This window comes from Streptomyces sp. NPDC002754, assembly GCF_053592315.1.
This window is the reverse complement of sequence record NZ_JBSFVM010000001.1, coordinates 1,289,064-1,399,682: the sequence shown is the minus strand read 5'-3', so window position 1 is coordinate 1,399,682 and position 110,619 is coordinate 1,289,064. Positions and strand designations below refer to the sequence as shown.

The following is a 110,619-nucleotide window of genomic DNA, read 5'->3' as shown; positions in this document are numbered from 1 at the left end:
CGTCGAAGAACGTGGACGGCGAGAAGTCCTGGAAGCTCATCACGACGTTGCGGACGAGCGGGTAGCCGAAGAACAGCAGCATGAAGACGACGGCGGGGGCGATGAACCCCCACTGGCTCAGCCTGCGACGGCGTCGCGCGCGCGCCGGGTCGGTCTTCTTCTGAACTGCCGTGCGCTGGACGGCAGGTGCGGTGGCCGTGGTGGTCGACATGGTGTGAGTACCCCCTCAGTTCCCGCTCGTGGCGCGGGACTGCGCCCGCTTCAGCGCGGCCTCGCTGGACTGCCCGGTGAGCGCCGACTGGAAGGCGCTCTGCAGGGCCAGCGACACGGACGACCAGCGCGCTCCGACCTTCGCGGTGCGGGAGCGGGCGGTGGCCACCTGGTCGGCGAGCGCGTCGAGTTCGGGCACTTCCTTGCGCCAGGTCGCGGCGGCCTTCTCGTTGGCGGGGACCATCCAGCTGTTGCGGGCGTAGGTGATCTGCTCGCGCTCGGACGACATACAGCGGATGATCTTCGCCGCGGTCTTCTGGCGCCCGGTGTCCTCGGTCTTCGGGACGGTGAGGACGGCGCCGCCGAGCGGGCCGACGGACTCGTCGCCGCTGCTTGGAACCGGGATCCGGGCGATGCCCCAATGCAGGTTCTTCTTGGTGTTCAGCGTCTCCACCTGCCACGGGCCGTTGATCATCATCGCGGCATTGCCGGCCATGAACTGGTCGTTGACGTCGGCCTGCGTCCAGTTGACGGTCGACCTCGACAGCGAGCCGTCCTTGATGAGGCCCTTCCAGTAGTCGAGGGCCTCCGCGACCTTCGGTGTGTCGAGGTCCGTCTCGTCGCCGCCGTTGGACCACATGAACGGCGCGAACTGGAAGACACCGTCCTCCGCTCCGCCCGCGCTCAGCGCGATGCCGTACTGGTTGCCCCCGGTGAGTCTCTTCGCGGTCGCCCGCATCTCGTCCCAGGTGGTGGGTACGTCGAGGCCGGCCTTCTTCAGGATGTCCTTGTTGTAGAAGAGGGCGAGGGTGTTCACCGTGCGTGCGGCCCCGTAGTACGTCCCCTCGTACGAGCCGAAGTCGACGATGCCCTTCGGGATGTCCTTCGTGGACAGGCCGAGCGAGCGCAGGTCGACGAGGCCGCCCGCGTCCGCGAACGTCGGCATCTCGGAGGCGTCGAACTGGATGACGTCCGGAAGGGACTTCGACGACGCCATGCGCAGCGACTTCTGCATGACCTGCGCGGCGGGCACGCTCTGCTGCTCGATGGTGAGACCCAGCTTTGTGCTGCAACGCTTCAGCGTGGCGGCGTCCCAGCCGTGGTACGAGGCGTCGGTCGAGGAGTTGAGGACGGTGAACACACCGGGGTCGCGCCCCGCGCCGCAGCCGGTGAGCGCCGCGCAGGCGACGAGTGCGGAACAGGCGGTGAGTGCCGCGGTGGTGCCTCGGCCGCGGCGGCCGCGCCGAGGGCGCGGCCCGTCCGGTGGAAGTGCTGCTGTCACGGTGGATACCCAAGCCTTGGAGGTATGGCCGGCCCCGACGGAACTCCCGTGTCCCGGCGAGGTGTTCACATCACGCGGTACGACTCCGGCCCGCGCCGCACACGCAGAGCGCGTTTTTGTTTTCCGCCATGACTAATACGTCATCAAGCGCTTCGACACCAGACCTTGGGGCCGACTTCATCACCCGTACACAGCCTGCTACGCCCCGTTGCAATCGAATCGAAGCGCTTCGACGAATACTCGTCTCGACCTCTTGATCTTTCGATGCGCGTGAGCTCAAATGCCGTGTAGAGGCGCCTTGCTCCCGCACATTGCCCACCCCGAGGAAGATGATGAAGTTCACCGACGGCTTCTGGCTGATGCGCGACGGGGTCGAGGCCTCGTACGCCACCGAGGTCCGTGACCTGCGCGTCGACGCCGACCGGTTCACCGCGTACGCGGCGACCCAGCGGATCGAGCGGCGCGGCGACACCCTCAACTCCCCCTTGCTGACCGTCGATTGCCTCACCCCCGCCGAGGGCGTCATCGGGGTCCGCGTCACCCACCACGCGGGAAAGCGGCGCACGGGGCCGGACTTCCGGCTGCCCGGCGAGGACGCCGGCACGGGTACGGTGCGCCGCGACGGCACACGGATCGAGCTGTCCAGCGGGCCGCTGGCCGTGTCCCTCGACGAGGCCGCGCCCTGGCAGTTGTCCTTCCGTGACGCCGACGGCCGCGAGGTCACCTCGTCCGACCGCAAGGGCACCGCCTTCTTCCGGACGGGCGAGGGCGCGCACCACATGTCCGCGCAGCTGTCGCTCGGCGTCGGTGAGCAGGTCTACGGCCTCGGCGAGCGCTTCACCCCGTTCGTCAGGAACGGCCAGGTCGTCGACATGTGGCAGGCCGACGGCGGCACCAGCAGTGAACAGGCGTACAAGAACGTCCCGTTCAGCCTGCACGTCTCCCCCGCGGGCGCCTACGGCGTGTTCGTCGCGCACCCCGGCCGGGTGAGTTACGAGATCGGCTCGGAGTCGGTCGGCGCGATGCAGTTCAGCGTCGAGGACCAGTCGCTGGAGTACTACGTCGTCGCGGGACCCACCCCGAAGGACGTGCTGCGCCGCTACACCGCGCTCACCGGCCGTCCGGCGCTGCCGCCCGCGTGGTCCTTCGGCCTGTGGCTGACGACGTCGTTCACCACGCAGTACGACGAGGAGACCGTCACGTCGTTCGTCGACGGGATGGCAGAGCGCGACATCCCGCTGAGCGTCTTCCACTTCGACTGCTTCTGGATGCGCGAGTACCAGTGGTCGGACTTCGAGTGGGACCCCGCGGTCTTCCCCGACCCTGAGGGCATGCTGGCCCGCCTCAAGGAGCGCGGTCTTCGCATCTCCGTGTGGATCAACCCGTACATCGCCCAGAAGTCCGCCCTGTTCGAGGAGGCCGCGACACACGGCTATTTGGTGAAGCGGGCCAACGGCGACATCTGGCAGTGGGACCTGTGGCAGGCGGGCATGGCACTCGTGGACTTCACGAACCCCGAGGCCTGCGCCTGGTTCCGTACGAAGCTCAAGGTGCTGCTCGACCAGGGTGTCGACTGCTTCAAGACGGACTTCGGCGAGCGCATCCCCACGGATGTCGTCTGGCACGACGGCTCCGACCCGGAGCGCATGCACAACTACTACACGCACCTGTACAACCAGGTCGTCTTCGACCTCCTGGAGAAGGAGCGCGGCCGCGGCGAGTCCGTCCTCTTCGCCCGCTCGGCGACCGCGGGCGGACAGCAGTTCCCGGTGCACTGGGGTGGCGACTGCTGGTCCTCGTTCGGGGCGATGGCGGAGTCGCTGCGCGGCGGCCTGTCCCTCTCCCTGTCCGGCTTCGGCTTCTGGTCCCACGACATCGGCGGCTTCGAGGGCACCCCCGACGCGGCGGTCTTCAAACGCTGGCTGGCCTTCGGTCTGCTGTCCTCCCACAGCCGCCTGCACGGCTCGTCCTCGTACCGGGTGCCGTGGGAGTTCGGCGACGAAGCGGTCGACGTGGCAGGGAAGTTCACCCGCCTCAAACACCGCCTGATGCCGTATCTGTACGGCGCCGCGGCCGAGGCGCACACGACGGGCGTACCGCTGATGCGCCCCATGCTGCTCGACTTCCCCGACGACCCCACCGCGCGCGCCCTCGACCGCCAGTACATGCTCGGCCCCGACCTCCTGGTGGCGCCGGTGTTCTCCGCGGACGGCGACGTCGAGTTCTACGTCCCCGAGGGCACGTGGACCCATCTCCTCACCGGCGAGCGGGTCGAGGGCCCGGCCTGGCGCCGCGAACGGCACGGCTTCGACAGCCTGCCGCTGTACGTACGCCCGGGTGCGGTCCTCCCGATGGGCGCGGACACTTCACGCCCGGACGGCGACTGGCTCACCGGCCTCACACTGCTCGTCACGCCCGACGCGGAGGATGTGACGGTGACGGTGCCCGATCTGCACGGCGGCGTGGCCGCGACGTATCGGGTGGTGCGGGACGGTGCGAACGGGGTGGCGGCCGTCGTGGAGGGTGACGGCGAAGTGACGCTTCAGGAACTCTGACCCCGCGCGGCCAGTCGGTCGAGGCGGGCGCGGTGGGTTACGAAACGTGCCCGATGTCATCCGCCGCCTCCGCCCCTTGGTCAACACGGCCACGTTAACAGTGCAGTTGGACGGCAAGGCCGTTCCCGAAGCACTGCCGTCAGTGCAGCGCCAGGAACGGTGCCGAGGCCAGCAGGAACGCGACCATCGCGTACTTCAGGCGGCGGGCCGGGAGGGCGTGTGCGATGCGCCAGCCGATGAGCACGCCGGCCAGCTCCGGGATGCCCACCAGGGCCGCGAGCCGCCAGTCGACGGATCTGTGTGCCACATACGCCACGGTGCCCACGCTCGCGATCACGATCGACTGGGCCTGGGCGGCGGCCAGCGACGACAGGACCGGCAGTCCGGCCACCACGAGCAGGGGCACGCTCAGCATGGGGCCGCCGAGCCCGAAGAGGCCCGCCACGACCGAGACGACGACACCGATCAGGACCGTGCGGCCCAGCGGGATGTGGGCGGCCTCGGCGCCGTCCGTGGCGCGCCGGTCGCGCACCCACACCAGGATGCCGGTGACGACGACCGCGCAGGCCAGGAGGATTCCGAAGCCGCGGCCCGCGACCAGGGTGTTGCACAGCACGCCCAGCGGCGCTCCCACCAGGGCGGCGCCGGCGAGCGCGGCGGCGCAACGCCGGGTTCCCGGGTCGCGGAGCTGTCCCGATCTGGCGTACGCCGCCGTGCCGAGCAGGCCCGTGGCGACGTGGGTGACGATCGCGGTGCCCGCCACGCCCGCGGGCGTGAGGCCCGAGAACAGGAACAGGCCGATGGTGGGCAGCACTCCGCCGGGTCCGATGGCGGTGATCCCGATGCCGCCGAGCAGCCCGGCCACCGCCAGGAGGACGAGGTGTGTCGTGTCCAGGGTCATGTGCGCTCCTGCCCGTACTGCCGGTCGCTTGGTCGTTCGCCTCGCACGTACAACTCCTTCAGTCCCTCGGCAGGACGGCCCGTAGGGCGAACCGGTCCGCGCGCACCCGCAGTGACTCGGCGTCGACAGGGCGGCCGTCCGCGAGCCGGGTCAGCCGGTCGATGGTGAAGAGCGCGGAGCCCTCCGCCACGTCCAGCAGCCGCGCGGTGTCCGGGTCCGCGGTGACGGCGTGCACGGTCACCTCGGCGCTGCCGAGCCGCGTGCCACTGGTCTCCTCGATGAGCGCGAAGAGGTCGCGTCCCGCCAGGTGGCGGTCGAGCAGCGGGCGGCCGATGTCGGGGGCGAGCCAGGTCGAGTCCAGGGAGAGCGGCTCCGCGTCGAGAGATCTCAGGCGTTCGATGTAGACCGCCTCGGAGCGCTCCGGGAGGCCGAGGCGCTGGGTGATCGCGGGCGGGGCGTGCGACACGACGCGTGCCTCGCGCACCTCGTTGCTGACCGTGCCGTACGCGGTCAACTCCTCGGCGAGGCCGACCAGCCGGGCGAGTCCGTGCTCCGCCTTGTGACCGGTCACGAGCGTGCCGATGCCGCGCCGGCGGGTCACGACACCGTCGTCCCGCAGCATGTTCAGCGCCTCGCGCACGGCGTTGCGGGTGGCTCCGAGGGACAGGCCGAGGGCGCGCTCGTCCGGCAGCACACCGTCGTACGCGCCGTCGACGATGCGCTGGCGGAGCACATCGGCGACGCGGCGTGCCCGGTCGGCCCGCGATCCGTCACGGTCTTCCATGCCCGTCCCTTCTCCGTGGTGCATGTGACGGCAGACCGTACGCCCCTTCATATTTCGCGGGTGTTACGCCACCCCCTCCGACCTGCACAAACGCCTGACCTGCGACGGAGCGGCAGCCATCGGCCGCAACGCCGGTCACCGGCGTCACACCCACCACACACCCACGACGCACCCGGCACGTCGGCCACCGCCCCGCACACCGGTCGACCCCATGCCACGCCGACGTATCAACTCCCGCATGGAATACCCTGGTTGACGCATGATCCACAGCGACCCACCGACCCTTCGGAGCTACTCGTGCCCCAGGACCGTCCACTGATCGACAGTGACTCACCGCACTCGGCCCGCATCTGGAACTACTGGCTCGGCGGCAAGGACTGCTACGAGGTCGACCGCGAGGTAGGTGACGCCATTCAGCAGGTCAACCCCGGGATCGTGCGGGTGGCCCGCGCCCAGCGCGCCTTCCTGGCCCGCACCGTCTCCCACCTCGTACGGGACGTGGGCATCGACCAGTTCCTCGACATCGGCACCGGACTGCCCACCATCGACAACACCCACGACGTGGCGCAGCGGCACGACCCCACGGCACGCATCGTCTACGTCGACCACGACCCCGTCGTGCTGCGGCACGCGGAGGCCCTGCTGACCAGCACTCCGCAGGGAGCCACCGACTACATCGAGGCCGACCTCACCGACCCCGCCGACATCCTCCGGCAGGCCGCGGACACGCTGGACTTCACCCGCCCCGTCGCCCTGATGCTGCTCGGGGTCGTCGCCCATGTCACCGACGATCGCGCCTACCCGATCGTCGAGGAGCTCAAGAACGCACTGCCCGGCGGCAGTCACCTGGTTCTGTGCGACAGCACGGAGGTGTACCACCCCGAGGCCACGCGGGCGATGGTCGAGCAGTGGAACAGCACCAGTGACAACCCGCGCACCAATCGCACCCCCGAGCAGATCGGCCGCTTCTTCGAGGGATTCGAGCTGGTCGAACCGGGTCTGACCTCGGTGTCCCAGTGGCGCCCCGACGACGTCGAGGGTGAACTCCCGGAGCCCGTCAGCAGCTTCGGTGGCATCGGACGCAAGCCCTAGAGCACGTCAACACGCCAACTCCCGTACCGTAAAAGGTGACCGATCTGTGCTGACGTGCCACGCGATGGGCACCCGGGTGAGTACCATCCGGCCCTACGGCACACACGTACACACACCGACAGATCCTCCTTGCCACGAAAGCGAGTCACCATGTCGGACACCACGTCCCAGACCGAACTCAAGTCCCGCTACGCCGACCGGATCCGCGACGACATCGCGCAGAACGAGGGCGAGTTGAAGCGGATCAGCGAGGAAATCTCGTCTCTGCAGGCGGAGTTGGGCACACTCGAGGAGAACCGCACGCTCCTGGAGAGCATGCTGAACTCTCTCGGCACCGGCGCTCTGCCGACCCTGCCCGCGCCCGCCGCCGAGAAGGCGGTCGGCAAGGCGGCGGGCAAGCTTCCGCGGCAGAAGTCGCGGGAGACGACAACCGCCAAGCCCGCGCAGGCCAAGAAGGCCGCGGCCGGAGCCCCGGCGAAGGCGGCCAAGCAGGCGAAGCCCGCCAAGGCCGCGGCCACCACCAAGCCGGCCGCGCCCGCGGCCGAGAAGAGCGAGCCGCAGGGCTCCACGCTCGTCGAGCTGATCGTGTCCCAGCTGGACGCCGACACCAGCCCCCGCTCGGCCGCCGAGATCACCTCGACGCTGCAAAAGACGCACCCGAAGCGGGAGTTCAGCACCAAGGTCGTCCGCAACACGCTGGAGGCCCTGGTCGCCAAGGCCCGCGCCGAGCGCACCCGCCAGCAGCGCTCGGTGTTCTACGTCGCCGTGCCCGGTCCGGGCGCGTCCGCGAAGGGAGCCACCGACAGCAAGAGCGGTGCGGACACCAAGACCGGTCAGGACAAGGCGGTGGAGAGCAAGGCCGGGGCGAAGGACGGCGCCGCGTGACCGCGTGACACCCCGCCCGTCGCCTGCGCGATGAGTTTCGTTCGCCGTGGCAGTCTCACAGTTGTCGATCACGCAGAAGGAGCGCCGTGAAACAGCAACTGCTGAAGGTCCAGAATTTCAACGTGTCCGCGGACGGCTTCGGCGCCGGCCAGGGCCAGAGCCAGGAACGGCCGTTCGGCCATGCCGACCCTGGGCAGATGTTCGCCTGGACCGGGGCCACGGCGAGCTGGCCCAACCGCACGGAGCCGGGAGGTTCCCGCGGCATCGACGACTATCTGGCGCGGGACTTCCACCACGGCATCGGCGCAGAGATCATGGGGCGGGGGAAGTTCGGGCCCCAGCGCGGGCCCTGGCAGGACGACGAGTGGCGGGGGTGGTGGGGCGAGGAGCCGCCGTTCCACACCCCGGTGTTCGTCATGACCCACCACACACGCCCGTCTATCACGCTCTCCGACACCACGTTCCACTTCGTCGACGCCGACCCCGGCACCGTCCTCAAGCAGGCCAGGGTGGCGGCGGAGGGCCAGGACATCCGGCTCGGCGGCGGAGCCACCGTCATCCGCGAGTTCCTCGAGGCGGACCTCGTCGACACCCTGCACGTGGCGGTCGCGGACGGTGTCGAGCTCGGCTCCGGCTCCAGGCTCTGGAACTCTCCGGACGATCTCCTCGACCGCTTCCACCTCGATGTCGTGCCGAGCCCGACGGGCGGGGTGCGGCACCATCTTTTCTGGCGGAAGTGACGCCCGGCGCGCGTGGGGTCACGTACTCAGTGGTCGCGCGCGTGGAAGGGCTCCGGCTCGATGAGGACACAGCGCGTGCCGGTGTAGATGGTGGGCATGCAGCGATTGCAGTGGATGCACAGCGAGTGCGTGGGCCGGTCCGCTGCGCGGTCCGCGGCGAAGCGGTTGATGAGGTCGGGTTCGCGCAGTAGCGCGCGGCCCATGGCCACGAACTCGAAGCCCTCGGTCATGGCCTGTTCGGCGGTCTCACGGTCCGCGATGCCGCCGAGCAGGATCAGTGGCAGTTTCAGCGCGGCCCGGAACTGACGCGCCGACGGGAGCAGGAACGCCTCCTCGTACGGGTAGGCGCGGATGAACTTCTTGCCGACGCGCTCGATGCCGAACCGCTGCGGCTGGGGGAACGTCGCCGCGAACTGGCGCACGGGCGCGCCCCCGCGGAACAGGTACATGGGGTTCAACAGCGAGCTGCCCGCGGTGAGTTCGAGGGCGTCGACGCTGCCGTCGGCCTCCAGCCAGGCGGCGGTGCGCAGGCTCTCGTCGAGCCAGATGCCGCCGGACACACCGTCGTCCATGTTGAGCTTGGCGGTGATCGCGATCTCGTCGCCGACCTCGTCACGGACCGCGCGGGCCACGCCCCGGGCGACCTTGGCCCGGTTCGCGAGAGCGCCCCCGTACTCGTCTTTTCGCTTGTTGAGTTTCGGGCTGAGGAACGAGCTCGCGAAGTAGTTGTGGCCGAGGTGGATCTCCACCGCGTCGAATCCGGCCTCGACGGCGGTGCGGGCCGCGCGGGCGTGGGCCCGGGTGACGCGCGCGATGTCTTCTCGGGTGGCCGCGCGGGCGAAGCGGAAGGACTGCAGGTTCAGGAAGCGGCTCGGCGCGAGCGCGGGCAGCCCGTTGGACACCGGATCGGCGACGGGGCCCGCGTGGCCGATCTGCGCGGAGATGGCGGCGCCCTCGGCGTGCACGGCCTCCGCGAGCCGGCGCAGGCCCGGGACGGCCTGTGGCCGCATGTGGATCTGGTCGCGTTCGGTGCGCCCCTCGGGGGCGACGGCGCAGTAGGCGACGGTCGTCATGCCGACGCCGCCTGCCGAGGGTCGCCGGTGGTACTCGATGAGTTCGTCGCTGACCAGGGCATCGCGCGTGACACCTTCGAAGGTGGCCGCCTTGATCACTCGGTTGCGCAGGGTGAGGGGGCCGAGCCGCGCGGGGGCGAGCAGGTCGGGTGCGGGCCCGGTGGTGTCGCGGGTGGAGTCTGCTGTGCTCATGGCTGTGCAACTCCTCAACTGTCGGTTCACGGACGGGTGTTGAGGCCCGCCGCGACGAAGGCGATGACCGTGTCCGCCGAAGGGCGCGGTGTGCCGCCCAGCTCGGCGGTGGCCAGCTGCGGCTCCCCGTAGAGCTGGAGCAGCAGGTCGAACGTCATGCGCAGACGGTGCGCGGCCTCGGCCCGGGAGAGGTCGGGCCGTGCGGCGCACAGCAGTGCGCGCCATGACCGATACTCGAACCACCGCTCGTCGAAGGGGAGTTGACGGCGGCTCAGTACGACGCGGGCGAGCAGGTGCAGCAGCATACGGCCGTGCGGCGTCCGGGTCAGTTCGTCGAGCGGTCGCACCAGTACGTCGACGAACTCCTCGACGCGCGGGGCCCTTCCGTCGGCCGTCCCGCGCTCCACGTCGGCGAGCGGCCGCGCCCACAGCGGGCCGAGCCGGCTCTGCAGCAGCGCGGCGACCAGGTCTTCCTTGGTGCCGAAGTGGTAGTGGACCGCGGCCGGGTTCATGCCCGCCGCCGCGTTGACCGCGCGGACCGACACCTGCTCGTACCCCTTGGCGAGGAAGAGCCGCTCGGCGGCGTCGAGCAGTGCCGCCCGTGTGGTGTCGGTGGGCATGGGCACAGGACAGCACGGCCCGGCACACTTTTCAATCAGTGATGGAAACCAGTGCGGGAAACTTCCACCCTGCGGTCGGCAATGCCGAACATATCCACCGAAACTGTTAGACCTCCTGATGATCGGGGACGCAGTGGACATGGACATCGGATACACCTTGATGACCGAGCAGGCGGGGCCCCGCGAGCTGGTGGGCCATGCGGTCGGGGCCGAGGAGGCGGGTTTCGACTTCTCGGTGACCAGCGACCACTACTTCCCCTGGCTGCGTTCCCAGGGCCACTCCCCGTATGCCTGGAGTGTGCTCGGCGCCGTCGCGCAGGCGACGTCGCGGCTGCCGCTGATGACGTACGTGACCTGCCCGACCTTCCGCTACCACCCGGCGGTGGTGGCCCAGAAGGCGGCGACCTTGCAGCTGCTGTCCGAGGGCCGCTTCCGCCTCGGGCTCGGCTCCGGGGAGAACCTCAACGAACACGTGGTGGGCCGTGGCTGGCCGACGGTGGACGTGCGGCACGAGATGCTGGAGGAGGCCGTCACGATCATCCGAGCCCTTTTCGATGGCGGGCATGTCACCCACCACGGCAAGCACTACGACGTCGAGTCGGCCCGCCTGTGGGATCTGCCCGGGTCCGCCCCACCGATCGGTATCGCCGTGTCCGGCGAGCGGTCCTGTGATCTCGCGGGCCGTCTCGCCGATCTGCTCATCGCCACCGAGCCCAAGGCGGACCTCCTCACCGCCTTCGACCGGCACGGCGGCGAGGGCAAGCCGCGCATCGGACAGCTGCCGGTCTCCTACGATCCGGACCGCGGGGCCGCCGTCGCCCGCGCGCACGAGCAGTTCCGCTGGTTCGGCGGCGGCTGGAAGGTCAACTCCGAGCTGCCGCACCCCGATTCGTTCGAGGGCGCGACCCAGTTCGTGCGGCCCGACGACGTCGCCGAGTCGATTCCCTGCGGCGACGACGTGGACACGTTCGTGGAGGCCGCGCGCGCCTTCGCCGAGGCGGGGTTCACCGGTCTCGCCCTGGTCCAGATCGGCGGCGACCAGCAGTACGGCTTCCAGGAGTGGTCCACCAGGAAGCTGCTGCCCGCCCTGCGCGAGACCTTCGGATGACCGGGCGATGACCGAGCGCACACGCGCACAGCCCACCGAGGGCTCGGCGCTCGTCGTGATCGACATGATCAACACATACGACCACGACGACGCGGAGCTGCTGCTGCCCGCGTCCCGCGCCGTCGTCCCGGCCGTCGTGGACCTCCTCGACCGGGCGCGCACGGCCGGCGTTCCTGTGATCTACGTCAACGACAACTTCGGCGAATGGCGCTCGCACCACGGCGAGTTGGTGGAGACGGCGCTCGCCGGGCCGCACGCCGACCTGGTGGAGCCGGTGCGGCCCGACGAGGACTCCCTCTTCGTCGTCAAGGCCCGCCACTCGATCTTCTACGAGACCCCGCTCACGTATCTGCTGTGGGAACTGGGCGTCGGACACATCGTGCTGTGCGGCCAGGTCACCGAGCAGTGTGTGCTCTACTCCGCGCTCGACGCGCACATCCGTCATCTGCGGACCACGGTGCCGCACGACGCGGTGGCCGCCATCCATCCGGAGCTCGCGGACGCCGCGCTGGAGATGATGCGGCGCAACATGGGCGCCCGCATCGCGGCGGCCTCGGAGGTGACGTTCGGGGCCAGGCCTGAGGGCGGGCGGGATCGGCCAGGGACAGGTCGGCCATAGACACGGCGCGAGCTGCTGTGATCTCATCCGTCTCGGCGGACCGGACACCCTCGACGCCGCTCGACGGGCGATGCCTGTACGCGGCAGGTGACCGACCGTCCCGGTCGGCTTGTGACCAGGTGGCCGGCTTGTGCCAGCCTCCCGTCCAGGCCCGAAAGTCGACACACCCCCCATGCAGAAGACCAAGGCCGCGCTCTGGGAGTTCCTCCAGAGCCTCGGCAAGACGTTCATGCTCCCCGTGGCGCTGCTCGCGTTCTGCGGCATCATGCTGGGCATCGGCTCCTCGCTCTCCAGCGAAGCCGTCACCAACAACCTGACCTTCCTCCAGGGCCAGGGCTTCCACCTGGTCTTCACGTGGATGGCCAACACCGGCCAGGTCGCCTTCACGTTCCTGCCCGTGATGTTCGCGATGGCGATCCCCCTCGGGCTGGCCCGCGAGGACAAGGGCGTGGCCGCCTTCTCCGGCTTCGTCGGCTACGCCGCGATGAACCTCGCGGTGAACTTCTACCTCACCGCCAAGGGTGTGGACTTCGACGACGCGAAGGCGATCGCCCACTACGGCATCGCCGATGTCATCGGCATCCAGTCCATCGACACGGGACTCCTCGGCGCGGTCGCCGTCGGCATCGTTGTCAGCCTGCTTCACCAGCGGTTCCGTGCGCAGCGGATGCCCGACGCGCTGGCCTTCTTCGGCGGTCTGCGGTTCGTGCCGATCGTCTCCGCGCTCACGCTGAGCGTGCTCGGCCTGCTCATCCCGCTGGTGTGGCCGACGTTCAACGGCTGGATCACCGACCTGGGTCGCGCGATCGGTCACGCGGGTGTCTTCGGGCCGTTCTTCTTCGGCATGGGCGAGGTGCTGCTGCGCCCGGTGGGCCTGCACCACATTCTCGTCGCCATGTTCCGCTTCACGGACGTCGGCGGTTCCGGCGCGGTGTGCGGGGACCAGGTGTCCGGCGCGCTGAACATGTTCTACGCGCAGCTCAACTGCTCGAAGCCGCCCACGGCCGCCGTCACCGACGCCACCCACTTCCTCTCGCAGGGCAAGATGGCGGCCTACCTCGGCGGTCTGCCGGGCGCCGCGCTCGCCATGTACCACTGCGCCCGCAGGAACATGCGGCCGGAGATCAAGGCGCTCCTGGTGTCCGGCGTCGTGGCCTGCGTCGTCGGCGGCATCACCGAGCCGCTGGAGTTCCTGTTCCTGTTCATCGCGCCGTGGCTGTACCTGCTCCACGCCGTCCTCGTCGGTCTCGGCTTCCTCGCCGCCGCCGTCCTCGGGGTGTTCATCGGCAACACGGACGGCAACGTCATCGACTGGGTCGTCTTCGGCGTCCTGCAAGGGACGACCACCAAGTGGTATCTGATTCCGGTCATCGCCGCGGTGTGGTTCGCCGTCTACTACTTCCTGTTCCGCTGGGCCATCGTGCGCTTCGACCTCAAGACGCCGGGGCGCGAGGACGAGATGGCGGACGAGCCCGCGGAGGATGCGGACGAGTCCGGGGCGCCGCGTGAGCTGATCGCCGGGAAGTACGACGCGGTGGCGATCCTCGCCGCGATCGGCGGCGCCGACAACATCACGTCCCTCGACAACTGCATCACCCGGCTACGGCTGACGGTCGAGGACGCGGAGCGCGTGGACGAGCCGCGCCTGAAGAAGCTGGGCGCCGTCGGCGTCGTGAAACTCGACGCGCACACCGTGCAGGTCGTCATCGGCCCTCAGGTGCAGTCCGTGAAGGACGCCATCGCCACCATGATCCCGGTGGGCTGAACCATGCGACACGCCTCCCCCGACTCCCCCGCCTACGAATTCGACACCGTCGTCGACCGGCACGGCACCTGGTGCACGCAGTGGGACTACGTCGAGGACCGCTTCGGCGTGCCGGGTCTGCTGCCGTTCACGATCTCCGACATGGACTTCGAGACGGCCCCCGAGGTCCTCACGGCGCTGCGCGCCCGGCTCGACCACGGCGTGCTCGGCTACTCCCGCTGGCGCCACGAGGACTTCCTGTCCGCGATCGTCGACTGGTACGCCGCCCGGCACGACACCCCCGTGGACCCGGAGTCGATCGTCTACGGCCCGTCCGTGATCTACCAGGTCGGTCAGCTGCTGCGCCTGTGGTCGCGGCCCGGCGACGGCGTCGTGGCGCACTCACCGACGTACGACGCCTTCCCCAAGACGGTGGCCGCGCACGAACGGCGGCTGCTCACCTGCCCGTTGGACGACTGGGCGGAGCTGGAGCGGCTGCTGTCGCTGCCGGACACCTCGGTGCTGCTGCTGTGCTCCCCGCACAATCCCACCGGTCACGTGTGGCGGGCGGCGGAGCTCGACCGCATGGCGGACATGTGTGCCCGCCACGGAGTGGCGGTCATCAGCGACGAGATCCACTCGGACCTCGCGCACCCGCCGACCGTCCACCGGCCGTGGGCGCTGCACGCGGGCCCCGGCACGCGATGGGCCGTCGTCACGTCCGCGTCGAAGTCCTTCAACATCCCGGCGCTGACCGGCAGTTACGGCATCGTCGGCGACCCCGGCTCCCGCGACGCGTACCTGCGCCGCCTCAAGGAGGCCGACGGCCTGTCGTCCCCCGCGGTGCTGTCCGTGGTCGGCCATATCGCGGCCTACCGGGACGGCGGTGCCTGGCTGGACGCGCTCGGCACGTACCTGCGCGGCAACCTGTCCTACGTGGCCGAGCGCCTGGCCGAGGCGTTCCCCGAGCTGGGCTGGACGCCACCCGAGGCCGGCTATCTCGCCTGGATCGATCTGCGCCCCCTCGGTGTCGACGAGGAGGCGCTCCAGCGCGAGCTGGTCGAGCGGCAGCGGGTGGCGATCATGCCGGGCACCGCGTACGGCGCGACCGGTCATGTGCGGCTCAATGTGGGCTGCCCGCGCTCGAAGGTCGAGCGCGGGGTGAGCGCCCTCATCGACGGTGTACGCGCCGTACGCTGAGGGTCAGCGGACGAGGGCGTACACGCCCCAGCCGAGGAGGCACAGCACCACGATCGCGGTCAGGATCGCGGTGCCCATCCCCGACTGGCTCGCGAGCTCCCGTTCGAGCTCCTTCTCCTTGATGAAGGCCTTCGTGTCCTCTTCGGTGCGTGTACGCACCCAGTGTCCGCTCGCGGGACCGAACATCCCCGTACCTCCCCGTTTTTGAACTGATCCCGTACCTAACCGATACGCGTCGGATCAAACGTTCCGCGGTTCAGGCCCCGGCGCCGCGCAGTTCGGCCAGCGCCGCCGCGGTCAGCGGGCGTGGCGCGGCGTCCGTGTCGGTGCCGACGAGGACGACCGTGCACGCGCAGGCGTGGGTGAGGGCGGTGGTGAAGCTGCCGTCGGCGAACTGGGTGAGCGGGCCGCGCGGCGAGTGCCCGACGGCCACGACGCGGGCGCCGGCGTCCGCCGCGTGCCGGGCCAGCGAGCGGCCGGCGGCGGCGTGGTCCCCGACGCTGTCCAGGACCTGCCCGGTGGCCGCCATGCCCTGGCCCGCGAGCCGGTCGAGGTGTTCCTTCACGGCGGCCCGCGCCTGGGCCAGGTCCTCGGCGTCGGCGGCCTGGTCGTCGACCACGGCGGTCTGCCGGACGTGCACGACCTCCAGCGGGCTGCCGGTGTCCCGGGCGAGGCGCGCGGCCGCGTCGACGATGGCCGGTGCCCGGTCGTGGTCCCCGACGGCGACGACGACGCGCGGGTCGGCGCTCCGGGCCAGCGCTCCCACGGGGGTGAGCGAGGGCTGGACCGGCTCGCCTCCGCCCAGGTTCGCCTCGGCCTGCCCCAGCAGCCGGTGGCCGCTGGCGAGGACCGGGATGGCGAGGAGGAAGGTGAGCGCGGCCAGGTAGAACGGCACGCTCAGGTCCATGGCGTCGGCCAGCTTCCCCGCGACGTACGGCGCGAGGCCGCCGCCGATGAACCGCAGGAAGCCGTACGCGGACGAGGCGACGGGCCGCTCCACCGGTGAGACCAGCATGACGGCCTGTGTGGTGAGCGTGTTGTTGATGCCGATGAAGGCGCCGCTGACGATGACCGCGACGATCACCACGGTGGGCGTCGAGACCCCGGCGGCGATGACCGCCATCACGACGCCGAGGCAGAACAGATTCGCGTACAGGACGGCCGCGGTGCCGAAGCGCGCCTGGAGGCGCGGCGCGAAGTACACGCTGAACAGGGCGACGAGGAGTCCCCAGCCGGTGAAGACGAGGCCGAGTTCATGGGCCTCGAGTTCCATGGGGTACGGCGCGTACCCGAGCATCGTGAAGAAGCCCCAGTTGTAGAGCAGCGCCATGATGCCCATGGTCAGCAGACCGCGGTGGCGCAGCGCCTTGAGCGGGGCGAGCGGCGACGTGATCTTTTTGGGTTTGGGCAGATCGGGGACCAGGACGATGGTGGCGACGAGTGCGATGGCCATGAGGACGGCGACGCCGAAGAACGGCCCGCGCCAGCTGATCGCCCCCAACTCGCCGCCCAGCAGCGGTCCGACGGCGATCCCGAGGCCGAGCGCGGTCTCGTAGAGGATGATCGCGCCGCCGAACCCGCCGCTCGCCGACGCGACGATGACGGCCAGGGAGGTGGCGATGAACAGCGCGTTGCCGAGCCCCCAGCCGGCGCGGAAGCCGACGATTCCGTTGATGGAGCCGGTGGCTCCGGCGAGCGCCGAGAAGACGACGATGACGCTCAGGCCGATGACGAGGGTGCGTTTGGCGCCGAAGCGGCTGGAGAACCAGCCGACGACGAGCATCGCGACCGCCGTGACGATGAGATAGCTGCTGAACAGCAGGGACACCTGGCTGGGCGTGGCATGCAGACTGTCGGCCAGGGCGGGCAGAATCGGGTCGACGAGACCGATGCCCATGAACGAGATGACACAGGCGAACGCGACGGCCCAGACGGCCTTGGGCTGCTTGAAGGGGCTCGTGGTCTTCGACTCCCGCTTATGCATGCAGCCATCATGTATTTACGTGTACACGGAAACAAGATGCCTGCGGGCGAGAAGACGACGACGGGCGCCACTCCCCCGCAGGGAGTGACGCCCGCACGGCGCACGTTCAGGCAGCACGCTTCGGCAGCTTCCAGTTCGGCCGCGGGAAGTGGCAGGTGTACCCCTCGGGGTAGCGCTCCAGATAGTCCTGGTGCTCCGGCTCCGCCTCCCAGAAATCGCCGACCGGCTCGACCTCGGTGACGACCTTGCCGGGCCACAGGCCGCTCGCCTCGACGTCCGCGATGGTGTCGAGGGCGACCTGGCGCTGCGCGTCGTCCGTGTAGTAGATCGCGGAGCGGTAGCTGCGGCCCAGGTCGTTGCCCTGGCGGTCCTTCGTGGTCGGGTCGTGGACCTGAAAGAAGAACTCCAGCAGGTCCCGATACGTGACCGCGGAGGGATCATAGACGATCTCGATGGCCTCGGCGTGGTCGCCGTGGTTACGGTACGTGGCGTTCGGCGTGTCACCGCCGGAGTACCCCACGCGCGTCGACAGCACGCCGGGCCGCACACGGATCAGGTCCTGCATCCCCCAGAAGCAGCCGCCTGCCAGCACTGCCCTCTCGGTTACCTCCGACATACGCCACTCCCTGCACTACCTGACACGACGAACAGATCCAACGGGTGCAACAGCGCGCGACCCACAGATCTTCCAGCTTATGCCGAGCCCCTAAAGCGAAGCTATCGGCCCCCATAAGGTGGCCTTATGAGTCCATAGACCGGACCCGCCTACTTTCTAAGGCTTGCCTTACTTTAGGCTTCCCTTCAAGCACTCGTGGCCCGACCAGCGCGTACGGCCCACGGGAACCACTCGAAGGGAACTTGAACCATGCCTCGCCCCCTGAGGGTCGCCATCGTCGGAGCCGGCCCCGCCGGCATCTACGCCGCCGACGCCCTGCTCAAGTCCGAAGCGGCCTCCGAGCCGGGGGTGTCCATCGACCTCTTCGAGCGCATGCCGGCCCCGTTCGGTCTGATCCGCTACGGCGTCGCGCCGGACCACCCGCGCATCAAGGGCATCGTGAAGGCCCTGCACCAGGTGCTCGACAAGCCGCAGATCCGGCTGTTCGGCAACGTCGACTACCCGCGCGACATCGACCTCGACGACCTGCGTGCCTTCTACGACGCGATCGTCTTCTCCACCGGCGCGACGGCGGACCGGGCGCTCGACATCCCGGGCATCGAGCTCGAGGGCTCCTACGGTGCCGCGGACTTCGTGTCCTGGTACGACGGCCACCCCGACGTCCCGCGCACCTGGCCGCTGGAGGCCGAGAAGGTCGCGGTCCTCGGCGTCGGCAACGTCGCACTCGACGTCGCGCGCGTGCTCGCGAAGACGGCGGAGGAGCTACTGCCGACCGAGATCCCGGCCAACGTGCACGAGGGCCTGAAGGCGAACAAGGCCCTGGAGGTCCACGTCTTCGGCCGTCGTGGCCCCGCGCAGGCCAAGTTCAGCCCCATGGAGCTGCGCGAGCTCGACCACTCCCCGTCCATCGAGGTCATCGTCAACCCCGAGGACATCGACTACGACGAGGGCTCGATCGCCGCCCGCCGCAGCGAGAAGCAGACCGACATGGTCGCCAAGACCCTGGAGAACTGGGCGATCCGCGACGAGGGGAACCGCCCCCACAAGCTGTTCCTGCACTTCTTCGAGTCGCCGACCGAGATCCTCGGCGAGGACGGCCGCGTCGTGGGCCTGCGCACCGAGCGCACCGAGCTGGACGGCACGGGCAACGTCAAGGGCACCGGCAAGTTCACCGACTGGGACCTCGGCGCCGTCTACCGCGCGGTGGGCTACCTCTCCGACGAACTCCCCAAGCTGCCCTGGGACATCAAGTCCGGCACCGTCCCGGACGAGGGCGGCCGGGTCATCCAGGAGAGCGGTGAGCACCTTCAGTCGACGTACGTGACCGGCTGGATCCGGCGCGGCCCCGTCGGCCTCATCGGGCACACCAAGGGCGACGCCAACGAGGCGGTCGCGAACCTGCTCGCCGACCACGCGGAGGGCCGCCTGCAGACGCCGGTCTCGCCCACCCCGGAGTCCGTCGAGGAGTTCCTCGGCGAGCGCGGCATCCGGTTCACGACCTGGGACGGCTGGTACAAGCTGGACGCCGCCGAGAGGGCGCTCGGCGAGCCGCAGGGCCGCGAGCGCGTGAAGCTCGTGGAGCGCGCGGAGATGCTGGACGCCAGCGAGGCGTGACATGACGTGTGAGGGCCCGGCCGGGATCGGCCGGGCCCTCACACGTACCCGCGTGTTCGGTGTGCGTTGGACGACGGGATAAAGTGGCCGACAGGTAGATGTAAAACCCAATCACCTGCCACCCGTTGTGCCCGCCCTGGAGGCGCCGTGCCTCAGATCACCGTCGACTACTCGCCCCGACTCACCGACACCCTCGACCGGGCCGCCCTCGCCACGGCGCTGCACGCCCTGGTCGTGGAGGGCTCCGGCTCGCGCGGCACCTGCAAGACGTTCTTCCGCGCTGCCACGGAGACCTACGTCGTCGGCAGCGAACACGACGACGTGCCGGTCGTGCACGTGGAGGTGGCGCTGCTCCCGGGGCGCAGCGAGCGGACCATGACACGCCTGTCGCAGCGGATCCTGGCGCTGCTCCTGGAGCACGTGGGCGCGGGAGCCGGTGACGACGTGGTGTGCTCGGTCGAGGTGCGCCCCCTCGCGGCGTACAGCCTCTATCCGACCCGCCGCGAGTTCAGCGCCACGACGGGCGCCCGCCACGAGCGCAACGGGTGCACACCGGCCGCTTAGCTCTGCGGGCGCGCCACCTTGCGGACGTCGAACGACTCCAGCCGTTTCCCGGAGCCGTCGACCAACCGCCAGGTGTGGCCCGAGCCGAGGACGAGTTCGTCGCGGCCGTCACCGTCGACGTCGGCCGCCGCCACGAGGTTGCCCGACTGCGGCCCGTGCCACGGCCGCGAGCCGAGGCCCGGCGAGGAGCCGCCGCGCAGGATGTCGACCCGGTCGTGCCCGCCCACCCGGTCGGCGTCGCTGCGGACCGCGAGGTCGTCGCAGCCGTCGCCGTTGACGTCCGCGGCCATCAGGCCGATGCCGAACCCGCCCTTCGGGACACCCCCGTCGATGATGACCGGGGACTCGGGCGCCTTGCCGTAACGGATCGTCACCTTGCCCTTGCGGTCGCGTGGTGCGAACTCGTCGTCCAACGGGACGCCACTGTTCCCGAGCGCGATATCGGGCCTGCCATCGCCGTCGAAGTCGCCGACAGCGACGTTCTCGCCCGTCGGCAGCGACACAGGCCGCGTGGCAAGGCCGCTCGCGGTGTCGGCTCCCCCGCTCAGCAGGCGCGGCGTCTTCGGCTCTCCGGGTTCGTACAACAACAGATCGGTGGCCCGGTCACCGGTCATCTCCGCGGCGAGCAGCCGAACGCCGACGACGGTGCCCGCCGATTCGCTGTAGGGGTCGGCGCGTTCGGTGATCCGCGCGGGTTTGCCGGTCCGTGTGAATGGGCCGTTCAGCACCACGAGGTGATACCCGCCCCGGACGGTGCGGTAGGCGGCCAGGTCGACCCGGCCGTCGCCGTCGAAGTCGCCGGCCACCGGCGGTTCCAGGTAGTCGTAGTGGCCCTTGCTGATCTCCACGGGCTGATCGTCGTGCGGCATCACGATGCGCGTGGCCTTGCGCCCGGGGTCCGGGCCCTGGGGGCCGCCCCACTGCACATGGGCGGTGCCGCCCGCCACGAGGTCGAGGCGGCCGTCGCCGTCGAGGTCGGCGAGGAGCGGGCCGGTCTCCTCGTCGGTCATGTAGTCGTGCTCGGGCAGGTCGAAGTCGGTGGGCGTGAACACCGTGCGCTCGTCGGCCCGCGCACCGTGCAACAGGGCGATCCGGCCGGTCTCGTAGACGTCGCCGTTGCTCGCCGGGACACCGAGCGCCAGGTCCGGGCGGCCGTCGCCGTCGAGGTCGGGGGCGGGTGTGCCCGACCTCTTCGCGGTTGCCGCCGACGCCGCGCAGGCGCTGTCCAGGACCGGCGGGTAGCCCTCGTGGTGACGGGCGCCCGTGGCGGTACCAAGGAGCACCAGGGTGGCGAGGAGACCCATGCCCCGTCGCCACCCCGCACCGCCGCGTGCCTGCGCTGTCGGCTCGGATGTCATGGGCCCACTACAACGCATCCGCCCGCCCGGACTCCAGCGCCGAGATCGCTCCGTTACGTGTGCCTGACCTGCCGTCAGCCGACGCGCTGCTTCAGCCGGGCCACGTTGGCCGCCACGTCGCCGCGTGTGAGGTCGCTGCCGATACTCACCGAGAAGGCGCCCGCGGCGAGCCATGTGTCGGCGTCGTCCACGCTCACACCGCCCGTCGCCATGATCCGGGCACCGGGCAGTACGGAGAGCACCGACTTCAGGTAGGCGATGCCTCCGGCGTGGGCGGGGAACAGTTTGGCGACACCCCGGTCCGCCGCGACGCGCAGCTCGCTCGGGGTGAGGCCGCCCTCGACCAGGAGCCGGCCCGCGTCATCGGCGATGGGACGTACCTCGGGCACCTGGAACGGACTCACCAGGAAGTGCGCACCGGCCGCGAGCGCACGTTCGGCGATGTCGGGCGAGGTGACGGTGCCGAGGCCGAGTGTCACCTCGGGGAACTCCTTCGCCCAGGCCGCGACCAGGTCCTCCCAGCCGGGTGTGGTGGCGGTGAACTCGAAGGCGGTGAGGCCGCATTCGACGAGGGTGCGAGCCACCGTGTCGGCGGTGTCCGCGTCGGCCTCGCGCACGGTCGGGGTGACGCGGGCGGCGCGCAGGGCGTCGATGACTTCGGCGTGCATGGTGGACTCCGGTGGGGTGCGGGCTGTGGTCATGCCGGGGCCGCGATCTCGGCGAGGGCGTCCAGGGTCGACTCCGCGTCGGCCCCGCGGGCGCGCAGCACGATGGCGTCGCCGCAGCGGACGCTGAGTGTCATCAGCGACAGGACGCTGCGGGCGGGGACCTCGTGGCCGTCCTCCCGCGCGACGGTGACATCGCAGGAGGCGCGGGCGGCTATTTGGGCGAAGGCGGTCGCGGGGCGGGCGTGCAGGCCGGCCTCCTCGGTGACCACCAGGCGGCGTTCGACGACGGTCATCGGTTGTTCTCTCCGTCCAGCAGTGCGGTCAGCCGGTTCACCAGCTGTTCCTCTTCGTCGGGGTTCATGGGGCGCGGGTCGATGGCGAGACGCCCCGTGACGGCGTGATGGTCCCTCAGATACACGCCGGTCGCGGCGAGTTCGGCGGCGAGGGTGGCCGCGTCACGGCCCGCCGTGTCGGGGTCCACGGTGAGTTCGGTGCGGTGGATGTCGCGTCCCGCCTCGTCGCTGACGACCCGGGTGGTGAGGCCCGGCAGGTCCGCGAGGCGCGCGGCGAGCTTCTCCATGCGCGGCCGGTGCCCGCCGGCCTGGGCGCTGCCGTACTCGCGCAGGGCCTGGACGAGGCCGAAGAGGGTCTCCTTGCCGACCTTCATCGGGCGGGCGATGCCGCCGTACTGGGCCCGGCACGCCGCCATGTGCGCGGCGCTGCCGCAGATCATCCCGGAGGTGGGTCCGCCGACGGCCTTGCCGCCGCTGTAGATCACCAAGTCGGCGCCGGTGGCGGGCCAGTGGCGCAGTTCGCCCTCTGCCGCGGCGTCGACGATGACCGGGACGTCGTGGGCGCGGGCCACCTCGATGGTCTGCGCGAGGGAGACCATGCCCTTCTGCACGGCGTGGTGGGACTGGACGTACAGCAGGGCCGCGGTGCGCGGTCCGATCGCGCCGGCCAGGTGGTCGGCGGTCACCTTGTTCGCGGAGCCGACCTCGACGGCAAGGCCGCCGCCGAGCGCGACCATCTGCCGTACGGGCGCGCCGAAGTGGACGGAGTGGCCGCGCGGCAGGATCACCTCGCAGGGGGCGTCGCCCGCGTCGGGCAGGGCCTCGATGCGGGACAGGTCGGTGCCCGCGATGACGGCGGCGACCGCGATGGCGATGCCGGAGGCGGCTCCCGTGGTGGGGCAGCCGTCCTCGGTGCCGGTGGCGCGGCCGATCTCGCGGCCGACGGCGGCCATCAGGTCGTCCATGACGACGTGGTGGCGGGCGGCATCGCCCATCGCGGCGATGACACCGTCGCTGAGGACACTGCCGCCGAGAGCCGTCATCTTCCCGCTGGCGTTGATGGCAGGCGGTGTGCCGAGGTCGTGGTGGAGAGTGTGCACGGTACGTCCTAAGGCCTGGGGGCGGTCACTTGCCGGGGATCGGGAAGAAGAGGCCCGCGATCATCGCGCCGATGATGGCTCCGCCGGTCAGCGGCTTCTGCCACTTGTAGAAGAGCGCGGCGCCGACGGTGGAGCCGATGCCGACGGGCAGCGAGGCGGTGGCGGCGGAGATGATGACGAGCGGGCCCAGATAGCGACCTGCGGAGTTGCCCGCGCCCATCATCACGTCGGCGCCGAACGTGGAGGTGCCACCCGTGGAGTTCACGGTGGCACGCCGGATCGCGAGGATCGCGACGCCGATCAGACCGCCGAGGGCAGCGCCCACCGGGATCGCGAGCCAGAAGTGCTCCAGCGGGGCGGTGAACCCTGCGCCGAGCAGCATGGCGGGGATGCCGATGCCGACGCCGGTCTGGAGGGAGCCGCCGATGTCGAGGATGCCGACCATGGGCCCCTCGATGACGCGAGCGAACAGGAAGCCCGCGCCGAAGGCGGCCGCGGCGCCGTAACTGCCGTTCTCCATACCGGCCTTGAGCATGGAGGCGACCGCGACGTCGCTGAACACGCCGGTCCCGTACGTGTAGTAGAGCTGGGTGCCGGTGAAGATGCCCGCGGCCAGGCAGGCCACGAAGACGGGGAAGGCCCATTCGGAGAGCCAGAAGCTGCCCTCGCCCGGCACCTTGGTCAGGAAGCCGCCCTTGGCCGGCTGCTCGCCGGAACCGGAGCCGGAGCCGGACTGCGCCGGTATGCCGCCCGTGGCGGAGGTTGATGTGTCGGTCATGTCGCTGCCTGCCTCACTCGGGCTTGGTGCCGGTCACGTCGTGGAAGTGCGTGAGCCAGTGCGGGATGTCGACGTTCAGCTGCTGGAGCAGGGTGAGGTCGGCCCCGCGCAGGAAGGTGCTGGCCGCGAAGAGGGTGAGCACCACGGCCGCGAGGGACTTGGTGACCTTCGTCCAGCCCAGGTCGTCGACGCCCTTGCCGATGACGATGCCGAGCACGATGCCGGGCACGGCGTTGCCCATCACGAGGTGGCCGAGACCGCCGAGGACGGTGCCCCAGGCGCCGGCCCGCCGGCCCGCGTCGACGGCGGCCATCCAGAAGATGATCGGCATCACGGGGTTGATGAGCCACTCCGACGCGGGCCCGAGCACCTTGGCCGCGACATCCTGCAGGGAGTGCGGGATCGAGGCGGCCGTGGTGTTGAGGAGGGCGACCAGGAGCATGCCGACGACGGTGCCGGTGAGCGCCATCCGCCGGGGGTTGTGCAGCGTCTCGGCCAGCTTCCGGTTCTTGATCATCGCGACCGAAGCGGTCCAGTGCGGCACGATGCGGTGGTCCACGTCGGAGGTGAGCGCGCCGGTGCCGACCGCGCTCGACCAGGCGTTGAAGAGGAAGCCGAGACCGAACGAGAAGTGGGCGACCGGGTCGTTCTGACACGCGTTCAGCTCGCCGAGGGTGCGGAAGGCGCCCATGCCCTGGACCTTCGGCGCGTGGAACATGCGGGCCACGCCCGCGGAGGCACCGAAGCCGATGAGTCCGCCGATGACGAGGGACTCGAGCAGGACGGTGAGGGTCTCGTTCATCGGGTCACCTCATGTGCAGGGCGTGCTGGACCGGCGAGAGCCGCTCCTCGCGCACCGTGAAGTCGACGGTTTCCAGGTCGAGGGAGGCCACCTGCACCTCGACGCGCAGGGTGAGTTCGTAGCGCTGCCGGGTGCGGGGGAAGAGGAGCCCGAGGAAGCGTTCCGTCCAGCGGTGTTCCACGGCCGAGACGACCTCGAGTTCGAGGGGTTCGACGCGGAAGCACACGCCGTCGGTCACCTTGTCGACCGACGACTGCACCTGCCCGATGGCGGTGGCGAACGCCTTGTCCCTGGTGGGGCCGGAGCCGGTGAGCCGCAGGGTGTGGCGGGTCTGCTTCACGAGGCGTCCTTCCCCAGCTTCTTGATCAGCGCCTCGGTGACCTTGAAGCCCAGTTCCTCGCTGTCGAGGAAGCCGAAGCCGAGGACGGTGCGGCCCTGTTCGACGGCGGTCACCCCGGCCTGCGCCGAGCGCATGCCGAACTCGATGTCGTGGCCGTACTTGGCCTTGGCGGTCACCGCTCCGGCGCCTCCGCTGCCGCAGAAGGAGATGCCGAGCGCGGCGCCCTCGGCGTCCATCACGTCGCCGACCTTCATGTCGGCGCCGGGGCCCGGGATGAGGACGGGCTCGCCGCCCGCCGCGCGGATGCCGTCGGCGACGGCCTGGCCCTTGCCGAGCCGGTGTCCGATCACGATCTTGACTGTCATGGCGGTGCTCCCTGGTGTGTGGGTCAGGCCTGAGGGGTGGACTGGTGCTGGAGCTGTGCCGCCGCCTCGAAGTGCAGGGCGAGCAGCAGGACTTCGGTGTCCCCCGCGAGGAATTCGCGCGGGGCGCAGTAGGTGTCGATGAGGGTGCGGGCGGCCGCCATGCGGTCCGCGCCGAGTTCGGAGGCCAGTTCCGGGTCGAGCGGGTCGAGGTGTTCGCCCGTGCGCACCCGGCGGACGAAGGCGAGCGCGTGCACGGCGAGGGCGAGCACCCGTGTCTCGTCGAAGTCGACCCCGGCGACCTGTGCGTGGGCCCGTGCCAGCGGCAGGAACTCCGCGAGGTCCACCCGGTCCTCTTCGGTGACGGGCTGCGAGGTGTCCTGGACGGCCGTCGCGAGCCGTTCGATCAGGGGCGTGCTCATTCACGGGCCTCTCGGTGGTTCGGTGGAGCGGTCGGTGGGTGGGACTCAGCCGGGTGCGGTCCCGAGGGTGTGCAGACGTCCGGCGCGCACCGTCGCGACCGCCTTCAGGTGGGTGGTGGTGGTACGTGTGTCGCCGTCGGCGTCGGTCAGTACGGTGGCGCCCTCGGCGAGCCGCAGCAGCGTCAGGTCGGCGGCTCCCCCGACGCGCAGGGTGCCCAACTCACCGTCCAAGCGGAGGACTTGGGCGGGGTGCAGTGTCGCGCAGCGGATCACCTGGTGCGGCGTGAGGCCGAGCGCGAGCAGCTTGTTGAGCGTGGTGACGAGCGAGTGGACCGGCCCCTCGGCATTGCCCACGTGCACGTCGGTGCTGATGGTGTGCGGGGTGAAGCCGGCGGCGAGGGCCCGTTCCGCGGTGGCGAAGCTGAGGCTCGCGCTGCCGTGACCGACATCGAGCCGCACGCCGCGCGCCACCGCCCGGCGCGCGGCGCCCTCGCTGCCGAAGAGGCCGCCGGGCTTGCCGTGGAAGGCGTGCGTGACGACGTCGCCCTCGCCGAGCAGGTCCAGTACGTCGGCGAGGCGCGGCGGCTCGTTGCCGACGTGCACCATCACCGGCCGGCCCACCCGCGCGGCGACCCGCTTGGCGGCCTGCAGGGGTGCGAGGCCGCTGTCGCCGAGGACCGAGGAGCTCATCCGCACCTTGATGCCGCGCACCCGGTCGGGGTGCTCGCGCAACAGCTTCTCGGTGGCCGCCTCGTCGATGTCACCGGGGCCGCCCGCCAGTTCGGTGCGGCCGTGGACGAGGCCGTGCCGGGAGATGTTGAGCCAGCTCAGGACGCGGGTCGCGGCGGCGCTGACAACGTTGCCCGCGAAGTCGTCCCAGTGGTCGCTGCCGCAACTGCCCGCGTCCACGACGGTGGTGACGCCCTGTTCGACGCCGACGGTGTCCGCGGGCACACCGAGCGAGGTGCGGGGCGCATAGACGTGTGAGTGGAGGTCGATGAGGCCGGGTGCCACGAGCAGGCCCGTGGCATCCACGCGCTCCGCGCCGTCCAGCGTGCCGGGGTCCCCGGTCGCGATGATCCGGCCGCCCCGCACGGCGAGGTCACCGGCGTAGGGCTCCGGGCCCAGGGGGTCGGCCAACAGGCCACCGGAGACGACGAGATCGAATCGTTGCGGATCTTCGGAAGGAGCTGCGTGCACAGCCATGGACGGCGACCTTTCCCGGCATGAAAGTGGTGCGTACGACGACGGGCACAGCCGGAGCGCGGCAGCGCATACGGCTGCTGGGCGCACGAGTTGAGGACCCGAGTTCGTTCCGTGGAGTAGAATGGCATTCCGCTCTGCGGATCGAGTGGAAACATAGCCCGCGTCTCCTCGGAGGGTCAATGGAACCGAGCAAGCCCGCGAATTCCGTCGTCAAGGCGCTTCGAGTACTGCACGCCGTGGCGCGTGCGGACGGACCGCACCGGCTCGGCGACATCGCGGAGCGCTCCGGCGTCTCCAAGGCCAGCACGCACCGGGTCCTCGCGACACTCGTCGAGGAGGGGTACGCGGCCGCCGACGGCGAGGGACGCTACGGCTGCGGCAACCAACTGCGCGCGATGGCCGCGCAGGTGCTGGCCGACGACGCGGTCGGCATCGACGCCGTGCTGCGCGCGCTGCAGCAGCGGCTCGGACAGGCCGTGCACCTGGCGGTGCCGAGCGGGGACCATGCCACGTACACACACAAGGTCGACCCGGGGCACGCCTACCGCATCGCCACCGACGTCGGCGCCCCGCTACCGCTGCACGCGACGGCCGCGGGCAAGGCGCTGCTGGCCCATCTGCCGACCGGGGAGGCCGCCGCCGTCCTCGACCGCACCGGACTGCCCGCCCGCACCCCTCACACGCACACCGACCGGGCAGCGCTCATCGACGAGTTGGCCGCGATCCGCGACGCCGGGTACGCCACCGACTACGAGGAGGCGGACGCGTCGATCTGCTCGATCGCGGCCCCGGTCCTCGACGCGGACGGCACACCGGTCGCCGCCATCTCGGTCTCCTCGCTCACCTTCCTCGTCACCGAGGAGCAACTGGCCGGGTTCGCCGCGGCGGTGGGGCAGGCGGCACAGGACGTATCCCGCCGCTTGTGACGACACACCAGGGCCCCTGCACACCAGGTGTGCAGGGGCCCGGCCCGTTGGTGTCACGGCAGGGTTCAGGCGGCGCATCCGCACTGACCGCAGCATCCCAGCCAGCGGCGCAACGTCGCGTGCACGCCGTCCGGGAGCGCGCTGAGCCGCTCAATGGCCTCCGTGTCGCCGGGCGAGGGCGCGATGCCCGACGCCGTGAGCACGGCGTGCAGTTCGAGGCGGCGCATGTCCTTCGGGTCGACCCGGGGAGGCAGTCGGTGTGCCGGGTTCGGCGGGGCCAGCAGCCAGTCGTCGGCCCAGTCGATGGCGCGGATCTGCTCTTCGTCCAGCCCGGTCGCGATGGTGTGCATGCCGGCCTCCTTCGTGGCGTACGCCGTTGTCTCGAAGGCAGAGAGACACGGGAGCCATGTACCGGTTGCGGCCGGGACCGAGGATCACACGAAAGGCGCAATGCGCGGATTGTCACGCATTTCCGGCCTCTCCCGGGCGTCCCCTTTCGTCGAGGAACAGCTCCAACTCCCGTTCCATCGCGCCCTGGTCCGCCTCCGCCCCGAACGGGACGAGGGCGTGACTGCGTTCCAGATAGGTGAGCAGCGCCCGGTGCCCCATCACGAAGCGGACCGGCTCGCCGGCGTGGGTTCCGCGGATCTCGATCTCCACGCCGAGCGGCTCGCCCTCCTGCGCGACGGGCCGCACGGTGACATCGCCGATGCCCGCCGCACAGCTGAGTCCCGCGGAGAGCAGATCACGGGACAGCACCCAACTCCCGCCGCGCGCCGCGCCCTTGGGCACGATGATCCGGACGACCAGGGGGTCGTCCGCGCTGTACCGCAACTGGACCTCGCACGCGAGCCCCTCGCCGTCCGGGTAGGCGAGAACTCCCGTGGTCAGCGCCTCCAGGCGCCCATACGTGTGCCGTTCGTCAGGGCTCACCCTGACTCACCCCATCCCTGCTGTCGCACCTGTGCGGGAGCACTCACCACTCCATGCCCCGCACCCGGCGGCACTGCCGGTGCGTGGGGTCGCCCGGCCCATCACCGCTCCCGCCGGACTGTGCTGCCGCCCGACAAGGGCGACATTCCCAACCTTAGGCCAAGGGGTATACGCCGAGTGGCATATGCGCGAATGACCAGAGGGCCTTCACAGCCAGTTCGACGCGAGGGGCGGACACCGCAGGAACGTTCGACCGCACCGCTCCCCCAGGACGCCGGTCAGACGTCGTCCTCCCCTGCGGGCAGGTGGGTGTCACCGTCCGACCAGTGGTTGATCCAGCCACAAGCGCCGCACGCGTAGCGGCCGTTGATGCCTGCCACCACGGTTCCGCAGCCACCGCACTGCTTCTCGGTGACCTGCTGTCCGGAGAGGAAGGCGGCAGCAGCCACTGCCGTCTCCACGTTCTGGTCATGCGACACGTCCATGAGGCGCCCCTACCCAGACGGCACCGGCTCAACATCCCTGGGGCACATTCTGTTCGGCGGTCCTTACCGTCCGGTATACGTGGACGGCACACACGTTCACCGCTCTGCCCTGGGAGGCCCCATGCCCACGTCCGCCCGCGTCCAAGCCGGATCCGTCGTCGCGGACTTCACACTGCCCGACGAGACGGGGGCGCCGACCTCGCTGTCGTCCCTGCTCGCCGAGGGGCCGGTCGTGCTGTTCTTCTACCCGGCCGCGCTCACCCCCGGCTGCACCGCGGAGGCCTGCCACTTCCGGGATCTGGCGGCGGAGTTCGCGGCGGTCGGCGCGCGCCCGGTGGGGATCAGCTCCGACGCCGTCGAACGCCAGCGGGAGTTCACGCAGCGGCACACCCTCGGGTTTCCGCTGTTGTCGGACCCCGAGGGCGAGGTGCGCGGCCGGTTCGGGGTGGCGCGCGGTTTCGGCCCGCTGCCGACGAAGCGCGCCACGTTCGTGATCGGCACCGACCGGCAGGTGCTCGAGGTGGTCCGCAGCGAGTTCAGGATGAGCGCGCACGCGGACCGAGCTCTCGAGGTGCTTCGTACGAAGGCGGGCTGAGGGCCCGCCTTCACTAACGCCGTCCGCGGACCAGCAGGTACACGAAGTACGGCGTGCCCACGACGGCCGTCATCAGGCCCGCGCCCAGCTGGGCCGGGGCGATGACGTAGCGGCCCAGCAGGTCCGCGACACAGACGAGGGCGGCGCCCAGGAGCATCGCCACAGGCACCACGCGCACGTGCTTGCGTCCCACCAGGGCGCGGGCCGCGTGCGGTGCGACGAGGCCGACGAAGCCGATCGTGCCCGCGGCCGCGACGGCCGTGGCGCTGAGCAGCACGCTGAGCACCAGGAAACCGAGGCGTCCGCGCGCGAGGTCGAGGCCGAGGAGGCGGGGCGTGTCCGCGTCGAGCGAGACGAGGTCGAGCTCCTTGCGCCGGGCGACCGCGATGACCGCGCCGACGACGAGCACGGCCGCGACCGGCAGCACGTCCTGGAAGCCGCGCCCGTACGTCGAACCCGACAGCCACACCAGGGCCTTCGTCGCGCTGAACCGGTCGGTGAGCACGATCAGGAGGCTGATCAACGCCGCCGTCCCCGACGCCGTGCCGACACCGATCAGGACGAGCCGGCTCTGCTGGAACCCGCCCTTGGCCGCGAGCCCGAACACGATCGCCGAGGTGACTCCGGCGCCCGCGAACGCCGCGCCGGCGATGCTCCACGAGCCGGCGCCGGGCACCGTGGTGACCATGAGGACGGCGCCGAGCGCGGCGCCGCCGGAGACACCGAGGACGCCGGGTTCGGCGAGCGGGTTGCGGGTCACGGACTGCACGAGGGTGCCGGACAGGGCGAGCGCCGCGCCCGCGCACAGGGCCGCCAGGACGCGTGGAACCCGGGTGTCCAGGACGAACGTGATGGCCTGACCGGCCTGTCCGCCCGCCCAGTTGACGACGTCGCCGAGGAGCAGGGTGCTGTCGCCGAGGAGGACGCCGGCGACGGCCGTGCCGACCAGCACGGCGGCCAGGGCGACCACGGTGACCGCGAAGACCTTGCGGCTCGGGATGCGCAGCCGGTCCGGCGGCGCGGCGGCGTCCCCGTCGCGCAGTCGCATCGCCATCACGACGAGGAACACCGCGCCGACGACGCTGGTGACCACGCCCGTCGGCACGGTCACCGCCACCTGGGCGGAGGTCACGGCGCGCAGCAGCAGGTCGGATCCGAGCACGAGCGCGGCGCCGACGAGGCCCGCGACGGGGATCCGCACCCGGTGCGGAACGAGCGAGCGCACGCGACGGGCCACCGGCCTGACCAGGGCCGGGGCGCACAGGCCGACGAAACCGATCGGTCCGGCGATGGTGACGGCGGCCGCCGAGATGAGCGCCGCGAGCACGACGGCGGTGACGCGAGTGCCGCGCACCGGGATACCGAGGCCGCGCGCCGCGTCGTCCCCGAGGGTCAGCCCGTCGACGCGGCGGGCGATCAGCATGAGGCCGATGAGCGCGACCACCACGATGGGCGCCATGCGGGCCACACCGGCGAAACCGTTCTGGGCGATGCTGCCCTGGTTCCACTGGTAGAGGCCCTCGGTCTGTTCGGGGAAGAGCAGGATCAGCGACTCGGTGACGGCGTTGAGGCCGAGGGCGAGGGCGCTGCCCGCGAGGACCAGGCGGACGGTGGTGGCGGCGCGCCCGGCGAGGCCGAGCACGACGGCCGCCGCGGCGAGTCCGCCGATGAAGGCGACCGCGGAGGACGCGAACACGGAGGCGGTCGCGCCGGTGACCGCGAGCACGCCGAGCGCCAGGTACGAACCGGCGTTGACGGCGAGGGTGTCGGGCGAGGCGAGCACGTTGCGGCTGACCGCCTGCAGCACGGCGCCGGCCGCGCCGAGCGCGACGCCGACGAGCAGCCCGGCCACCATGCGCGGCAGCCGGGAGGCGACGACGACGGAGGCGTCGCCCGCCTCGGCCTGCCCGGTGAGGGCCTGCCACACCTGACGGGCGCCGACATCGGCCGTGCCGTAGGTGATGTCGACGACGGCGAGCACGGCGACGAGCAGCACGAGCCCGGCCGTCACCCCGACGGCGCCGAAGGACGGCGCCGTCAGAGTGCGGGGAGGTGAGGTGACGGCCACGTGCCTACTTCTTCGTCAGGGCGGCGACGACGCCGTCGATGTAGTGCTCCATCGACTTCGGTCCACCGAACAGCCAGGTCCCGTCGGGCAGTCGGTGCACGTCACCGGACTTCACGAAGGGCAGCGACTTCCACACGGAGTTGTCGGCGAGGTCCTTGGCGAAGACGTCGGAGCCGCCGGCCTTCTTGTTGCTGATGTACGTGAACCGCACGTCGTCGCCGAGCCCGGTGAGGCCCTCGACGTCGGTGGTGGCCAGGCCGTAGTCCTTGTCGCCCTTGACCTTCCAGGCGTTCTTCAGGCCGAGGTCCTCGTTGACGGTGCCGAGCAGGGAGCGGCCGGTGAAGGCGCGCACGGAGACCTGGTTGGAGGCCGAGTAGCCGTCGGCGGTGGCGATCTTCGAGCCGTCGGCGCCCGCGTCCTTGAGCGCCTTCTTGCCCTCGGCGAGCTTCGACTCGTACGCCTTCTTGGTGGCCTTGGCCTCGTCCTGCTTGCCGGTGGCCTTGGCGATGGTGTCGAGGGTCTCGAACACCGTGCCGACCTGGTCGGCACCGTCGGCCGACTTCACCTGGAGGACCGGGGCGATCTTCTTCATCTGCTTGACGGCGGACGCCGACAGGTCGTTCGTGGCGATGATGAGGTCGGGGGTGAGGCCCGCGATGCTGTCCATGCTGGGCTCGCCCCGAGTACCGATGTCCTTGGGCGAGTTGGTGAGCGGCGCGGCGGTGTCCCACGCCTTGTAGCCCTTGACGTCCGCGACGCCCGCGGGGTCGACGCCGAGCGTGACGAGGGACTCGACGACGTTCCACTCGGTGCCGACGACCTTGGTCGCCGGGCCGTCGAGGCTCACCTTGGAGCCGTCCACACCGGTCAGGGTGATCTTCTCGGACTTGGCGTCGGAGCCGGCCTTCGCGGGCTCGGAGGAGCCACAGGCGGACAGGACGAGGGCCGCGGCCGCGGCCGCCGAGGCGATGATCAGAGGGCGTCTCATGAGGTGCTCTGGAGCCTTTCGCTTCTGCTGTGGTGACGGCCTATCGCGCGGGTGCGCAGCCGTCCGGTGAAGGGGTCTGTGTCGACGTCGACGCGGATGCCGTACGTCTCGGAGAGGCGCTCGGAGCGCAGTACGTCCTCGGGGGCGCCGTCGGCGATGACGCGGCCGTCGCTGAGCAGCGCGATCCGGTCGGCGACGGCGGCCGCCTGGTCGAGGTCGTGCAGGACGACGCCGACGGCGATGCCGCCGTCGTCCGCCAGGTCCCGCATGAGGTCGAGGAGTTCGATCTGGTAGCGCAGGTCGAGGTAGGTGGTCGGCTCGTCGAGGAGGAGTACGCCGGTCTGCTGGGCGAGGCAGCTCGCCAGCCACACGCGCTGCAACTGCCCGCCGGAGAGCTGGTCGACGCCCCGGTCCGCGAGCGTCTCGACGCCGGTCAACGCGAGGACGTGTGCGACGACCTCGGGGCCGTCGGCGTCGGCCTGGCCCCACCGGCCGCGGTAGGGGTAGCGGCCGAACTCGACGACGTCGCGCACGGTGAGCCCGCCCGGCGTGGGTCTGCTCTGCGTCAACAGGGCGACCCGGCGAGCGAACTGGCGGGCGGTGAGGTCGAAGCCGTCGGCGGCGTCGGACGTGCCCGGATCGAGGCTCAAGGTGCCGTGCCGGGGCTTCTGCAGCCGTGCGACGGTCCGCAGCAGCGTCGACTTTCCGCTGCCGTTGGGGCCGACGAGGGCGGTCACTTCGCCGGGCTTGAGGACGAGGGCCGCGTCGTGCACGACGTCGACGCCGTCGTACGACACGGTCACATGCTCGGCCGACAGTTCGTGACCGCGCGGACGAGGGGCGCTACCTGCGCGTTCACCAGATCTCACGACTTGAAGGTTAGCCTAACCTTACCGGCCGGGGAACCCCGGGGACCGTGCCCCGATCGGCGCCGACCATGAATGGATCCGGCATGCGGGGTAGTCCGTCAGTGCAGCTCATCCCGCTCGAACTCCGAAGGGAGACACGCACCATGGCTCTGCGGAGCAACCCGAAGTACACCGTCCCCGGCCTCTCCGTCACCGAGGCCGGCGAGCTCATCGACATCCTGCAACTGCGCCTGCACGCCCTCAATGATCTGCACCTCACGCTCAAGCACATCCACTGGAACGTCGTCGGACCGCACTTCATCGCCGTGCACGAGATGATCGACCCGCAGGTCGACAAGGTCCGGGACATGGCGGACGAGGTCGCGGAGCGCGCCGCGGCGCTCGGCGGCGTCAGCCACGGCACACCCGGCGCGCTCGTCGCCGCGCGGACCTGGGAGGACTACAGCGTCGGCCGGGCGGACGCGCTCGCCCACCTCGGCGCCCTCGACGTCGTCTACACAGGTCTCGTCGAGGACGTCCGCAAGGCGGTCGAGCGGACCGGCGCGATCGACCTGGCCACCCAGGACCTGCTGATCGGGCAGCTGCGCGACCTCGAGAAGTTCCAGTGGTTCGTCCGCGCCCACCTGGAGACGGCGGGCGGCGCCCTGCGCACCGGTGACGCCGACACCGAGACGGAGGCGGCACGCCAGGCCGTACGGTGAGGCCCACGGGCCCGATCGTGTGACTGCGCCCCGGTGGTGCACCCCGCGCACCACCGGGGCCGTCTACGGTGGGAGTTCGTCAATTGTTGAATCGACGGGGCACCGCGCCGCGTCGATCGTGAGGAGCTCTCATGTCCGACGAAGAGCCGCAGCGCACAAGTAAGTTGGGCGTCGAGATGCGGCAGGTGTCTCTGGACGACGGCAGCGTGATGACGATCGTGTGCGACGCGGGCATGTCCGAGGCGGATGTGCGCTCGCGGGCGACCCGGATCGCGGAGGACAACCGGCGGTAGTAGCGGTCCGTCCTGGCCTTGCTTGCCCTTTCTTGCCCGAGAGGCAAGCAAAACGCCCAGGCTTCAACACTTTGTTTATGATCACCGGGTTCCCGCTCGTCCTGCCCGGAGATCGCATGTCCACGCCCCCGTCCGCCGCCTCCCGCCCTCATCCCCTGCACGCCCTGCGGGCCACCGTCTTCGCGATCGGCGCCCTGCTGGTGCTCGTCGCGGTCGGCGTGCTGCTGCGGCAGCCGCTCCTGATACCCCCGCTCGCCGCGAGCGCCGCCCTGGTGCACGGCGCGCCCGGACTGCCGATCTCGCAGCCGCGCAATCTCGTCGGAGGCCAGCTGATCTCCGCCGCCATCGGGTTCGGGACGCTCGCGGTGACGGGGAGCAACGGGTGGGGCGCGGCCGTCGCCGCCGGTCTCTCGCTGGGGGCGATGATGCTCACGCACCTCTCCCACTCCCCCGCCGCCGCCACGGCGGTGATCGTCGTGCTGCAGGCCCCGCACCCCGTCCCCTTCCTCTCCCTGCTCGCGCTGGGCACCGGGCTGCTGGTCGCCGTCGGACTGCTGCCGGGCCGGATCGGCGGACACCCCGTGCGCTACCCGCAAAGCTGGTGACCGCGGGCCCGTAGCTGTTAGTGTTCTTGGACCTTTCGCTTGATCGAGGAGAACGAACATGGCGGTGGACGACGACATCTCCGGGTGATGACCCGGCTCTCACAGGCCAGCGGCCGGTGCGCGGATGCATCGCCGGAGTGGCCTCACAGTCGTCCCCTTTCCTGTTCCGGGCAGCCGTATCGGTCTGTCCGTCTCCCACGCGAGGTCTGCTTCCGTGTCCGACGCTTCGGTCGTCAGCTCGAACCTGTCCTTCTCCTGGCCCGACGACACCCCGGTGTTCGACGGCCTCTCCTTCTCCGTGCCGACGGGCCGCACCGGTCTCGTGGCCCCGAACGGCGCGGGCAAGAGCACCCTTCTCAAGCTGATCGCCGGTGAGCTGAAGCCGACCGGCGGCTCGGTGACCGTGCACGGTGTGCTCGGCCATCTCCCCCAGAACCTGCCGCTGGCCGGCTCGCTCACCGTGGCCGAGGTGCTCGACGTCGCCGAGATCGTCCGTGCCCTGGACGCCGTCGAGTCCGGGGATGTGAGCGAGGAACACTTCACCGTCATCGGCGACGACTGGGACATCGAGGAGCGCACCCGCGCCGAACTCGACTCCCTCGGCCTCGGTGCCCTCGGTCTCGACCGGCGTCTCGACACGCTCAGCGGCGGTCAGATCGTCTCCCTGGGGCTCGCCGCCCAGCTGCTGCGCCGACCCGATGTGCTGCTCCTCGACGAGCCGACCAACAACCTCGACCTCGACGCACGCCGCCACCTGTACGACGTGCTGGAGCGCTGGAACGGCTGCCTGCTGCTGGTCAGCCACGACCGCGCACTCCTCGAACGCATGGAGCGGATCGCCGAACTGCACCACGGTGAACTGCGCTGGTACGGAGGCAACTTCACCGCGTACGAGGAGGCGGTGAGCGCGGAACAGGACGTCGCCGAGAAGAACGTCCGCAACGCCGAACAGGAGGTCAAGCGCGAGAAGCGGGAGTTGCAGCAGGCCCGTGAGCGCGCCGAGCGGCGTGCGAGCAATGCCGCGCGCAACCTGAAGAGCGCCGGACTGCCCAAGATCTTCGCGGGGACCATGAAGCGTGGCGCCCAGGAGTCCGCGGGCCGGGCCGGGCAGACGCACGCGGCCCGCGTCGGCGATGCCAAGGCACGTCTCGACGAGGCGGAGCGCGCCGTGCGCGATGATCCGCGCCTCGTCCTCGATCTGCCCGACACCAAGGTGCCCGCGGGCCGCACCCTCGTACTGGCCGAGCACGCGCAGGTCCGCCACGGCGAGCGGGACCTGTTCTCCGCCGGGGGCCTCGACTTCGCGGTGCGGGGTCCTGAGCGCATCGCGCTGACGGGTCCCAACGGGGCGGGGAAGACGACCCTGTTGCGGCTCGTGAGCGGTGATCTCCAGCCGAGCGGGGGCAGCGTGAAGCGGGCCGACGGCCGGATCGCCTATCTGTCTCAGCGTCTGGACCTGCTCGACCCCGAGCGCACCGTCGCCGAGAACTTCGCCGCGTTCGCGCCGGGGCGCCCGGCGGCGGAGCGGATGAATCTGCTGGCCAGGTTCCTGTTCCGCGGCCCGCGCGCCCAGCTGCCGGTCGGGGTGCTGTCCGGCGGGGAGCTGCTGCGGGCCACCCTGGCCTGCGTGCTGTGCGCGGAGCCGGCCCCGCAGCTGCTGCTCCTCGACGAGCCGACGAACAACCTCGACCTGGTCGGCGTCGGCCAGCTGGAGAGCGCGCTCGGCTCCTACCAGGGCGCGTTCATGGTGGTCAGCCACGACGAGCGGTTCCTCGCGCGGATCGGAGTGGAGCGCGGGCTGCGGCTCGCGGGCGGCAAGCTGACCGAGGTGGGGGCGCCCGAGATGTGACCCGCCGGCGTGACGACATGGCCCGCCCGAGGTGTACGCCCGGCGGGCCCCACCGCTGCTCACGTCGGACGGAACACAGCTCATGGCCACGACCGCCCTCATCGCCCACGACCTGATCCGCACCCTCGGCACCCGCCGCGTGCTCGATGGTGTGTCGCTCACCGCCGCTCCCGGCCGCCGCATCGGCCTGATCGGCGAGAACGGGGTCGGCAAGTCGACCCTGCTGCGCCTGCTCGCCGGCGTCGACACACCCGACTCCGGCAGCGTCGTACGGCCGCCCGACCTCGGCTTCCTCCAGCAGGAGGCGCCGTACGAGGCCACGACGACGATCGCGGACGTGCTGGCCGACGCGCTGCGCGAGACCCGCGCCGCACTCGCCGAGCTCGACCGGATCGGCGACGAGCTCGCCCGGACACCGGAGGACTCCGACACGTATCCGGAACTCCTCGCCACCTATGGGCAGTTGCTTGAGGATGCCCGGGAACGCGAGGCATGGGACGCGGACCGGCGCGCCGAGATCACCCTCGCCGGGCTCGGCCTCGGGTCGCTCGCCCACACCCGCGCCCTGGGTTCGCTCTCCGGTGGCCAGCGCGGGCGGCTCTCCCTGGCGGCGCTGCTCGCGCGCCGCCCCGCCGCGCTACTGCTCGACGAGCCGACGAACCATCTCGACGACGACGCCGCGCTGTTCGTGGAAGAACAGGTGCGGGCACTGCCCGGCGTGGTCGTCCTCGCCAGCCACGACCGGGCGTTCCTCGACGCCGTCTGCACGGACCTTGTCGACCTCGATCCGGCAGTGGAGGGGCCCGTGCGGTTTGGCGGCAACTACAGCGCCTACCTCGGGGAGAAGCGAGCAGAGCGGGGGCGGTGGGAGCGGCGATTCGCCGAGGAACAGGAGGAGTTGGTCGCGCTGCGGCACGCGGCCGGTGTCTCGGCGCGCCGCGTCGCCCCGGACCGTGCTCCGCGCGACAACGAGAAGATGGGGTACGGCGTCCGCGCCAACCGGGTGCAGAGTCAGATCTCACGCCGGGTCCGTAACGCCACCCGGCGCCTGGAGGAGTTGGAGCGCACCCAGGTCGCCGCGCCTCCCCCGCCGCTGCGCTTTCGGCCCGACCGCCTCGCCGACAGGTGGTCGGGCGAGGGCGAGGACATCGATGAGCCGCTGGTGTCCCTGCGGGCGGTCGATGTTCCGGGACGGCTCACCCTGGACCGGCTCGACGTCACGCCCGACGACCGCCTACTGGTCACGGGTGCCAACGGCAGTGGGAAGTCAACCCTGTTGGCGGTTCTTGCCGGGCAGCTGACGGCGCGCGGCGGGACACGGCGGCGGGCGGGACTGTCGGTGGGGCTGCTCGCCCAGGACTCCGTGTTCGCGCGGCCCGAGCGCACCGCCCGGGACACGTACGCGCAGGAGCTCGGGTTCGCGCGGGCCGAGGCGGTGCCGCTGGCCGGGCTCGGCCTGCTGGGCCCGGCCGACCTCGGCAAGCCCGTGGGCCGGCTTTCGGTCGGCCAGCGGCGCCGGCTCGCGCTCGCGCTGCTCGTGGCGGATCCGCCGGAGCTGCTGCTGCTCGACGAGCCGACGAACCATCTGTCCCCCACGCTGTGCGACGAGTTGGAGGACGCGCTGGGCGCGGGGCCCGGCGCCATCGTCGTCGCCTGCCACGACCGCCGGCTGCGCGAACGCTGGCAGGGCCGGGAGATCCGCCTCGTACGGGACGCACACGAAGGATCGTGACTTAGGGCGAGATCACGGGTCCAGGGGTGCCATTCACGCCAAACAGCCCCACCTTTCACGCATCCTTCGACCCGAAACACCCCGTTAACCCACGAGCCACCTTTGCAGAGTTAACCTGTCTCTTGACCATCAGTTGACCGTACGTTGGCTATCTCTTGGTGAGAGATATGCGAGGGGAAACCATGTCCCGAGGTGGGAGCAAGCGCACAGCGATGGCCTTTGTCATCGCCCTGCTGCTGTCGCTCCCCCTGCTCGCGTCCGGACATTCGTTCGCTTCCGCACATACCCCGGTCGCGGCGCCGGCCGACGCGAAGGCCTGCCACGGCGACGGGACAGCCCCCCAGGGGCCCGCCGAAGCGGTCCGTACCCGCGACCGCCATCGGACGGCCGCGGGCTCGTCCCAGCTTCCCCACCCCGACGCCGAGTCACTCGCGCCGCGCATCACCGCCGCATCGGCGATCGCACCACACGCCTCGTACGCCAGACCGGTCAGATCCATCGACGAGCTGACAGCGGCGTCCCTTCAGGTCTTCCGCTGCTGATTCCCGACAGCTGTTCCCCCACCTGTCCTGCCCGTCCGACGCGCCCTGCCGGCGCGCCAGGAGGAATCACCACACATGCAGCCCCTCATCGACAACGCCCGCACGTTCGGCCGGCGCCCTGAGGAGTTCGCCAGTCACGCCGACGGCCAGTCCCCGCAGGTCCTGTTCATCACCTGCTCCGACTCTCGCGTCGTGCCGGCCCTGATCACGGGCGCGCGCCCCGGTGAGCTGTTCGAGCTCCGCACCGCGGGCAACATCGTGCCCCCGTACGCCAATGGCAGCCCCTGCGGGGAGACCGCCACCATCGAGTACGCCGTGGAAGTCCTCGGCGTCCAGGACATCGTCGTGTGCGGGCACTCGCACTGCGGGGCGATCGGCGCGCTGGTGCGCGGCGACGACCTCGCGGCCGTGCCCGCCGTCAGGGACTGGCTCGCGCACGCCGCGGACGAGCCCGGCGCGTGCGATCCGGCCGACGTCACCGTCTCCTCGGCCGTCCAACAGCACGTCCTCGCCCAGCTGCTCAGGCTGCGCTCCTACCCGTGTGTGGAGCGCGGGCTCGCCGACGGCCGCCTCACGCTGCGCGGCTGGTACTACGAGGTGCACACCGGCGGCGTCCGCGAACACCGTGTCGACACCGACGCGTTCGAGACTCTGTGAGCGCCACCGTGACCGAACCCACCCCCCACACCCCGACTCCCAAGTTCCCTCATCTCAAGGCGGACTTCACCGCCTCGCTCGTCGTGTTCCTGGTGGCACTTCCGTTGTGCGTCGGCGTGGCCGTCGCCTCCGGTGTGCCCGCCGAACTCGGTTTGATCACCGGCATCGTCGGCGGCATCGTCACCGGCCTGATGCGGGGCAGCAGCCTCCAAGTGTCGGGGCCTGCCGCCGGGTTGACCGTGCTCGTGTACGAAGCGGTGCGCGAGTTCGGTCTGCCGGTCCTTGGTGTCATCGTGCTGGCGACCGGCCTCTTGCAGATCGCGATGGGCGCGCTGAAGGTGGGCCGCTACTTCCGGGCCATCTCGGTGTCGGTCGTCGAGGGCATGCTCGCCGGCATCGGCCTGGTCCTGATCGCGGGCCAGCTGTACTCGGTACTCGACGCCAAGGCCCCGGAGTCCGGGATCGGCAAGATAGCGGGGCTCCCGGAGGCGTTCCTCGACGCGCTCGGCAGCACCAGTGCGCTGGCCTCGCTCGCCCTGGGCGCCGGGACCGTCGCGATCCTCGTGTTCTGGAAGCACATGCCGCGCAAGGCGCGCGTCGTTCCCGGTCCGCTCGCCGCGGTGGGCCTGGCCATGCTGGCGGCGTTCGTGTTCGACGCGCCCGTCACCATGGTCGAGGTCAACGGTCTGCTCGGCTCGATCCAGCCGCCGCCGCTCGAGGCGTTCGGTGAGCTCCTCTCCGTCGGTGTGCTCGGCATGCTCGTGGCGTTCACGCTGATCGCCTCGGCGGAGTCGCTGTTCAGCGCGGCGGCCGTGGACCGGATGCACGACGGTCCGCGCACCGCGTACGACAAGGAGCTGCTCGCCCAGGGCGCGGGCAACGCGGTGTGCGGCGTGCTCGGCGCGCTGCCGATGACCGCGGTGATCGTGCGCAGCTCGGCCAATGTGCAGGCGGGCGCCAAGACGAAGGCTTCGCGGGTCATGCACGGCGTATGGCTGCTGCTGTTCGCCGCGCTGCTGCCCGCGCTGCTCGCCTTCATCCCGATCCCGGCCCTCGCGGGTGTGCTGGTCCACGCCGGGGCGAAGCTGGTGCCCGTACGGGCACTGGTGAAGCTCTGGCGCGACCATCGCGGTGAGGCGCTGATCCTGGTCGTCACCGCGGTGTCGATCGTGGCGGTCAGCATGTTCGAGGGCGTGCTCATCGGCCTCGCCCTGTCGATCGTGAAGACCGCCTGGGAGGCCTCGCACATCAAGCTGGAGATCATAGACAAGGGCGCGGGCCCGGTGCAGGCTCACCTGTCCGGCAACGCGACGTTCCTCAAGCTGCCGAAGATCCTCGACAGCCTGGAGGCACTCCCGCAGGACCGCCCCGTGGAGCTGAACCTGTCCGGCCTCCACCACCTGGACCATGCGTGCCGCACGGCCCTGGAGAACTGGGCGGAACGCCACAGCTCCGCGGAGACGGAACCGGTGAAGGTGACATCGACCTGACCCCGCTGCGAAAGCCCCGACTCCCTTGCCACGCAAGGGAGTCGGGGCTTTCGCGCGCCGTTCGTACCCGAACGCTCAGCTGTGTGACGGGAGTTCGGCGCAGGTGGAGGTCGCGGGTTCGCCGGAGAGGCGGTCGGTGAGCCAGGTGATCGCCGGGCCCTGGTCGGTGAGGAGCGGGGCGAAGTGGTTGATCAGGGCGCGGCCGACGTCCGGGAGTTTCACCGGCTTGTATGTGACCTGGGCTCCGCGGCCGCACCAGTCGACGGCCAACTGGCGGGCCTGGCCGTGCGGGACGAGGTTGTCGCTGACACCTGTGGCGACGCGCACCGGGCTCTGCGGCTCGATGGTGCCGATGCGCTGCTGGTCGAGGAACTCCTGGAGGCGGGGTTCGGCCTTGATGATGTCTTCGAGGGTCTGGCCGTCCTTCGTCCAGGCCGAGCTCTTCTTCGACGAGTAGCCGAGGATGGCGTCGCCGACGCACGCCGTGGAGAAGTCCTTCAGGGCGGCCCGCCCCTTGTCGTTCAGGTGCTTGTCGGCGATCGCCTGAAGCTCCGGGTCCGACTGCAGGAACCCGTTGAGCGACCAGCCGAGCGCGCCGACGAGGTCGGTTCCGTCGATGGCCTTGGTGGTCGCGGTCAGGTCGGCGGGCGGCGCTCCCGCGTACGTGCCCGAGAGCGTGACTTCGGGCGCGTAGGTGGGCTGGAGTTCGGCGGCGGCCGCGGTGGCGCCGCCGCCCTGGCTGTAGCCGAAGAGGCCGACCCGCGAGCCGCTGGTGATCGTGGCGTCCTTGAGGGCGCGGGCGGCCCGCACGGCGTCGAGCACGGCGTGCGCCTCGTCGAGCCGGTTCACGTAGGTGTGCAGGCGGTCCGTGGCGCCCAGGCCGATGTAGTCGGTGACGACGACGGCGACGCCCTTCGCGAGGAGCCGGTAGATCGCCAGGTCCTCGTAACCGGCAACCAGTGTCCGCCCGTTGATGCGCAGAGGGTGCTCGAGACCCATCGACGCCGCGCACTGGTCGCCCTGCCCCTGCGTGCCGGGGGCGAGTGCCACGAGTGGGCGGGGGCCGGAGCCGCGCCACTTGGCGCTGGGCTCGATGTACGCCCCCGTGGACGCGGCGGGCTTCCCGTTGGAGTCGGTGGTCTTGTACATGATGCGGGTCGCCTTGCCGGGCAGCGGTCCGTTCAGGCCGGGCAGGCTGAGGGCGAGCGGGAGCCCCTCGCTGCGGATCAACGACCCGTTGGCGCCGGGCAGTTCGGCCGGCGGGTTGTAGAACGCGGGGATCGTGACACCGCGCGAGACCGTGTCACCGGAGGTCTCCGCTCCGGTGGCTGCCGCGGCGGGCACGGCCTGCGCACCGACACACGCGGCGAGGGTGACAGCGGCGGCCAGTAGGCGGGTGGGGGCGGCGGGCATGGCGAACCTCCGGTCTACGGGCGGGAGTCGACCCCCGCCTGGCGGCTGTCGGCCGGAAAACCGGGCAGGCCGACGGCGCGTCCGGAGCGGTCGTCCCACCGCCACCGCGCGCCTTGCCGGACGCTATCCAGACAACCGTTACCGCGGGTAGCACCGGGAACGTTACGGTTCAGTAACTTACGGCCGCACCGTGATCCCGAGGAGGTCACCGACCGTGCGGACCACACCGTTCTCGGTGTTGGCCGGGGCGCGCAGCCGGGCGCGGACCAGGACGTCGGGGTGGGCGTTGGCCATGGCGTAGGACCAGTCGGCGGTGTCCAGCATCTCCAGGTCGTTGCGGTAGTCGCCGAACACCACGGTCTGCGCGGGGGTGACACCCAGGGCGTCCTGGAGCCTGCGGACGGCGGCACCCTTGTTCGCGGCGGGGTTCATGACGTCGATCCAGTGCCGGCTGGAGACGACGACCTGGTGGGAATCGGCGAGCGGCGCGAGGAGCGGGGCGGTGGTGTCCTGCGCGTTGCCGAAGTCGAAGAGCGCGACCTTGACGAACTCGTCCTCGACGGCGGTGGCGTCGGCGACGATCTCGTGGGCGGCGTAGTACTTGCGGACCTGCGTCATGAACGCCTCGTCGGAGCGCTCCACGTAGGCGGACCGCTTCCCGCAGACGACGACGCCCACGTCGGCCCCGCCCTCGTCGACGAGGGCGCGCACCGACTTCACGATCCACTCGACGACGCCCCGCTCCAGCGGGTCGGAGCTGACCTCGACGCCGCCGCGCACGACGTACGCGCCGTTCTCCGCGACGTAGACCATGCCGCTGTCGTCGACGGCTTCGAACTCGGCGGCGAGCGTCGCGTACTGCCGTCCGCTGGCGGGGCAGAAGGCGATGCCGCGACGGTTCATTTCGGCCAGGAGCGGCCAGAGGGAATCCGGTATCTTCCCGTCGCCGTCCAGGAGCGTGCCGTCCATGTCGGTGACGACCAGGCGGATGTCGGGCAGGGTGGCGGCGGCCGCCTGGTGCTGGGTGTTCACGGTGGTTCCTGGTTCGGTGGTGCGGGCCGCGGGACCCCGGGCGCGGGCGCGGCACCACCAGTCTAAAAGGGCCACCCTCCCCGCCCTGACCGGCCAACACTCTTGATCATGCGCACGCCCGCGCCGTACGGTTCCGGCACTCACCCCCGCGCGGGACCAACCCAACCTGGAGCACGCCATGCCCCGATTCACGCTGGATGGCACCGTTTTGCGGTACGACGATCTCGGCCCCGCGGACGGCGTCGCGGTCGTGCTGATCCACGGGCATCCGTTCAACCGGACCCTGTGGGCCACCCAGGCGGAGGCGCTCGCGGCGGCCGGGTACCGGGTACTCACGCCCGATCTGCGCGGCTACGGCGAGAGCGATGTCACTCCGGGGCAGGTGCTGCTGGCGCGCTTCGCGGACGACATCGCCGCACTCCTGGACGAGCTGGGCCTCGACACCGCCGTGGTCGGTGGTGTGTCCATGGGCGGCCAGATCGCCATGGAGTTCCACTTGCGGCACCCGGACCGCACCCGCGCGCTCGTCCTGTCCGACACCTCAGCGCCGCCCGAGACCCCCGAGGGCAAGATCCACCGCAACCGGCTCGCGGTGCGGCTGCTCGCCGAGGGCATGGGCGGGTACGCGAGCGAGGTCATCGACAAGATGCTCGCGCGCTACAACGTGGCCGCGCTGCCGGAGGTCGCCGCGCATGTCCTCGGCATGATGCAGGTCACCGACCCGCGCGGGGCCGCGGCGGCGCTGCGCGGCCGTGCCGAGCGCCCCGACTACCGGGACAGCCTCGCGGCGGCCCGGGTTCCCGCCCTCGTCGTCGTCGGCGCGGACGACGTGTACACGCCGGTCCCGGACGCCGAGGAGATCGTGAAGCTGGTGCCGGACTCGGTGCTGCGGGTGATCGACGGGGCCGGGCACCTGCCGGGCGTGGAGCAGCCCGAGCTGTTCAACGCCGTGCTCCTGGACTTCCTCCGCGACCGCTGCCCGACCGGATAGGGCAGGGCTGTGACCCGTTCCGCGAGCGACCGGCTGCTCGACGCGCTCGGCGCCTTCGACCAGCAACACCCGTCGCTCACACTGACCCAGCTCGCGCACCGCGCCGATCTTCCGCTGCCCACGGCGCACCGGCTCGTCGGCGCGCTCTCCCGCTGGGGCGCCCTGGAGCGCGACGACGCGGGGAACTACCACGTGGGGCTGCGCCTGTGGGAGATCGCGGCGCTCGCCCCGCGCGGTCTCGGCCTGCGCCAGGCGGCGCTGCCGTTCCTCGAGGACCTGTACGAGGCCACGCACGAGAACGTGCACCTGGCCGTGCGCGACGGCCGTGAGGTCGTCTACATCGAGCGCCTGTCGGGTCGTTCGGCCGTGGGCGTGCACTCGCGGGTCGGCGCACGCTGGCCGCTGCACGCGACGGGCGTGGGCCTGGTGCTGCTCGCGCACGGCGGCCTCGATCTGCAGGACCGCTACCCGGAGGGCGGGCTCGACGCGTTCACCCCGTACACCGTCACCGATCCGGTGCGGCTGCGCCGGATGCTGGCCGAAGTGCGGCGCGTGGGCGTCGCGGTGAGTGACCGTCAGGTCACCGACGACGCGCTGTCGGTGGCGGCGCCGGTGCGCGGTCCGCGTGGGGATGTCGTCGCCGCGGTCTCCGTCGTCGTACCGGTCGAGGGCGCGCGGACGCCTGCGCTGATTCCGGCGGTGCAGTTGGCCGGACGCGGCATTTCGCGTGCTCTGGGGTGGCAACCCGTCTCGAGCGTGCCCCCGGCTTCCGTCTGACGGAAGTGCCGTTGTGGGGCTGTGGTCCAGCTCACCACTGTGGTCGGTGACGCGCGGCGACGGTGCCGCGCGCGGTGACTGGAGGGACGCCCGTCATGACCGGCAACTCGTCTTACTCGGACTTCGCCCGCGATCAGTGGTACGTCGCCGCGTGGTCCAAGGAGGTGGGCCGGGAGCTGCTCGGCCGCACGATCCTCGGCGAACCGATCGCCTTCTACCGCACCGAGGCCGGGGAGCCGGTCGCGCTCGCGGACCGCTGTGTGCACCGCCGCTATCCGCTGTCGGCGAGCGGGCTCGACGGGGACCGGGTGGTGTGCGGATACCACGGGTTCACCTACGACACGACGGGCACGTGTGTGTTCGTGCCGGGGCAGAAGCGGGTGCCGCGGACAGCACGGGTGAGTTCGTACCCGGTCGCCGAGGTCGACGGGATGGTGTGGGTGTGGGTCGGTGACCCGGAGCGGGCCGACGCGTCCGTCATCCCACGCGCCCCGCACCTGGTCGCGGACGGTTTCGTGACCGTGGAGGGCATGGAGCCGATCGACGCGGACTTCATGCTCCTGGTCGACAACCTCATGGACCTCTCCCACGAGACGTATCTGCACGGCGGTTACATCGGCACGCCCGAGGTCGCCGAGACACCCATCGCAACGGAGGTCGACGAGGAGTCCGGGATCGTGCGGGTGTCGCGACACATGAAGGACGCCGAGTGCCCGCCGTTCTACGCCCGTTCCACCGGCATCGAGGGCCGCATCGACCGGCGCCAGGACATCGAGTACCACGCGCCGTGCCTGTATCTGCTGCACAGCACGATCAGCCCGTCGGGGCAGGAGACACCCGCGTTCCGCACAGAGATCACGTATGCGATCACGCCGTCATCGCCGGGCAAGGTGTACGACTTCTGGGCGGTGTCGCGGGACTTCGCGACCGAGGACGATGAAGTGACCACGTTCCTAAGGGACTTCAACCACACCGTCGTCATGCAGGACGTGGACGCGCTCAATCTGTTGCAGCGCACCCTGGACACCGAGCCGGAGGGTTACCAGGAGCTCAGCATCAACATCGACACGGGCGGGCTGGCCGCGCGCCGCATCCTCGGGAAGCTGGCGGCGCGGTGAACAGGCCCGTCTACCGCATCGAATGGCTCCCCGGCACCGACCTCCTCGACGGCCGCTGCCACTGCGGCGCGCAGGCCATGAGTGAGGACCCGGTCAGCATGTGGGAGTGGATGCTCGCCCACCCGGACCACCCGCAGGCCCCCGATCAGAAGGACCGCACCTCGTGAGCGACCCGCTCGACCGCCCCGACACGTACGACCTCGTCGTCGCCGAACGCCGCCCGGAGGCCGACGGCGTCGTCTCGCTGCTGCTGCGCCGCCCGGACGGTGCTCCGCTGCCCGTGTGGGAGGCGGGCGCGCACATCGACCTGCTGCTCATGGAAGGGCTCGAGCGCCAGTACTCGCTGTGCGGTGGTGACGCCCGCTCCTGGCGGATCGCCGTGCTGCGCGAGCGGGACGGGCGGGGTGGCTCGGCGCATGTGCACGGCGAGCTTCAGGAAGGCGCGGCGGTACGTGCCCGCGGGCCGCGCAACCACTTCCGGCTCGAACCGGCACCCGCATACCGGTTCGTCGCGGGCGGCATCGGCATCACGCCGATCGTGCCGATGCTGTCCGCGGCGGCCGACCAGAAGGCGGAGTGGTCCCTGCATTACGGGGGCCGTTCCCGCTCGACGATGGCGTTCGCCGAGGAGTTGACCGCCCGGCACGCAGGCGGGCGGCTCGAACTCGTCGAGGGCCTGCTGGACCTCCCTGCGGTCCTCGCGGATCTGCGACCCGGTGAACTCGTCTACGCCTGCGGTCCCGAACCGCTGCTGGCCGCCGTCGAGGAGCTGGTGCCGGCCGAGGCGCTGCGCACGGAGCGGTTCAACCCGACGGAGGCCGACACCAGTGGTGACACGGCCTTCGTGGTCGACCTCGCGTCCTGCGGGCGGACGTTGAAGGTCCCGGCCGACCGGACGATCCTCGCCACGTTGCAGGAGGCCGGGATCCAGGTGCTGTACTCCTGCGCCGAGGGTACGTGCGGCACCTGCGAGACGGATGTGATCGCCGGGGAGGTCGACCACCGCGACAGTGTGCTCACGGCGGCCGAGCGGGACGCCAACGAGACGATGATGGTGTGCGTCTCGCGGGCGAAGGGCGAGCGGCTCACGCTGGATCTGTGACCGCCGCGTCCGTGACCGCCTCGGCCTCCGGTTGCGTCGCGTGTTCCGCGCGGCGCAGCAGCGTGGCCGCCACCAGGCCTCCGGTCAACACGGCAGCCGCGCCCACGAGTTGACCGGTCTCCAGAGCCGAGCTGAAGGAGCGTGTCACCGTGTGCCGTTCGGCCGCCGAGTCGGTCGCGGCGAGGGCGGCGGGCAGCGAGGCCGCGGCCACCGGTACGAGCGCGGAGAAGCGGGCGCTGAGCACGGCGCCGAGGACGGCGACGCCGATTCCGCTGCCGAACTCGGTGACCGTGCCCTGGATGCCGGCCCCGGCCCCCGCCTTCTCGCGGGGGATCGCGCCCATCACGGCGACGGCCATCGCCGGGTTGGCGAACGCGCAGCCCACACCCATGAGGACGAGCCCGACGAGCAGGCCCCCGTACCCGTCCACGACCCGCCCGGCGAGGGCGACCGCGGCGAGTCCGCAGGCGAGGAGGGTCATGCCGACGGCCACGGACCCCGGGATGCCGAGCCGCTTGCTCAACCGGGCCGACACTCCGGTGAAGTTGAGCAGCACGACGGTGAGCGCGAAGGGCGCGGTGCGCAGCCCGGCCTCCAACGGGCCGTAGCCCAGGACGAATTGGAGCTGCTGCGTGAGCAGGAAGAGCGCTCCCCCGCTGCCGAACGTGATCAGTACGGCGCCGATCACGGCCCCGGTGAACGTCGGGTTGCGGAAGAAGCTCATGTCGAGCATGGGGTCGCGTACGTGCCGTTCCCACAGCACGAACCCGGTCAGCGCGCACACCCCGAGCCCCGCGCCCGCGAGCACGTACGGGGAGGACCAGCCGTGGTCGGGTCCCGAGACGACGGCGTAGACGAGCGAGGCCATCGCGACCGTCGACAGGAGTGCGCCCAACAGGTCGGGGCGGTGGCTCTGTTCGGCCCGGCTCTCCGGCACGAGGACGCCGACGGCGCACAGGCCGAGCAGCACGACGGGCACGTTGACCATGAAGAGCGAGCCCCACCAGAAGTGGGCGAGGAGAACGCCGCCGACCAGCGGTCCCGCCGCGAAACCGAGGGCGTTGACGGCGGCCCAGACGCCGATGGCGCGGACGCGTTCGTCGTCGTCGAAGACCTGCACGGCCACCGCGAGGGTGGTGGTCAGCAGGAGGGCGCCACCCACGCCCATGCCGGCGCGCGCGGCGATCAACTGGCCGGTGTTGTGGGCGAGTGCGGCGGCGAGGGAGCCCGCGCCGAACAGTACGAGACCGCTCAGAAGCAGCTTCTTGCGGCCGTAGCGGTCGGCGGCGGCGCCCGCCGCGAGCAACAGTCCCGCCTGCACGAGCACGTACGCGTTGATGATCCACTGGACGTCGGCGGTGTCGGCGCCGAGGTCGGCGGTGAGGGTGGGGACGGCGACGTTGAGGATCGTGTTGTCGAGGATGACGACGAGTTGCGCGAGGCAGATCACGCCGAGGATGAGCCAGCGGCGCGGGTCCCTCGGCCGGGCGGGCGCGGGGGCGGTCGGCTGCTCGGCGGCGGGCGTCGCCGTCATGCGGGCTCCTTGTGGGCAGGCGGAGAACACGGGGGCCATCCCGTTGGTTAGGTAACCCTAACTCAACGGATGGCTCGCGTCCGCCCCACCCCACCAGGGCCTATAGCGTGCGATGCATGATGTGCAGCCCGACCCTGCCGTGCCGCGGGTGCTCGAACGCCGCGGGCACCGTGCCGAGGATCGTGAAGCCGAGCGAAGTCCACAGCCGGACGGCCGGGTTGGTCTCGACGACGGCGTTGAAGACCATGGCGCGGTAGCCGTCCGCCGTCGCCGTGGTGAGGACGTGTTCGGCCAGCGCCCGGCCGTGCCCGTGGCCGCCGTGGTCGGGGTCGACCATGAATCCGGCGTTGGCGATGTCCCGCGCCGGACCGCTGTAGTTCGGCTTCACGTACGCGCTCGCGACGACGTCACCCGCGTCGTTCTCCAGGACGTGGACGCGCTTGCCCGCGCCCTCGGTCCACAGGGCGCGAGCCTCGGGCTCGCTGGTGTCGGGGTCCCAGGCGTAGGTCTCGCCCGCGCGCACGATCCGCCGCCAGAACGGCCAGATCCGCTCCCAGTCCCCGTCCCGGATGTCTCTGATCTTCATGGTGCGGAGTCTGGCACGGGCCGGGCCGCCCTGCCGCCGCTGCGGGGACGCGCTGCTCCTGGGGGACAGAGGACCTTCTGCGGGGATCAGAAGGGATACGGCGCGATCTGCGGGCGGACGGTCACCCACTGCGTCTCGGTGAACGCCTCGATGTTGGCCTGCGCGCCGCCGAACCGGGAGCCGTTGCCGGAGTCGCCGACGCCGCCGAAGGGCGCGCCCGGCTCGTCCATGACGGTCTGTTCGTTGATGTGCACCTTCCCGGAGTGGATCCGGTCGGCGAGGGTCATGGCGGTGCCGACATCGCCGAGGATGCCGACGGACAGGCCGTACGGCGAGGCGTCGACGATGCGGGCCACCTCGTCGAGGTCCCGGTAGGCGCGCACGGGCGCGACGGGTCCGAAGATCTCCTCGCGCCAGGCAGGGCTGTCGTCGTCGAGGCCGGTGAGGACGGTCGCCGGGTAGTACGGGGCGTCGGGCTTGCCACCCGCGGCGATCTTCGCGCCCGCGGCGACGCTGTCGGTCACCACCTGGTCGATGTGGGCGAGTTGGCGGCCGTCGATGATCGGGCCGAGCGCGACGTCGCCGGCGGCGGGGTCACCGACGGGCAGCCGGTTCGCCTTCTCCGCGAGCAGCGCCACGTACTCGTCGACCTGCGACGCGTGGACGAGGTGGCGGCCGGTCGCCATGCAGATCTGGCCCTGGTGGAGGTACGAGCCGAACGCGCCGGCCGAGGCGGCGGCGGGGAGGTCGGCGCCGGGGAGGACGACGAGCGCGTTATTGCCGCCGAGTTCGAGGTGGACCTTCTTGAGGTTGCGGGCCGCGGCCTCACCGACCTTGCGTCCGGCGGCAGTTGACCCGGTGAAGGAGACCACGGAGACCTCGGGTGCCTCGACGGCGGCGGCGCCGACGCTCGCGTCGCCGGGCAGCAGGTGAAGCAGCCCCTCGGGCAGGCCCGCCTCCTCGAAGATGCGGACGATGGTGACACCACCGCACACCGCGGTACGCGGGTCCGGCTTGAGGAGCACGGCGTTGCCGAGGGCGAGCGCGGGCGCGACGGAGCGGATGCCGAGGATCAGCGGGAAGTTGAACGGCGCGATGACCGAGACGACGCCCGCGGGTACGCGGCGCGCGAACGACCAGCGGGGTTCGCCGCTGCTGAGCACGTCGCCGAGCGGGTGTGCGGGCAGGGCGGCGTCCTCGTAGCACTCGGCGGCGGCGAAGTCGGTCTCGACGGCGGCCTTGGCGCGGGTCGAGCCGGCCTCGCGGACGATCCAGTCCTTGATCTCCTCGGCGTGCTCGGCGAACAGGTCACCGGCCCTGCGCAGCACGGCGGCGCGCTCGGCGGGCGAGGTGCGGGCCCACTCCTGCTGGGCCTCGGCGGCCCGCTTGGCGGCGCGGGACACATCGTCGGCGGTGGCGCTGCCGATCGCACCGAGCCGCTGCCCGGTGGCGGGTTCGACGACGGCGGACGTGCCCCCGCTGCCCGCGGTCCAGCCGTCGAGGTGGATCCGCTCGTGCCATACGGGGTTTTCGAGGAGAGTCATGTTCACTCCGGTGAGGTGGGGTGGGTGTCGACCTGGATGAGGCGGGGCCCATCGGTCGCGGTCTTCTTCAACTGCTCGCGCAGATCGGCGAGTTCGGTGACGGCGGTGGCGGGCACCCCGTAGCCCGCGGCGAGCGCGGTGAAGTCGAGGCCGGGGATCTCGGTGCCCGGCACGTCCGGGGTGTCGAGCAGTGTCCCGAACCAGCGCAGCGCACCGTACGTACCGTTGCGCAGGATGACGAAGGTGACGGGCACCTGTAGTGGGCGGCGCTCCACAGCGCCGTGATCCCGTAGTTGGCGGAGCCGTCCCCGACGACCGCGACGACCGGACGCTCCGGGTCACCCATCGCCGCGCCGACGGCTGCGGGCAGCCCGAAACCGAGTCCGCCGGAGGCCGGGAAGAAGTAGGAGCCGGGGCGCCGCAGGTCCATCTGCCGCCACCAGGCACCGTTGGTGGAGGTCGACTCGACGACGTAGCGGGTGTCGGCCGGCCGGGTGTCGCGGAGCGCGGCGAAGACCTCCTCGGGGTGGAGGACGGCGCCTCCGGAAGCGGTGGCGGGTTCGGGCGGAGGCGTGAACTCCCTTGACCCGATTGTCCGTTGTGGCAGCCGTGTCATCAGCGCCGTCAGTACAGGCCCCGGATCGGCGACCAACGCCTCCCCCGTCGGCGCGCGGGCAGCGGCGCCCGCGTCGTCGGTGACCTGGATCAGCCGGGCGCCATCCGGCAGGTAGGGGCCCGGCACGTGCTGGTGGTAGCGGAAGACGGGCGCTCCGACGACGAGCACGAGGTCGTGCCCGGCCAGCGCCGACGACACGGAGCCGATCCCGGCGGGCAGCACACCACGCAGCAGCGGGTGCCTGTTGGGGAACGGGAGGCGGTGCGGGGAGGGCGCCACCCACACCGGCAGGTCAAGGTGTTCGGCGCAGGCCACGGCCAGGTCGAAGTGTCCGGCGGCGTCGATGTCACCGCCGAGGACGAGAACAGGATTGCGGGCCGCGCCCACGTCCCGTACGAGGTCGTCGAGTTGCTCCGCATCGGGGGTGAGCCCGCGCCGCACCCGCCGCGCCAGGACGTCGCCGGCGTGGGGTGGGACCTCGGCGTCCCAGTCGTCGTACGGGACGGAGACATAGCTCGGGCGGCGCTGCAGCTCGGCCTCGAAGACCGCCTGGACCAGCGAGCGCGGGACGTCGGCGGCGCAGGCCGGTTCGGCGGCGTGCCCGACGAGCGGCCGCATCAGCTGCTGGGCGTCGACGTTGGCGAGCATCGCCTCCAGGCCGATGGTGGAACGCACCTGTTGCCCCGCCGTGAGGACCAGCGGCGAGCGCGCGTACACCGCGTTGGTGAGCGCGCCCATCGCGTTGCCGGAACCGGCCGCGGCGTGCAGGTTGACCAGTGCGGGACGGCCGGTCACCTGCGCGTATCCGTCGGCCATGCCGACGACGACGCCTTCGTGCAGTCCGAGGACGTAGCGGAAGGGCTCGGGGAGTCCCGCCAGGAAGGGCAGCTCGTTCGAGCCGGGGTTCCCGAAGATCGTGGTGAGGCCCTGGCGCTCGAGGAACGCGTGGGCGATCCGGCGTGCGGTCGGCATGCGCAGACTCCTCCTTGACCGGCGGTGATGTGGTTGATCCTAGAAATAAAGTCCACCGTGCTCCAATCAATGTTGCCTCTCGCCGCGGGTGGAGCGGATCCCGCTGTTCTCCGAGGGGCCGCGCCCGCACTCCGGCGCAGCGCTGGCCGGCGGACTTCATGCGGGACACGCTGGTCGAGCGACGCAGGCGTGAGCGGCGCCCGCCGGTGAGGGCGGGCGCCGCGGAGTCGGGTGTCGCGGGTCAGGCGTTGCGTGCCGTCTCCGGTCCCGTGATGCGCCGCAGCAGCGGCAGGGTGGAGGCGATGACGGCGAGGGAGACGACGATTCCGGCGAGGGTCAGGGCGTAGTAGCCCGTCCCCGGCGCTCGTATCGAGTAGTCGAACTGCGCCTGCAGGAACAGCTGCGCGGTCAGGAAGCCCATCCCGATGGCGAGCGCCGCGACGATCAGCAGCGGCGCCGCGCTCTCCAGGAGCACCACACGGCGCAGCGTGCTCAGCGGTACTCCGCTCAGCCGCAACAGGGCGAAGGGCCGCTTGCGTTCGTTCAGCCCGCCGGCGACCGCGACCGCCAGGCTGCATCCGGCGATCGGGAAGCTGACCACGATGACGATGGTGGCCAGTTGCCGGTATTCCTCGATGCCGCCCCACCGTTGCGCGTAGTCCTCGGCGACGGTATAGGGCGGCAGTGCGTGGGGGTACGCCGTGGTGAGGAGCGTGCGGGCCCCCTCGACCGCGGCGGTGGAGCCGTCCGTTGTCACCATGATCTGGCTCACCGGCAGGGACTCGAGGCGCTGCGCGCTGATCTTCGCCACGGGCCATACGTCGGGCCAGTCCCGGTCCTGCTGCACCCCCAGGCGGGAGAAGTCCGGGGGGATCGCGGCGGCTTCGGCCCCCGCCGGGCACTCGTTGTGCTCGGGCATCCGCGCCAGTTCGCGGCAGGAGACCAGGCCCGCAAGGATGTTGGGTTGCCCCTCTTGCGAGGTCGGTTCAGTGGGATCCGAAATACCGAGCGGATTCGTGCGGATCACCATGACGCTCTCGACGCCGGACATGGACTCCAGCTCCGACCGGGTCGCGGCGGGCAGTTCTGCCGGGAGCTTCGGCTTGGAGCCGGGCCCGAACTGCCGCTCATAGTGGGCGACCACCGAGCTGCCGAGCGACGCCTTGTCCTCGGGCACGCCGCTCTCCGCGACCACCGCGGTGATGATCCCGACCGCCGTACTGGTGACACAGAGCGCGAGTACGAGCCCGCTGACCGCGCGGAACCCGGCCTTCGGGTCGTCCGCGAGGCGCCGCCCCGCGACGAGCAGGGCAGGCCGCCGGGTGAAGCGGACCAGCAGCCGCGCCCCAGCCATCGTGAGCCACGGGCCGGCGAGGACGATGCCGACCAGGATCAGCAGGATGCCGGGGACGAAGGCGAGTATCTGGCCCGAGCTGTCCTCGGGAACGCGCCCGATGACCCACCACAACTGCCCGATGCCGAGCGCCAGCGGGATCAGCCGCCAGGCGCGCGGCGGACGGGGCGTGGCCCGGCGGCTGACGCCGAGCGGCGACACCCGCACCCGGCGCAGCGCCACACGCGCCGCGACCGCCGCGGCGACCGGCACGCCAACGGCGATGCCCAGCACGTCGACCGCGCCGAGCGACAGGTCCGCGGTGAAGAACGGGGTGCCGGTCAGGTTGGCCCGCGCCATCAGGGGCCGCAGGGCGTACCAGAGGGCGAAGCCCACCGCCGTACCGGCGACGGCGGCGACCGCGGCCTCGATCGTGGAGATCAGTGACACCTGGCCCGGTGTCGCGCCGACCAGGCGCATCGCGGCGAACCGCTGCTCGCGGCGGGCGGCGGCGAGGCGGCTCGCCGTGCCGGTCAGGATCAGCACGGGGAAGATCAGCGCCACGGCGACCACGGAGAGGATGAGCGCCATGCCCTCGGCGTTGATGCCGGCGGCGACGTCGCACTGGGGACCGTTGCAACTGCTGGGCGAGTGCGTCTCGATGGTCGTGACGCGCCGGGCCCCTTCCTTCCCCGCCAGTTCACCGGGGCGGTGTCCGACCACGACGAGCAGGGAGTCGGGTCCCGGCAGCGCGGAGCTGCCGATCGTGCCCGCCCGGCGGCCGGGGTAGCGGTCCGCCAACTCACCGGCGGGCCTGGCCTTGAGCAGTTCGGCGAGCGCCGGGGAGGCGTAGTACTCGCCGGGGCCCGGAAGGCGTGGCAGGCCCGGCGGCACCGGCGCGTTCGGCCCGGTGGACGCCACGTCGACGCGGCCGATGAGCCCGCCGTCGTAGTGGTCGGCCCGCAGCAGCCACCACAGTGGGTCGGCGTCCGCGGCCCGCGCGTCCCTGCTCTGGGTGAACTCGGCGCCGGTGTTGAGCCAGGCGTTGCGGTCGTTCTGCGTCCGGGTGGCCTGGATGGCGGCGAGCGTGGAGAGCAGCAGCGCGACACCCACCGCCACCGCGCCGGCGATCACGGTCAGTCGCATCAGGGCCTCACGGCCGCCCGCGACGGTGAGACGGAGCGCGAGCCGGATCATGAAACGGCCCGTCCGACGGAGAGCGAAGTCACCCTGCCGTCGCGGACGATGACCTCGCGGTCGGCGAAGGCGGCGACGCGCGGCTCGTGGGTGACGAGGACGACCGTGGTGCCCTGCTCGCGGGCGGAGCCGACCATCAGGTCCATCATCTGTTCCCCGGTGAGCGAGTCGAGGGCTCCGGTGGGCTCGTCGGCGAAGAGCACTCGGGGCCTGGCGACCAACGCCCTTGCCAACGCGACGCGTTGGGCCTGACCGCCGGACAACTCGCCCGACCTGCGACCTTCGAGGCCGTCGAGGCCGAGCCGCGCGAACCAGCCGCGGGCCTCGTGCAGCGCGCTGGACCGACGGCCGCGCGCAAGGAGCAGCGGCAGCGCCACGTTCTCCTCGGCCGTCAGCTCCGGGACGAGTTGGCCGAATTGGAAGACGAAGCCGAAGCGGTCGCGGCGCAGCGCGCTGCGTTCGCTCTCCCGCAGGGCGTCGATGCGCCGCCCGTCGTAGTGGATCTCGCCCTCGTCGGGCACCAGGATGCCCGCGAGGCAGTGCAGCAGTGTCGACTTGCCGGAGCCGCTCGGCCCCGTCACGGCGACGATCTCGCCCTGCGCCACGGACAGCTCGGCGCCTCGTAGTGCGGGGGTGCTGCCGAACGAGATCAGCACGTCACGTGCCTCGAGCAGGCTCATGACCGCACCTCCGCCGCCAGCACGCCGAGCCGCGCCACGGTCATGTCGATCCAGCGCAGGTCGGCTTCGAGGTGGAAGAGACCGTGGTCGGCCAGCAGCCTGTCGACAAGCCCCCCGGTGCGACGCAGCTCGGTCAGCTCGCGCATCCGCTCCATGTGGGCGCCCCGCTGGGTGTCGAGGTACGCCTGGGCGTCCCGCTCCAGGAGCAGAGCCATGACGACCTTCGTGAACAGCACGGTCTGCAAGTGCTGCTCGGGCGCGACCGGCTCGGTGAGCCAGGCCTCCACCTCCGTGACCCCGCTGTCGGTGATCACGTACCGCTTGCGGTCGGGCCCCTCCCCCGGCTCGGTCTCACCGACCGCCACCTTCCCGTCCCGGGCCAGGCGGCGCAGCGTCGAGTAGACCTGGCCGTAGGGCAGTGGCTTGCCGCGCCCGAAGTAGGTGTCGTAATTCCGCTTGAGGTCATAGCCGTGGCTCGACTCACGTTCGAGGAGCCCAAGAAGCGCCAGTGGAACGGTCATACCTCGGTGTATACGCCGGGTGTATACGCACGGTCAATACGCCACGGACGTGGCCACGCCTCCACCAACTGGCGTACTGCGGCAACCAGTTGAGCCTTTCAGACCTCTCGGCCCGCCCCGATCGACGCCGCGCCGCAGCACTGCGGTCCCCGACTGTGAGGCCGGCGCGTACGGGGCGACGCAGTCCCCGCGGCGGGCTCGACACCGTTGCCGTACGTACCCGTAGTGACAGTTCTGGGCTCCTCAAGCCCACCCCGGATGTACCCACGTCACCTGATCGACGTAGGGTCCCCTTTTGTTCACCCGAAGGGTGGCATCAGTACCTCGACGACCAGGAGCTCTTCCCGTGCCCGCACCGTCCACAGCCCCGGCGCCCATCTACGACCGACTCGTCGACGAGCACGGTGATGTGCTCGCCGACGCGCGTGAGGCCGCGCACAAGGCCGAGCGCACCGCGGAGGGCGTGCTCGACTTCGGGCACGCGGAAGCCCCCCGGAACCAGCAGGCCCCCGAGGCTCCGCAGTCCCTCCAGCAGCCGCAGGCTCCGCAGTCCCCCCAGGCTTCGCCGTCCTTCCAGGACCAGCAGGCTGCCCAGTCCGCCACCCCCGACCAGGCGCAGGAGCCGCACGGCCAGCAGGGACCGCAGGCCCCCCAGGGTCACCACGCACCGCAGGCGCCGCACTTCCAGGCCTTTCAGGCCCCGCAGCCCCCCGCCCCCACGCAGGAGGGCTGACCGCGACCGCGGCCGGCCCTCCCTGTCGACACGTCCGCCGCGACCCTCCCCCACGGGCCGACGGCAACCGGTCAGGCGCCCACGTACCGCGCCAGGTGCTCACCGGTGAGAGTGGAACGGTCGGCGACGAGGTCGGCGGGGGTTCCCTCGAAGACGACCTTGCCGCCTTCGTGTCCCGCACCGGGGCCCAGGTCGATGATCCAGTCGGCGTGCGCCATCACCGCCTGGTGGTGCTCGATGACGATGACCGACTTGCCGGACTCCACGAGCCGGTCGAGCAGACCGAGCAGCTGCTCCACGTCCGCCAGGTGCAGACCCGTGGTCGGCTCGTCCAGGACGTAGACGCCCCCCTTGTCGGCCATGTGCACGGCGAGCTTGAGCCGCTGCCGCTCGCCGCCGGAGAGCGTCGTCAGCGGCTGGCCCAGGGTGAGGTAGCCGAGCCCGACGTCTTTGAGCCGCTCCAGAATCCTGTACGCGGCCGGAGTGCGCGCCTCCCCTGCCCCGAAGAACTCCACCGCTTCGGTCACCGGCATCGCGAGCACCTCGCTGATGTCCTTGCCCCCGAAGTGGTAGTCGAGCACCGAGGCCTCGAACCGCTTGCCGTCGCACTCCTCGCAGGTGGCGGCCGCGCTCGCCATGATCCCGAGATCGGTGTAGACGACTCCCGCGCCGTTGCAGGTGGGGCAGGCGCCCTCCGAGTTGGCGCTGAACAGTGCGGGCTTCACCCCGTTGGCCTTCGCGAACGCCTTGCGGATCGGCTCGAGGAGACCCGTGTACGTGGCGGGGTTGCTGCGCCGTGAGCCGCGGATCGGGGTCTGGTCGACCGCCACCACTCCGTCGTCGGCGGGGATGGAGCCGTGCACGAGCGAGCTCTTGCCCGAACCCGCGACACCGGTGACGACCGTGAGCACACCGAGCGGAATATCGACGTCGACATCCCTCAGGTTGTGCGCGTGCGCCCCGCGGATCGCGAGCTTGCCGGTGGGCTCGCGCACCGTGTCCTTGACCGCAGCCCGGTCGTCGAGGTGGCGCCCGGTGATGGTGTCACTGGCGCGCAGCTCCTCGACGGTGCCCTCGAAGCAGACGCTGCCGCCGCCCGTGCCCGCGCCGGGGCCGAGGTCCACGACGTGGTCGGCGATCGCGATGGCCTCCGGCTTGTGCTCGACGACCAGCACGGTGTTGCCCTTGTCCCGCAGCCTCAGGAGCAGACTGTTCATCCGCTGGATGTCGTGCGGGTGCAGACCGATGGTGGGTTCGTCGAAGACGTAGGTGACGTCGGTGAGCGAGGAGCCGAGGTGGCGGATCATCTTGACGCGCTGCGCCTCACCGCCGGACAGCGTGCCCGCCGCCCGGTCGAGCGAGAGATAGCCGAGGCCGATCTCCTCGAACGACTCCAGGGTGTGCCGCAGCTTGGCGAGCAGCGGGGCGACCGAGGGCTCCGTCAGGCCGCGCACCCACTCCGCGAGGTCCCGGATCTCCATCGCGCACAGGTCGGCGATGCTCTTGCGCTTGATCTTCGAGGAGCGGGCCAGTTCGCTGAGCCGGGAGCCCTCGCAGTCGGGACATGTCTGGAACGTGACCGCGCGGTCCACGAAGGCGCGGATGTGCGGCTGCATCGACTCCCGGTCCTTGGCCAGGAAGGTCTTCTGGATCTTCGGGATCAGGCCCTCATAGGTGAGGTTGACTCCATTGATCTTGACCTTGGTGGGCTCCCGGTAGAGGAAGTCGTGCCGCTCCTTCTTGGTGTACTTGCGGATCGGCTTGTCCGGGTCGAAGAAGCCCGACTCCCTGATGACGCGCACCACCCAGCCGTCCCCGGTGTAGGTGGGGATGTCGAACGGGTCCTCGTTCAGAGACTTGGAGTCGTCGAAGAGCTGGGTGAAGTCCATGTCGGAGACCGTGCCCCGGCCCTCGCAGTGGGTGCACATCCCGCCGGTGCGGCTGAAGGACACCTTCTCGACCTTGGACTTGTCGGCGCCGCGGTCGACCGTGAACCCGCCCTGCGCGGAAATCGAGGCGACGTTGAACGAGTAGGCGCCGGGTCCACCGATGTGCGGCTTGGCGAGCCGGCTGTAGAGGATGCGCAGCATGGCACTGGCATCGGTGGCGGTGCCGACCGTGGAGCGCGGGTCGGACCCCATCCGCTGCTGGTCGACGGTGATCGCCGTGGTCAGGCCGTCCAGCACGTCGACCTCGGGCCGCGCGAGCGTCGGCATGAAGCCTTGCAGAAACGCGCTGTACGTCTCGTTGATCATCCGCTGGGACTCGGCGGCGATCGTGTCGAACACCAGCGAGCTCTTGCCCGACCCCGAGACCCCGGTGAACACCGTCAGGCGCCGCTTGGGCAGTTCGATGCTGATGTCCTTCAGATTGTTCTCCCGCGCGCCGTGCACGCGGATCAGGTCGTGGCTGTCGGCGGGGTGCGACGGTGCCGACGGGGTCCCCGTCCTCGCGACCTTGCTCATCATGTCTCCATCGGGTGTCCACGGCCGCCGACGGGAATCCGCGGCGTCGCCAGTCTCGAATCGGTGTGTTCGATTGTCTCCGTCCACGCCGCCCCCGCCACCGCTATCGGTGAACACGCCGGGCGGCCTGCCGACGGGTCCGCCATCCGTCTGTGAGGCTATCGAGCACCACTGACAACCCCGTGTTGCACAACTCTCCCCTGGTCACGACCCTGCACACGACCCCGTGCACGCCTATTGACTCAAATTCAAACTCGTCGGTAGCTTCAACTACCAGCGCGCTGAACCCCCTTGCCTCAAACGGAACTTGGCCATGCCCCGGTCCGGTTTCGCGGCTTCCGAAGGCTTCGAAGGAGCATCAGATGGCCCTCCGCGCGTTCAACGGCAGACTCACCGCCCTTGCGGCCACGACCGGCGCCGTCCTCGTCACCCTCGCCGCGCCCGCACACGCGGCCCCCGAGCCCCTCTCCTACGCCGCCCTGGGCGACAGCTACAGCGCCGCCTCCGGTGTGCTCCCGCTCGACCCGAAGACCAGCCCGCTGTGCGCCCGCTCCACCGCCAACTACCCGCATGTCATCGCGAAGCGCACGGGCGCCGCGCTCAAGGACGTGACGTGCGGCGCCGCACAGACCAAGGACTTCGCCGGAGCGCAGTACCCCGGCGTGCCACCGCAACTCGACGCCCTCGGCCAGGACACCGACCTGGTGACGCTCTCCATCGGCGGCAACGACAACAGCACCTTCATCAACACGATCCTGTCCTGCGCCGCATCGGGGATCGCCTCGGGCGGCCAGGGCAACCCGTGCCAGTCCAAGTACGGCGACAAGTTCAGCAACGACATCGACACCAAGACGTACCCGGCGGTGAAGTCCGCGCTCGAGGCGATCAAGAACAAGGCACCGAACGCGCGGGTCGCGATCCTCGGCTACCCGTGGATCATGCCGCCGGCCGCCCAGAAGGGCTGCTTCGTGAAGATGCCGATCGCGTCCGGCGACGTCCCGTACGTGCGCGACATCCAGTCCCACCTCAACAGTGCGGTGCAGCGCGCGGCGAGCGAGACCGGCGTGACCTACGTGGACTTCACCCGGTCCTCCGAAGGCCACGACGCCTGTCAGCCGATGGGCACCCGCTGGGTCGAGCCGGCCCTCTTCGGCACCAACTTCGTCCCCGTGCACCCGAACGCGCTGGGCGAGTCGGCGATGGCGGACGCCACGATGGGTGCGCTCGGAATGCGCTGACGGAACGGACGCGGAGCCCGCTTCACATGAAGGCGATCTCCGGGTACCGCGGGGACGGCGCGTCCAGGAGCGCGCCGTCCCCGCCCCGTAGCCAGCGGTCGAAGAAGGCCGCGAGATACGCCCGTTGAGCCGCGACCGCCCGCTCCGTGGGCACCGAGCCCACCCAAGTGGTCAGTGTCTCGTGCGGCAGATCGAGGCGGGCCGCGATCTGCGGGAGCAGCGTCGTCGCGTCCGTGTACGTGGCGTGCCGGGAGCCGCGCAGGGTCAGATCGCGTCGCCATCCGCCGCTGTGCCGCCACAGCTCCCGCCAGGAGGGGACGGTTCTCCGGTCGATGCCCTCGCTGCCCATCAGGAGCACCGGCCGGTCCACGCCCTCGGCCGCGACGGTGGACAGGCCGCCCTCGTCATGGTCGTCCTGGACGTACGCGAGCACACCGTCGAGGTTGGCGGCCGCGGCGAGCCGCTCGTCGTCGTGCAGGGTCTGCAACGCGGCGAAGCCTCCCGCGGACTGCCCGAACATGCCGATGGGCGCTCTGCGGAGCCGGTGCGTGTCGAAGGCCCGCTGCACCACATCGAGAACGAAACAGGCGTCGGCGACGCGGACGCCCGCCGTCTTCTTCAGCAGCGCGGTCACCGCGGCCGGGCCCGACCGCTGCGCCTCCCCGAACTCCTGCGGAAGCCGGGAGACGGCCACCCGCCCACCAGGGAACTCCACGGCCGACACGTCATAGGGATGGTCGATGGCGATCACCACATAGCCGCGGGACGCCAGGTCGTCCGTGAGCGTCGTGCCCAGGGAGCGCGGGTCCACGACCCCCGGCGAGTACAGCACCACGGGGTGCGCCGCACGCGGGTCGAGCGGCGCCGCGGTGTGGGCGAAGGTACGCGTGGCCGCCCAATCGACGCGGCCCGCGGGGAGCCCCTCGAAGTTGTTGAGCCGGTCGAAGCCCGCCGCCTCCCGTGCCGTCATCTGCGGCGCCCGCCCGTGACCGGCCACCGAGCGCGCCGGGTAGCGCACGTCCACCATCAACTCCCGTGCGGGATCCGCCGTCCACGGGTCGCGGCGGGACCGGTCGACCAGGCGCAGCGCCACCCTGCCCACCGGGTAAGGGCCGCTCGGAGCCGGTAACCGCAGGCGCATCCGCCTCGGCGCGGCGGCCACCGCAGGCGCCGCGCCGAGGGCCAACAGCGCCGCGGCGGCCGCGAGTACACCTCGCCGGGCCGGCCTTCCCCTCGAGATCGTGCCGAGTTCGTCCATGGCTCAAGATTCGCGGTCCCGAGCCCGGCACACCATCCGGCCGACCCCCACTTCTCGTTGGGGGAAATCCCCCAGAAGTCGCCATGTGACCAGGTCGGGAACCGTCCACCTGTCGATACTCGTGTCAAGGCCGCGCCCACCTCCTCGTATGCTCGGGGGCGACGCCGACGGACCGATCTTGGAGTGAGTACTGGTGGCGCGACGGCCGAGGGACACCTGGGACCGCTTCATTGCATCCGATCCGGGGCTGCTGCGCCTGATGGCCGGGCTGCGGATCGTCGCGGCCATCGGGCTGACGCTCACCGTGCTCGCGCTGCTCGGCACGGATGTGACACACATGGTCGCGGGCGCGATGGCCGCGATGGTGAGTACGTTCGCGATCCGTGAGAAGAACCTGCGCGGGCAGGCGATCACGCTCGCCTGGGGATTCCCGGTAGCGCTCGCGGCCGTGAGCCTGGGCGCGCTGTTGCACAGCAGGGTCGTCGCCGGTGATCTCTTCTTCATCGCCCTGATCTTCGGCGCCGTCTACTGCCGCCGGTTCGGGGACCGGGGCACGGCCCTCGGCCTCATGGGTTTTCAGGTCTACTTCGTATCGCTGTTCGTGAACGCGACCCCCGATCAACTGCCGAATCTCGCGGGCACGTTGGCGGTGGCGGTCGCCTGTAGCGCGGTGGCTCGGTTCGCACTGGTGCCGGAGACGCCGCAGCGCGTGCTCGGGCGGCTGCGCGGGGCGTTCAGGGCGCGGCTCGCGCAGCTGGTGACCGCGCAGACGAAGCTGCTCGACGCCGCTCCGGAGGACGTCGACGACGTGCTGGACGACCTGCGGCACCACACCTCGCGGCTGCACGAGACGGCGCTGATGATCCAGGGGCGTCTGGAGGACGGCGCCCGGGACGCGGCGACCGCCTCGCTGATCCAGCGCCGTATCGCCGACGCGGAGATCTCCGCGGAGCGCCTCGGCATGCTGCTGCTCAACGCCCGCAGCGCCGAACGCGCCGACACGCTCACCCTGCACCTCCCCCACGCGCCCGCGCCGGCGGCGGGCAAGCTGCTGCACCACGAGGACGAGTCGACGGCCACCCTCCGCCGTGATCTGGGCGCCCTTCACCTGATGGTGGTGCGCCCCGCCGATGCCAACCGGGGCGCGGCCGTCGCCCAGATCCGCAACCGTCTGCTCGGCTACCGAGACGAGGAGCGGGTGCCTCCGGGCGCCACGCTCGCCGTGCAGGACGTGTTCCGCGGCATCGGTGAAGCGGCCCGCGCGGTGATGGGGCTGCGGATCGCCCTCGACGGCCCGCAGGACGAGTCGGACGACTCCCCCGCCACGACGCGTTCGCGTGAGGAGCTGGAGGCGGAGGACATGTCCATCACCGGCACCGTCGCCATGGTCGGCACCGAGAAGGAGGCCGACGAGGAGGAGGACGACGACCGCTCGGGCCTCGACCGGCCCACCACCCGCGCCGCCTTCCAGGTCGCCGTCGGCTCCGGCCTCGCGATCGTCGGCGGCGAGTTCCTCTCCAGTCAGCGCTGGTACTGGGCCGTCCTGACCTGCTGGGTCGTCTTCCTCAACACCGCGTCCACGGGCGAGATCGTCATCAAGGGCTACCGCCGCGTCCTCGGCACGGTGCTCGGGGTGCTCGCCGGAGTACTGCTCGCGGGAGCGGTCGGCAATCACACCTGGTCGGCGTTCGCCCTCGTGCTGCTGTGCGTGTTCGCCGCGTTCTTCACCGCCCCGCTTTCGTACGCGCTGATGTCGTTCTTCGTGACGGCGATGCTGGGCCTGCTGTACACACTCCTGAACACCTACAGCTTCGACGTCCTGGTGTTGCGCATCGAGGAGACCGCGCTCGGTGCGGCGTGCGGCATCATCGCGGCGATGCTGGTGCTTCCGGTCCGCACCGACCACCGCACCGACGAGCTGCTCGCCACCGTCCTGGAGCGCCTCGGCGATGTCGTGGCGGGCGCGGTGGAGCAGCTCAGCGGTGGCCCGGCCGCGGACCTGCTCGACCGGGCGCGGGACCTGGACACCGCCCTGGATGATCTGCGCGCGTCCACCAAGCCGCTGACACACGCGATCGCCCCGCAGCGCGAGCGGCGGCAGACCGTGCGCTATCTGGTGGCTCTCCTGGAGACGTCCGCCTACCACGCGCGCTCCCTCGCGGCGACGGCCGAGCTCGTCCCGTACAGCAAGCATGTGGCCGCCGATCCGCGGCTCGGTCGAGCGGCGCGGCGTATCGCGCACAACATCGATGTGCTGGTGGCGCAGGTGAACGACGCCGACCTGACGGGGACCGTCGAGTCCGGCGCGAGCATCGCGGCGATGCTGGAGACGGACGGCCTGGGGGTGCCGGCCGCGAACACCGTGACGTTCCGTGTGCTGCGTCACCTTCAGCGGCTCGACGAGGGGATCTCCGGTCTCGCCCGGCCGCTCGGTGTCTCTGTGGGACCGCGCACATAGTCACTCCCCCGCTTCGAACCCCCTCCGACCTGGGGATACGATCCCCGGATCCCCTGCGAACCCGATGCCGTGCCGACGCATGACTGGAGCCACCTCGTGAGTGCCCCCGCACCCGATCCCCACTCCTTGCTCCCGCTGAGCCGAATCCCGCGTACGGGGCTGCCGCCGCGGGCCGTCGTCGTGGGCGACCCGGAGCGCGCCGCGGCCGTCGCCGCGCTGCTCGACGACGCCGTGGAGGTGTCGTACAACCGGGAGTACCGGACGTTCAGCGGGACGTGGCGCGGGGCGCCAGTCGTGATCGCCTCGCACGGCGTCGGCGGGCCCGGAGCCATCCTGCTGTTCCAGGAGCTGGCCGACGCGGGCGTGAAGACGTTCGTGCGGTTCGGTACGGCGGGTGCGATGCGGCCGGGGATCGGCGACGGCGATCTGGTCGTCGCGGAGGCCGCGGTGCGCGACGACGGTGTGACCGGTCAGCTGGTGCCCGCCGAGTACCCGGCGGTGTCCGCTCCGGAGGCCGTGCTCGCCCTGACGCGGGCGGCACGCGAGGCGGGTGCCCCGCACCACCGGGGAATCGTGTGGACGCGGGCGGCGTTCCAACCAGGACTGATCCCACTGAACCAGTACGACGGTGCGGGCCTTGCCGCGATCGAGATGGAGGTGTCCGCACTGTTCGTCACGGCGTCGCTGCGCGGGCTCGTCGCGGGCGCCGTGCTCGTCGTCGACGGCGTGAACGCGGACGACCTGGTGGACGAGGCGAGCACCGGCGGCTACGACCCGCACCGCGAGGTCGTCGCCGAGGGTGTCGCGCGCGGCAGCGTCGTGGCCCTGGAGGCGCTGCGCATTCTTACGGAGGAGCAACTGTGACCGAGTCCGTCGATCTGCTGGTGCACGGCGGCACCGTCCTCACCGTCGACGACAAGTCGACAGTGCTTGCCGACGGAGCGGTCGCCGTGCGCGACGGCGAGATCGTGGCGGTCGGCCCCACCGACGAGCTGCGCGCACGCCACGCCGCCAGTGACACCATCGACGCGTCCGGCGGTCTCGTCCTGCCAGGCCTGATCAACACGCACACGCACCTCGCGATGACGCTGCTGCGCGGCACCGCCGACGACGTGACGCTCCAGGAGTTCCTGGGCCGTGTGGTGCCCGCCGAGTCGCGCCTTCTGGATCCCACCACCGTCACAGCCGCCGTCCGCGTGGCCGTCGCGGAGAGCGTGCGCTCCGGTGTGACCTCGGCGCTCGACATGTACTGGTTCCACGAGGCCGCCGAGGAGGCCGCGCGCGCGGCGGGCTGGCGGCTGCACACCGGTCCGTTGTTCATGGACGTCCCCGAGCCGCCGGACGGACGGCCGTACAAGGAGCGCATGGAGTGGGCGCGCCGGGAGCTGGCCGGGCGCCCCGCGGGCACCCGCCCGGTCGTGTTCGCGCACTCGACGTACACCCTCTCCCCCGAGCAGCTCGTCGAGTGCTTCGCGCTGGCCCGTGAGTTCGGTGCGCTCATCCACCTGCATGCCGCGGAGAACGCCGCCGAGGTCGCGGGCGTCGAGGTGGCGCACGGCAGGCGGCCCGTGGAACTCCTCGAATCCCTCGGCCTGTTGGGCCCCGACGTGGTGCTCGCGCACGCCGTCGACCTGACCGGCGGCGAGATCGCGGCGATCGCCCGCGCGGGCGCCTCGGTCGCCCACTGCCCGGTGTCGAACCTGAAGCTGGGCTGCGGCATCGCGCCGGTGCCGCGGCTGCTGAGCGCGGGTGTCACCGTCGGTCTCGGCACGGACGGCGCCGTCAGCTCGAACACGCTGGACGTGCTTGGTGCGGTGCGGCAGGCGGCGCTGGTGCACAAGGCGGACGGCGATCCGACGGCGGTCGGCGCCGAGCAGGCCGTGCGCATGGCGACCATCGAGGGTGCCCGCGCCCTGGGCCTCGGCGACCGGCTCGGCTCGCTCGAGGTCGGCAAGCGCGCCGACCTGGCCGTTCTCGACCTGAAGCGGCCGCACCTCACGCCGCGCCACGACCCGTACGCGATGCTCGCCTACGCCGCGCAGGCCTCCGACGTGCGGGACACCGTCGTCGATGGCAGGGTCCTGATGCGCGACCGTACGCTCACGACCCTCGACGAGGGCGCGGTCCTCGCCGATCTGGAGGCCCTCGTATGACCGGCCACGCGACCCGCGGTTTCGTCGGCCGCCCCCGCGTCCACAACCCCGGCCTGCCGCCGGGCCAGTACGACGCGGGCGACGACTGGCCGGTGCTGTCCGCCGAGGTGACACCCCAGCTCGACCGTCAGGACTGGACGTTCACGATCGACGGCCTCGTCGCCGAGGAGAACACCTGGACGTGGGACGAGGCGCAGGCACTGCCCCCGGCCTCGTACAGCGGGGACATCCACTGCGTGACGACGTGGTCGAAGTTCGGGGTGCGCTTCGGTGGTGTCTCGCTCGACACGTTCCTCGACGCCGTCCGTCCCTCCCCCGAAGCGACGCACATCATGGCGTACTCGCACACCGGGTACTCGGCGAACCTGCCGCTCGCGGACGTGACGGGCGGCAAGGCGTGGCTCGCGTTCACCTACGAGGACGAGCCACTGCCGACCGAACACGGCGGCCCCGCCCGCCTGTTGGTGCCGCACCTCTACTTCTGGAAGAGCGTGAAGTGGGTCGCGGGCCTTCGGCTCCTCGATCACGACGAGCCCGGCTTCTGGGAGCAGAACGGGTACCACGGGCGGGGCAACCCCTGGGAAGAACAGCGATACGCAGGTGACTGAGACCGTGCAGAGCGAGCAGACCGTGCCGCAGAGGACCACCTTCACACCGCCGACCCGCTTCGCCGTGCCGGGCCGCATCGACGCCGGGCAGGCCGCCGCCCTGTGGCAGCGCGCCGTCATCGCCGAGATCCGCCGGGAGACGGCGAACGCCTCCACGTTCCGCTTCGCGGTGCCCGGCTGGCAGGGGCACCTGCCCGGTCAGCACTTGATGCTGCGGCTGACCGCCGAGGACGGGTACGCCGCCCAGCGCCACTACTCGCTCGCCTCGGCCCCCGACGACTCGGGGCACATCGAGCTGACCCTCGACCACGTCGTGGACGGCGAGGTGTCGGGCTTTCTGCACACCGAGGCGCGGGTCGGCGACGAGGTGGAGATGCGCGGCCCGCTCAGCGGCTTCTTCGCGTGGCCGGGCGACCGGCCGGCGCTGCTGCTCGGCGCGGGCTCGGGTGTCGTGCCCCTGATGTCGATGATCCGCCACCACAGGCAGCACGAACTCACTGTCCCGCTCCGGCTGTTCGTGTCGGCACGCACGCGTGGGGACCTGATCTACGCCGACGAGTACGGGGCCGAGACGACGCCGGTGCTCACCCGTGAGGGCGAGCACCGGCGCCTGGCGGCGGACCATCTGGCGCCGTGCTTCACCGAAGGCGCGCCGCAGTGGGAGGCGTATGTGTGCGGCTCCAACTCCTTTGCCGAGCACGCCTCCCAGCTGCTCGTCGGCCTCGGTCAGCCGGTGGACCGGATCCGCATCGAGCGCTTCGGGTGACGCCTACCGGATTCCGGCCCACCGCTTGACCGTCGCCGTCGCGGCGTCCCGCTCGTTCGCGGGCAGTGCGGAGATCCGGGCATTGTGGTTGGACTTCGGCACGACGTATTTGAACGAGTCGTTCTTGCTGGGCGTGAACTGCTCGGCGCTCCACGGGTCGTTCTGCCCGTAGACGAACAGCATCCGCTGGGACTTCGTGCGCACCCATTTGTCGACGCCCTTGGCGACCGTGCCGTCATACGTGGTGCGCATGTCGGCGGGCAGCACGGAGTTCGGCTGGTAGATGTCCGGGTAGTGGCGCACACCCTTGAGGTTCTTGAACTTCAGTCCGGCCCAGCCGAGTTGGGCGGCGGCCTGCCGGTAGTAGGGGCCCGTGCTGTTGGCGCCGAGTGTGGAGTCCTCGTAGACGGAGAGGCCGTTGTCGAGGGACCACTTGTAGAGGTCGTCGTCGGAGACCTGCTTGGCGTCGGGCACGGTGGGGCAGTTGTCGACGGAGCCGGACTGCCAGAAGTTCCACACCTGGTCGAGGACCGCGAACTCGTAGGCGCGGTCGGTCGTTCCGAGGGTGTTGGTGAAGGTGTAGCCCTCGTCCTTCGCGGTCTTCTCGAACTTGGGCAGCAGGGTGTCGCGGCGCGCGAGCATCTCGCGCTGCACGGCGGCGAGCGCGTCGCGGCACTGCTGGGTGCCGACCCTCTTGAAGAAGTCCTCGTAACCGCTGTCGTCGTTGTTGTTGGCGTCGTTGGGGGCGACGTAGGCGACGACTCCGTCGTAGTCCTCGGGGTGGAAGCGGTAGTGGTACGTGGCCGTCATGCCACCCTTGGAGCCGCCGGTGGCCAGCCACTTCGACGACTTCCCGTACAGCGGGCGCACGGCGCGCACGATGCCGTGCTCGTCGGCCGCCTCCTGCTGGATGGTCATCTTGCCCCAGGGGGTGCCGCCGGCCGGTACGGACTCCTCGAAGAAGCGGTGCTCGACGCTGAGTTGGTTGGCGTCGAGGAGGGTGGTGGGCTCACGGGTCGAGGACGACAGTCCGTAGCCGCCGGTGTAGAAGACGACGGGCTTGGCCGTCGACTTGTGCCAGAGCGTGAAGCGCTGCTGGAACGTACCCGCGCCGGGTCTGGCGTGGTCGACCGGCTGCGTGATCGACAAGGAGTAGAGCGGGAAGCCCTCCTTGTCGGTGACGCCGGTGACGGTCACACCGGGCAGCGCGCGCAGTTGGTCTTCGAACGAGGCGGGCGCGGCGGTCGCCGGTGCCGCGGTGGCGGCGAGGGCGCCCGCCGTGAGGGCGGCGGACAGCAGCAGCGTGGGTATGGTGCGCAGGCGCACGGATGCCTCCTTGGGTCGAGGAAACGGTGCGGCGGATCAGTGATCCACCGACCGAGACCTTAACCCGTGCCGTGCACAGAGGAGTTGGGCTCGCACCGGATACGCGAGAAGCCGGGACCCCTCGGCGGGGGTCCCGGCTTCTCGCGCCGGATGATCGGCCTGGATCAGAGCTGGCCGGACTCCGAGATCGTGATCTTCGCGGAGGTGGAGCCGCTGCGCGAGCCGAGGGACTCGATCTTCTTCACGAGCTCCATGCCGTCCTCGACCTCGCCGAAGACGACGTGCTTGCCGTCCAGCCAGTCGGTGACGATGGTGGTGATGAAGAACTGCGAGCCGTTGGTGTTCGGGCCCGCGTTGGCCATCGAGAGCTGGCCCGGCTTGGTGTGCTTGAGCTGGAAGTTCTCGTCGGCGAACTTCTCGCCGTAGATGCTCTTGCCGCCCGTGCCGTTCCCGGCGGTGAAGTCGCCGCCCTGCAGCATGAACTGCGGGATGACGCGGTGGAAGGACGAGCCGGCGTAGCCGAAGCCCTTCTCGCCCGTGCACAGGGCACGGAAGTTCTCCGCGGTCTTCGGGACGACGTCCTCGTAGAGGTTGAACGTGATCCGCCCGGCGGGCTCGTCGTTGATCGTGATGTCGAAGTAGGTCTTGATTGCCATGGACGCAATCCTTTCATCACGAACCCCGGATTGCCGATTCGGCCCGTCGGGATGGCCGTTTTCTTAGCCTGTTCGTACGTTCTGTGACGTTCTGCTCGCGGGGCGCGAGCGTTCAGGCCGCGAGCCGGTCCTGCGCCTGCACACCGTCACTCAGCGGCCGCACGCCGTAGGCCTTGCCGAGGCCGTACGCGGGCATGTCACCGTAGATCGACTCATACGCGCCCGCGGGCACGACGTAGGTCTCGTGCCACAGGCCGACGTGCCCCCTATTCTTGCGCAGATAGCCGTTGATGCGGGCCCACCAGGAGCGGTGCGACTGGTCCGGGGCGGCCGCGTAGGCAAGCAGCTTGTCCTTCGACTCCCAGTACTGGACGACGAAGTAGGTACGCGGATTCGCCGTGAGCAGGACGTGATTGAGTAGGCCCGCGGTTCGGTTCCTGCCCAGCTCCCTGAGCATCATGGGCATCGCGTACATCACCGGGAGCCAGCGGTGCACCGCCCAGAAGTGGTTGATCCGCATGCCGATGAGGAAGACGACGACGTCGCCCTCGGCGGCTGCCGTGGTCCGTCCAAGATGCGGTTTCGCGAACACAACTCCCCCAGTTCCGTCGGTCATTGGCAGGGGGTCAGGGGTCCCCCGGTCCCCTGACCCGTGATTGGATAGTGACACTTTCCAAGAAGGGGCACAAGGGATGCGACTGGCAGAGTTGAGCGAGCGCAGCGGGGTGCCGGTCGGCACGATCAAGTACTACCTGCGCGAGGGTCTGCTGCCGCAGGGTGAGCGGATCAGCGCCACTCAGGCCGCGTACGGCGAGGCGCATCTGCGGCGGCTCGGCCTGATCAGGGCGATGATCCAGATCGGCCGGATCCCGGTGGCCACCGTGCGCGAGGTGCTCGGGCACGTGGACGACGAGTCCCTGGGGACGACCTTCCGCCTCGGCGCCGCGCTGTGGGCGATGCCGCAGCCGCCCGAGGCACCCGCGGACGACCCGCTGACGGTGCAGGTGACCGAGGCCGTCGACCGGTTCCTCGGCGACATGGGCTGGCACCACGCACGCGAGATCGGCGTCATCTCCCCCACCTACCGCACCCTGGTCACCACCGTCGTCACACTGACCCGCCTCGGCTTCTCGCGCGGGCCCGAGATCCTCTCGCGGTACGCGCACCTCATGGAGGAGGTGGCCCAGCTGGACCTGGACCAACTCGACGCCTACGACGACGACTCCGAGAAGGTCGAGCTGGCAGTCGCGTCGGCGGTCCTGTACGACCCGCTGTTGCTCGCGCTGCGCCGGCTCGCCCAGGAGGAGCACTCCACCCGCCGCTACGGCTTGTGATGCTCAGGGGAGAGCCACATACGATGGCGGTCGGACGCCGGATGTTCCACAGCGGCCGGACAACGGGAGGAACCCAATGATCATCTTCGGCACGCGCGGCTACGCGTATCAGCTCGCGATTCTCACCTACGTCTGCGGGAGCTGCGGCAATCCCGCGGCGCACACGCTGCGGAAGTTCGTCACGAAGTTCACGCTGTTCTTCATCCCGCTGTTCCCGGTCTCGACGAAGTACCAGGCGCAGTGCACGTTCTGCGGCGCCGCGCACCAGGTGCCGAAGGATCACGTGGACGGGATGCTCGCGCAGGCCGCCGGGCCACAGGCAGGGACGCCGCAGCAGCAACAGCAGAACCACCAGGGTTAGTTCACCCGGCCCCGGCCGCCCCGCCTGACCCAGCGGCCGCGCCGGCAAAGAGGGCAGCCCTGCCGCCTCCCAGGGGGGAGAGGGGGCGACAGGGCCGCAGGCTCGAGCGCCCGGGGGGGGTGGGCTGCTTGAGCGTCTGTATCTCCTGCTGCCCTGGATCGGGCCGGGCATGCACGCCCCGGAAAGAATCGTCCCGGCGGCTTTCCGCGCCCTCGTCAGTAGTCGGCGTTCATGGCGGCCCGCACCTCCCTGAGCGTCGCGTCGGCGACCGCTCCGGCCCGCTCGTTCCCCGCCCGCAGCACGTCCCTGACCTGGCCGCGGTCCTGCGCGTAGTGCGCGCGGCGGGCCCGGATGGGCGCGAGGTACTCGTTCACGGACTCGGTGACGCGCCGCTTGAGCGCGGCGCCGCCCCCGTCCCCGATCTCCTGCGCCACCGTGTTCGGGTCGGCGCCCTCGCACAGCGCGGCGAGCAGGACGAGCGAGGAGACCTCGGGGCGGGCCCGCGGATCGTACGTGATGTGGCGTTCCGTGTCGGTCTTGGCGCCGCGGATCAGGCGCGCGGTGTCGTCGGGAGTCGCGGACAGGGCGATGGCGTTGCCGCGTGACTTGCTCATCTTGGTGCCGTCGGTGCCGAGCAGCAGCGGAGCCGTGGACAGCAGGGCCTCGGGCTGCGGGAAGACCGGAGTGCCGTTGCCGTAGCGGTCGTTGAAGCGGCGGGCGACGGTGCGGGTGACCTCCAGGTGCGGCAGCTGGTCCTGGCCCACGGGGACGAGGTTCGCCTTGCAGAAGAGGATGTCGGCGGCCTGGTGCACGGGATAGGTGAACATCAGGCCGCTCACCGCGGCCTGCCGGGAGTGGGCGATCTCGTCCTTGACGGTGGGGTTGCGCTGGAGCTCGGCGACGGAGACGAGGCTGAGGAACGGCAGCAGCAGCTGGTTCAGGGCCGGCAGGGCGCTGTGCGTGAAGATCGTGGAGCGCTCGGGGTCGATGCCGATGGCGAGGTGGTCGAGGACCAACTCCTCGACGTGTTCAGTGAGGTTCTCGGCGACGTCGCGGTCGGTGAGGACCTGGTAGTCGGCGACCAGGACGAAGGTCTCGACGCCGAGGTCCTGGAGCCGGACGCGGTTGTGCAGGGTGCCGAAGTAGTGCCCGAGGTGCAGGCGCCCGGTGGGCCGGTCCCCGGTAAGGATGCGGAACTCTCCGGGGTCCTTGCGGATCAGCTGTTCCAGTTCCGCGCTGCGTTCCTGCGCGGCCGAGGTGCCGAGGGCGTCGGTGCTGCTCATGGTCTCTGTCTCCCCTTGGGTCACGGGCGTCCTCGGGACGGCGTGACCTCCGGTGGGAGGGCAGGAAAAAAGGGCCGTCCGTGGACGGCCCAGTTACGTGCTTGTCTGTGCGGCCGCCTCTAAGTGAGGCGCCACCAGTTCGGACACGAAGATCGATGCATGACGCAATCGTACACCTGACGGACCGTGCGGGTCAGGCGCCCACAGGCGTGAACCGCACCGGAAGCGCCTGCGGCCCGCGGGTGAAGACCCCCCGCTCGACCGGCTCGAAGCCGTCGGCGAGCCGCAGGTCGGGCATCGCGTCGAGGAGCTGGTTCACCCCGGTCTCCACCTCCGCCTTGGCGAGCAGCGCGCCGACGCAGAAGTGCCGGCCCAGCGCGAACGCGAGGTGGTCGGCGGCGGCCGAGAACGCGGTCGTCGTGGTGAGGTCCTCGCGGAACAGGTCGAAGCGGTCCGGGTCCTTGTACCGGTTCTCGTCGCGGTTGGCCGCGCCGATGAGGCAGGTGACGGTGGCCCCGGCCGGGACGGTGCCGCCGGTGAGCTCCACGTCGACGGCGGACTGACGCATGATCATGTGGACGGGCGGGGTGACGCGCAGCGTCTCGGCGAAGGCCCGCGGGATGAGGGACCGGTCAGCGCGCACGGCCGCCAACTGGTCGGGGTGCGCGAGCAGGTTGGCGAAGATGCCGGCGATCGCCTTGTCGGTGGTCTCGCCGCCCGCGGCGAGCAGCAGGGAACAGAACGCCTTGATGTCCTCGTCGCTCATCCGCACCCCGTCGACCTCGGCCGCGCACAACGCCGACAGCAGGTCGTCGCCGGGGTGTTCGCGGCGCTCCTGGATGACCGGGATCATGTACTGGGCGAACTCGACGCGGGTCCGCTCCCCCGCCGCGGCGACGTCCGGGTCGCCCGCCAGGTTGCCGAGGAAGTCGATGACGGCGGTGTACCAGCCGTGGAAGCGGTCGTGGTCGGCCTTGTCGAGGCCGAGCATGTCGGCGATGACGTTGACCGGCAGCCGGGTGGCGTAGTCGGCGACGAGATCGGCGGAGCCGGCGTCCCTGAACTTGTCTATCAGCTCACGGGAGTTGCGCTCGATGACGGGCAGGAACTTGTCCTGCAGTTCGCTGCCGCGGAAGGCGGGTGCGACGAGCGCGCGGCGCACCGCGTGCTCGCGGCCGCTCATCTGCAGGATGGTCCTACCGTGCACGGGTTCGAGCTGCCAGTCGTAATTGTCGGTGGTGAACGTCGCCTCCTTGTCCTTGAAGACGCGCTCCACGTCGGCGTACCGCGAGACGATCCAGCTCTGCGTGGCCTCGTGCCAGAGCAGCGGCGCGGACTCGCGCATCGCGCGGTAGGCGGGATACGGGTTCGCGGCGAACTCGGGCGAGAGGATGTCGGGGACCTGCGCGGTGGACATGGGGCTCCCTGAGGGGTGTAACGGGCAGTGCGTCCAAGCCTATTGACTGCCCGTCACCACGTGTACCCCGTGCCGTGTCAGCCGTTGGGAAGGATCACCGCACGCCCGTTGATCTTGCCGTCGTGCAGCAGTTCGTACGCCTTGGGGGCGTCGTCGAGCGAGAACGTCTCGGTGTGCACGGAGAGGGCGCCGGCCCGCGCCAGGTCGAGGACCTCGACGAGTTCGGCGCGGCTGCCCCAGTACGGGGCGGTGACGTTGACCTCGAAGTTGGTGGCACCGAAACCGACGGGCAGGGTGCCGCCACCGATCCCGACGATCGTGACGTCGCCCTCGACGGCGGCGACGGCGCCCGCGGTCTCGACGGTGGGCTGGACTCCGACGAAGTCGAAGACGGCCTCGGCGCCGCGCCCGCCGGTCAGCTCCTTGACCTTGCCCGCGGCCGCCGCGTCCGACAGGACCACCTCGTGGGCGCCGACGGTCCGGGCGAGCGCGAGCTTCTCCTCGGAGACGTCGAGCGCGATGACGCGGGAGGCGGTCATGGCGCGCAGCAGCTGGATGGCGACGTGGCCGAGGCCGCCGGTGCCGATGACGACGGCGGTCGAACCGGGCACCAGCTTGGGCAGCGAGCGCTTGATGGCGTGGTACGGGGTGAGGCCCGCGTCGGTGAGCGGCACGGCCGCGACCGGGTCGAGCCCGTCGATCGGCACGAGGTGGCGCGCGTCGTCGACGATCATGTATTCCGCCATCGAGCCGGGGGCGCCGAGTCCGGGCGGGCGGATGCCGAGCTCCTCGGCGCGCAGGCAGTAGTTCTCCTTGCCCTCCGCGCACTTGGCGCAGGCGCCGCAGCCCCACGGCCCGTACACGGCGACCGAGTCGCCCTCCTCGAAGCCGCTGACTCCGGCACCGAGCGCGGCGATGGTGCCGACGCCCTCGTGCCCGAGGGTCAGCGGGAGTTCGTAGGGGAAGCTCTCGGCCGGCCAGCTCATCACGGCGATGTCCGAGTGACACACGCCGGCGGCGGTGACCTTCAGCAGGACCTGCCCGGGGCCGGGCTCTGGGGTGGGGATGGTGACGACCTCGGGTGCTGCCCCGACGGTCCGGTACTGAAGTGCCTTCATGGCTCGACTCCTTCGTCGCTCTTCCAGCCCCCCGCCCCTCCACCATAACTCGCTCACGTCCCAATGGGACATGTGTCCCGATGGGACACGCCACACGACAAAAAAAGGACCCCGACCGTACGGGGGAGAACGGTCGGGGCCTGGTTCAAACTTTAACAGCATGCGCCCGGCGCCCGACGCCGGTTCGGCGTGAGCCCGGACGTGAGGTCGGACACATCAGTTCATCTGGGCTTTATAAGGATCTTTTCGGGCGCGCGTGCCACGCGTCTCCACAGCCCATATGGTGACAACAGTCGACCGTCGCCCTCCCTCGCCATCGGAGCACTCGTGGCCGAACCCCAGCCCGTCCTCCTCGCCCCGCCCGCGAAGCACGCCGTCTTCCTGGTCGTCACGATCGCGCCGGGCGGCGAGCCCGCCGTCCGCGACACGCTCGAGGAGCTGTCGGCGCTGAGCCGCTCCGTCGGCTTCCGCGACCGCGACGCCGCCCTCAGCTGCATCACGGGCATCGGCTCGACCGCGTGGGACCGCCTGTTCAGCGGCCCCAGGCCGCGCGAGCTGCACCCGTTCCAGGCGCTCGCGGGCCCCCGGCACCTGGCCCCCGCGACCCCCGGCGACCTCCTCTTCCACCTGCGCTCCCGGCGCATGGACCTCTGCTTCGAGCTGGCCCGCGTCATCATCGGCCGGCTCGGCTCCGCCGTCACCGTCGTCGACGAGGTGCACGGCTTCAAGTACTTCGACGACCGCGATCTGCTCGGCTTCGTGGACGGCAGCGAGAACCCCACCGGTCGGGCGGCCGCGGAGTCCGTGTTCGTGGGCGACGAGGACCCGGACTTCGGCGCCGGCTCCTACGTCATCGTCCAGAAGTACGTGCACGACATGGCCGCATGGGAGGCGCTGCCCGCGACCGAGCAGGAGAAGGTCATCGGCCGCACGAAGACCGCGAACATCGAGCTGGACGAGGACGCGCAGCCCGCGGACTCGCACGTCGCGCTGAACACCATCGTCGACGAGGACGGCACGGAGCGGCAGATCCTGCGCGAGAACATGCCGTTCGGCAGCGTCGGCCAGGGCGAGTTCGGCACGTACTTCATCGGCTACGCACGCACCCCGGACGTCACCGAGCGGATGCTGCGCAACATGTTCCTCGGTGACCCGCCCGGCACCCACGACCGGATCCTCGACTTCTCGACCGCGGTCACCGGATGCCTGTTCCACGTGCCGAGCGCCGACTTCCTCGACGACCTGCCCGAGCCGCCGTCCGGCGCCGCCACCGCGGACCCCGCGGCCGGTTCCCTCGGTATCGGCAGCCTCAAAGGAGCCTGAACGCCATGAGTAGCGACCCGAATCCCACCCCGAGCAACAATCTGCACCGCGAGCTCGCCCCGATCACGCCCGCCGCCTGGGCCGAGATCGAGGAGGAGGCGACCCGCACCTTCCGGCGCCATGTCGCGGGCCGCCGCGTCGTGGACGTCACGGGCCCGGACGGCGCCGAGCTCTCGGCAGTCGGCACGGGCCACCTCGCCGAGATCGCGCCGCCCGCGCCCGGCGTGACGGCGCGCCTGCGCGGCGTACAGCCGCTCGTCGAGCTGCGGGTGCCCTTCACGGTGAGCCGGGAGGCGGTGGACGACGTGGAGCGCGGCTCCAAGGACTCCGACTGGCAGCCGGTGAAGGACGCGGCGCGCGCCATGGCGTACGCCGAGGACCAGGCGATCTTCGACGGGTACGCGGCGGCGGGCATCGACGGGCTGCGCGAGCGCACCTCGAACCCGGTCCTGAGCCTGCCGGCCGAGGCCCGGGACTACCCGGACACGATCAGCCGGGCGCTCACCGCGCTGCGCCTCGCCGGCGTGGCGGGCCCGTACGCGCTGCTGCTCGGGGCCGACGCGTACACGGCGGTCAGCGAGACCTCCGACCACGGCTATCCGGTCGCGAACCACCTGGGCCGGATCCTCGACGGCGAGCTGATCTGGGCGCCGGCGCTGAACGGCGCGTTCGTGCTGTCCAAGCGCGGCGGCGACTTCGAGCTGCGGCTCGGCCAGGATCTGGCGATCGGCTACAGCGCGCACGACGCGCACGGCGTCGAGCTGTACTTCCACCAGACCCTGACGTTCCTGCCCTACACGGACGAGGCCGTGGTCGCGCTCAAGGCGTGAGCCCTCAGCTTCCCTGGACTCTCAGCTTCCCTGGACCCTGGCGATGAACGCGTCGAGGTTGCCGAGGGCGCGGTCCAGGCGCTCGTCCAGCGTGAGCGACTCCTCGTAGCGGCCCGCGCGCAGCTTCGGCTGCTTCTTGCCGCGCAGGTACAGGGAGCAGGCCAGGTCCGCGCAGATGTACAGACCTACCGTGTTCCCGTCGCGGCCGCGGGCCCCGGCGAGCGGCGCGGCGAACAGGGACACGCCCGACGAGGCGTGTCCGGTGAGGCAGATCTGGCACAGGCTCGACTTCATCGCGCTGGTGCGCCCGCTCTGCGGCACCCGCAGGCTGATGCCGACCGGCCCGTCGTCCGTAGGGCGCACGAGGTGGGCGCGCAGCGGCGCGCCCGGGTCCACCCAGCCGAGGAAGTCCAGGTCGTTCCAGGGCAGCTCGGCGAAGTCGAGCGGCAGCCGCATACGGGTTGCCTCGCCCTTGGTGCAGTTCACGAAGGACGAGCGGATCTGTTTGTCGCTGAGTGGTTCCACATCGTGGACCTTACAAAGCCGCTCGCCGATCATGCATCCGGATATTCGCGCGGCGGTCAGCCCGTGTTCGGGACCACCGCCACCGGGCACGGCGCGTGGTGCAGCACCGCGTGGGCGACCGAGCCGATGCGGGAGCCGATCGCGCTGCGGCGCGCGCGGCGGCCGACGACGAGCAGTTGGGCCTCGGGCGCGACCGAGAGCAGCACCTGGCCCGCGCTGCCGATCTCGACGTGCTCGCGGACCGGCACGTCCGGGAAGCGCTCGCGCCAGGGTGCGAGCGCGGCGCCGAGAGCCTTCCTCTCGTACGGTTCCATGCCGCCCGCGTCGTCGAGCAGGGCGAACGAGCTGGGGCCGTAGGAGAACACCGGTGGCAGGTTCCACGCGCGCACGGCCCGCACGGCGACGCCGCGGGCCTGCGCGGTGGTGAACGCGAACTCCATCGCGGCGGCGCTGTCCTCCGGTTCGCCCTCCTGTCCGACGATCACGTCGCCCCCGCTCGCCTCGGCCGGCGCCACGTCGTCCGCGCGGACGAGGACGACGGGCCGCTCCGCCTTGGCGATCACCTGCTGGCCGACCGAGCCGACGATGAAGCCGACGATCACGCCGTGCCCGCGCGAGCCGAGCACCAGGGACTCCCCGTCGCGCGCGGCCGCCAGCAGGGACTCGGCGGCGCCGCCCCCGTCGAGGACGTCGGTGGTGACCGCGAGCCCCGGGTGGGCTTCGGCGATCTCCTGCTCGATGTCGGCGAGCAGGTCACCCGCCCACTGCGTCAGCGCGGACTCGTCCGCGCTGAGCGCCAGGCTGTCGGGGGCCGGCTCGCCCACGTGCACCAGGCGCAGCGGCAGCCCGCGCCGCACCGCCTCACGCGCCGCCCAGGCTGCCGCCGCCGCGCTCTCGGGGGATCCGTCCACTCCCGCGGTGATGGGCCGGGTCATCGCACCGCCTCCTCGTCTGTCCGGTCTCGTCTGGCGAGCCGTCTGTCAGTGGGCCGTCTGTCAGTGGGCCGTCTGTCAGTGGGCCGTCTATTGGTGAGCTGTCTGTCCGGGAGCGCCCGTTTTACTCGTCGTGCCGGTCTTGCTCGGCATGCCGGGCGCGGCCGGGCTCTTCGACGGTCGCAGATACCGGTTCCAGCCGCCCACCGGGCGTTCTCCCACCTGGAGCGAGCGCAGCCGGTCCAGGACGGCCGGGTCCTGCGCGTCGAGCCAGTCGACGAACTGCCGGAAGGACACCAGCCGGACGTCATCGCCGCCCGCCTTGTCGGCGATCCGCTTGAGCGCCTCCTCGACGGCGTCCATGTAGATGCCGCCGTTCCACTCCTCGAAGTGGTTGCCGATGAAGAACGGTGCCCGGTTGCTCTCGTACGCGCGCTGGAAACCGGTGAGATACGCCTGGGTGGCCTGGGTGCGCCAGCCCGGATAGTTGTGGGCGGGGGCGCGGGTGGAGTTCTTCGACTGGTTGGCGAGGATGTTGTAGTCCATCGAGAGGACTTCGAAGCTGTGGCCGGGGAACGGGATGCCCTGCAACGGCAGGTCCCAGATGCCTTGCCGCTTCTCGGGCCAGCGTTGCAGCCCGCCGGGCGAGGAGGCGTCGTAGCGCCAGCCGAGTTCGCGGGCCACGGGCAGCAGGTTCTCCTGGCCGAGCAGGCAGGGCGTGCGGCCGCCGACGAGCTCCTTGTCGTAGTCGAAGGGCAGGGCCGGCTGGTCGTGCCAGCCGGTGTGGGTGCGCCAGGACTTGACGAAGGTGCGGGCCTGGTCGATCTCGCTGCGCCACTGCTTGGGACTCCAGTTGCCGACGGAGCCCGAACCGCCGCAGAAGTGCCCGTTGAAGTGGGTGCCGATCTCGTGCCCGTCGAGCCACGCCTGGTGGACGGAGCGCAGGGTCTCCTTCAGGTGCGGGTCGCTGAGGTAGCCGATGTCGGAGGCCCCGACGGGGTTGCCCGGCGGCTGGTAGCGCCGCTTCTGCGACTCGGGCAGCAGGTAGAGCCCGGACAGGAAGAAGGTCATGCGGGCGTCGTGCTGCCGGGCCAGTTCGAGGAAGCGGGGGAACAGGCCGTTGCCGACCTCGCCCGCGCCGTCCCAGGAGAAGACGACGAACTGCGGCGGCTTCTGGCCCGGTTCCAGGGGGGTGGGCGCGGGCGGCTGCTTCGGCTGCCTGCCCGTGTACGAGGTCGAGCCGTCGCCGATCAGCCGGGGCAGCGCCTTCTTCTTCGCGGGGCGCTCGGGATGGCGGGCGGGGCCTGCCGGGGGTGGCGCCCCCTTCTCGCCGCCGCTCGTCCCGCATCCGGCGAGCGCCCCGGCCGCGGCGCCGAGGCCGACGCCGAGACCCAGGCGCGTGACGCGTCTGCGACTGATTCCAGTGGACCAACCGGATTCTTCGAACTCCATGGGCAACCCAATCCGCGCCCCGAGCAGGGGCGTTGTGCGTCCCCCCGCACGGACACCGACCTCCGCACCGTAGGGCGGATAAACGGACAATTGCCTCATTTAGTACGGCGTGCCGCGGAAAGGGACAGACACACAGTGGGATGCCAGGCGGTCGGAGTCTCAGTCCTCGCCGACGACCTTGCCGGGGTTGAACAGGTCCAGCGGGTCCAGCGTCTCCTTCACGGCCCGCTGCAACGCGCAGACGGCGGGCCCGAGTTCGCTGCGCATGCCGCCGCGCTTGAGCAGCCCGACGCCGTGCTCGCCCGTCACCGTGCCGCCCGCGGCGATCGCGGCCTCCAGGAGTTCCTCGAAGGCGGCCTGCGCGGCGAGGCGTTCCGCCTCGTCGCCGGGCTCGGTGATCAGGAGCGGGTGCAGATTGCCGTCGCCCGCGTGCGCGATGGTCGCGATGCGCACGCCGTGCACGCGCCCGATCTTCTCGATGGTGGCGAGCATCCGCGGCACGGCGGACCGCGGCACGCACAGGTCCTCGGTGAGCACGGGCCCGAGGCGTTCGAGCGCCGGATACGCGAGGCGCCGTACGTCGAACAGGGCCTCGGCCTCGACGGCGTCCGTGGACTGCTCGGCCCACAGCGCCCCCGCCTCCCGGAAGGCGTCCGCCACCGCGCTCGCCTCGGTCTCGCCCGCGTCGCCCGGGGCGTCGATGCGGGCGAGCAGCATGGCCTCCGCACCCGGCTCGATACCCAGGTGCTTCCAGTTCTCGACGGCCTCCATGCAGGCGCGGTCGAGGAGTTCGAGGGCGGCGGGCGCGAGTCCCCGGCTCGTGACGAGGGCGACGGCGGCGCCGGCCGCGACGAGGCTGTCGAAGTTGCCGACGACGGTGCGCGGCTCGGCCGCGGGTGCGGGCCGCAGCTTCAGCGTGATCTCGGTGATGACGCCGAAGGTGCCCTCGGAGCCCACGAACAGGCTCGTCAGGTCGTACCCCGCGACGCCCTTCGTGGTGCGCCGGCCGAGCCGGACCCGGCTGCCGTACTCCCCCGCGGGCCCGCCCATGACGACTTCCATGCCGAGGACGTAGTCGCGGGTGACGCCGTACTTGAGGCAGCACAGGCCGCCCGCGTTCGTGGAGACGTTGCCGCCGATCGTGGACCAGGGGGCGCTGGCCGGGTCCGGCGGGTACCACAGGCCGTGCTCGGCGACGACGGCCTTGAGGTCGTTGTTGACGACGCCGGGCTGGACGACGGCGATCAGGTTCTCGGTGTCGATCTCGAGGATGCGGTTCATCTTCGACACGTCGAGCACGAGGCAGCCGTCGACGGCGTTGGCCCCGCCGGACAGGCCGGTACCCGCGCCCCGCGTGACGACCGGGATCCGCCGGGCCGCGCAGGCCCGCACCACTGACTCGACCTCCTCGGCGGACGCGGCACGCACCGCGGCGAGCGGCCGGCCCATCGGCGCCCACTCGGCGTCGTCGTGTCCGAGGGACGCGAGGACGTCCGGGTCGGTGACGAGGGTGCTGTCCGGGAGCGCGGCGGCGAGTTCGCCCACCGTGCTCCCCGTGTCTGCGGTGTCGATGTCGTCCTCCTGAACAGATGTCCCTGACCAGCACATCCACGGGTCAAGGACACCATCATGGAACACCGCCTCGCGCCGCCGAGGCGCGGGTCGCTCAGGAGGCGAGGGTCAGCACGGCGCGCACGCGCTTGCCGACCGGCACCTGCTCCACGGAGACGACGGCGAGCGCGTCCACGATCTCCAGGCCGTGCCCGCCCACGCGCGCCGGGTCCCGCGGGAAGCGCACCGGAACGGCGGCGCTGCTGTCGTAGACGGTGACGGCGACATGCCGCGAGGTGCCCTCGAGTTCCAGGACGTACGGGCCCGCGCTGTGCCGGTCCGCGTTCGTGATCAACTCGCTGACGACGAGCAGGATGTCCCCGGCCGTGCGCGGGTCGAGCTCGACGCACCACTCCTGGCGAAGCCGCGTGAGGAACACGTCGGCGAACCTGCGCGCGTCGGCCAGGCAGCCCTCCTCGCCCGCGTAGTGGGTCGCCTGCATCAGCGGTCCGACTGCCTCGTCGAAGCCAGTGGGGAGCACTGCCCCATCCATGTACTCGATCATTCGTGTCTCTTTCACGCCTGCGGGACTCAGCGATGGACACCCGCAGCCTGCTGATACCCCGCTTCAGGCCACGCAGTCCTGCCGGATTCAACGGGGTGACCCGCGCCCCGGCGCGTCGTTTGAAGGATGACGCCGTGACCCTTCGGACTTCCGGGAGAGGCCTGCCATGCCCCAGCTTCGCCGCGACACCATTGTCCCCCGCGCACGGATAGCCGCGGACCATGCGGAGACGGCCCTGCTCGAGGAGTACACCGGTCTCGTACGGCTGGCCTATCTCACGCTCCCCGCCGCGTTCACCCGCCACCGCCGGGTGCTGCTGGCCCACACCGTCGTCCAGCGCGCGCTGCCGGGACTCCGCGCCCCCGACGACGGCACCGATTCCGCCACCGACGCGCTGCGCGTACGGATTCTGCGGGCTGCCCTGGCCGTCGGACACCGCCCGGCCGGCTGGCCCACCGCGTTGCCGCCGCCCCGTGCGCTGCTCCCCCGGCTCCCCGTGGTCTGGGGGCTTCGCCTGTTTCCCCGGGCCGGTGGCGCCCAGGAGGTCGCGCTGGTCGGTGCCCTCGCGGGCGCGTCGCCTCCCGCGCGCGCCGCGTTCGTGCTCCGGCACATCGACTCCATGGACGCGGGCCGGGCAACGGCGCTGCTGACCGCGGCCGGAGTGGCGGAGGCCGGAGCGGCCGTACGGGAGTCCCTCGAACTCGACGCAGAGGCCGGGACCGCGGCCACGGCGCTGCTGCGCTCCCAGGAGTTCGACGCCTGCTCGGTGCAGACACGCCCAACGGACCTGCTGCGGCGCGCGCGGCGGATCCGTGCCGCTCTCGCGGTGGGGGCCGTGGCCGTCGTCACCGCGGCCGCCCTGCTCGCCCCCGACTCCGCCCCGCGCCAGGAGGCGACGGGTGGAGGCGCCCCGGGCCGCCCGGCGTCCGTCGCCGCTGACCTCACCCGGGCCGGGCGGGACGCCTGGGCCGACACCTCGCGGGTCGACTTCACGGCCTGGCCCGCGCGCGGCGACCGGACCGACGACACCGCCCTGCTGGACCGGGCGCTCGGCGCGTGGGCCGATCCCTCCGGCGCCGTACGCGTCAGCAGGACCCCGGACACGCCTGCCGACCCGGCGCCGCGTGCCCCGCAACTGCTGTTCGCGGGCGACGTCGACGGCCGCACCGTGGTGCTCCTCAACGACGGCGATCGGCTGGCCCGCTACACCGCACGGGACGGCGACGACCGCGCCGGCCTCGCGCTGGCCCGGGTCGACGACGCCGACGTGACCTCGGCGGCGGCCGTCGTCCTCAGCCGCGGCGATGGCTCCGCCCGCTATCTCACGGCGCCGTGGATCACCGAGGCGGCCACCCGCGATCTCCTGCGGCCCGACATCGCGGGACGGCCGCTGGACGTGTCGGACGACGGGGTGACCGATCCCGTGCCCGTCGCTCCCGCGGACGGCTGCGCGCGCCGCCCCGTGCTTCAACTGCGGTCCTCGCCCCGCATCGTGGAGAACCACTCGTTCCTGCTCGCCGACCTCGGCGGGATGTCGCCGGTGCACCTCACGTACACCCCGCCACCCGGGCACGGCACGCCTCCGCCCCGGCAGCCGCGCGAGGCCACCGGCAGCCAGGCGCTGGTCGCGTGGGCGCGTACCGCCTGCCGGCTCCAGCCGTGGCAGGGCGGCGCCGTGCGCGCCGTGAACGCGTGGGACTACGCCGAGCAGCAGTTGCCGAAGGACGCGGGCCGCGCGGTGTGGTCCTGCGTACGGGCCTCCACCTGGCGCGGTCCGGGCGATGTCGCCGTCCTGCTGCGCACACCCGGCGCGGCCGCCGAACCGGCGCAGCTGGTCGGCCGGGCCCGGGCCACGGCGGCCTGCAGCCGGTTCGGCCAGCACGTGGTCGCCGAAACCCGGTGGCGGTCTCCGGGCGGCGGCTGGTACCTGCTGGCGGCGGGCAGCCGCGCCGTCACCCGGATAGAGGCGAGCGGTGCGGCGACCGCGTCCCAAAAGGGCCGCACCCTGGCCGTCCGCGCGCCCGAGCACGGCACGGTGCGGGTGGCGGCCCGTCTCGACACCGGGGAGCGACTGAAGGAGGTGGCACCCGGGCAGTCCTGACCGTTCGGCCCTGCTGCATCCACCTGCGCTGTTGATGCGGAAGTCGGTGAGGGGGCGGACGGTGGTGGACAGGGGGCGAGCGAAGGAGACGCATGGACGCGGAACGTGCCGGGAGCCGGTGCCTGGTCACCGGGGCGAGCGGCTACATCGGCGGCCGCCTGGTGCCGGAACTGCTCGCATCGGGGCATCACGTGCGCTGCCTGGCCCGCTCCCCCGGCAAGCTCCGGGACCACCCGTGGGCCGGCGACGTCGAGGTGGTGCGGGGCGACCTCACGGACCGCGAGTCGCTCGGCGCCGCACTGCGCGGCATCGATGTGGCGTACTACCTGGTGCACGCGCTCGGCACCGGCAAGGACTTCGAGCGCACGGACCGCGAGATGGCGACGGCCTTCGCCGAGGAGGCCCGCCGGGCGGGTGTGCGGCGGATCGTCTATCTGGGCGGCCTGACGCCCGCGGGCGTGCCCGAGCGGGAGCTGTCGCCGCATCTGCGCTCGCGGGCGGAGGTCGGGCACATCCTGCTGGCCTCCGGTGTGCCGACGACGGTGCTGCGCGCGGCCGTGATCATCGGTTCGGGCTCCGCGTCGTTCGAGATGCTGCGCTATCTGACCGAACGGCTGCCGGTGATGGTGACGCCGAGCTGGGTGCACACCCGGATCCAGCCGATCGCGGTCCGCGACGTGCTGCGCTGCCTCGTGGACAGCGCGGCGATGCCGTCCGAGGTGTCCCGTTCCTTCGACGTCGGCGGGCCCGACGTGCTGACCTACCGCGACATGATGCTCCGGTACGCGGCGGTGGCACGGCTGCCTCGACGCGTCGTGGTCGGGGTGCCGATGCTCAGCCCCGGCCTGTCGAGTCACTGGGTCGGCCTGGTGACGCCCGTGCCCGCCTCCATCGCCCGCCCGCTCACCGAGTCCCTGCGCCACGAAGTGGTCTGCCACGAAAGCGACATCGAGGAGTGGGTGGCGTATCCGCCGGGTTCCCCGGTCGGGTTCGACGAGGCGGTGCGCCTCGCGCTGCGCCGCATCCAGGAGGCGCAGGTGGCCACCCGCTGGTCGTCCGCCGCACTGCCGGGCGCGCCCAGCGATCCGCTGCCCACGGACCCGGACTGGGCGGGCGGCAGCCTCTACACGGACGAGCGGGAGCGGCTCGTCGACGCCTCGCCGCAGCGGCTGTGGGACGTGGTCGAGGGCATCGGCGGGGAGCACGGCTGGTACTCGTTCCCCTTGGCGTGGGCGGTGCGCGGGTGGCTCGACCGGATGGCGGGCGGCGTGGGGCTGCGGCGCGGTCGGCGGGACGCGGCGCGGCTGCGGGTCGGCGACTCGCTGGACTTCTGGCGGGTGGAGGAGATCGAGCCGGGCCGACTGTTGCGGCTGCGCGCCGAGATGCGGTTGCCGGGCCTGGCCTGGCTGGAGTTGTCGGTGGAGGCGGCGGACGGCGGGCGCACCCGGTACCGGCAGCGGGCGCTGTTCCATCCGCACGGTCTCGCGGGGCAGGCGTACTGGTGGAGCGTGGCGCCGTTCCACTCCGTGGTGTTCGGCGGGATGGCGCGCAAGATCGCTGCCACGGCCGAACACGGCACCGTCGGCGGCGCCCCGTGCGAGTGATCGTGCATCCATGTGGGCGGTCGGCCGGGAAGGCCTGACGTAGCCCGCTTGCCTCCCTCCCCACCAGGAGCCATTCCGTGCGTGTCCACGTCGTCCTGTTCACCTCCGATCTCCGCGTGCACGATCACCCGCCGCTGCGGGCGGCGTTGACCGCCGCGGACGCCGTGGTGCCGCTGTTCGTCCGGGACACGGGGGTCTCCGGGTTCCTCGCCCCGAACCGTGAGGCGTTCCTCGCCGACTGTCTGCGGGACCTGGACGCGGGGCTGCGGGAGCGGGGCGGGCGGCTCGTGGTGCGTTCGGGCGCCGTGGTCGACGAGGTGGCGAAGGTGGTGACCGAGACGGACGCGTGCGCCGTGCACGTGGCGGGCGGCGTCTCCGCGTACGCGCACCGCAGGGAGGACCGGCTGCGGGACACGCTGCACCGCCTGGGCTGCGATCTGGTGGCGCACGACGGGGTCGTCACCTGCGTCCCGCCCGGCGCCGTCACCCCGGACGCCCGGGACCACTTCGCGGTGTTCACGCCGTACCACCGGCACTGGGCCAGGCACGGGCTGCGGGCGGTCGTGCGGGCGCCGCGTGCCGTCCGGGTGCCCGACGGCGTGGGCGGCGAGGTACTGCCCGAGCGGGGCGGTGTGGCGGGAACGTCGCCCGGTCTTGCCGAGGGCGGTGAGCGGGCGGGCCGGGCGCTTCTGACCTCCTGGCTGCGCTCGGGGATCGCCGCGTACGAGGACCGGCACGACGACCTGGCGGGCGACGCCACGTCGCGGCTGTCCCCGCATCTGCACTTCGGCACGGTCGGTCCCGTCGAGGCCGCGCACCGGGCGAACGCGGCGGGCGGTCCGGGCGCGGAGGCGTTCGTACGCCAGCTGGCCTGGCGGGACTTCCACCACCAGGTGCTCGCGGCGCGGCCCGAGGCCGCGCACGTCGACTACCGCACGCAGCAGGACCGTTGGCGCAGGGCGCCTCGGGAGGTCGAGGCGTGGCAGGAGGGGCGTACGGGATACCCGGTGGTGGATGCCGCGATGCGGCAGCTGCGGCACGAGGGCTGGATGCACAACCGTGGCCGGCTGCTCACCGCGTCGTTCCTCGTCAAGACGCTGTACGTGGACTGGCGGGTGGGCGCGCGCCACTTCCTGAGCCTGTTGGTGGACGGCGACGTCGCGAACAACCAGTTGAACTGGCAGTGGATGGCGGGCACCGGCACCGACAGCCGCCCGAACCGGGTGCTCAACCCGGTGACGCAGGCCAAGCGGTACGACCCGGACGGCGGCTACGTACGGCGCTGGGTACCGGAGTTGGCGGACGTCGAGGGCTCCGCGGTGCACACGCCGTGGAAGGCGGCCGGCCTCGACCGGGCCGCCCTCGGCGACTATCCGGACCCGATCGTCGACCTGCCGGACGGCCTCGCCCGGTTCAAGCGGGCCCGGGGGCTCGACTGACCTCCGGGTAGTGGCGCCCGATCTGGTCGAGGGCCTGCGGCAGCGTCGCCGGGTACAGCGCGCCGCGCACGCCCCGGCCCGCCCAGCCGGGCCCTGCCAGCATCACGGCAGGTTTGCCGCGGGCGCCGCGCACGCCCCAGCGGGTCTCGGCGAGGTGCCGGGCCAGCGGCAGGCTCGCGGTGGAGCGGGCCTGCGCCCACAGCACGACGACGCGCGGCCCGGTCCTGCGCACCGCGGCCGACACCGCCTCCACGGGCACGGCGGCGCCGAACATCCGCTGCGGTACGCCCAGTTGACTCAGTCCTGCACTGAGCGCCTCCAGGGCGAGCACGTGCTGCTCGGCGGGGACGCAGGCGAGGACCAGCGGCGGCAGCGCCAGAGTGGACTCCACCGGATCCGCGGCGCGGTGCAGGGTGCGCGAGACGTGCCAGGACAGCAGGTGCTCGACCTCGACGTACTTGTCGCCCGCCTCCTCCCACTTGCGGCCCACCGCGTGCAATACCGGCGCCATCACGTCCTGCCAGGCGGTGACCAGGCCGTGCTGCGCCACCGCCTCGGTCAGCAGGTTCTGCACGGTCGGCGCGTCCATGCGGGTCGCTGCGCGGGAGATGCCCCGGCACTGGCGCTCCAGCGTGGCCGGTGCGGCGGGCGCCGCCGGTGCGGGGCGCTGGAGCGGCAGCCCGGCGGGCTCCGTCGCCAGCCGTTTGCCCGCGAGGAGCGCGGCCTCGGCGGGCGGCAGGCCCGTCGTCGTCAGTCGGCACATCTCCTCGACGACCGCGATGTCCTCGTCGGTCCAGCGCCTGTGCCGTCCCGCCGAGCGCCGCGCCGGCCCGAGCCCGTAGCGGCGGTCCCAACTGCGCAGGGTCGTCGGGGAGACCCCGAGTCGCCGGGCGAGTGCGCCGGTGGTGACGCCCGCTTCCGATGGTGCCGCCTGTGCTCGTGCCGCGTCGCGTACCTGCCGCCCCTCGTCCATCGGCTCACGATACGACGCACAACCGATGCGGGTTGTCGTGCGGCGGGAGTCGTTTCCAGGATGACCGGGCCGTGACCCGGAGAGCGCTGCGCGCGTCAGGTCCCGGCCATTGCCGGTCGGGTTCAGGATCGTTTCGAGGAGTTGACAGCGCGTTGAGGATCCCAGGGTTGCCGGCAGGGGTCTCCGACCCGCGCGAGGTGCCGGAGGCCGCCCTGGCGGACGGCCTCGCCTCGGGTGACGCCGCCTGCCTCGCCGAGGTGTACCGGAGGTGGGCGCCGCTGGTGCGGGGCTTGGCACAGCGGGCACTCGGCGACCGCTGCGAGGCGGAGGACGTGATGCAGCAGGTGTTCCTCTCGGCCTGGCGCGGGCGGTCCGGCTACCGGCCCGAACTGGGCCCGCCGTCCGCCTGGTTGACCGGCATCGCGCGGCACCGGGTCGCGGACGCGCTCGCCGCCCGGAGCCGTCGCACGGTGCTGTTCGAGGCGTCGGTGCGGCGGCACGCGCTCTCGGTCCGCAGCGAACCCGCGAGCGACACCGACATGGACGCGGTCGTCGAACGGCTGGTGCTGTCCCAGGAGTTGGCACGTCTGCCGAGCACGCAGCGCACGGTGCTGCGGCTCACGTTCTACGAGGACCTGACGCAACCCCAGATCGCCGCGCGCACCGGCTGGCCGCTGGGCACGGTCAAGAGTCATGCTCGGCGTGGCATGCGGCGCCTCGGCGACCGGCTGCGCGGCCGGGACGATCGCGGGTGAGATTCATCGGTCCCGGATGCATCCGTACGGCACCTGCCGACCGAAGGACAGGTGTGCGGCGCGCCGACTCGGTCGCACGGGGCGGCCCGGACCCCGCTGCCCGTCCACCTCAACGGAGTCGGCGCCGCTGAGGTGGGTCCGGGCGGGGCGCCACTACAGTCGATGATCATGATCACTGGTTCCGTCCGCCTCCGCGACGTACCCGAGTCCGACATCGATCGGGCCCTGGCGCTCGCCCATCTCGTCTTCCACGAGTCACCCGACGACGAACGCCGCAAGCAACAGCGGGAGATGCTGGCCGGCTGCCTGCGGATCGGCGCGTACGACGGCGAAGAGCTGGTCGGCTTCGCGGCGGCGCATCGCTTCACCGTCTCCGTGCCGGGCGGTGGCGACCTTCCCTGCCCCGGCCTGTCGTACGTGTCGGTGGCGCCCACGCACCGTAGGCGTGGCGTGCTGTCGGCGATGATCGGCGAGCTGTTCGCGCGCTGCGTCGAGGAGGGCGCGCCGCTGGTCGCGCTGTGGGCGTCGGAGGCGTCGATCTACGGCCGGTTCGGTTTCGGACCCGGCACGTACGGGGCGACCGTGGAGATCGACTCACGGCGCCCGCTCGCGCTGCGCATCGCGCCCGACGAGCGTCCGCTGCGCCTGCTGGACGCCGAGTCGGTGCCCGCCCTGCTCGCGCCGTACTTCGAGACGACGCGCGAGCAGCGTGCGGGTCGGCACGCGCGCACGGACGCGTGGTGGTACGAGCAGTGGCTGGCCCCCAAGGACGAGGAGGGCGAGAATCTGTCGCCGCCGCGCGTGGTGGCCCTCGGGGACCCGCTCGCCGGTTACGCGATCTACCGCACCAAGTCCGGCGACCGGTCCCGGGGCGTGCCGGGCCTGGTGAGCGTCGAGGAACTGGAGGCCGACACCGCGGGGTGCGCGGCGGCGCTGTGGCGGTATCTCGCGGACATCGACCTGACGGGCACGGTGCGCGCGCACGGCAGGCCCCTCGACGATCCCCTGTTGCTGTTCGCGGCCGACCGCGACCAGGTGGGCGTCACAGGCGTCGAACCTGCCCTGTGGGTACGCCTGGTGGACGTGCGCGCGGCGCTCGCGGCCCGCGCCTGGGCGGCGCCCGTGGATCTGGTGCTCGAGGTGCGAGACGCCCGACTGCCCGCGAACGCGGGGACGTTCCGGCTGATCGCCTCGCCGGACGGCTTCTCGTACGCGCCCACGGACGACGCGCCCGACCTGACCGTGGAGGCCAGCGAGCTGGCGACCGCGTACATGGCGGCAACGCCGGTGGCGGCGCTGGCGCGCGCGGGTCTGGTGACGGAGCACACGCAAAGCGCGGCGTCGATGCTCGACGCCGCGCTGCGCACGGAGCTAGTGCCGCACACCGGCGACACGTTCTGAACTCACCTCATGGTGAAGGGAGTTCAGCACTCCATCTTCCATGTGTGGGAGTCGCCGCTGTCGTTGGCCCAGCCGTTGGAGGGGATCTCCTGGCCGGGCGCGAGACAGACGGTGCCGAAGCCGACGAGGCCTGGATTCTCGTAGACCTGGACGTGGTCCTTGATGCCTGGTCCCGAGATTCCGTGGTTGGCCCAGGACGAGTCCTCGTCCTGGATGCCGTCCTCCCAGTCGTGGTCGTCGCCGGACCAGTTCCAGCGCATTCCGGTGTAGTTGGCGTCGGTCCAGGCGCAGAACTCGCCGCTGGGGCACTGGGCCGCGAAGGCGGTGGCGGGGAGCGCGGCGCCGCCGAGGGCGAGGACCGCGGCGGCGACGAGGGCGATCGGGTGCTTCATGTGGTCTGTTCTCCTTGCTGGGTCAGTGAGTTGAGGCGTGCAGCACGCGGGTGGACGCTTCGAGTGCGCGGGTCCGCAGGCGCTGCCAGTCGGCGAGTTCGGCGCGGTGTCGTGCGCGCACGGAGGCGAGGCCGAGGTCACGGTGAGCGGCCTCGGGCCCCAGGTTGTTGACGACGGTCGACACCTCGAACCAGCGTTCCTGGTCGCCGTAGAGGGTGCGTTGGGCGGCGGCCAGGCAGCCGTCGGTGTGGGCGCGTACGGGGATGCCGTTCGCGAGGGTCAAGGAGAGTTCGGCGGGCGGGCGACCGAAGAGAGCTGCGGCGACGCGCTGTTCCTCCGCCCGGTTCGCCGGGCGGCGTCCCGGCCGGGGCGGTGTGAGGCCCTGGCGGGTGAGGCAGCGGTCGGTGAGGGTCTGGGCCGCGGCCCTGATGGTGTCGTCGGGTGTGCGGGCGGTCCGGTCGGTGTGCTCCGTGGTGCAGCCCGTGAGCGGGAGCAGCAGGGCGCAGGCCAGGACGGTGAGGGCGCGCCTTCGGCGGTTCATGGCGCGGTCAGCCCTGCTCGCACCCCATGGTGGTGTCGGAGACACCGTCGAGCTTTCCGGCCCACTCCCAGTTCTCGGAGTAGTCGTCGCGCCTGATCTCCCGGTAGACGCAGCCGGTCGCGGTGTAGCTGATGGCGTAGACGGTCCCGGCGACGCGGGAGTCGAAGGAGGCGGCGTGGCGCGCCGTCCCGTTCTCCGCGTCGGCGTAGCCGGGCGGTCCGTAGCACCAGGCCTGACCGTGCATGCCGATGTCGGTCCAGAAGCAGACCTGGCCGGGCGGGACGGCGCCGGGTGCGGCGGAGGAGGCGGGTGCGAGGGCGGTCGTGGCGCCGCCGAGGAGGGGGAGGGTGAGGGCGAGCAGCACGGATCTGTGCTTCATGAAGGGCTTCATTTCGGTGACCCCGGAGTGATCGTTCCTACTGAGCGTGATCACACTGCCCCGGAGTCGGCGCGATCAAGCGCCGTGTCACTCTTGTCAGTGACTATTGGTAACTGTCACTCGACACCGTGGGCCGCGGCGGCGCGGCTGGGTGCGGGCCATGCGGACGGCGTCGACGGACTCGGCGAGGAGTTCGTACTCGGTGGTGTCGTCGCGGGTCGCGATCCGGACGAGATGCCCCGAGGCCAACTCCTCCGCGGCGCTCTCCTGCCGGCCCGGGTCGGCGCACCAGGCCCGCAGCTGTTCCGGCACGTCGGGTGCGTCCTCGGCCATGGGCGTCAGCGCACCCTCGGGTAAGTGGTCGAGGCCGGGGCGGGGGTCGAGGCGCTCGGCCATCCACATGGCCCGGTCGCGCAGCCACCAAAGGGCCAGTGCGAGCGTGGGGGCGCGATATGTGCCGAGCGGAACACCCACGCGCCGGCCACCGCAGATTCCGTACGCGGTGACGTGGCACAGGAATTCGTCGTGCACGGTCTCCCCCATTGCCTGGCGTCCGACTGCATTGACTGTTGTGCCAAACGATCAGTGATCCACCGCAACGGCGAGAATTACCCCGGGAATGTGGCCCGCGGGACGCCGCCTACGAACAACGTTCAACCGTTCCTTCGTCAAGTATCGGCACCTGGAGGGCGGAGTCACCATGGCTTTCACGCCAGTCTCCGGGCATATTCACGGCACCCGTTGGCCGAAATCCCCCGCGTCGGAGACACTGCACGCATGCGCTCACATGACGTACTCGTGGACGGTTACCACCGTATTCAGGAAGAGGTGCACGCGGCCGTCGAGGGACTTTCCGTCGACGCGCTGCACGAGCGCCCGGAAGACACGGCGAATTCCATTGCCTGGCTGATCTGGCATCTCACCCGCGTTCAGGACGACCATGTCGCCGATGCCGCGGGAGTCGAGCAGGTGTGGCTCGCGGGCGGCTGGGCGGAGCGGTTCGATCTGCCGCTCGCCGAGTCGGACACCGGGTTTGGGCACACACCGAAGCAGGTCGGCCAGGTGCGGGTCGCCTCGGGCGAGCTCCTCGTGGGCTATTACGACGCGGTGCACGAGCAGACACTCCGGTTCCTCGGCGACCTGAAGGACGCCGATCTCGACCGTGTCGTCGACGAGGGCTGGGATCCGCCGGTGACGCTGGGGGTCCGGCTCATCAGCGTGCTCGCGGACGACCTGCAGCACGTGGGGCAGGCCGCCTACCTGCGCGGACTGAGCTGAACCCACCGTCCTTCCCCTCTCGTCAGCGGCGCCGGACCTCCTGTCCGGCGCCGTTCTCGTGCGCGCCGGAGGTCTTGACAACTCCATTGGTCTGAACCAACTTTGGCGCACACAGCGGTGGCCACCGTTCACATCCGCAGCATGTCCCCCTCTTCCCAGGAGGCTCACCGTGGACCGTGCACGCCATCGCAGACGCAGACCCGGCCTCGCACTCGCCGTCGTGGCGGCCGCGTCGCTCGGCGTCACCGCGCTCGCCGCACCCGCACAGGCCGCTGACGTCAACGTCGCCAAGAACGCCGGCTTCGAGTCGGACCTGAGCAACTGGACGTGCACGGCGGGCAGCGGTTCCGTCGTGACCTCGCCCGTGCACGGCGGCACGAAGGCCCTCAAGGGCGCGCCGTCGGGCCAGGACAACGCCAAGTGCAGCCAGACCGTCGCGGTGAAGCCCAACTCGACGTACCAGCTGAGCAGTTGGGTGCAGGGTGGCTACGCCTATCTCGGCGCGAGCGGCACCGGTACCACCGATGTGTCCACGTGGACACCTGGCAGCTCGTCCTGGCAGCAGCTCACCACGAGTTTCAAGACCGGCGCGAACACGAGCTCCGTGACGGTCTACACGCACGGCTGGTACGGGCAGAGCGCGTATTACGTCGACGATCTGAGCGTCCTCGGTCCCGACGGGGGCGGCGGCACGGACCCGGTCGTGATCCCGGCCGCACCGACCGGGCTCGCGGCGGGCGCGACCACTTCGTCCTCGGTCGGCCTCTCCTGGACCCCCGTCTCGAACGCCACCGGCTACAACGTGTACCGGGACGGCACGAAGGTCGCCGCCGTCCCGGGTGCCTCGACGTCCGTCACCGGGCTCGCGGCCGACACCTCGTACAGCTTCCAGGTCACCGCGACGAACGTGGCCGGCGAGTCCGGGAAGTCCGCGGCGGTGACCGCGCGGACCGCTACGTCCGGCGGCAACCCCGGCGGCGGAACCGTCCCCAAGCACGCACTGACCGGGTACTGGCAGAACTTCGACAACGGCGCGACCGTCCAGAAGCTGCGTGACGTGCCGGCGCAGTACGACATCATCGCGGTGTCCTTCGCCGACGCCACCAGCACGCCCGGCCAGATCACCTTCAACCTGGACCCGGCCGTCGGTTACGCGAACGCCGGGGACTTCAAGTCCGACATCGCCGCCAAGCAGGCGGCGGGCAAGTCCGTGATCCTGTCGGTCGGCGGCGAGAAGGGCACCATCTCGGTGAACAGCGACGCCTCGGCGACGGCGTTCGCGGACAGCGCGTACGCGCTGATGCGGGAGTACGGCTTCGACGGCGTCGACATCGACCTGGAGAACGGCCTCAACTCGACGTACATGTCGAAGGCGCTGCACCAGCTGTCGGCGAAGGCGGGGGGCAAGCTGGTCCTGACGATGGCGCCGCAGACCATCGACATGCAGTCGACGTCCGGCGAATACTTCAAGACGGCGCTGAACGTGAAGGACATCCTCACGGTCGTCAACATGCAGTACTACAACAGCGGTTCGATGCTGGGCTGCGACGGCAAGGTGTACAGCCAGGGCACCGTCGACTTCCTCACCGCGCTCGCCTGCATCCAGCTGGAGGGCGGCCTCGACGCCTCGCAGGTCGGACTCGGCGTACCGGCGTCGACGCGCGGCGCGGGCAGCGGCTACGTGGCCCCGTCGGTCGTGAACAACGCGCTCGACTGTCTGGCGCGCGGCACCGGCTGCGGCACGTTCAAGCCCGCGAAGACCTATCCGGGGCTGCGCGGGGCGATGACCTGGTCCACGAACTGGGACGCCACGGCGGGCAACGCCTGGTCGAATGCGGTCGGACCGAAGGTGCACGCGCTGCCGTAGGGCGGCAGGGGGCCGGTGGCGCGCCGCCACCGGCCCGTCCGACTCGACCCGGTCGCCCGGTCAGCCGCCCATGAAGAGCATCGTGCCGTCGGGGCCCAACGCCTCGACGCGCGCGCCGTGTTCGACGGTGCGGCTGACCGTGCAGTACTTCTCGTGGGTCAGCCGGATGCCGCGTTCGAGCGCCTCGGCGGCGTCCGTGTCGCCTTCCGGCAGCTCGATCTCGTACGAGACACGGACGGATCCGACGCGCCCGTCGTCCTCCGGCCGTGACACGGACTCGACGGTGATCCGCAGCTCGTCGTGCGGAACTGTGCGGGCCGTGCGGTCGACGACGAGGCCGCCGCAGCCGCCGAGCGCGGCGAGGAGGAGTTCGACCGGGGTGAAGGACGGCTGTGCTTCCTCGCTGTCGGCGGGGGCGATGCGGACCTCGGCGCCCCGGTCGTTGCGCGCGGTCCAGTCGCGGTCGCCGTTGCGGACGGTCTCAATGCGGTAGTCGGCCATGCCGGAACCGTAGCCAGCGGCGGGCGCCGTGCCACGCAACGCCTGCGGCGGGTCGGGGAGTCCGCGTGCCCCACGCCCACGGACTCCCCGGTGGTGCTCCCTCCCCTGGCGGCCGCTGCCCGAGTGTGCGGCCGCCGTGCCCCGGAGTCTGCCGAAGGCGGCCCCGGACTTCATCCCGCACCCCCGAATTTCGGGTAACTTCCCGTGTTGAATCACTGGCGTGAAGTTACGGGGTGCGGCGCCACATCCCGTACTCAGGGCGGTACTTGAACGCCGGAACGCGCCGTCTGGCGTGATCCCTGCGACTCAAGTACGGCCGGATCACTGTGCCCCTCGCTCTCCCTCCAGGCGCTCCCCGCATCGGGCGCAGTACCGCGCACCGGCGTCGTCGGCCGCCTGCCCGCAGGACGCGCACACCCGGGGCAGCAGGCAGGGTGCCTCGCCGCCCTCGGTCGTGACCTGCGGTTCGGCGCGGCGGATGGTCATGCCGGGCCGCCTGCGGTGTGCCGTGAGGTAGACGAGCCCGTCCGCACCGGCGCTGACCGCGCGCCGCTCGCCGCGCGGTACGAACACGAGCGTGCCGGGCGCCACTTCCTCGTCCACGCCCGCACGGTGCAGCGTGCCGTGGCCCTCCACGACGACGAGGAGCACGTCGAGTTCTGCCTCCACATACGCGTCGCCGCCCCCGCCCGGCCGCAGGCGGACGACGTTGGCGTCGAGCTGGCGGGCCGCGCCGTCGAGCCGCCAGAGGGCGCCGGTGGCCTCCGGGGCGGCGGCACTCAGGACGTCGGCGAGGGTGACGTGGGCTGCGGGCATCGGTCTGGTTCCCCTGACGTGGCGCGGCGGATCGTGACTGTTCGATTCTCTCTCACCACAACTCTCTCCGTTCAAGCTCCACACGGAGCCGTAGCCCAACCAGCCTATCGGCACCACAGTTCCATTATTGAACGACTTCCTGCTACGGTTGCGTCACTTCCTAACGGGACCACAATCCCTTTAGGGGTGAACTCATCGACGCGAGCGACCATCAAGGGGATCGACATGGAGTACCGACAGCTGGGGACGTCCGGCCTGAAGGTTCCGGCGTTGGGTTTCGGGGCCGGAACCTTCGGCGGGCGTGGCCCCCTGTTCTCGGCGTGGGGGACGAACGGGATCGACGAGGCGCGACGGATGGTCGATCTCAGCCTGGAGGCCGGAGTCACCCTGTTCGACACCGCCGACGTATACTCGGACGGGGCCTCCGAGGAAGTGCTCGGCGCCGCGCTCAAGGGCCGGCGCGACCAGGCGCTCATCTCGACCAAGGCGGCACTGCCGACCGGCGAGGGACCGTACGACGCCGGGGTTTCGCGCTCTCGCCTGATCGCGTCCGTCGACGCCGCGTTGCGGCGCCTCGACACCGATTACATCGACCTGTTCCAGCTGCACGCGTACGACGCGAGCACGCCGGTCGAGGAGGTACTCGCCACGCTCGAGGACCTGGTGCGCGCCGGAAAGATCCGCCACACCGGCGTCTCCAACTACGCGGGCTGGCAGCTGATGAAGGGGCTCTCCGAGGCCGAGAGGCACGGGCGGCCGCGGTTCGCCGCACACCAGGTGTACTACTCGCTCGTCGGCCGGGACTACGAGTGGGAGTTGATGCCGCTCGCCAAGGAGGAGGGCGTCGGCGCCGTGGTGTGGAGCCCGCTCGGCTGGGGGCGGCTCACCGGGAAGATCCGGCGCGGGCAGCCGTTGCCCGCCGACAGCAGGCTGCACGAGACCGCGCAGTTCGGGCCACCCATCGAGGACGAGCACCTGTACCGGGTGATGGACGCACTGGACGAGGTCGCCGAGGAGACCGGGAAGGCCGTCCCGCAGATCGCCATCAACTGGCTGCTGCGCCGGCCCACCGTGTCCACGGTGCTGATCGGGGCCCGCAACGAGGAGCAACTGACGCAGAACCTGGGCGCCATCGGCTGGGAGCTCACCCCCGAGCAGGTGGCGAAGCTGGACGCGGCGAGCGAGACGAAGGCGCCGTATCCCTACTACCCGTACCGGACCCAGGACGGCTTCCGGCAGTTGAATCCGCCGGTGGTGTGAACCGCACCAGAAGGGTGTCAACGTTGGGTTGACACCTCAAGACTGTCAACCTACGGTTGCGTCATGACTGAATCCGGCACGCCCTCCATCCGCCTCGACGACCTGATCGACGCCATCAAGAAGTCGAACGCCGACGCACTCGACCAGCTCCAGAACGCCGTCATCGCGGCGGACCACCTCGGCGACATCGCCGACCATCTGATCGGCCACTTCGTCGACCAGGCCCGCCGCTCCGGCGCCTCCTGGACGGACATCGGCAAGAGCATGGGAGTCACCCGCCAGGCCGCGCAGAAGCGCTTCGTGGCCAAGGGCTCCGAGTCCGACCTGGACCCCAGTCAGGGCTTCAGCCGCTACACCGAACGCGCCCGCAACGTGGTCGTCTCCGCGCAGAACGAGGCCCGCGCCGCGAGCAACGCCACCATCACCCCCGCCCACCTGGTGCTCGGCCTGTTGCACGAGCCGGAGGGCCTCGCCGCCCGGGCGATGCTCGCGCAGGACGTGCTTCTGGACACGGTGCGGCAGGCCGCCACGGCCGAACTGCCCGCGAAGTCCGACGACATGCCGGCCCTGGTGCCGTTCGACGCCGACGCCAAGAAGGCCCTGGAGCTGACGTTCCGTGAGGCGCTGCGCCTGGGCCACAACTACATCGGCACCGAGCACATCCTGCTCGCGCTCCTGGAGCACGAGAACGGCTCGGGGCTGCTCACCGGCCTCGGGATCGAGAAGGACCAGGCGGAGTCGCAGGTCCTCGCCGTCCTCTCGGAGATCGTCAAGAACCAGCAGGAGTCCGGGGAGGACTGAGCACAGCCCGGGACCCGAAGGCCCGGAACCCGTCTCCCGCCTGTGCCGCCCACTTTTCTTCATAGGCGCAGGTGGGAGACTGCTCCCATGACTGCTGAGCGCTCAGGAACCCCCGCCCTGCCGGGCGATCTCGTCGACGTCGACGAACTGATCGACGCGTACTACACACGCGAGCCGGACGTCACGCGCCCCGAGCAACGCGTCGTCTTCGGCACGAGTGGCCATCGCGGCTCGAGCCTCGACGGGGCCTTCAACGAGAAGCACATCGCCGCGATCACCCAGGCGATCGTCGAGCACCGCGCGGCCGAGGGCATCACGGGCCCCCTCTTCATCGGCCCGGACACGCACGCCCTGTCGCAGCCCGCCCTGAAGACCGCCCTCGGTGTTCTCGCGGCGCACGGCGTGCGGGTGTTGGCCGACGCGCACGAGGACTTCGTGCCGACGCCCGCGCTCAGCCACGCGATCCTGCGCTGGAACCGCGAGGGGACGGACGAGCGCGCCGACGGCATCGTGATCACACCGAGCCACAATCCGCCCCGCGACGGCGGCTTCAAGTACAACCCTCCGCACGGCGGCCCCGCTGACTCCGCCACCACCTCGTGGATCGCCGATCGCGCCAACGAGCTGCTGGAGGACGCCAGTTGGGCGCCGCGCACGGTCGAAGAGGCGGCCTGGGAGCCGTACGACTTCCGTGAGCGCTACGTCGAGGACCTCAAGGACATCATCGACATCGACGCCATCCGCGCCTCGGGTGTGCGGGTCGGCGCCGATCCGCTGGGTGGCGCGAGTGTGCACTACTGGGCACGGATCGCCGAGATGTACGGGCTCGACCTGACCGTGGTGAACCCGGAGACCGACCCGACGTGGCGTTTCATGACGCTCGACTGGGACGGCAAGATCCGGATGGACCCGTCGTCGGCGCCCGCGATGGCCTCGGTGCTCGCGCGGCGCCACGATTTCGACCTGCTGACCGGCAACGACGCGGACGCCGACCGGCACGGCATCGTCACCCCGGACGCGGGCCTGATGAACCCGAACCACTATCTGGCCGTCGCCATCCACTACTTGTTCGGCCACAGGCCCCAGTGGCCGGCGTCCGCGGCGATCGGCAAGACGCTCGTGTCGTCCGCCGTCATCGACCGGATCGCCGCCACCCTCGGCCGCGAACTCGTCGAAGTGCCCGTCGGGTTCAAGTGGTTCGTGCCGGGCCTGGTCGACGGCTCGGTGGCGTTCGGCGGCGAGGAGAGCGCCGGGGCGAGCTTCGTCCGCAAGGACGGGAGCGTGTGGACCACCGACAAGGACGGCATCCTGCTCGCCCTGCTGGCCGCCGAGATCACCGCCGTCACCGGGAAGACGCCGTCCGCGTACTACGCCGAACTCGCCGCCGAGCACGGCGCGTCGGGCGCCGCCTACGCGCGCGTGGACGCCAAGGCGACGAAGGAGCAGAAGGCCCGCCTCGCGAAGCTGACCGGCGACGCGATCACCGCCGACACCCTCGCGGGCGAGCCGATCACGGCCCGCCTTTCCGAGGCACCGGGCAACGGCGCGGCCATCGGCGGCCTCAAGGTGACCACCGAGAACGCGTGGTTCGCGGCCCGGCCCAGTGGCACGGAGGACGTCTACAAGATCTACGCCGAGTCGTTCCACGGCGCCGAGCACCTCGCTCAGGTGCAGAGCGAGGCGCAGGCGATCGTGGACGCGGCGCTCAGCTGACGGACGGGCTCAGCCGTCGGCCCGGGTTTCGGCGATTCCCGGGAGGTCGGCGACGCCGTCCAACACGTAGGTGTGCGGGTGGGCTTCGAGCTGCTCGCGGGTGAGCTGTCCCGTGAGCACGCCGACCACGACGCTCGCGCCCGCGTTGAACCCGGCCTCCAGGTCCACGACCGTGTCACCGGCCACGAGGACCTTCCGTACGTCGACGGTCCCGGTCTTCTCCATGGCGCGCTGGATCATGTACGGGGCGGGTCGGCCGCGGGGCACCTCGTCGGAGGTGACGACCGCGTCGAGGTTGCCGCCCTCGCCGGTGGACCAGCCGAGCGAGTCGAGCAGGGGCAGCGCCACGTCCGCGCTGAAGCCGGTGGTGAGGGCGATCTTGATGCCGCGGGTGCGCAGCGCTTCAAGTGCCTTGTCCGCGTTGGCGATCGGCTCCGGCGGCTGCTTCGCGTAGCTCTCGCGCAGGGTGGCGCGGAACACCTCGTACTGTCGCTCGACGAGCTCCGCGTCGGGGGCGCCGCCGCCGATGCGGACGAGCGCGGCGATGGCCTCGCGCTTGTCGGTGCCCATCCAGGTCTGCAGGTCGACCGGGTCGACGCGGACGCCGGTGGACTCGACGGCGTGCCGCAGCGCGTCGTATACGGCCCCGTGCTCGTCGATGGTGGTACCTGCCATGTCGAAGACGGCGAGTTCGATCACTGGGCTTCCTCACGTGTGGTGCTGGTGTCTGCGGTGCCGCCGCGGGCGGCGACGGTGCGTCCGTCCATGGTGTTCTCGATGGTGAACGTGGCCATGGACGGCAGATAACGATCATCCGCGTACTCGACGGGCCTGCCGTCGCCGGTGTACGTCAACCTCCGTACGCGGAGCAGGGGTTGGCCGGGTGCGACGCCGAGGAGTTCGGCGTCCTCGGGGTCCGCCGCGACGGCGTCGATGGTGTGCCGCGCGCGGTGCAGGTCGACGCCGCACGAGGTGAGCGCGTCGTAGACCGAACCCTCGTCCGGGTCGAACGCGAACAGGTGCAGGCCGACGTCGAGGACGAACGTGGACCGCTCGACCATCGCGGGCACCCCGTCGAGACGGCGCAGCCGGACGAGGTCGATGCCCGGCGCGCCCTCGTCGAGGCCCAGGCGCGCGGCAGCCTCGGGGGTCGCGCGGCGCCGGGCCACCTCCACGGTGTGCTGGCCGGGGGTCCGCCCGATCGACTCGGCCCACTGCGTGAACGACATCAGCGAGGCGAACGGCTGCGAGGGCGTGACCCTGCGGGCGACGGGCGATTTGCCGCGCCCGCCGGCCAGATGACCGTCGGCCCGCAGTTGCGCGAGCGCCTGGCGCACGGGGCCGCGCGAGGTCCCGAACTCCTCGCACAGCTGCGCCTCGCTCGGCACGGGCGTCCCTTCGGGCCACTCCCCCGACTCGATGCGTCGCCGGAACTCGGCGCCGAGCCGCTGGTGCAGCGGCCCGTTCTCACCACTTGTCTTCACAAGTCGAGTTTCTCAGCCCGAGGACGGGCTGAGCAAGAGCGATCTCGGCGCACAGCTGGTAAACAACGGGGAAACTTGTATAGACAACCCTTGCGGGTGGCGTCGGCCGGTCCGCAGGCTTGGTGTCATGAACAACGCATCAGCACCCTCCATCGCCCTCCCCTCCGGCCGCAGCGACCTCGTCGTGGTCGGCGCCGGCATCGTCGGCCTCGCCCACGCCTTCGAGGCGGTGCGCCGGGGGCTCAGCGTCACGGTGGTCGAGCGGGACCGGCGGCCGGTGGGCGCGTCCGTGCGCAATTTCGGCCACTGCTGTGTCACGGCGCAGCGCGGCGAACTCCTCGACCTCGCGCTGCGCTCGCGCTCCGGCTGGCTGGACGCCGCCAAGTCGGCCGGGCTGTGGGCGCCGGAGGCGGGCGCCCTGGTGGTGGCCCGGTCGGCGACCGAGCTTGCGGTCCTGGAGGAGCTGCGGGACGAGCGGGGCGCGGACGCGGTGCGGCTGCGCACGCGCGAGGAGGTGGGCGAGGCGCTCGGCCGCGCCGCCGAGGGGCGCGAGGACCTGGTCGGCGGCGCGCTGCTGCCCGCGGACCTCCGGGTCGACCCGCGCGAGGCGGCGCCGCGACTCGCGGACTGGCTGGCCGAGCAGCCCGCCGTGACGGTCTCCTGGGGCACGAATGTGGTCGGCGTCGAGTCCGGCACGGTGCACACCAGCCGCGGCCCCGTGCACGGGGACCGGATCCTGCTCTGCGTGGGCCACGACCTGGACCGGCTGTATCCGGCCGAGGCGGAGGCGCACGGCATCGAGCGGTGCCGCCTGTCCATGGCCAGGGTCGCGGCGCCCGACGCCTTCCGTACGGACTCGGCCGTGCTGACCGCGACGTCGATGCTGCGCTACGACGGCTTCACCGCGATGCCATCGGCCAACCGGCTTCGGGACGAAGTCACGGCGCACAGCCCGGAGTTGCTGAACGTGGTCGCCAACGTGATGTTCACGCGGCTGCCCGACGGTACGGTCCTGGTCGGCGACTCGCACGCGTACGACGCGACGGAGATCCCGTTCCAGGACGAGGCGACGACGGAGCTGCTGCTGCGCGAGGCCTCCCGCGTCCTGGGCGTCCCCTCGGTACGGGTCACCGAACGGTGGCAGGGTGTGTACGCCAGCAGCCCCCGCGGGCCGCTACTCATCCGCGAGGTGGCGCCGGGCGTGCGGGCCATCTCGGTGACGTCGGGGATCGGCATGACGCTGTCGTTCGGGCTCGCGGCGGCGACGTTCGAGGATTGATCAAGTCTTTGCCGTTGGCCGGATCGTTCTGGTCGCCCAAGGCAACTTTATTCACGAGGCCCACGCCGCAAGGGGTTTGCGAAGGGGATCATTCCGCTTTTCGGCCGGACCGGGGCTTGAATCGCTCGGTTCGGCATTTCCCTTGCGTTACGGGCGCATTGACCGACCCCGCCGCCATGACACACGCTCGACACATAGATGCCGTGTACAACTTGTCGCCCCGGTTGGCCACGGCCGTACGGCGAGCAGGAGGAAGCGTTATGTGTGGCATCACCGGCTGGGTTTCCTTCGACCGTGACCTGCGGGCCTCGGCCGAGACAGTGGATGCGATGACCCAGACCATGGAGTGCCGCGGTCCCGACGACCGCGGCACCTGGATCGAGGGTCCCGCGGCCCTCGGTCACCGCAGGCTCGCCATCATCGACCTGCCGGGTGGCCGGCAGCCCATGACCGTCGAGACACCGACCGGGAACGTCGCCCTGGTGTACTCGGGCGAGACGTACAACTACACCGAGCTCCGTGCCGAACTGGCGGCCCTCGGCCACGAGTTCCGCACGGACTCCGACACCGAGGTGGTGCTGCACGGCTACCTCGAGTGGGGCGAGGACCTGCCCGAGCGTCTCAACGGCATGTACGCGTTCGCCATCTGGGACGGCCGCACCGACAAGCTCGTCATGATCCGCGACCGGATGGGCATCAAGCCCTTCTACTTCTACGAGACCCCGGACGGCGTGCTGTTCGGCTCCGAGCCCAAGGCGATCCTCGCCAATCCACTCGCCGCGCGCCGTGTCACCCTCGACGGTCTGCGCGAGTTGTTCACGTTCGTGAAGACTCCGGGGCACGCCGTGTGGGACGGCATGCACGAGGTCGAGCCGGGCACCGTCGTCACCGTCGACCACTCCGGGCTGCGGCAGCACGCGTACTGGACGCTGGAGACGAAGCCGCACACCGACGACCAGGAAACGACCATCGCCCACGTGCGTGAGCTGCTCGACGACATCGTGCGCCGCCAGCTCGTCTCGGACGTGCCGCGCTGCACGCTCCTGTCGGGCGGCCTCGACTCCTCCGCGATGACGGCGATCGCCGCGAAGCAGCTGGCCGGCCAGGAGACCGTGCGCAGCTTCGCGGTCGACTTCCTCGGCCAGGCCGAGAACTTCGTCGCCGACGAGCTGCGCGGCACGCCCGACACCCCCTACGTGCACGACGTGGCGCAGGCGTCGGGGACCGACCACGAGGACATCGTGCTCGACTCGAACGCGCTGGCCGACCCCGAGGTGCGCGCCCGCGTCATCCGGGCACGCGACGTTCCGGCCGGTTTCGGCGACATGGACGCCTCCCTGTACCTGCTGTTCAAGGCGATCCGCGAGCACTCGACGGTGGCCCTGTCCGGCGAGTCGGCGGACGAGGTCTTCGGCGGCTACCTCCAGTTCTTCGACGAGGAGGCCCGCAACACGGAGGCGTTCCCGTGGCTGGTGAGCATGGGCAAGCACATCGGTGACGACTCGGACGTGATCAGGCCGGAGCTCACCAAGCGGCTCGACCTGGAGGGGTACACGGCCGACAGCTACGCCGAAGCGGTGCGCGACATCCAGCGCCTGGAGGGCGAGAGCGACTTCGAGTACAAGATGCGCCGCATCTGCTACCTGCACCTGACCCGCTTCGTGCGGGTCCTGCTCGACCGCAAGGACCGGGCGAGCATGGCGGTGGGCCTCGAGGTGCGGGTCCCGTTCTGCGACCACCGGCTCGTCGAGTACGTCTACAACACACCGTGGGCGCTGAAGTCGTTCGACGGCCGGGAGAAGTCGCTGCTGCGCGAGGCGACGGCGGACGTGCTGCCGACGTCGGTGTACGACCGGGTCAAGAGCCCCTACCCGTCGACGCAGGATCCGAAGTACGCGCTCGCGCTGCAGGAGCACGCCAAGGATCTGCTCGCGAAGCCCTCGCACCGGGTCTTCGAGATCGTCGACAGGGACCGGCTCAGCGTCGCCGCCCACCGCGAGACGCCGCAGATCACGCAGGCCTCACGGCGTGGCCTGGAGCGCACGCTGGACCTGGCGCTCTGGCTCGACATGTACGACCCGGAACTGGTCCTGGACTGACGCCGGAACCGTAGCCGGAAACCCACTGGCCCCGAGCGCGGCACCGTGTCTAAGATCCCCGGCAGCATCGCGTGCCGGTCACCGACCGGGTGAGGCATGGAGGTGCCGGAGTTGCCTTCTGGAGGGCAATCCACCATGGCAGTTCAGCTCAATCACACCATCGTCCACTCCCGGGACAAGCGGGAGTCCGCCGAGTTCCTCGCGGGCATCCTGGGGCTCGAAGTGGGCGACGAATGGGGCCCGTTCATCCCGCTCGACCTCAGCAACGGCGTGACCCTGGACTTCGCGACGGCTCCCGCCGGGTCCATCGTCCCGCAGCACTACGCCTTCCTCGTCACCGAGGAGGAGTTCGACGGGATCTTCCGGCGCATCAAGGAGGCGGGGCTCACCTACTACGCCGATCCGCACGGAAGGCTGCCGGGCGAGATCAACCACAACGACGGAGGCCGTGGCGTGTACTTCATGGACCCCGCCGGACACGGTATGGAAGCGATCACCCGCCCCTACGGGAGCGGTGCGTAGCACCGGGAATCGGGTGGGGCCGCGGCCTTCGGGCCCGGCCCCACTCCTCGTTCCCGGACCGGTCAGCCGTCCTGGAGCACTCCGAAGACATTGCCGTCCGCGTCCTTCAGCGACGCGATCCGCCGTCCGGGCCCGACCTCCGTGACGTCCTGGACGACCTCGGCGCCGGACTCGACCAGGGACGCGACCATCCCCTGGATGTCGTCGACGGTCCAGTAGCCCACGGGACCGGTCATGCCCTGCTGGTGCCCGCCCGGGTTCAGGCCGAAGTGCTGTCCCGCCACGTCGTAGCCCACGTAGTACACCTCGTCCGACGACGGCTCCACGCCGAGCAGTTTGGTGTAGACGGCCTTGGCGGCGGCGAGGTCGCGGACGGGGGCGATGATGGTGTTCTGACCACTGGTCATGGAGTACTCCTTCATTCTCAGCCGAAGTTCGTCAGGCTCAGGAACAGGAACACCGTTCCGACGGTGAACGCCGCGATGCCGAGCGCACCGAGGACGAGCGCCGTCCGCCTGGCCGGGCGGCAGACCGCCTCGGCATCCTGCTGCCGGACCGAGGCTCCGCACGGGAGCACCGCAAGACCGTAGGTCACCAGTCCCGCGGTACCGACCGTGAGGCCGAGTCCGAGCCACGTCACACTCGCGGACATAAAGGACATGTGTCCGATTTTGCGCCCATTCGTGGCATCCCGCTATTCAGGCTGTGACCGTGTGCACACGCGGTGCGTGTGCCTCAGGACTCCTCTTCCATGCCGGGCACGGGGGCGCCGGACGGGAAGCCGGCGGCCAGGTAGGCGTCGTACAGCTCCTTCCACGGCGGCGTCGCTCCCGTGTGGTCCTCCGACAGGGGCTCGCCGCGGTCGGCCGCGTCAAGGGCGAGCAGGCAGACCTCCCAGCCCGCCGCGTTGCGTGCCGCCGCGTCCGCGCTGAGCAGCACGTTGGTGAGCGTCAGGTGCGTGCCTCCGTCACCGCGCTTCTCCAGGTCGTACTGGAGCTCGTCGCCTCCCCACGTGAAGGAGAAGTGGCGCGGGGGCTCCGCGGCGACGACCGTGCCGACGGACTCCGGCATGTTCGGGTCGTCGAAGAAGCGGATCGTCGCGCCGGGGCTCAACTCCCCGGCCTCGAACTTCGAGGGGAACCAGTGCGCGAGGTCGACCGGGTCGGTGACATAGCGCCAGACGCGGTCGATCGGCTTCTCGTACGTGCGGGTGAACCGGACTCCGGGACGGCCGTCGTCCAGGGTGAGGTAGCTGCCGGTCGTGGTCCTCATGCCTGCGCCTTCCTTGCCATGGCGGTCAATGCCCACTCCGAGCCTCTCATCGGCCACTGACAGCCGCCTCCGCCGAGGTGGTGCGCGGGCCGTTCCTCGGGCAGGCTCGGGGCGCACGATCGTGTCCGACCCCGGAGGGAGACCCACGTGCCCGGCAACGCCTCGTACGGCAAGAAGGCCTTCAAGCGCTCCCGCAGTCATTTCACCGACCGGATCACCGCCGACGGCCGCGACGGCTGGCCCGTGGAGGCGGGCCGCTACCGGCTCGTCGTGAGCAGGGCCTGCCCCTGGGCGAGCCGCGCCCTGGTGGTGCGCCGCCTCCTGGGCCTGGAGGACGCCCTGTCCCTCGCGGTCACCGACCCGATCCAGGACGACCGCAGTTGGCGCTTCACGCTCGATCCGGACGACCGCGACCCGGTGCTCGGGATCCGCTACCTCAGTGAGGCCTACGACGCGCGGGAGACCGGGTATCCGGGCGGCGTCAGCGTGCCGGCGATCGTCGACGTACCGTCCGGCAAACTCGTCACCAACGACTACCAGCAGCTGACGCTGGACTTGGAGACAGAGTGGACGGCGCTGCACAGGTCCGGCGCGCCGGACCTGTATCCGGAGCCGCTGCGCGACGAGATCGACGAGGTGATGGAGGGCGTCTACCGGGACGTGAACAACGGCGTGTACCGGGCCGGGTTCGCCAGCGAGCAGGACACGTACGAGGAGGCGTACCGGGACGTGTTCGCGCGGCTCGACACGGTGGCGCGGCGGCTTGACGGGCAGCGGTATCTCGTCGGCGACACGATCACGGAGGCGGATGTCCGGCTGTTCACGACGCTGGTCCGCTTCGACGCCGTCTACCACGGTCACTTCAAGTGCAACCGCAACAAGCTGGCCGAGGACCCGGTCCTGTGGGCGTACGCGCGGGACCTGTTCCAGACGCCCGGCTTCGGGGACACCGTCGACTTCGACCACATCAAGCGGCACTACTACCAGGTGCACACCGGCATAAACCCCACGCGGATCGTGCCGCTCGGCCCGGACCCGTCCGGCTGGCTGACCCCGCACGGCCGCGAGAAGCTGGGCGGGCGCCCCTTCGGGGACGGCACACCGCCGGCGTCTCGATAGGCTCTGCGCGTACGTTCCGCCCGGTCACGGAGTCGCCATGTCCCGCCCCCACGTGTTGCTGTCCGCCGCGGTCTCGCTCGACGGCTGCCTCGACGACACCGGCCCTGAGCGGCTCCTGCTGTCCGGCGTGGAGGACTTCGAGCGGGTGGACGCGGTGCGGGCGGCGAGCGACGCGATCCTCGTCGGGGCGGGGACGCTGCGCGCGGACCGGCCCCGGCTGCTGGTCAACTCCCCGCAGCGGCGCGCCAAGCGGGTAGCGGACGGGCGGGCCGCCTACCCACTGAAGGTGGCGGTCACCGCGTCGGGGGACCTGGATCCGGGTGACCCGTTCTGGACGACGGGTGGCGAACGACTCGTCTACACGACCGAGTCGGGCGCCCAACTCGCGCGCACGCGCGTGGGCGGCGCGGCCGACGTGATGGCGCTGGGCCGGCACCTCGACTGGGCGGCGCTCCTCGACGACCTCGGCGCGCGGGGCGTGCGGCGGCTGCTCGTCGAGGGCGGCGCGCGCGTGCACACGCAGCTGCTGCAACTGGGCCTCGCGGACGAACTGCGGCTCGCCATCGCCCCGTTGGTGGTCGGTGAGCCTGGCGCGCCGCGCCTGTTCGGCCCCGGTTCCTACCCGGGCGGGCCGCGCAGCCGGATGCGGGTGCTCGCCACGGAGCGGGTCGGGGACGTGATCGTCACCCGGTACGCGCCGACCGTGCCCGGCCCGGGGCCGGCGGCCACCGCGGCGGACCGGCACTGGCTGCGACTGGCCTGCGAACTCGCCACCGAGTGCCCGCCGTCGAGGACCGCGTTCAGCGTCGGCGCCGTGGTCGTCGCCGACGACGGCACGGAACTGGCGCGCGGCTACTCACGCGCGGGCCAGGACCCGGTGGTGCACGCCGAGGAGGCCGCGCTCGGCAAGCTCGCCGCCGACGACCCGCGCCTCGCCACGGCCACCGTCTACAGCAGCCTGGAACCGTGCGCCCGCCGCGCCTCGCGGCCGAAGCCGTGCGCCCGGCTCATCGTCGACGCGGGGGTGCGCCGCGTGGTGTCTGCCTGGCGGGAGCCCGACACGTTCGTGCCGGGCGCCGACGGGATGGGGGTGCTCGCCTCAGCGGGCGTCACCGTGGTGGAGGTCCCGGAGCTGGCCGACGCGGCCGTGCTTCCCAACCGCCACCTTGTCGCGGCCGCCTCGTAGCGGGTACGCGCGTGTGCCGAGCCGGACGACCACGACGGCCGCGAGACCGAGGACGAGCCCCAGCGCGGTGCGTATCCCGAAGGGCTCGCCGAACATCAGCGCTCCCCACACGGCGGTGACGGGTGCCATCAGGAACATCAGCGTGTTGACCTGGGTGAGGCCGCCGCGCCGCAGCACGATCCAGTAGAGGCCGTAGCCGCCGAATGTCGACAGGCCGATGAGCC

110 protein-coding genes and 1 pseudogene (2 of these 111 running past the window's edge) are annotated in these 110,619 nt (G+C 71.1%); 51 read left to right on the top strand and 60 right to left on the bottom strand.

Translation table 11 applies throughout. The features are described from left to right. Both ACWD2L_RS06935 and ACWD2L_RS06930 read right to left on the bottom strand, forming a co-directional pair. Positions 1 to 211 carry the beginning of a carbohydrate ABC transporter permease gene (locus ACWD2L_RS06935; RefSeq protein WP_351331883.1) on the bottom strand. It extends 740 nt beyond the left edge of the window, so the window shows 211 of its 951 coding nt (coding positions 1–211); it begins with the start codon at positions 209 to 211; its stop codon lies off the left edge, out of view. A 15-nt stretch (positions 212 to 226) separates the two neighbouring features. Continuing rightward, a complete protein-coding gene (locus ACWD2L_RS06930) occupies positions 227 to 1,492 on the bottom strand; it encodes an ABC transporter substrate-binding protein (protein ID WP_351331884.1) in 1,266 nt (421 codons plus the stop codon). A 332-nt stretch (positions 1,493 to 1,824) separates the two neighbouring features. On the opposite strand from ACWD2L_RS06930, the gene yicI reads away from it, so the two are divergent. Beyond that, a complete protein-coding gene (gene yicI, locus ACWD2L_RS06925) occupies positions 1,825 to 4,047 on the top strand; it encodes an alpha-xylosidase (protein WP_351332004.1) in 2,223 nt (740 codons plus the stop codon). Between the two features lie 139 nt (positions 4,048 to 4,186). Here the strand turns inward: yicI and ACWD2L_RS06920 are convergent, their stop codons facing one another. Both ACWD2L_RS06920 and ACWD2L_RS06915 read right to left on the bottom strand, forming a co-directional pair. Next, positions 4,187 to 4,948: a sulfite exporter TauE/SafE family protein gene (locus ACWD2L_RS06920; RefSeq protein WP_351331885.1), complete on the bottom strand. Its 762-nt coding sequence runs from the start codon at positions 4,946 to 4,948 to the stop codon at positions 4,187 to 4,189. Between the two features lie 58 nt (positions 4,949 to 5,006). Next, positions 5,007 to 5,732, bottom strand: a complete 726-nt coding sequence (locus ACWD2L_RS06915) for a GntR family transcriptional regulator (protein ID WP_351331886.1) — start codon at positions 5,730 to 5,732, stop codon at positions 5,007 to 5,009. 297 nt (positions 5,733 to 6,029) lie between these two features. Here ACWD2L_RS06915 and ACWD2L_RS06910 point away from each other — a divergent pair, with 297 nt between their 5' ends. The 3 genes from ACWD2L_RS06910 (at position 6,030) to ACWD2L_RS06900 (ending at position 8,449) form a co-directional block, all read left to right on the top strand. Then, positions 6,030 to 6,824 carry an SAM-dependent methyltransferase gene (locus tag ACWD2L_RS06910; RefSeq protein ID WP_351331888.1) on the top strand — a complete coding sequence of 265 codons (795 nt, stop codon included), beginning with the start codon at positions 6,030 to 6,032 and terminating at the stop codon, positions 6,822 to 6,824. A gap of 150 nt (positions 6,825 to 6,974) precedes the next feature. Next, positions 6,975 to 7,709, top strand: coding sequence for a hypothetical protein (locus tag ACWD2L_RS06905; RefSeq protein WP_351331889.1), 735 nt, complete (start codon positions 6,975 to 6,977; stop codon positions 7,707 to 7,709). A gap of 86 nt (positions 7,710 to 7,795) precedes the next feature. Continuing rightward, a complete protein-coding gene (locus tag ACWD2L_RS06900; protein WP_351331891.1) occupies positions 7,796 to 8,449 on the top strand; it encodes a dihydrofolate reductase family protein in 654 nt (217 codons plus the stop codon). Between the two features lie 26 nt (positions 8,450 to 8,475). Here ACWD2L_RS06900 and ACWD2L_RS06895 read toward each other — a convergent pair whose 3' ends face one another. Beyond that, complete coding sequence (locus ACWD2L_RS06895; RefSeq protein WP_351331892.1) at positions 8,476 to 9,714, bottom strand: NADH:flavin oxidoreductase; 1,239 nt, start codon at positions 9,712 to 9,714, stop codon at positions 8,476 to 8,478. A 26-nt stretch (positions 9,715 to 9,740) separates the two neighbouring features. Further along, entirely contained in the window at positions 9,741 to 10,334 is a 594-nt protein-coding gene (locus ACWD2L_RS06890) for a TetR/AcrR family transcriptional regulator (protein ID WP_351331894.1), read from the bottom strand. 118 nt (positions 10,335 to 10,452) lie between these two features. Between ACWD2L_RS06890 and ACWD2L_RS06885 the strand changes: the two genes are divergently transcribed. The 4 genes from ACWD2L_RS06885 (at position 10,453) to ACWD2L_RS06870 (ending at position 15,005) form a co-directional block, all read left to right on the top strand. Further along, the gene (locus ACWD2L_RS06885; RefSeq protein ID WP_351331896.1) at positions 10,453 to 11,442 is read left to right on the top strand and encodes an LLM class F420-dependent oxidoreductase; all 990 of its coding nucleotides are present in this window, start codon (positions 10,453 to 10,455) and stop codon (positions 11,440 to 11,442) included. Positions 11,443 to 11,449: 7 nt separating this feature from the next. Then, positions 11,450 to 12,061 carry a cysteine hydrolase family protein gene (locus tag ACWD2L_RS06880; protein ID WP_351331897.1) on the top strand — a complete coding sequence of 204 codons (612 nt, stop codon included), beginning with the start codon at positions 11,450 to 11,452 and terminating at the stop codon, positions 12,059 to 12,061. A 172-nt stretch (positions 12,062 to 12,233) separates the two neighbouring features. Beyond that, complete coding sequence (gene malX / locus ACWD2L_RS06875; protein WP_351331899.1) at positions 12,234 to 13,826, top strand: maltose/glucose-specific PTS transporter subunit IIBC; 1,593 nt, start codon at positions 12,234 to 12,236, stop codon at positions 13,824 to 13,826. A 3-nt stretch (positions 13,827 to 13,829) separates the two neighbouring features. Beyond that, positions 13,830 to 15,005 carry a MalY/PatB family protein gene (locus ACWD2L_RS06870; RefSeq protein WP_351331901.1) on the top strand — a complete coding sequence of 392 codons (1,176 nt, stop codon included), beginning with the start codon at positions 13,830 to 13,832 and terminating at the stop codon, positions 15,003 to 15,005. Between the two features lie 3 nt (positions 15,006 to 15,008). Here ACWD2L_RS06870 and ACWD2L_RS06865 read toward each other — a convergent pair whose 3' ends face one another. The 3 genes from ACWD2L_RS06865 to msrA form a co-directional block, all read right to left on the bottom strand. Continuing rightward, a complete protein-coding gene (locus tag ACWD2L_RS06865; protein ID WP_351331902.1) occupies positions 15,009 to 15,191 on the bottom strand; it encodes a hypothetical protein in 183 nt (60 codons plus the stop codon). 70 nt (positions 15,192 to 15,261) lie between these two features. Next, on the bottom strand, positions 15,262 to 16,989 hold the full coding sequence (locus tag ACWD2L_RS06860; protein WP_351331904.1) for an MFS transporter: 1,728 nt from the start codon (positions 16,987 to 16,989) through the stop codon (positions 15,262 to 15,264). Between the two features lie 106 nt (positions 16,990 to 17,095). Beyond that, positions 17,096 to 17,605: a peptide-methionine (S)-S-oxide reductase MsrA gene (gene msrA / locus ACWD2L_RS06855; protein ID WP_351331906.1), complete on the bottom strand. Its 510-nt coding sequence runs from the start codon at positions 17,603 to 17,605 to the stop codon at positions 17,096 to 17,098. A gap of 249 nt (positions 17,606 to 17,854) precedes the next feature. Here msrA and ACWD2L_RS06850 point away from each other — a divergent pair, with 249 nt between their 5' ends. Next, positions 17,855 to 19,219, top strand: coding sequence for an FAD-dependent oxidoreductase (locus tag ACWD2L_RS06850; RefSeq protein WP_351331908.1), 1,365 nt, complete (start codon positions 17,855 to 17,857; stop codon positions 19,217 to 19,219). A gap of 147 nt (positions 19,220 to 19,366) precedes the next feature. Further along, the gene (locus tag ACWD2L_RS06845; protein WP_351331909.1) at positions 19,367 to 19,783 is read left to right on the top strand and encodes a 5-carboxymethyl-2-hydroxymuconate delta isomerase; all 417 of its coding nucleotides are present in this window, start codon (positions 19,367 to 19,369) and stop codon (positions 19,781 to 19,783) included. Here the strand turns inward: ACWD2L_RS06845 and ACWD2L_RS06840 are convergent. From ACWD2L_RS06840 to ACWD2L_RS06795, 10 genes are all read right to left on the bottom strand, one after another. Then, positions 19,780 to 21,141: an FG-GAP repeat domain-containing protein gene (locus ACWD2L_RS06840; protein ID WP_351331911.1), complete on the bottom strand. Its 1,362-nt coding sequence runs from the start codon at positions 21,139 to 21,141 to the stop codon at positions 19,780 to 19,782. The two genes, ACWD2L_RS06845 and ACWD2L_RS06840, sit on opposite strands and share 4 nt — an antisense overlap. Before the next feature lie 74 nt (positions 21,142 to 21,215). Further along, a complete protein-coding gene (locus ACWD2L_RS06835) occupies positions 21,216 to 21,842 on the bottom strand; it encodes a bifunctional 4-hydroxy-2-oxoglutarate aldolase/2-dehydro-3-deoxy-phosphogluconate aldolase (RefSeq protein ID WP_351331913.1) in 627 nt (208 codons plus the stop codon). Beyond that, the gene (locus ACWD2L_RS06830) at positions 21,839 to 22,102 is read right to left on the bottom strand and encodes an HPr family phosphocarrier protein (protein ID WP_351331915.1); all 264 of its coding nucleotides are present in this window, start codon (positions 22,100 to 22,102) and stop codon (positions 21,839 to 21,841) included. The genes ACWD2L_RS06835 and ACWD2L_RS06830 overlap by 4 nt, the downstream gene beginning before the upstream one ends. Further along, positions 22,099 to 23,202 (bottom strand): DgaE family pyridoxal phosphate-dependent ammonia lyase, encoded by a 1,104-nt coding sequence (locus tag ACWD2L_RS06825; protein WP_351331917.1) that lies wholly within the window; start codon positions 23,200 to 23,202, stop codon positions 22,099 to 22,101. The genes ACWD2L_RS06830 and ACWD2L_RS06825 overlap by 4 nt, the downstream gene beginning before the upstream one ends. 25 nt (positions 23,203 to 23,227) lie before the next feature. Further along, positions 23,228 to 23,980: a DUF4310 family protein gene (locus tag ACWD2L_RS06820; RefSeq protein ID WP_351331918.1), complete on the bottom strand. Its 753-nt coding sequence runs from the start codon at positions 23,978 to 23,980 to the stop codon at positions 23,228 to 23,230. A gap of 13 nt (positions 23,981 to 23,993) precedes the next feature. After that, positions 23,994 to 24,782: a DUF4311 domain-containing protein gene (locus ACWD2L_RS06815; protein WP_351331920.1), complete on the bottom strand. Its 789-nt coding sequence runs from the start codon at positions 24,780 to 24,782 to the stop codon at positions 23,994 to 23,996. A gap of 4 nt (positions 24,783 to 24,786) precedes the next feature. Continuing rightward, positions 24,787 to 25,122, bottom strand: a complete 336-nt coding sequence (locus tag ACWD2L_RS06810) for a DUF4312 family protein (protein ID WP_351331922.1) — start codon at positions 25,120 to 25,122, stop codon at positions 24,787 to 24,789. Beyond that, on the bottom strand, positions 25,119 to 25,487 hold the full coding sequence (locus tag ACWD2L_RS06805) for an SFCGS family glycine-rich protein (protein ID WP_351331924.1): 369 nt from the start codon (positions 25,485 to 25,487) through the stop codon (positions 25,119 to 25,121). Before ACWD2L_RS06805 ends, ACWD2L_RS06810 begins: the two co-directional genes overlap by 4 nt. 23 nt (positions 25,488 to 25,510) lie before the next feature. Continuing rightward, positions 25,511 to 25,906: a hypothetical protein gene (locus tag ACWD2L_RS06800; RefSeq protein ID WP_351331926.1), complete on the bottom strand. Its 396-nt coding sequence runs from the start codon at positions 25,904 to 25,906 to the stop codon at positions 25,511 to 25,513. A gap of 45 nt (positions 25,907 to 25,951) precedes the next feature. Then, a complete protein-coding gene (locus ACWD2L_RS06795) occupies positions 25,952 to 27,112 on the bottom strand; it encodes an amidohydrolase/deacetylase family metallohydrolase (RefSeq protein WP_351331927.1) in 1,161 nt (386 codons plus the stop codon). Between the two features lie 179 nt (positions 27,113 to 27,291). On the opposite strand from ACWD2L_RS06795, the gene ACWD2L_RS06790 reads away from it, so the two are divergent. Continuing rightward, positions 27,292 to 28,038, top strand: a complete 747-nt coding sequence (locus ACWD2L_RS06790) for an IclR family transcriptional regulator (RefSeq protein WP_351331929.1) — start codon at positions 27,292 to 27,294, stop codon at positions 28,036 to 28,038. Positions 28,039 to 28,103: 65 nt separating this feature from the next. On the opposite strand, the gene ACWD2L_RS06785 is transcribed toward ACWD2L_RS06790, so the two are convergent. From ACWD2L_RS06785 to ACWD2L_RS06775, 3 genes are all read right to left on the bottom strand, one after another. Next, the gene (locus ACWD2L_RS06785) at positions 28,104 to 28,388 is read right to left on the bottom strand and encodes a hypothetical protein (RefSeq protein ID WP_351331931.1); all 285 of its coding nucleotides are present in this window, start codon (positions 28,386 to 28,388) and stop codon (positions 28,104 to 28,106) included. 112 nt (positions 28,389 to 28,500) lie between these two features. Beyond that, the gene (locus ACWD2L_RS06780; RefSeq protein WP_351331933.1) at positions 28,501 to 28,971 is read right to left on the bottom strand and encodes an SsgA family sporulation/cell division regulator; all 471 of its coding nucleotides are present in this window, start codon (positions 28,969 to 28,971) and stop codon (positions 28,501 to 28,503) included. A 278-nt stretch (positions 28,972 to 29,249) separates the two neighbouring features. Continuing rightward, positions 29,250 to 29,456, bottom strand: coding sequence for a hypothetical protein (locus tag ACWD2L_RS06775; RefSeq protein WP_326016948.1), 207 nt, complete (start codon positions 29,454 to 29,456; stop codon positions 29,250 to 29,252). Between the two features lie 121 nt (positions 29,457 to 29,577). Between ACWD2L_RS06775 and ACWD2L_RS06770 the strand changes: the two genes are divergently transcribed. Next, positions 29,578 to 30,051 carry a peroxiredoxin gene (locus ACWD2L_RS06770; protein WP_351331935.1) on the top strand — a complete coding sequence of 158 codons (474 nt, stop codon included), beginning with the start codon at positions 29,578 to 29,580 and terminating at the stop codon, positions 30,049 to 30,051. Between the two features lie 13 nt (positions 30,052 to 30,064). Here the strand turns inward: ACWD2L_RS06770 and ACWD2L_RS06765 are convergent, their stop codons facing one another. Genes ACWD2L_RS06765 through ACWD2L_RS06755 form a run of 3 tightly spaced genes read right to left on the bottom strand, consistent with a single transcriptional unit; the run spans position 30,065 to position 33,976 of the window. Beyond that, a complete protein-coding gene (locus tag ACWD2L_RS06765) occupies positions 30,065 to 32,119 on the bottom strand; it encodes an iron ABC transporter permease (protein WP_351331937.1) in 2,055 nt (684 codons plus the stop codon). Between the two features lie 4 nt (positions 32,120 to 32,123). Then, positions 32,124 to 33,107: an iron-siderophore ABC transporter substrate-binding protein gene (locus ACWD2L_RS06760; protein WP_351331939.1), complete on the bottom strand. Its 984-nt coding sequence runs from the start codon at positions 33,105 to 33,107 to the stop codon at positions 32,124 to 32,126. Further along, positions 33,104 to 33,976: an ABC transporter ATP-binding protein gene (locus ACWD2L_RS06755; RefSeq protein WP_351331941.1), complete on the bottom strand. Its 873-nt coding sequence runs from the start codon at positions 33,974 to 33,976 to the stop codon at positions 33,104 to 33,106. The genes ACWD2L_RS06760 and ACWD2L_RS06755 overlap by 4 nt, the downstream gene beginning before the upstream one ends. 143 nt (positions 33,977 to 34,119) lie before the next feature. On the opposite strand from ACWD2L_RS06755, the gene ACWD2L_RS06750 reads away from it, so the two are divergent. From ACWD2L_RS06750 to ACWD2L_RS06715, 8 genes are all read left to right on the top strand, one after another. Then, positions 34,120 to 34,677, top strand: a complete 558-nt coding sequence (locus tag ACWD2L_RS06750; RefSeq protein ID WP_351331943.1) for a Dps family protein — start codon at positions 34,120 to 34,122, stop codon at positions 34,675 to 34,677. A 131-nt stretch (positions 34,678 to 34,808) separates the two neighbouring features. Continuing rightward, a complete protein-coding gene (locus ACWD2L_RS06745) occupies positions 34,809 to 34,970 on the top strand; it encodes a hypothetical protein (RefSeq protein WP_351331945.1) in 162 nt (53 codons plus the stop codon). Between the two features lie 77 nt (positions 34,971 to 35,047). Further along, entirely contained in the window at positions 35,048 to 35,575 is a 528-nt protein-coding gene (locus ACWD2L_RS06740) for an HPP family protein (protein WP_351331946.1), read from the top strand. 214 nt (positions 35,576 to 35,789) lie between these two features. After that, positions 35,790 to 37,424 carry an ABC-F family ATP-binding cassette domain-containing protein gene (locus tag ACWD2L_RS06735; RefSeq protein WP_351331948.1) on the top strand — a complete coding sequence of 545 codons (1,635 nt, stop codon included), beginning with the start codon at positions 35,790 to 35,792 and terminating at the stop codon, positions 37,422 to 37,424. Positions 37,425 to 37,506: 82 nt separating this feature from the next. Beyond that, positions 37,507 to 39,156 carry an ABC-F family ATP-binding cassette domain-containing protein gene (locus tag ACWD2L_RS06730; RefSeq protein ID WP_351331950.1) on the top strand — a complete coding sequence of 550 codons (1,650 nt, stop codon included), beginning with the start codon at positions 37,507 to 37,509 and terminating at the stop codon, positions 39,154 to 39,156. A 182-nt stretch (positions 39,157 to 39,338) separates the two neighbouring features. Further along, the gene (locus tag ACWD2L_RS06725) at positions 39,339 to 39,698 is read left to right on the top strand and encodes a hypothetical protein (RefSeq protein WP_351331952.1); all 360 of its coding nucleotides are present in this window, start codon (positions 39,339 to 39,341) and stop codon (positions 39,696 to 39,698) included. Between the two features lie 75 nt (positions 39,699 to 39,773). Continuing rightward, a complete protein-coding gene (locus tag ACWD2L_RS06720; protein WP_351331954.1) occupies positions 39,774 to 40,355 on the top strand; it encodes a carbonic anhydrase in 582 nt (193 codons plus the stop codon). Positions 40,356 to 40,363: 8 nt separating this feature from the next. Next, positions 40,364 to 41,845 (top strand): SulP family inorganic anion transporter, encoded by a 1,482-nt coding sequence (locus ACWD2L_RS06715; RefSeq protein WP_351331956.1) that lies wholly within the window; start codon positions 40,364 to 40,366, stop codon positions 41,843 to 41,845. A gap of 75 nt (positions 41,846 to 41,920) precedes the next feature. Here ACWD2L_RS06715 and ACWD2L_RS06710 read toward each other — a convergent pair whose 3' ends face one another. Beyond that, positions 41,921 to 43,258: a lipase family protein gene (locus ACWD2L_RS06710; RefSeq protein WP_351331958.1), complete on the bottom strand. Its 1,338-nt coding sequence runs from the start codon at positions 43,256 to 43,258 to the stop codon at positions 41,921 to 41,923. 177 nt (positions 43,259 to 43,435) lie between these two features. Beyond that, on the bottom strand, positions 43,436 to 44,290 hold the full coding sequence (locus ACWD2L_RS06705; RefSeq protein WP_351331960.1) for a Cof-type HAD-IIB family hydrolase: 855 nt from the start codon (positions 44,288 to 44,290) through the stop codon (positions 43,436 to 43,438). A gap of 178 nt (positions 44,291 to 44,468) precedes the next feature. Between ACWD2L_RS06705 and ACWD2L_RS06700 the strand changes: the two genes are divergently transcribed. The 5 genes from ACWD2L_RS06700 to ACWD2L_RS06680 all read left to right on the top strand — a co-directional run bounded on the left by ACWD2L_RS06700 (position 44,469) and on the right by ACWD2L_RS06680 (position 48,278). Next, on the top strand, positions 44,469 to 45,281 hold the full coding sequence (locus ACWD2L_RS06700) for an alpha/beta fold hydrolase (RefSeq protein ID WP_351331962.1): 813 nt from the start codon (positions 44,469 to 44,471) through the stop codon (positions 45,279 to 45,281). Positions 45,282 to 45,290: 9 nt separating this feature from the next. Continuing rightward, a complete protein-coding gene (locus tag ACWD2L_RS06695; protein WP_351331964.1) occupies positions 45,291 to 46,058 on the top strand; it encodes an IclR family transcriptional regulator in 768 nt (255 codons plus the stop codon). Positions 46,059 to 46,153: 95 nt separating this feature from the next. Next, entirely contained in the window at positions 46,154 to 47,176 is a 1,023-nt protein-coding gene (locus ACWD2L_RS06690) for an aromatic ring-hydroxylating dioxygenase subunit alpha (protein WP_351331967.1), read from the top strand. After that, positions 47,173 to 47,343: a hypothetical protein gene (locus ACWD2L_RS06685; protein ID WP_351331970.1), complete on the top strand. Its 171-nt coding sequence runs from the start codon at positions 47,173 to 47,175 to the stop codon at positions 47,341 to 47,343. Before ACWD2L_RS06690 ends, ACWD2L_RS06685 begins: the two co-directional genes overlap by 4 nt. Further along, positions 47,340 to 48,278, top strand: coding sequence for a PDR/VanB family oxidoreductase (locus ACWD2L_RS06680; RefSeq protein ID WP_351331972.1), 939 nt, complete (start codon positions 47,340 to 47,342; stop codon positions 48,276 to 48,278). Before ACWD2L_RS06685 ends, ACWD2L_RS06680 begins: the two co-directional genes overlap by 4 nt. Here ACWD2L_RS06680 and ACWD2L_RS06675 read toward each other — a convergent pair. From ACWD2L_RS06675 to ACWD2L_RS06645, 7 genes and pseudogenes are all read right to left on the bottom strand, one after another. Continuing rightward, entirely contained in the window at positions 48,262 to 49,812 is a 1,551-nt protein-coding gene (locus ACWD2L_RS06675; protein ID WP_351331974.1) for an MFS transporter, read from the bottom strand. The two genes, ACWD2L_RS06680 and ACWD2L_RS06675, sit on opposite strands and share 17 nt — an antisense overlap. 100 nt (positions 49,813 to 49,912) lie before the next feature. Next, a complete protein-coding gene (locus ACWD2L_RS06670) occupies positions 49,913 to 50,398 on the bottom strand; it encodes a GNAT family N-acetyltransferase (protein WP_351331977.1) in 486 nt (161 codons plus the stop codon). A gap of 86 nt (positions 50,399 to 50,484) precedes the next feature. Then, positions 50,485 to 51,942, bottom strand: a complete 1,458-nt coding sequence (locus tag ACWD2L_RS06665; RefSeq protein WP_351331979.1) for an aldehyde dehydrogenase family protein — start codon at positions 51,940 to 51,942, stop codon at positions 50,485 to 50,487. A gap of 2 nt (positions 51,943 to 51,944) precedes the next feature. After that, a pseudogene (gene mdlC / locus ACWD2L_RS06660) lies at positions 51,945 to 53,530 on the bottom strand (benzoylformate decarboxylase). A gap of 241 nt (positions 53,531 to 53,771) precedes the next feature. Next, on the bottom strand, positions 53,772 to 56,060 hold the full coding sequence (locus ACWD2L_RS06655; RefSeq protein ID WP_351331981.1) for an ABC transporter permease: 2,289 nt from the start codon (positions 56,058 to 56,060) through the stop codon (positions 53,772 to 53,774). Next, a complete protein-coding gene (locus ACWD2L_RS06650) occupies positions 56,057 to 56,740 on the bottom strand; it encodes an ABC transporter ATP-binding protein (protein ID WP_351331984.1) in 684 nt (227 codons plus the stop codon). The genes ACWD2L_RS06655 and ACWD2L_RS06650 overlap by 4 nt, the downstream gene beginning before the upstream one ends. Then, entirely contained in the window at positions 56,737 to 57,261 is a 525-nt protein-coding gene (locus ACWD2L_RS06645) for a PadR family transcriptional regulator (protein WP_351331986.1), read from the bottom strand. Before ACWD2L_RS06645 ends, ACWD2L_RS06650 begins: the two co-directional genes overlap by 4 nt. Before the next feature lie 346 nt (positions 57,262 to 57,607). On the opposite strand from ACWD2L_RS06645, the gene ACWD2L_RS06640 reads away from it, so the two are divergent. Beyond that, a complete protein-coding gene (locus ACWD2L_RS06640) occupies positions 57,608 to 57,994 on the top strand; it encodes a hypothetical protein (RefSeq protein ID WP_351331988.1) in 387 nt (128 codons plus the stop codon). 71 nt (positions 57,995 to 58,065) lie between these two features. Here ACWD2L_RS06640 and ACWD2L_RS06635 read toward each other — a convergent pair whose 3' ends face one another. Next, positions 58,066 to 60,459, bottom strand: a complete 2,394-nt coding sequence (locus ACWD2L_RS06635) for an excinuclease ABC subunit UvrA (protein WP_351331991.1) — start codon at positions 60,457 to 60,459, stop codon at positions 58,066 to 58,068. Positions 60,460 to 60,821: 362 nt separating this feature from the next. Here ACWD2L_RS06635 and ACWD2L_RS06630 point away from each other — a divergent pair, with 362 nt between their 5' ends. After that, positions 60,822 to 61,697, top strand: coding sequence for an SGNH/GDSL hydrolase family protein (locus tag ACWD2L_RS06630; protein ID WP_351331993.1), 876 nt, complete (start codon positions 60,822 to 60,824; stop codon positions 61,695 to 61,697). A 22-nt stretch (positions 61,698 to 61,719) separates the two neighbouring features. Here ACWD2L_RS06630 and ACWD2L_RS06625 read toward each other — a convergent pair whose 3' ends face one another. Beyond that, entirely contained in the window at positions 61,720 to 62,955 is a 1,236-nt protein-coding gene (locus ACWD2L_RS06625) for an alpha/beta hydrolase (RefSeq protein WP_451187623.1), read from the bottom strand. Between the two features lie 259 nt (positions 62,956 to 63,214). On the opposite strand from ACWD2L_RS06625, the gene ACWD2L_RS06620 reads away from it, so the two are divergent. The 5 genes from ACWD2L_RS06620 (at position 63,215) to ACWD2L_RS06600 (ending at position 68,940) form a co-directional block, all read left to right on the top strand. Next, entirely contained in the window at positions 63,215 to 65,413 is a 2,199-nt protein-coding gene (locus tag ACWD2L_RS06620) for an FUSC family protein (protein ID WP_351331537.1), read from the top strand. A 96-nt stretch (positions 65,414 to 65,509) separates the two neighbouring features. Continuing rightward, positions 65,510 to 66,277: a nucleoside phosphorylase gene (locus tag ACWD2L_RS06615; RefSeq protein ID WP_351331532.1), complete on the top strand. Its 768-nt coding sequence runs from the start codon at positions 65,510 to 65,512 to the stop codon at positions 66,275 to 66,277. Then, on the top strand, positions 66,274 to 67,566 hold the full coding sequence (locus tag ACWD2L_RS06610) for an amidohydrolase (RefSeq protein ID WP_351331531.1): 1,293 nt from the start codon (positions 66,274 to 66,276) through the stop codon (positions 67,564 to 67,566). The genes ACWD2L_RS06615 and ACWD2L_RS06610 overlap by 4 nt, the downstream gene beginning before the upstream one ends. Continuing rightward, positions 67,563 to 68,174, top strand: a complete 612-nt coding sequence (locus tag ACWD2L_RS06605; protein ID WP_351331530.1) for a sulfite oxidase-like oxidoreductase — start codon at positions 67,563 to 67,565, stop codon at positions 68,172 to 68,174. The genes ACWD2L_RS06610 and ACWD2L_RS06605 overlap by 4 nt, the downstream gene beginning before the upstream one ends. After that, positions 68,167 to 68,940 (top strand): ferredoxin reductase, encoded by a 774-nt coding sequence (locus ACWD2L_RS06600; RefSeq protein WP_351331529.1) that lies wholly within the window; start codon positions 68,167 to 68,169, stop codon positions 68,938 to 68,940. The genes ACWD2L_RS06605 and ACWD2L_RS06600 overlap by 8 nt, the downstream gene beginning before the upstream one ends. Before the next feature lie 3 nt (positions 68,941 to 68,943). On the opposite strand, the gene ACWD2L_RS06595 is transcribed toward ACWD2L_RS06600, so the two are convergent. The 3 genes from ACWD2L_RS06595 to ACWD2L_RS06585 all read right to left on the bottom strand — a co-directional run bounded on the left by ACWD2L_RS06595 (position 68,944) and on the right by ACWD2L_RS06585 (position 71,538). Further along, positions 68,944 to 70,266 (bottom strand): S28 family serine protease, encoded by a 1,323-nt coding sequence (locus ACWD2L_RS06595; protein WP_351331528.1) that lies wholly within the window; start codon positions 70,264 to 70,266, stop codon positions 68,944 to 68,946. Between the two features lie 164 nt (positions 70,267 to 70,430). Further along, complete coding sequence (locus ACWD2L_RS06590) at positions 70,431 to 70,922, bottom strand: peptidylprolyl isomerase (protein WP_351331527.1); 492 nt, start codon at positions 70,920 to 70,922, stop codon at positions 70,431 to 70,433. Between the two features lie 112 nt (positions 70,923 to 71,034). Beyond that, positions 71,035 to 71,538 (bottom strand): DUF4188 domain-containing protein, encoded by a 504-nt coding sequence (locus tag ACWD2L_RS06585; protein WP_351331526.1) that lies wholly within the window; start codon positions 71,536 to 71,538, stop codon positions 71,035 to 71,037. Between the two features lie 76 nt (positions 71,539 to 71,614). On the opposite strand from ACWD2L_RS06585, the gene ACWD2L_RS06580 reads away from it, so the two are divergent. Next, a complete protein-coding gene (locus tag ACWD2L_RS06580) occupies positions 71,615 to 72,256 on the top strand; it encodes a MerR family transcriptional regulator (RefSeq protein WP_351331525.1) in 642 nt (213 codons plus the stop codon). Positions 72,257 to 72,332: 76 nt separating this feature from the next. Then, positions 72,333 to 72,617: a zinc-ribbon domain-containing protein gene (locus ACWD2L_RS06575; RefSeq protein ID WP_351331524.1), complete on the top strand. Its 285-nt coding sequence runs from the start codon at positions 72,333 to 72,335 to the stop codon at positions 72,615 to 72,617. Positions 72,618 to 72,832: 215 nt separating this feature from the next. Here the strand turns inward: ACWD2L_RS06575 and trpS are convergent, their stop codons facing one another. The 3 genes from trpS to ACWD2L_RS06560 form a co-directional block, all read right to left on the bottom strand. After that, positions 72,833 to 73,900 (bottom strand): tryptophan--tRNA ligase, encoded by a 1,068-nt coding sequence (gene trpS, locus ACWD2L_RS06570; RefSeq protein WP_351331523.1) that lies wholly within the window; start codon positions 73,898 to 73,900, stop codon positions 72,833 to 72,835. A gap of 193 nt (positions 73,901 to 74,093) precedes the next feature. After that, positions 74,094 to 75,317 carry a cytochrome P450 gene (locus ACWD2L_RS06565; RefSeq protein WP_351331522.1) on the bottom strand — a complete coding sequence of 408 codons (1,224 nt, stop codon included), beginning with the start codon at positions 75,315 to 75,317 and terminating at the stop codon, positions 74,094 to 74,096. A gap of 77 nt (positions 75,318 to 75,394) precedes the next feature. Beyond that, positions 75,395 to 76,435 (bottom strand): NAD(P)-dependent alcohol dehydrogenase, encoded by a 1,041-nt coding sequence (locus tag ACWD2L_RS06560; RefSeq protein WP_351331521.1) that lies wholly within the window; start codon positions 76,433 to 76,435, stop codon positions 75,395 to 75,397. 327 nt (positions 76,436 to 76,762) lie between these two features. On the opposite strand from ACWD2L_RS06560, the gene ACWD2L_RS06555 reads away from it, so the two are divergent. Then, complete coding sequence (locus ACWD2L_RS06555) at positions 76,763 to 77,758, top strand: Dyp-type peroxidase (RefSeq protein ID WP_351331520.1); 996 nt, start codon at positions 76,763 to 76,765, stop codon at positions 77,756 to 77,758. A gap of 5 nt (positions 77,759 to 77,763) precedes the next feature. Next, entirely contained in the window at positions 77,764 to 78,588 is an 825-nt protein-coding gene (locus ACWD2L_RS06550) for a family 1 encapsulin nanocompartment shell protein (protein WP_351331519.1), read from the top strand. A 21-nt stretch (positions 78,589 to 78,609) separates the two neighbouring features. Here ACWD2L_RS06550 and ACWD2L_RS06545 read toward each other — a convergent pair whose 3' ends face one another. The 5 genes from ACWD2L_RS06545 to ACWD2L_RS06525 all read right to left on the bottom strand — a co-directional run bounded on the left by ACWD2L_RS06545 (position 78,610) and on the right by ACWD2L_RS06525 (position 83,613). Then, on the bottom strand, positions 78,610 to 79,113 hold the full coding sequence (locus tag ACWD2L_RS06545) for an FBP domain-containing protein (protein WP_351331518.1): 504 nt from the start codon (positions 79,111 to 79,113) through the stop codon (positions 78,610 to 78,612). A 56-nt stretch (positions 79,114 to 79,169) separates the two neighbouring features. Then, the gene (locus ACWD2L_RS06540; protein WP_351331517.1) at positions 79,170 to 80,048 is read right to left on the bottom strand and encodes a universal stress protein; all 879 of its coding nucleotides are present in this window, start codon (positions 80,046 to 80,048) and stop codon (positions 79,170 to 79,172) included. A gap of 87 nt (positions 80,049 to 80,135) precedes the next feature. Then, positions 80,136 to 81,497, bottom strand: a complete 1,362-nt coding sequence (locus tag ACWD2L_RS06535; RefSeq protein ID WP_351331516.1) for a hypothetical protein — start codon at positions 81,495 to 81,497, stop codon at positions 80,136 to 80,138. 159 nt (positions 81,498 to 81,656) lie between these two features. Then, entirely contained in the window at positions 81,657 to 83,105 is a 1,449-nt protein-coding gene (locus ACWD2L_RS06530; protein WP_351331515.1) for an FAD-binding oxidoreductase, read from the bottom strand. 58 nt (positions 83,106 to 83,163) lie between these two features. Continuing rightward, positions 83,164 to 83,613: an ATP-binding protein gene (locus ACWD2L_RS06525; RefSeq protein ID WP_351331514.1), complete on the bottom strand. Its 450-nt coding sequence runs from the start codon at positions 83,611 to 83,613 to the stop codon at positions 83,164 to 83,166. Positions 83,614 to 83,779: 166 nt separating this feature from the next. On the opposite strand from ACWD2L_RS06525, the gene ACWD2L_RS06520 reads away from it, so the two are divergent. The 3 genes from ACWD2L_RS06520 (at position 83,780) to ACWD2L_RS06510 (ending at position 88,757) form a co-directional block, all read left to right on the top strand. After that, positions 83,780 to 85,714 carry a hypothetical protein gene (locus ACWD2L_RS06520; RefSeq protein WP_351331513.1) on the top strand — a complete coding sequence of 645 codons (1,935 nt, stop codon included), beginning with the start codon at positions 83,780 to 83,782 and terminating at the stop codon, positions 85,712 to 85,714. A gap of 92 nt (positions 85,715 to 85,806) precedes the next feature. Then, positions 85,807 to 87,318 carry an SDR family oxidoreductase gene (locus ACWD2L_RS06515; RefSeq protein ID WP_351331512.1) on the top strand — a complete coding sequence of 504 codons (1,512 nt, stop codon included), beginning with the start codon at positions 85,807 to 85,809 and terminating at the stop codon, positions 87,316 to 87,318. A 77-nt stretch (positions 87,319 to 87,395) separates the two neighbouring features. Next, the gene (locus tag ACWD2L_RS06510) at positions 87,396 to 88,757 is read left to right on the top strand and encodes a cryptochrome/photolyase family protein (protein ID WP_351331511.1); all 1,362 of its coding nucleotides are present in this window, start codon (positions 87,396 to 87,398) and stop codon (positions 88,755 to 88,757) included. On the opposite strand, the gene ACWD2L_RS06505 is transcribed toward ACWD2L_RS06510, so the two are convergent. Further along, positions 88,732 to 89,730, bottom strand: coding sequence for a MerR family transcriptional regulator (locus ACWD2L_RS06505; protein WP_351331510.1), 999 nt, complete (start codon positions 89,728 to 89,730; stop codon positions 88,732 to 88,734). The genes ACWD2L_RS06510 and ACWD2L_RS06505 overlap by 26 nt on opposite strands. Before the next feature lie 167 nt (positions 89,731 to 89,897). On the opposite strand from ACWD2L_RS06505, the gene ACWD2L_RS06500 reads away from it, so the two are divergent. Both ACWD2L_RS06500 and ACWD2L_RS06495 read left to right on the top strand, forming a co-directional pair. Continuing rightward, entirely contained in the window at positions 89,898 to 90,485 is a 588-nt protein-coding gene (locus ACWD2L_RS06500) for an RNA polymerase sigma factor (RefSeq protein WP_351331509.1), read from the top strand. 168 nt (positions 90,486 to 90,653) lie between these two features. Beyond that, positions 90,654 to 91,886, top strand: coding sequence for a GNAT family N-acetyltransferase (locus ACWD2L_RS06495; protein ID WP_351331508.1), 1,233 nt, complete (start codon positions 90,654 to 90,656; stop codon positions 91,884 to 91,886). A gap of 23 nt (positions 91,887 to 91,909) precedes the next feature. On the opposite strand, the gene ACWD2L_RS06490 is transcribed toward ACWD2L_RS06495, so the two are convergent. From ACWD2L_RS06490 to ACWD2L_RS06475, 4 genes are all read right to left on the bottom strand, one after another. Then, positions 91,910 to 92,278: a peptidase inhibitor family I36 protein gene (locus ACWD2L_RS06490; RefSeq protein ID WP_351331507.1), complete on the bottom strand. Its 369-nt coding sequence runs from the start codon at positions 92,276 to 92,278 to the stop codon at positions 91,910 to 91,912. Positions 92,279 to 92,300: 22 nt separating this feature from the next. Continuing rightward, complete coding sequence (locus tag ACWD2L_RS06485) at positions 92,301 to 92,819, bottom strand: hypothetical protein (protein ID WP_351331506.1); 519 nt, start codon at positions 92,817 to 92,819, stop codon at positions 92,301 to 92,303. Between the two features lie 7 nt (positions 92,820 to 92,826). Next, the gene (locus ACWD2L_RS06480; protein ID WP_351331505.1) at positions 92,827 to 93,198 is read right to left on the bottom strand and encodes a hypothetical protein; all 372 of its coding nucleotides are present in this window, start codon (positions 93,196 to 93,198) and stop codon (positions 92,827 to 92,829) included. 96 nt (positions 93,199 to 93,294) lie between these two features. Further along, positions 93,295 to 93,729, bottom strand: coding sequence for a hypothetical protein (locus ACWD2L_RS06475; protein WP_351331504.1), 435 nt, complete (start codon positions 93,727 to 93,729; stop codon positions 93,295 to 93,297). Between the two features lie 246 nt (positions 93,730 to 93,975). On the opposite strand from ACWD2L_RS06475, the gene ACWD2L_RS06470 reads away from it, so the two are divergent. Then, the gene (locus ACWD2L_RS06470; protein ID WP_351331503.1) at positions 93,976 to 94,476 is read left to right on the top strand and encodes a mycothiol transferase; all 501 of its coding nucleotides are present in this window, start codon (positions 93,976 to 93,978) and stop codon (positions 94,474 to 94,476) included. A 169-nt stretch (positions 94,477 to 94,645) separates the two neighbouring features. Beyond that, positions 94,646 to 96,343 (top strand): chitinase, encoded by a 1,698-nt coding sequence (locus ACWD2L_RS06465; RefSeq protein WP_351331502.1) that lies wholly within the window; start codon positions 94,646 to 94,648, stop codon positions 96,341 to 96,343. Between the two features lie 60 nt (positions 96,344 to 96,403). Here the strand turns inward: ACWD2L_RS06465 and ACWD2L_RS06460 are convergent, their stop codons facing one another. Continuing rightward, positions 96,404 to 96,844, bottom strand: coding sequence for an OsmC family protein (locus ACWD2L_RS06460; RefSeq protein ID WP_351331501.1), 441 nt, complete (start codon positions 96,842 to 96,844; stop codon positions 96,404 to 96,406). A 321-nt stretch (positions 96,845 to 97,165) separates the two neighbouring features. Next, complete coding sequence (locus tag ACWD2L_RS06455; RefSeq protein ID WP_351331500.1) at positions 97,166 to 97,660, bottom strand: cupin domain-containing protein; 495 nt, start codon at positions 97,658 to 97,660, stop codon at positions 97,166 to 97,168. Positions 97,661 to 97,885: 225 nt separating this feature from the next. Here ACWD2L_RS06455 and ACWD2L_RS06450 point away from each other — a divergent pair, with 225 nt between their 5' ends. The 3 genes from ACWD2L_RS06450 to pgm all read left to right on the top strand — a co-directional run bounded on the left by ACWD2L_RS06450 (position 97,886) and on the right by pgm (position 101,434). Continuing rightward, positions 97,886 to 98,920 (top strand): aldo/keto reductase, encoded by a 1,035-nt coding sequence (locus ACWD2L_RS06450; protein WP_351331499.1) that lies wholly within the window; start codon positions 97,886 to 97,888, stop codon positions 98,918 to 98,920. A gap of 63 nt (positions 98,921 to 98,983) precedes the next feature. Next, positions 98,984 to 99,721, top strand: a complete 738-nt coding sequence (locus ACWD2L_RS06445; protein ID WP_351331498.1) for a Clp protease N-terminal domain-containing protein — start codon at positions 98,984 to 98,986, stop codon at positions 99,719 to 99,721. A gap of 87 nt (positions 99,722 to 99,808) precedes the next feature. Further along, entirely contained in the window at positions 99,809 to 101,434 is a 1,626-nt protein-coding gene (gene pgm / locus ACWD2L_RS06440) for a phosphoglucomutase (alpha-D-glucose-1,6-bisphosphate-dependent) (protein ID WP_351331497.1), read from the top strand. A 9-nt stretch (positions 101,435 to 101,443) separates the two neighbouring features. Here pgm and ACWD2L_RS06435 read toward each other — a convergent pair whose 3' ends face one another. Together ACWD2L_RS06435 and ACWD2L_RS06430 are read right to left on the bottom strand one after the other, a co-directional pair. Continuing rightward, entirely contained in the window at positions 101,444 to 102,133 is a 690-nt protein-coding gene (locus tag ACWD2L_RS06435) for a phosphonatase-like hydrolase (protein WP_351331496.1), read from the bottom strand. Then, complete coding sequence (locus tag ACWD2L_RS06430; RefSeq protein WP_351331495.1) at positions 102,130 to 102,918, bottom strand: GntR family transcriptional regulator; 789 nt, start codon at positions 102,916 to 102,918, stop codon at positions 102,130 to 102,132. Before ACWD2L_RS06430 ends, ACWD2L_RS06435 begins: the two co-directional genes overlap by 4 nt. A gap of 127 nt (positions 102,919 to 103,045) precedes the next feature. Here ACWD2L_RS06430 and ACWD2L_RS06425 point away from each other — a divergent pair, with 127 nt between their 5' ends. From ACWD2L_RS06425 to ACWD2L_RS06415, 3 genes are all read left to right on the top strand, one after another. Beyond that, entirely contained in the window at positions 103,046 to 104,197 is a 1,152-nt protein-coding gene (locus ACWD2L_RS06425) for a TIGR03364 family FAD-dependent oxidoreductase (protein WP_351331494.1), read from the top strand. Positions 104,198 to 104,457: 260 nt separating this feature from the next. Then, a complete protein-coding gene (gene asnB / locus ACWD2L_RS06420; RefSeq protein ID WP_351331493.1) occupies positions 104,458 to 106,296 on the top strand; it encodes an asparagine synthase (glutamine-hydrolyzing) in 1,839 nt (612 codons plus the stop codon). 135 nt (positions 106,297 to 106,431) lie between these two features. Then, complete coding sequence (locus ACWD2L_RS06415) at positions 106,432 to 106,818, top strand: VOC family protein (protein ID WP_351331492.1); 387 nt, start codon at positions 106,432 to 106,434, stop codon at positions 106,816 to 106,818. Between the two features lie 62 nt (positions 106,819 to 106,880). On the opposite strand, the gene ACWD2L_RS06410 is transcribed toward ACWD2L_RS06415, so the two are convergent. The 3 genes from ACWD2L_RS06410 to ACWD2L_RS06400 form a co-directional block, all read right to left on the bottom strand. Further along, positions 106,881 to 107,225 carry a VOC family protein gene (locus ACWD2L_RS06410; protein ID WP_351331491.1) on the bottom strand — a complete coding sequence of 115 codons (345 nt, stop codon included), beginning with the start codon at positions 107,223 to 107,225 and terminating at the stop codon, positions 106,881 to 106,883. A 17-nt stretch (positions 107,226 to 107,242) separates the two neighbouring features. Then, positions 107,243 to 107,479, bottom strand: coding sequence for a hypothetical protein (locus ACWD2L_RS06405; protein WP_351331490.1), 237 nt, complete (start codon positions 107,477 to 107,479; stop codon positions 107,243 to 107,245). 74 nt (positions 107,480 to 107,553) lie between these two features. Continuing rightward, complete coding sequence (locus ACWD2L_RS06400) at positions 107,554 to 108,090, bottom strand: SRPBCC family protein (RefSeq protein ID WP_351331489.1); 537 nt, start codon at positions 108,088 to 108,090, stop codon at positions 107,554 to 107,556. A gap of 147 nt (positions 108,091 to 108,237) precedes the next feature. Between ACWD2L_RS06400 and ACWD2L_RS06395 the strand changes: the two genes are divergently transcribed. Continuing rightward, the gene (locus ACWD2L_RS06395; protein ID WP_351331488.1) at positions 108,238 to 109,209 is read left to right on the top strand and encodes a glutathione S-transferase family protein; all 972 of its coding nucleotides are present in this window, start codon (positions 108,238 to 108,240) and stop codon (positions 109,207 to 109,209) included. 37 nt (positions 109,210 to 109,246) lie between these two features. Further along, positions 109,247 to 110,395: a dihydrofolate reductase family protein gene (locus tag ACWD2L_RS06390; RefSeq protein WP_351331487.1), complete on the top strand. Its 1,149-nt coding sequence runs from the start codon at positions 109,247 to 109,249 to the stop codon at positions 110,393 to 110,395. Here ACWD2L_RS06390 and ACWD2L_RS06385 read toward each other — a convergent pair. Further along, on the bottom strand, positions 110,309 to 110,619 hold the 3' portion of the coding sequence (locus ACWD2L_RS06385; protein WP_451187592.1) for a DMT family transporter. It continues 649 nt past the right edge of the window; only the last 311 of its 960 coding nucleotides appear in the window; the start codon falls outside the window, past its right edge; the stop codon is at positions 110,309 to 110,311. The two genes, ACWD2L_RS06390 and ACWD2L_RS06385, sit on opposite strands and share 87 nt — an antisense overlap.

Excerpts from the sequence above, each read along its gene's own strand:
- ACWD2L_RS06830 (WP_351331915.1), bottom strand. The coding sequence starts at position 22,102 with ATGACCGTCGTCGAACGCCGCCTGGTGGTCACCGAGGAGGCCGGCCTG.
- ACWD2L_RS06850 (WP_351331908.1), top strand. The coding sequence starts at position 17,855 with ATGCCTCGCCCCCTGAGGGTCGCCATCGTCGGAGCCGGCCCCGCCGGC.
- ACWD2L_RS06670 (WP_351331977.1), bottom strand. The coding sequence starts at position 50,398 with ATGAAGATCAGAGACATCCGGGACGGGGACTGGGAGCGGATCTGGCCG.
- ACWD2L_RS06745 (WP_351331945.1), top strand. The coding sequence starts at position 34,809 with ATGTCCGACGAAGAGCCGCAGCGCACAAGTAAGTTGGGCGTCGAGATG.
- ACWD2L_RS06775 (WP_326016948.1), bottom strand. The coding sequence starts at position 29,456 with ATGGACGTGTCGCATGACCAGAACGTGGAGACGGCAGTGGCTGCTGCC.
- ACWD2L_RS06860 (WP_351331904.1), bottom strand. The coding sequence starts at position 16,989 with ATGCATAAGCGGGAGTCGAAGACCACGAGCCCCTTCAAGCAGCCCAAG.
- ACWD2L_RS06605 (WP_351331530.1), top strand. The coding sequence starts at position 67,563 with ATGACCGGCCACGCGACCCGCGGTTTCGTCGGCCGCCCCCGCGTCCAC.
- ACWD2L_RS06710 (WP_351331958.1), bottom strand. The coding sequence starts at position 43,258 with ATGCCCGCCGCCCCCACCCGCCTACTGGCCGCCGCTGTCACCCTCGCC.
- ACWD2L_RS06400 (WP_351331489.1), bottom strand. The coding sequence starts at position 108,090 with ATGAGGACCACGACCGGCAGCTACCTCACCCTGGACGACGGCCGTCCC.
- ACWD2L_RS06505 (WP_351331510.1), bottom strand. The coding sequence starts at position 89,730 with ATGGACGAGGGGCGGCAGGTACGCGACGCGGCACGAGCACAGGCGGCA.
- ACWD2L_RS06490 (WP_351331507.1), bottom strand. The coding sequence starts at position 92,278 with ATGAAGCACCCGATCGCCCTCGTCGCCGCCGCGGTCCTCGCCCTCGGC.
- ACWD2L_RS06750 (WP_351331943.1), top strand. The coding sequence starts at position 34,120 with ATGGCTCTGCGGAGCAACCCGAAGTACACCGTCCCCGGCCTCTCCGTC.
- ACWD2L_RS06410 (WP_351331491.1), bottom strand. The coding sequence starts at position 107,225 with ATGACCAGTGGTCAGAACACCATCATCGCCCCCGTCCGCGACCTCGCC.
- ACWD2L_RS06560 (WP_351331521.1), bottom strand. The coding sequence starts at position 76,435 with ATGAAGGCACTTCAGTACCGGACCGTCGGGGCAGCACCCGAGGTCGTC.
- pgm (WP_351331497.1), top strand. The coding sequence starts at position 99,809 with ATGACTGCTGAGCGCTCAGGAACCCCCGCCCTGCCGGGCGATCTCGTC.
- ACWD2L_RS06700 (WP_351331962.1), top strand. The coding sequence starts at position 44,469 with ATGCCCCGATTCACGCTGGATGGCACCGTTTTGCGGTACGACGATCTC.
- ACWD2L_RS06525 (WP_351331514.1), bottom strand. The coding sequence starts at position 83,613 with ATGATCGAGTACATGGATGGGGCAGTGCTCCCCACTGGCTTCGACGAG.
- ACWD2L_RS06565 (WP_351331522.1), bottom strand. The coding sequence starts at position 75,317 with ATGTCCACCGCGCAGGTCCCCGACATCCTCTCGCCCGAGTTCGCCGCG.
- ACWD2L_RS06470 (WP_351331503.1), top strand. The coding sequence starts at position 93,976 with ATGCGCTCACATGACGTACTCGTGGACGGTTACCACCGTATTCAGGAA.
- ACWD2L_RS06540 (WP_351331517.1), bottom strand. The coding sequence starts at position 80,048 with ATGACCCGGCCCATCACCGCGGGAGTGGACGGATCCCCCGAGAGCGCG.
- ACWD2L_RS06625 (WP_451187623.1), bottom strand. The coding sequence starts at position 62,955 with ATGGACGAACTCGGCACGATCTCGAGGGGAAGGCCGGCCCGGCGAGGT.
- ACWD2L_RS06405 (WP_351331490.1), bottom strand. The coding sequence starts at position 107,479 with ATGTCCTTTATGTCCGCGAGTGTGACGTGGCTCGGACTCGGCCTCACG.
- ACWD2L_RS06455 (WP_351331500.1), bottom strand. The coding sequence starts at position 97,660 with ATGCCCGCAGCCCACGTCACCCTCGCCGACGTCCTGAGTGCCGCCGCC.
- ACWD2L_RS06770 (WP_351331935.1), top strand. The coding sequence starts at position 29,578 with ATGCCCACGTCCGCCCGCGTCCAAGCCGGATCCGTCGTCGCGGACTTC.
- ACWD2L_RS06635 (WP_351331991.1), bottom strand. The coding sequence starts at position 60,459 with ATGAGCAAGGTCGCGAGGACGGGGACCCCGTCGGCACCGTCGCACCCC.
- ACWD2L_RS06880 (WP_351331897.1), top strand. The coding sequence starts at position 11,450 with ATGACCGAGCGCACACGCGCACAGCCCACCGAGGGCTCGGCGCTCGTC.
- ACWD2L_RS06865 (WP_351331902.1), bottom strand. The coding sequence starts at position 15,191 with ATGTTCGGTCCCGCGAGCGGACACTGGGTGCGTACACGCACCGAAGAG.
- ACWD2L_RS06450 (WP_351331499.1), top strand. The coding sequence starts at position 97,886 with ATGGAGTACCGACAGCTGGGGACGTCCGGCCTGAAGGTTCCGGCGTTG.
- ACWD2L_RS06590 (WP_351331527.1), bottom strand. The coding sequence starts at position 70,922 with ATGGCAATCAAGACCTACTTCGACATCACGATCAACGACGAGCCCGCC.
- ACWD2L_RS06655 (WP_351331981.1), bottom strand. The coding sequence starts at position 56,060 with ATGATCCGGCTCGCGCTCCGTCTCACCGTCGCGGGCGGCCGTGAGGCC.
- ACWD2L_RS06425 (WP_351331494.1), top strand. The coding sequence starts at position 103,046 with ATGAACAACGCATCAGCACCCTCCATCGCCCTCCCCTCCGGCCGCAGC.
- ACWD2L_RS06460 (WP_351331501.1), bottom strand. The coding sequence starts at position 96,844 with ATGGCCGACTACCGCATTGAGACCGTCCGCAACGGCGACCGCGACTGG.
- ACWD2L_RS06480 (WP_351331505.1), bottom strand. The coding sequence starts at position 93,198 with ATGAAGCACAGATCCGTGCTGCTCGCCCTCACCCTCCCCCTCCTCGGC.
- ACWD2L_RS06730 (WP_351331950.1), top strand. The coding sequence starts at position 37,507 with ATGGCCACGACCGCCCTCATCGCCCACGACCTGATCCGCACCCTCGGC.
- ACWD2L_RS06390 (WP_351331487.1), top strand. The coding sequence starts at position 109,247 with ATGTCCCGCCCCCACGTGTTGCTGTCCGCCGCGGTCTCGCTCGACGGC.
- ACWD2L_RS06585 (WP_351331526.1), bottom strand. The coding sequence starts at position 71,538 with ATGACCGACGGAACTGGGGGAGTTGTGTTCGCGAAACCGCATCTTGGA.
- ACWD2L_RS06515 (WP_351331512.1), top strand. The coding sequence starts at position 85,807 with ATGGACGCGGAACGTGCCGGGAGCCGGTGCCTGGTCACCGGGGCGAGC.
- ACWD2L_RS06665 (WP_351331979.1), bottom strand. The coding sequence starts at position 51,942 with ATGACTCTCCTCGAAAACCCCGTATGGCACGAGCGGATCCACCTCGAC.
- ACWD2L_RS06650 (WP_351331984.1), bottom strand. The coding sequence starts at position 56,740 with ATGAGCCTGCTCGAGGCACGTGACGTGCTGATCTCGTTCGGCAGCACC.
- ACWD2L_RS06795 (WP_351331927.1), bottom strand. The coding sequence starts at position 27,112 with ATGGCTGTGCACGCAGCTCCTTCCGAAGATCCGCAACGATTCGATCTC.
- ACWD2L_RS06790 (WP_351331929.1), top strand. The coding sequence starts at position 27,292 with ATGGAACCGAGCAAGCCCGCGAATTCCGTCGTCAAGGCGCTTCGAGTA.
- ACWD2L_RS06895 (WP_351331892.1), bottom strand. The coding sequence starts at position 9,714 with ATGAGCACAGCAGACTCCACCCGCGACACCACCGGGCCCGCACCCGAC.
- ACWD2L_RS06550 (WP_351331519.1), top strand. The coding sequence starts at position 77,764 with ATGAGTAGCGACCCGAATCCCACCCCGAGCAACAATCTGCACCGCGAG.
- ACWD2L_RS06520 (WP_351331513.1), top strand. The coding sequence starts at position 83,780 with ATGCCCCAGCTTCGCCGCGACACCATTGTCCCCCGCGCACGGATAGCC.
- ACWD2L_RS06805 (WP_351331924.1), bottom strand. The coding sequence starts at position 25,487 with ATGACAGTCAAGATCGTGATCGGACACCGGCTCGGCAAGGGCCAGGCC.
- ACWD2L_RS06835 (WP_351331913.1), bottom strand. The coding sequence starts at position 21,842 with ATGACCACAGCCCGCACCCCACCGGAGTCCACCATGCACGCCGAAGTC.
- ACWD2L_RS06645 (WP_351331986.1), bottom strand. The coding sequence starts at position 57,261 with ATGACCGTTCCACTGGCGCTTCTTGGGCTCCTCGAACGTGAGTCGAGC.
- ACWD2L_RS06575 (WP_351331524.1), top strand. The coding sequence starts at position 72,333 with ATGATCATCTTCGGCACGCGCGGCTACGCGTATCAGCTCGCGATTCTC.
- ACWD2L_RS06530 (WP_351331515.1), bottom strand. The coding sequence starts at position 83,105 with ATGTGCTGGTCAGGGACATCTGTTCAGGAGGACGACATCGACACCGCA.
- ACWD2L_RS06630 (WP_351331993.1), top strand. The coding sequence starts at position 60,822 with ATGGCCCTCCGCGCGTTCAACGGCAGACTCACCGCCCTTGCGGCCACG.
- ACWD2L_RS06920 (WP_351331885.1), bottom strand. The coding sequence starts at position 4,948 with ATGACCCTGGACACGACACACCTCGTCCTCCTGGCGGTGGCCGGGCTG.
- ACWD2L_RS06785 (WP_351331931.1), bottom strand. The coding sequence starts at position 28,388 with ATGCACACCATCGCGACCGGGCTGGACGAAGAGCAGATCCGCGCCATC.
- ACWD2L_RS06675 (WP_351331974.1), bottom strand. The coding sequence starts at position 49,812 with ATGACGGCGACGCCCGCCGCCGAGCAGCCGACCGCCCCCGCGCCCGCC.
- ACWD2L_RS06870 (WP_351331901.1), top strand. The coding sequence starts at position 13,830 with ATGCGACACGCCTCCCCCGACTCCCCCGCCTACGAATTCGACACCGTC.
- ACWD2L_RS06760 (WP_351331939.1), bottom strand. The coding sequence starts at position 33,107 with ATGAGACGCCCTCTGATCATCGCCTCGGCGGCCGCGGCCGCGGCCCTC.
- ACWD2L_RS06840 (WP_351331911.1), bottom strand. The coding sequence starts at position 21,141 with ATGACATCCGAGCCGACAGCGCAGGCACGCGGCGGTGCGGGGTGGCGA.
- ACWD2L_RS06485 (WP_351331506.1), bottom strand. The coding sequence starts at position 92,819 with ATGAACCGCCGAAGGCGCGCCCTCACCGTCCTGGCCTGCGCCCTGCTG.
- ACWD2L_RS06820 (WP_351331918.1), bottom strand. The coding sequence starts at position 23,980 with ATGACCGACACATCAACCTCCGCCACGGGCGGCATACCGGCGCAGTCC.
- ACWD2L_RS06690 (WP_351331967.1), top strand. The coding sequence starts at position 46,154 with ATGACCGGCAACTCGTCTTACTCGGACTTCGCCCGCGATCAGTGGTAC.
- ACWD2L_RS06445 (WP_351331498.1), top strand. The coding sequence starts at position 98,984 with ATGACTGAATCCGGCACGCCCTCCATCCGCCTCGACGACCTGATCGAC.
- trpS (WP_351331523.1), bottom strand. The coding sequence starts at position 73,900 with ATGAGCAGCACCGACGCCCTCGGCACCTCGGCCGCGCAGGAACGCAGC.
- ACWD2L_RS06915 (WP_351331886.1), bottom strand. The coding sequence starts at position 5,732 with ATGGAAGACCGTGACGGATCGCGGGCCGACCGGGCACGCCGCGTCGCC.
- ACWD2L_RS06495 (WP_351331508.1), top strand. The coding sequence starts at position 90,654 with ATGATCACTGGTTCCGTCCGCCTCCGCGACGTACCCGAGTCCGACATC.
- ACWD2L_RS06415 (WP_351331492.1), top strand. The coding sequence starts at position 106,432 with ATGGCAGTTCAGCTCAATCACACCATCGTCCACTCCCGGGACAAGCGG.
- ACWD2L_RS06725 (WP_351331952.1), top strand. The coding sequence starts at position 39,339 with ATGTCCCGAGGTGGGAGCAAGCGCACAGCGATGGCCTTTGTCATCGCC.
- ACWD2L_RS06815 (WP_351331920.1), bottom strand. The coding sequence starts at position 24,782 with ATGAACGAGACCCTCACCGTCCTGCTCGAGTCCCTCGTCATCGGCGGA.
- malX (WP_351331899.1), top strand. The coding sequence starts at position 12,234 with ATGCAGAAGACCAAGGCCGCGCTCTGGGAGTTCCTCCAGAGCCTCGGC.
- ACWD2L_RS06535 (WP_351331516.1), bottom strand. The coding sequence starts at position 81,497 with ATGGAGTTCGAAGAATCCGGTTGGTCCACTGGAATCAGTCGCAGACGC.
- ACWD2L_RS06620 (WP_351331537.1), top strand. The coding sequence starts at position 63,215 with ATGGCCGGGCTGCGGATCGTCGCGGCCATCGGGCTGACGCTCACCGTG.
- msrA (WP_351331906.1), bottom strand. The coding sequence starts at position 17,605 with ATGTCGGAGGTAACCGAGAGGGCAGTGCTGGCAGGCGGCTGCTTCTGG.
- ACWD2L_RS06905 (WP_351331889.1), top strand. The coding sequence starts at position 6,975 with ATGTCGGACACCACGTCCCAGACCGAACTCAAGTCCCGCTACGCCGAC.
- ACWD2L_RS06740 (WP_351331946.1), top strand. The coding sequence starts at position 35,048 with ATGATCACCGGGTTCCCGCTCGTCCTGCCCGGAGATCGCATGTCCACG.
- asnB (WP_351331493.1), top strand. The coding sequence starts at position 104,458 with ATGTGTGGCATCACCGGCTGGGTTTCCTTCGACCGTGACCTGCGGGCC.
- ACWD2L_RS06720 (WP_351331954.1), top strand. The coding sequence starts at position 39,774 with ATGCAGCCCCTCATCGACAACGCCCGCACGTTCGGCCGGCGCCCTGAG.
- ACWD2L_RS06885 (WP_351331896.1), top strand. The coding sequence starts at position 10,453 with ATGATCGGGGACGCAGTGGACATGGACATCGGATACACCTTGATGACC.
- ACWD2L_RS06580 (WP_351331525.1), top strand. The coding sequence starts at position 71,615 with ATGCGACTGGCAGAGTTGAGCGAGCGCAGCGGGGTGCCGGTCGGCACG.
- ACWD2L_RS06890 (WP_351331894.1), bottom strand. The coding sequence starts at position 10,334 with ATGCCCACCGACACCACACGGGCGGCACTGCTCGACGCCGCCGAGCGG.
- ACWD2L_RS06800 (WP_351331926.1), bottom strand. The coding sequence starts at position 25,906 with ATGAGCACGCCCCTGATCGAACGGCTCGCGACGGCCGTCCAGGACACC.
- yicI (WP_351332004.1), top strand. The coding sequence starts at position 1,825 with ATGAAGTTCACCGACGGCTTCTGGCTGATGCGCGACGGGGTCGAGGCC.